Source organism: Acinetobacter sp. WCHA39, from assembly GCF_002165385.1.
GTDB lineage: Bacteria > Pseudomonadota > Gammaproteobacteria > Pseudomonadales > Moraxellaceae > Acinetobacter.
On the sequence record NZ_NHRP01000001.1, the window covers coordinates 115,344 to 196,262 of the forward strand.

Here is an 80,919-nt window from a genome sequence, read left to right on the forward strand (position 1 = left end):
ATATGCAGTTGATCAATTGGTTTCTCAGGTGTAGCAGGTTTGTCATGTAGATAACGTACCACACAGCGTTCAAAGCCCTGATCCCAATAAGCAGAATAATAAGAGTAATTGCCTTTGATATGGATATTGGGATTTTTAACTGTTTTTGAAATAAATTCGAACTCACACCAATGTTTAACAGGAGAGTTGATCAATGAATCCATAACTAAGACAAAATACTAAAAGAAATCGGCGCTATTATAGCTTTTATATTAGGAGAGAGCGTTAGTTGAGGAAGAATTTCCAAAACCAAATTAACAAACATTGATTTTGATTTGCAAATATAAAGTCTAGAATAGCATACAGCGTACCGCATTAGTCATAAGATTGCTATGGAAAGCTCATACGATTGCAATAGCAATCCATAGGATTATTCTAGTAATCTTTACATAATGCTAATGATCAGTCGATTTTGCATTCCTCTATTCGTTTTTATTGTATTTAGAAATAGCATGCTTTTGAAACAAAGGAACTATTCAATTGGTTAAAAATTCATTTTAGATATAATTGAGTAAATTTTGCATATTTAATTTGATTGACGTTATTGGTAATAAAATTATGGATTTAAAGGAAAAGAAAAAAATATTGAACTGAATTCATTTATAAATGCATAATATCTGAATGATAACAAAAGGATAAATGTTAATGATCGAACCAATAAATGAAAGTTCAATTTTAAAAATTATTGGTGAAAAAATTTTATATATACATGATTTAATTGATTTAGCATTTGAAATTAAAGGAAAATTGAGAAATAAAGAGTTAGATTTTTCTGCATTAATTCAACCGTATGGTGGTTCTGAATGGGAAAATTTAACGATGATGATTCCATATCTTCCACGAGAAATCATAGAAGAAAACTTAGATCAGTTATTAGAAGGTTTTATGGATCTAAATTGGCCTGGCTCTAGAATTTTGTATGGATATTTAGCTGAGATAGATATTTATAAACTAAAAGATTCTTTTGATCGAGTCATTGATAAAGCAATAGGATTGGATGATACCGACTGGGTATATTTCCTTTGCATCTTTATGGATGATGAAAGGGTTGGAATGAAAGATTGTTTTATTCCACAGATTGAAAAGAGTCGTTCATTTCTAAAATCTCGCAATATAGATTATGATTAAAACTCTTAGTAGTGAAAATGAATACTAAGCTTTTAAAAGCTAACAAAAGAAAAATAACTGAGAAGAAAAACCCCTCAAATAGAGGGGCTAATTCAGTTTGGAATATTAAAGATATTCCACACTGACGATTTCGTATTCAACTTCACCTTGTGGTGTTTGAATTTTTACTTCGTCGCCTTCGTTTTTACCTAAAAGACCACGGGCAATCGGTGAGTTCACTGAGATTTTATTGATTTTAAAATCTGCTTCATCATCACCTACGATTTTATAAGTTTTACGTTCTTCAGTGTCTAGGTTTTCGATGGTTACTGTAACACCAAACACAACACGACCGTTTTGTTCAAGTGTTTTGACATCAATCTCTTGAGCTGCACCCAGTTTGCCTTCGATATCCTGAATACGACCTTCACAAAAACCTTGCTGTTCACGTGCAGCGTGATATTCAGCATTTTCCTTTAAGTCACCGTGCTCACGAGCTTCCGCGATCGCTTGGATAATACGTGGGCGATCCACTGTTTTTAGCTGTTGTAATTCTTTCTCTAAGGCAACCTTGCCTTCAGGAGTCATAGGATAACGTTGCATTTCAGTCCCTCTAAATTGGTTGGGAAAATACAGGATTAAAAAAAGAAAAAGCCCGCCACCGATAAGGTGGCGGGACTTATCAGTAAAGAATTAACCTACAGTTTGTAAATCTTGCAAGCGGTATACATCCATTGGCAATTTCACAGAAAATGCTTGGCAAACAGCCTCAGCACCATTAATTGTCGTAGTGTAATACACTTTACCCTGTAGGGCAGCACGACGAATCATGGCAGAGTCGTATTGAGCTTGTTTGCCTTCAGTTGTGTTGACAATAAGATGAATCTCACCATTTTTCAAGCGGTCTACAATATGTGGACGACCTTCAGTGACTTTATTGACAGCTTCACACTCAATGCCTGCTTCTTTCAGAACACGATGTGTGCCATTCGTCGCAACAAGTTTGAAGCCATATTCGATTAATTGTTTAGCAATATTGGCAATGTATTTCTTATCTGATTCACGAACTGATAAGAACGCATGCTTCACTTCGCCTTCTGTTGGCAAGCCTGGTAAACGTTCGTTTGAACCAAGTACTGCTTTGTAGAATGCTTCACCGAAAGTTTGACCTACACCCATTACTTCGCCTGTAGATTTCATCTCAGGCCCAAGCATTGGATCAACGCCTTGGAATTTAGCAAATGGGAATACAGCTTCTTTTACTGCAAAGTGAGTCGGGATGATCTCTTTGGTGAATCCTTGAGATTCTAAAGATTGACCAGCCATACAACGTGCAGCAACTTTTGCTAAAGACTCACCAATACATTTAGAAACGAAAGGAACCGTACGTGATGCACGTGGGTTCACTTCGAGTACATAAATGTCGTTGCCTTTTACTGCAAACTGAACGTTCATCAAACCTACAACGCCGAGTTCTTTTGCCATTGCAACAGTTTGGCGACGCATTTCATCCTGAACTTCTTGTGAAAGCGAGTAAGGAGGAATTGAACATGCTGAGTCACCTGAGTGAATCCCTGCTTGTTCGATGTGCTGCATGATACCGCCAATCACAACGTCTTTACCATCAGATACGCAGTCTACGTCCACTTCAGTTGCATCATCAAGGAAACGGTCTAACAGAACCGGCGCTTCATTAGACGCTTGAACTGCTTCACGAAGGTAACGCTTAAGTTCTTCTTCGTTATATACGATTTCCATTGCGCGACCACCTAACACATAAGATGGGCGAACAACTAGCGGATAACCAACTTTTGCAGCTTCAGAGATACCTTCTTCAGCAGATTTAACGATGCTGTTGTTTGGTTGACGAAGCTGTAGACGTTGAATCATTTGCTGGAAACGTTCACGGTCTTCTGCACGGTCAATCGCATCAGGAGATGTACCAATGATTGGTGTACCTGCTTCTTCTAAAGCACGCGCCAATTTTAATGGTGTTTGACCACCGTATTGTACGATCACGCCTTTAGGCTTCTCAGTACGTACGATTTCAAGTACATCTTCCAATGTAACAGGTTCGAAGTACAAACGATCTGATGTGTCATAGTCAGTTGAAACAGTTTCAGGGTTACAGTTCACCATGATGGTTTCGTAACCGTCATCACGCATCGCTAGGGCAGCGTGAACACAGCAGTAGTCAAACTCGATCCCTTGACCAATACGGTTCGGACCACCACCGATGACCATGATTTTGTCACGGCTTGATGGATTTGCTTCACATTCTTCATCATAAGTTGAATACATGTAAGCTGTGCCAGATTCGAACTCAGCAGCACAAGTATCAACACGTTTATAAACTGGATAGACACCCAAGTTCCAACGTTGTTTACGGAATTGTTTTTGTGAAATACCCATCAAGTCAGCAATACGCAGGTCAGATAAACCTTTACGCTTGAACGAACGGATATTGTCAGCATTTAAATCGCCAAAGCCTAGAGTTTTTACTTGAGCTTCAGTTTTAACGATGTCTTCGATTTGGATCAAGAACCAACGGTCAATCTTCGTTGCTTCGAATACGTCATCTAATGAGAAACCGTGACGGAATGCGTCAGCTACATACCAAATACGCTCAGGGCCTGGAACTTTAAGTTCTTTTAAGATGATGTCTTTGGCATTAGCCGTACCAACTTCGATTTTTTCATCAAAGCCGCTGACACCTACTTCAAGACCACGAAGCGCTTTTTGAACAGATTCTTGGAAGTTACGACCAATTGCCATCACTTCGCCCACAGATTTCATCTGAGTCGTCAATACAGGCTCAGCTTGCGGGAATTTTTCGAAGTTGAAGCGAGGAATCTTGGTTACAACATAGTCAATCGCTGGTTCAAAGCTTGCAGGCGTGATACCACCAGTGATGTCATTTTTCAATTCATCAAGGGTATAGCCAACCGCAAGTTTTGCTGCGATTTTCGCAATTGGGAAACCTGTTGCTTTAGAGGCAAGCGCAGATGAACGAGAAACACGAGGGTTCATCTCGATCACAACCATACGACCATCTTTCGGGTTAATACCGAACTGAACGTTTGAACCACCTGTTTCAACACCGATTTCACGAAGAACAGCAACCGATGCATTACGCATGATTTGATATTCTTTATCTGTCAATGTTTGCGCAGGGGCAACAGTGATTGAGTCACCTGTGTGTACGCCCATTGGGTCAAAGTTTTCAATCGCACATACGATAATACAGTTGTCGTTTTTGTCACGAACAACTTCCATTTCGTACTCTTTCCAGCCAATCAGTGATTCATCAATCAATAATTGTTTGGTTGGAGAAAGATCGAAACCACGTTCACAGATTTCAATAAATTCTTCTTTATTGTACGCAATACCGCCACCAGAACCACCCATCGTGAATGACGGACGAATGATCACTGGGAAGCCGAAACGTGCTTGAATTTCCAATGCATGTTCCATGCTTTCAGCAACATCAGCACGAGGACACTCTAAGCCGATTTTACGCATGGCGATGTCAAACAGTTTACGATCTTCTGCTTTTTCAATCGCTTCTTTTGACGCACCAATCAACTCAACATTGTATTTCTCTAAAACACCGTTGGCATCTAATGCAAGTGCACAGTTCAATGCAGTTTGACCGCCCATCGTTGGGAGGACTGCATCTGGGCGTTCTTTTTCAATGATTTGAGCAACAGTCTGCCAAGTGATTGGCTCGATATAAGTTGCATCCGCCATTGAAGGGTCAGTCATAATGGTTGCTGGGTTGGAGTTCACTAAAATAACACGATAGCCTTCTTCACGAAGTGCTTTACATGCTTGCGCACCTGAGTAGTCAAACTCACATGCTTGACCGATCACAATTGGACCTGCACCAATAATTAAGATGCTTTTAATATCCGTACGTTTAGGCATTATTCGCTCCTTAATTACTTCTTAGATGCTTCAATAAGTTCGATGAAATGATCGAACAATGGAGCACAGTCATGTGGACCAGGGCTTGCTTCAGGGTGACCTTGGAAGCTGAATGCTGGTTTGTCAGTGCGATGAATACCTTGGTTTGTACCATCAAACAGAGAGCGATGTGTCACTTTTAAGTTTGCAGGTAAAGTACTCTCATCGACAGCAAAGCCGTGGTTTTGAGAAGTAATCATCACTGTACCATTCTCAAGATTTTGTACAGGATGGTTTGCACCGTGATGACCATGATTCATTTTCATGGTCTTCGCGCCAGAAGCAAGTGCTAAAATTTGGTGACCTAAACAAATACCAAATACAGGTAAAGTCGTAGTTTCTACAATGGTTTTTACTGCTTCAATCGCATAGTCACATGCTGCTGGATCACCAGGACCATTTGACAAGAACACGCCATCTGGATTTAAAGCGAGAACTTTCTCAGCAGGGGTCTGTGCAGGCACAACAGTGAGTTTACAACCACGGTCTGCAAGCATACGTAAGATGTTGGTTTTGACACCATAATCGTATGCAACAACATGAAATTTAAATTCTGGCTGGCTAAATCCTTGACCTAAAGCCCAAGAACCTTCAGTCCATTCAAAGCCTTCAGGATCACAGCATTCTTTTGCAAGGTCTAAACCATTTAAACCACCGAATGCACGTGCTTTTGCAATTGCTTCTTCTTCAGTGATATTTTCACCAGCAAGGATGCAACCATTTTGCGCACCTTTGTCACGTAAAATACGTGTCAATTTACGCGTATCAATATCAGCGATTGCAACAACATTATGTTGTTCCAAGTATTCACTGAGTGATTGTTCTGCACGGAAATTACTATGTAATAAAGGAAGATCACGAATAATTAAACCGTTCGCCCATACTTTATGGATGCGACCAGATTCAACGTCTTCGCTATTACAGCCTGTATTTCCAATATGGGGATAAGTCAGCGTCACAATTTGTTGCGCATAACTTGGGTCAGTCAAAATTTCTTGGTAGCCAGTCATGGCTGTGTTAAAAACGACTTCACCAGTCGTACTTCCCGATGCACCGATAGACGTTCCTTTAAAGATCGTTCCATCTGCGAGGGCTAAAATGGCGGGGGTGCTCAAACCAAAGCTCCTGAACTAAAACCACAAAAATAGGGCTGTAAAAAAGCGAGAAGACATAAAAAAAGGTAGGCTGTCTTTAAAAACATGCCCCTCCTTCCAGTCTGCTCGCTTGTAACTTAACAGCGCATTATACGCATGAGTAGTTCAAAAGTCTATCTGTTTTATTGGTTAAAACGAGTAATTGTAGTTTTTCTTTTATAAGTTTGGCTGTTGTTATGTCTATTGCCAAATCAATCATTCTTCTATCTATATCATGAGATATTATGCAAATTGTCTAACAATTTTTTCATAGTCTAAAAGTAAAGCGTTTTATCTTATATTTAGCCAAAAAATCAACTAACAATATAGAGGGGAAACACAATGGCTGATAATCAAACGACACCAGCAACTGAAGAAGTTAAAGAAGTTGTGGTTGAAAAAACAGTGAAGGCGAAAGAAGTTGTTGCAGAGAAAACCACTGAAGTTAAAGAAGCTGTTGCTGAAAAGACGGCAGAAGTGAAAGAGGTGGTTGCTGAGAAAACAGCGAAGGCGAAAGAAGTTGTAGCTGAAAAAACAGCGAAGGCGAAAGAAGTGATTGCTGAGACTCAGGAACAAGCGAAAGAAGTCATTGCTGAGACTCAAGAGCAAGTGAAAGAAGTATTAGCTGAAACTCAAGAAAAAATTGAGGCGGAAGCGAAAGAACTTAACCAAAATATCCAAAATCAGCTTGCACAAATTAAGCAAGATATTTTGCAGCGTATTGATGTTATTAAAACTCAACTGAATTCATCACAAGGCAATTTAGTTGAATTAACGAATGCATTAAAAACTGAGTTAAATGCTTTAATTGAAGATTTAACGAAGGTAAGCAAAGAGTTGAAAGATGATATTGGTCAAATTTCAGTGAAGCATAAAGATACTTTGGTTGGTAGCTTTAAGCGCACTAAAGAGCAAGCAGTAGAAGCTTGGAATAAAGTTCGCGCTAGCTAACATGTATTTAAATAAAAAAGCGAGATCATTCTCGCTTTTTTATTTTTTAGAATTGATGTAACCAATCGCGTTTATTATGAAAGTCAGCTTGTGGGCTACTATGTTGCATTGCAAAATAGTGATTACCTTGAGTGGTATTAAAAACCGCACTTAAACCTAGATATAAGTCAGACCATTTCAATTTATTCTGTTGCATAAATTTAGATAAATCTAGACTGACATTTAAACCATAATGTGTGCGTTGCAAATGGTTCAACTCAATGTCATATGCAGCAACGGGCGGCATATCCTCTGGGAAGCGATATTCTTCAAATTGATAGGCTTGCCAAGCTTGAGAGGGAGAAAGATTGATTTCACGATAAAAATCTTCATCTTTCACACCAATAAAAATCTCAAAACAAGTCTGTTCCCATAAAAAGTCTTGGCGAGGATGAGCCTTGACTTGATCTGGGTAAATCAGAAACTGATTGGGATCACGAACCCAAAAACCAACATTTAATGTCGCTGGTGTTTGTTGCTCAATTGCTCCAACGACAGTAATAGCATTAAAGCGATCGAAAGCAGAAAGTTCATAACTTGCCATTTTGATTACTTGTTACTTAAGTGAGCAAAACGAACTAAATTAGAAAGATGCTGGTTTTGTTTTGCTGCTTTTTTATAAAGCAAAACAATTTTACCAATTTTCTGTACAGATTCAGCACCTGTTGCTTCAACAAGCGCATCAATTACTGCGGCACGTGCATCGCGATCTTCACCTGCAATTTTCACTTTAATGAGTTCATGATCATTTAGTGCGCGATGAGTTTCTTCAATGACGTTTTCTGTAAGACCTTGGCCACCAATCATTACAACTGGATTAAGTGCATGGCCAATTTGACGTAAACGCTTACGCTCATGGATAGATAAAGCCGCCATTAAAAATACCTGATTGTGAAAACGACCTAGTATAACTTGCATCCCGTTTCTAAGATAGATTTAGCAGACAGGCACTCGAAACAAATATGTGAAAATTAGGCAAATAGCCAATCATGGCAATCGGAAAAAATCTGTAAAAGTTCGTGTGAATGAACTACAACCGTACTGTAATGAGAGTAATTTTAACGTACAATGACCAATCAGAAGTTTTTTGAAATTTAGTGAGTTATGGCGACACGCATTACCAATCAAAAATTGTCTAAAAGCAGTCGTGCATGGATGAGAGAGCACTTAGATGACCCTTTTGTAAAGAAAGCACAGAAGGAAGGTTATCGCGCACGTGCAGCATATAAATTACTTGAAATCCAAGAAAAATATAAAATGATCAAGCCGGGTATGACCGTTGTCGATCTTGGTGCAGCACCAGGCAGTTGGTCACAAATTGCAGGTAAATTAGTCGGCGCAAATGGTTTAGTGATTGCTTCAGATATTCTCGCAATGGACGCTCTTCCAGATGTGACTTTCTTACAAGGTGACTTCCGAGAAGAAGAAGTTTTCGAAAAATTGTTAAATATTTTAAATGGACGTCAAGTAGACGTTGTAATTTCAGATATGGCCCCCAATACATCAGGTAATAGGGCTGTCGATCAACCACGCCAGATTTACTTATGTGAATTGGCATTGGATTTTGCTCAAAAAGTTTTAGGCCCAAATGGACAGTTTATTGTTAAGGTGTTCCAAGGCTCAGGATTTGATGAGTTCAGAAAACAAGTTGTTGATAGTTTTGATGTATTAAAAACAGCCAAACCTGCGGCATCTCGTGCTCGATCAAAAGAAGTTTTTTTGATTGGTCAAGGTCGTAAAAAGGCATTGCAATAAAAGTGTACTTGCCAAGTTGTTAAAAATTGTGCATTTTGTACCTTTTAAGTTTTTTGCAACGCAAATTTATTGCTGTTTTTGTGAAGGTCAGCCAAGATTAGGTATGATCAAATTAGATTGATATGGGAATAAAGCCTTGAGCGATTACTTCAAGAATGCCGTATTGTGGCTCATCATACTCGGTGTTCTGATTTTGATTTTTAGCAACGTCAGTGACCGCAATAAGCCTGCAGCGATGAAATATTCTGATTTCGTTGCAGCGGTGAATGCTGGGCAAATTAAACAAGTCACAATTGACGGTTTAAACATTAGTGGTGAAAAAACCAATGGTTCTTCTTTTGAAACGGTTCGTCCACAAGTAGAAGACACTGAATTGCTTCCAAGCTTGAATAAACAGAATGTAGTCGTTGAAGGTACTGCACCACAACGTCAAGGCATTTTGATGCAACTTCTCATTGCGAGCTTCCCTGTATTACTGATCATCTTATTATTCATGTTCTTTATGCGTAATATGGGTGGGGGCGCTGGTGGCAAAAACAGCCCAATGAGTTTTGGCAAGTCAAAAGCGAAAATGTTATCTGAAGACCAGATTAAGATTACGTTTACCGATGTTGCAGGTTGTGATGAAGCAAAACAAGAAGTGGTTGAAATTGTTGACTTCTTGAAAGATCCTTCTAAGTTCAAACGTCTTGGTGCAACCATTCCTCGTGGTGTATTGATGGTTGGTCCTCCAGGTACGGGTAAAACATTACTTGCGAAAGCCATTGCAGGTGAAGCTAAAGTTCCATTCTTTAGTATCTCTGGTTCTGACTTCGTTGAAATGTTTGTTGGTGTCGGCGCTTCACGTGTTCGTGACATGTTTGAACAAGCTAAACGTCATGCTCCATGTATCATCTTTATTGATGAGATTGATGCGGTGGGTCGCCATCGTGGTTCGGGTACAGGTGGTGGTCATGATGAGCGTGAACAAACCCTGAACCAAATGCTTGTTGAGATGGATGGTTTTGAAGGTAATGAGGGTGTGATCGTCATTGCAGCAACTAACCGTGTCGATGTGCTAGATAAAGCATTACTTCGTCCAGGCCGTTTTGACCGCCAAGTGATGGTTGGTTTACCTGACATCCGTGGTCGTGAGCAAATCCTGAATGTTCACTTGAAGAAACTCCCGTCAGTGACTGGCGTGGATGTTAAAGTCCTTGCTCGTGGTACGCCAGGATTCTCAGGTGCGCAACTTGCGAACTTAGTCAACGAAGCTGCGTTGTTTGCTGCTCGCCGTAATAAAAACACGGTCGATATGCATGACTTTGAAGATGCAAAAGACAAGATCTACATGGGTCCAGAACGTAAATCGATGGTGATTCGTGAAGAAGAACGTCGTGCGACGGCTTACCATGAAGCTGGACATGCCATTGTTGCTGAAATTTTGCCAGGTACAGACCCTGTGCATAAAGTGACAATCATGCCACGTGGTTGGGCATTAGGTGTAACTTGGCAGTTGCCTGAGCAAGACCAAACTAGCCATTACAAAGATAAGATGTTGAATGAGCTTTCAATCTTATTTGGTGGTCGTATTGCCGAAGAAGTTTTCATTAATCAAATGTCGACAGGTGCATCAAACGACTTTGAACGTGCAACTAAAATGGCGCGTGCAATGGTGACCAAGTATGGTATGTCTGATGCTCTTGGTGTAATGGTTTATGAAGATGAAAACCAAAGTGGTTTCTTTGGTAATGTGGGTAGCCGTACAATTTCAGAAGCAACTCAGCAAAAAGTTGATGAAGAAGTACGTCGTATCTTAGATGAACAATATAAAGTTGCTCGTGATATCTTGGAAAATAACAAAGATATCGCACATGCAATGGTGAAAGCGTTGATGGAATGGGAAACCATCGATCGTGACCAAATCCGTGACATCATGGAAGGTCGTGAACCACAACCACCTAAGGTCTATATTCCTGAAAATCCAGTGGCTGCATTTGAACCACCAAAAGATGGTCCATCTACACCACCACCATTACCAGCAATGGGTTAATGGTTGAAATCAAAGAGAGTCGCTAAAGAGCGGCTCTTTTTTTGTTCTTATTTTAGCCAACCTGGAAATAAATCAACAATGTTCACAGAATAGTCTTGTTAAACTAAAGTGATTCGTAAAGTGTTAAGAGTTTTTTGATAATGCAGTTGATGCCATTACCACAGCAGCAGTTACAATGTGGTCGTTTTACATTGGATTTATCCCAACCACAGATTATGGGTATTCTCAATGTCACCCCTGATTCTTTCAGTGATGGTGGACAGCATCATCATAAAGAACAGGCGGTTCAACGTGCTTTGCAGATGATGGAAGAGGGTGCAAGCATTATTGATATTGGTGGAGAGTCAACTCGCCCAAATGCATCACCCGTTGAGCTAGAAGAAGAAATTCAGCGTGTAATTCCTGTGGTGGAAGCATTATCCAAGTATGATGTGATCATATCGATTGATACCAGTCAGCCTGAGGTGATTCGAGCTGCCGTGAAAGCAGGTGCGCATATCTGGAATGATGTTCGTGCTTTAACTCGTCCACAGGCTTTAGAAACGGCGGCTGAATTAAATATTCCTGTGGTGTTGATGCATATGCGTGGTGAACCGACCAATATGAATCAGTTGGATCAATATCAGGATGTGACTGAAGATGTGATTCATGAATTACAGCAGCGGCTTAATCAAGCAATTGCAGTTGGAGTAAGCAAAGAAAATATTATTATCGACCCAGGTTTCGGTTTTGCCAAGAACGCACAACAGAATTTTCGATTACTCAATGAGTTTTGGAAGCTGAATCGGATGGGGTATCCGATCTTGTCTGGGTTGTCACGTAAACGTTTCATTGGTGAGGCATTGAATGGTGTACCTGCACAGGAACGTGCGCTTGGAAGTGTCATGGGGCATCTACTGAGTATTCAGCAGGGCGCTAGTATTGTTCGAGTGCACGATGTTAAAGCCACAAGCGATGCGATAAAAGTTTGGAATGCGATGCGTTTAGCTCAATAATTACAGAGAAATAATGAAGATAAAAATACATTCCAATACGATGTATCTTTATCTTTTTGCATACAATCACTGCAATCTCGTCATTCATTTAAAAGACATAAAAATTGGGGGATTTTATGATGCATCAATCTACAAACATACTGACCTTAACCTTGCTAAGTTCCATGATGATCGCCTGTGGTAATCCCATAAAGGAACGTAGCCATGTAGTCGCTCCTGCATCTTTGGTTATGTCTAATATGGCAGCGGATAGTACCCGAAAGATGATTGCTGCTGCTGCGTACACGGCGGCAATGCCTAGTCCAGAAAGCGTGCGGCTAGAGCAGAATACTGAAAAATATCAAAAGAATGAGGTCAATCCTATTTATCGGGTTGCAGATCAGGCAGTTTCAACTTTTAGCATTGATGTCGATACAGGCAGTTATAGCAATACCCGCCGTTTCCTGAATGATGGGCGTTTGCCACCAATCGATGCGGTTCGTGCTGAGGAAATGATTAACTACTTTGATTATCAATATCCGCAGCCAAACAGCATTCACCCATTCTCGGTCACGACTGAAATTGTTGATTCACCGTGGAAAGAAAATGCCAAACTGATCAAAATCGGGATTCAAGCCAAAGACTTGGCAACCAAACAGTTACCACCAGCCAATTTGGTATTCTTGGTTGATGTTTCCGGTAGTATGGATGCCCCAGATAAATTACCTTTGGTTAAGCAAACTCTACGTTTATTGACTGAGCAATTGCGTCCACAAGATAAGGTAACGATTATTACCTATGCCAGTGGTGAGAAACTGCTTCTGGAGCCGACATCTGGTGATCAAAAAGACAAGATTCTACGTGTGATTGATGCCTTGCAGGCGAGTGGTGCAACCGCAGGCGAGCAGGCGATTCAACTGGCCTATCAACAGGCAGAAAAAGCCATGCTGAAAAATGGTATTAATCGGATTCTGCTGGCAACCGATGGTGACTTTAATGTCGGGATCACAGATTTTAGTACCCTAAAAGGCATGGTGGCGGAAAAGCGCAAAAGTGGTATTTCACTCACGACACTGGGCTTTGGAACAGGTAACTATAATGAACAGTTGATGGAGCAGCTTGCCGATGCAGGAGATGGTAATTACAGCTATATTGATAATAAAAATGAAGCGAAAAAAGTGGTACAACGTCAGCTTTCGTCAACACTGGCAACGGTTGCTCAGGATGTAAAAATTCAGGTGGAGTTTAATCCTGCTACGGTAAAAGAATATCGCTTAGTCGGCTATGAAAACCGGATGTTGAAACAGGAAGATTTCAATAATGATAAAGTTGATGCGGGCGATATCGGGGCAGGGCATAACGTTACGGCAATTTATGAAATCATTCCAGTGGGGCAGCAAGGCTGGCTCAATGATTCACGTTATCAGGCATCGACAAAAACAGATACAACGAAAAAATCTGAATATGCGTTTGTAAATTTGCGCTATAAATTGCCAAATCAAGAGAAGAGCATTCTTTTAAACCAAGCTGTAAAAGCGCAAAGTAAGTCCCTTGCTCAGGCCAATAGCGATACTCGTTTTGCGATTGCGGTGGCTTCCTATGCCCAGCAGCTAAAAGGTGGGCAATACAATGCTGCTATGGGGTGGGATCAAATTATTCAGTTAGCCCAGCAATCTGCAAAACCAGATCCTTACCAAATGCGTGAGGAATTTATAGAGCTTGCCAAGATCGCAAAAAGTTTAAGTGCTAAAAAAGACTAAATTATCTTTTTTAAAAGCGGTCGGAAAGATCGCTTTTTTTATGTCTAAATATCGTGATTTGTATGGGATTATGTTATAAGCATGGCGTTTTATTGGCATATTATTTTATTTATGTTTGAAGATCTCCTTCTCCCGATGTTTGATGATGAATATTATCCTGACATTCTCGTTGCCGAAGTTAAACAACAGATTAAACACTTTTCCAAAAAGGTGGGTCGTTCTGGTTTAACTGAAGCGGAAATATATCATTTTGCTCATCATACAATGATCGCAATTAATGAGATGAAACCTCAGTTTGAAGACCTAGATTCAAGTTTAGATGATACGGCTGCGGATTACATTGCTGAAGCTATGATGATGATTGTGCAAGAAGCAGGTTATTTTGAGATTGAAATGGAACAATTGATTGCAAATCGAGAGTGGTAAAATTCACTCTCGATATTTAGAAATTATGATCATTCCTTATTTGAAATCTCACTCCAAAATTTAGGTAAAGTAATTCGACCTGAAATCCATGCTTCAATTTTAGGTTGTTTAATTTTTTGATAATAAATACTTTCGGTCTGAATCAGTAAGCCTAAAGTATCGCCTTTATTCAAACGTCCATTAATACTAGGTAATTCAATAGTTTGATTTCCTTTCGATGCTGAATTTTTATTAGAAATAACTTGATCAAAAGTATGTTTTTTGCTTGGATTTAATGCTGTTGTTTGATCATTTAAAATAGCATATTTACCCGTTTTTTCAGATTTAATGGCCATAGAAATAAATAGTGTTGGTTCTACTTTATTATTTGGCGTTTCGATCTTTAAATTGAGTTGTGGTGTACCTGTGAGATGTGCCAATTCAGTTATTGTATGGATCGGAACAAACACAGCTTGCGAATTCTGAGGTTCAATCCAAGTTCTATTTAACGTGTATTGTGTTTTTGCATCCAAATCTTTGAACTTATAGACTGGACTTTTGTCGACACATAATTCTGGTAAATCAATTGTTGCAGTTTGGTCTTTGAGTTTTTGATCAAACCATCCCATGATCGTGTCTTGTAATTTATATTGCTTTTGATTCCCACAGGCAACAGATTTCCCAATATACCAAAAAGGAGTATCACCCAATGGGGAACGCTGTGCAAATGGTTGTAAATGTCCGCCTTGTACGCCGATTAAATGGACTTCATGCTGCGATTTCTGAATACATTGAGCCGCTTTAACGCCTTCATTAAAAGGAAATAATACATCTCTAAAGCCTTGGATAATGAGCGCATCTGCTTTTGGCGCTTGAGCATTTTCACAAAACCAACTAGCTTGATGTGTCTTTAGTAAATCATAAGTTGATTGTTTCAACTGACCTTGTTGGATATCTTGATAAGCTTGTTTAAGTTCGGGATCAAATTTGTTCCAGTTCCACCAGTCACCAATCAAATTCAAGAAACTTAGCCAATCTCCTTTTGGAACGCCATTGGGTACAAGGCTATCGACGATATCATGCCAAGTTGTGATTGGTACAATTGCTTGTAGGCGAGGGTCTAGAGCAGAAGCAATGTATTGCACACCGCCTGCATAAGATTCGCCAATCATACCTGTACGAACACCATTTTGATTTTGTGCTAGTTGTGGCAAGTTTTTTTCAGCCCAGTTCATGATGCTAATGACATCTTGAGCTTCTTTTTCAGGATCGGTTAAGCGAATTTTACCCTGACTATTTCCATGACCACGTTGATCATAGCTGATGACCCAATAGCCATTTTTCCACGCTGTTTTGGCTACTTGACCCGTCGGAAGTAAAAAACCATACAAGCTTAATTCTGGTCTTTTCATTCGAGATAAACCAAAACCATGGGTATGTAGCAGCAAAGGAGCTGTTTGTCCTGCTTTTAAATGTGGTTGATACACTGTAAATGCAATGATTGTTCCATCTGATGCGATTGTTTTTGCTTGAAAATAACGTTGTTTTAATTCTGTTGGTTGAGATTGAGTTTTTTGAGGTTGAATTGTCGCATTGACACAACCTTGTAATAGCAAAAAAATGCCAAAGCAAAGCCATAAAATATTTGAACGCATAGATTCTTTCATCCTTGAGCAAATCTGTGGGAAGTTCTAATTGGATGGTATGTAGTTTACAGTGTGAAACGGATTGAGACTATAAAGGATAGGTCATTTTATTGACCTATCAGTTTTATACTATTTAATTCGATGTGGGCTTGAGTGAAAAGTAATCTTTGGCGTTAAAGCTTTAATAATATGGCGAATAGAAGCGCATCAGATCAAGATTTTTTGGCTTGCTTAAATAAAGAATATTTCCATAATGTTGTCATTCGGATTTTCAAAGTAGTTTGCTCTTGTCTTCTTTAGAAATTATTGCCGTTATTATTAGTGTGATCGGTGTTGCGCTCACGATAAAACGGAATATGTGGTGTTGGTGGTTTAATTTTTTGGCATTTATTTTATATGCTTATCTTTTTTTCACCTTTAAATTATACGGCGAGACGATTTTACAATTCTTATTCATGCTGATTAATTTCTATGGTTTTTATTATTGGCTTAAAGGTAAACGCCAAGACCATGAGATTCGGATCGAACCAATTGCAGTCAAAACAGTATTGATGCAAATGTGTTTGGCAGCAATCGGTGGATTATTGTTTGGTTTAACGCTTAAACATTTTACCGATGCTGCTGTACCGTTATTAGATGCCCAACTTGCTGCTTTTAGTTTATTGGCAACCTATTGGACGAGTCGTAAACATATCGCAACTTGGGTACTTTGGGTATTTGTCGATATTGTCTATGTAGGTATGTTTATTTATAAAGAATTATTTTTAACCGCAGGATTGTATGCCGCTTTTGTGTTGTTGGCTGCATATGGTTGGTGGCAATGGGAACAAGTCAAACACAAGCAACTTACTCTTTCTTAAAAATAAGAGCAGTAGAACAACTGCCCTTATTCACTACTTTGACTTATTTAGTTGCTTGATAACTTTGTACTGCCTGACGACCTAATGCTGGATCATCAGTAAATACACCATCTACGCCAGCCTTGAAGTAAAGTTGCATTTCCTTGATTGAACCAGACTCACAACGCTCGGCTGCTTTGGACGTATCCTTACTACATTTTAAGCTGTCTGGTAGGAAATTATTTTCAGGGCGGAAGGTATAAGGATGTACTTTTAAATTGACTTTATGGGCATCTGCAATAAAAGAGGTGGTCTGTGTCATTGCTGCATCTTTAAAGACATAGACTTTCCATGGACCTACACCATTGGCATAGGCCGAAACGTCTTTGAGGCCTTGTGCCGTTGCTAGATCTGCATAGGTTTTAGGATTGTTTTGTGCAACATAATCTGCTGGTCTTGCTTCAGGCGAATCATAGAGCTGAATCAATTGTGCATGCTTAACACTCTTGTGTAAATCGAGTTGATTTTTTAAATATTTTAGATTGCCAACTTCAAAAGACTGTAAGTAAATAGGCGCAATATCGCGGCTATATTGGTATTTGGATAAGGTTTTTAACAAAGTATCTTCCATAGCCAAATTCTGTTTTTGGAAATAGGTTGGGTGTTTGGTTTCTGGATAAAGACCAATAATTTTGCCCGTTTTTTGATAATGCTTTGCAGCTAAATCAATGATTTCATCGAGTGTCGGGATTTCAAATTGATCATTATATTGCGTATTGGCAGCACGATACTGGGGAATACGCTCACGTGCTTTGAGCTGTTTTAGCTCGGCCAAAGTAAAATCTTCAGTAAACCAACCTGTTAAACTCATGCCATCAATAATTTTAGTTTTTTTACGGTCTGCAAATTGAGGAAGCGTTGCAACATTGGTTGTGCCGCTGATCTCATTTTCATGGCGAGCAACCAATATGCCGTCTTTGCTTGATACCAAATCTGGTTCAATAAAATCAGCACCATCATCAATCGCTTTTTGATAGGATGCGAGTGTATGTTCTGGACGAAGTGCGCTCGCGCCACGATGTCCAATCACTTGTGGTAATTGAGGTTCAGGTTGCGCCGTGCTTTGTTGATCTTTGTTGTCATCATTGCAAGCTGTCAGACCGATCAAGCTAATACAGACCAATACTTTTTTGAACATAATTTAACTCATTAGTTTTTCTTAAAGCATTGATCTTGCCGTTTTAATTTATCAAATGGATGACAATCAGATGATAATTTTATGAAAATAATGATTTTTTAACTGAATGTTTGAAATCCAATATCTGATTTTAGGCTTTGATAAAGCGGGGTCTGGAGGGAGATTATGACTTCTGTTTCCAATAAGGCCAATTTACTTCAGGCGTAAAACGATAATCACGATCTAACCAATAAGATTGCGGTGAAGCAGTTTTATTTTTAAGACCCATGATATGCATTAAATTGTTATCAAGTTCTGCTGTATTAAGCATTTTTTCTTTATTGACACCCGTGACTTGCATATTGTCATGCCACATAATCACAGGAACTTGGTATCCCGCTTTTGTATTCGGGCTGTGACCAGCATAGTTAATCTCATGACCAACTTCATTTCCGTGATCTGAAACGACCATAAAAGATCTAAAATCAGAATTATTATCAGCCTTTAGATCATCTAAAAATCTAGCAAGCAACGAGTCTTCATATAATACTGCATTATCATAATCATTGCGTAGTGAACGAACCCAAGGATCAATATTACGATTCTTGAGGTCGAGTTCGACAGCATCATTACTGTCTCCAGTAAATTTATTAAACGCTAATGGGTAACGTTCTTTGTAATTTGGATGTGCGCCAATCAAATGAAGAATAATCAGTTTTTTAGGATCCGGATCTGCAAGAGCTTGTTGATAAACGGGAATAAGCTTTTCATCTAATGAATGACTACTTCTTCCTGATCGTGTATTTTTATAAACAGCCGTATCTGCATAAGAACCAAATAATGAAGATAAATAACTATCATCTTGATTGCTTAACCAATAAATCTTATAGCCTGCCGCGCGAGCGTAAGCTAAAACGCTTTCCGAAGAATATTGATCATGCGCAGATGCAGGACTTTCAGTCAATAAAACACGTAGCGCATTGATCGTTGAAGGTGACGGTGAAAATGCATTACAAAAGATTTTTAACTCATCAAGTTTTTTTGCTAATTGTGGAGTCGTCTCGCGTTGATAACCACAAACACCTAAATTTAAACTTGTTAAGCTCTCTGAGAGAACTAACACATGTGTTTGTTTCTCATCCTGTTTTTTTGTTAAAGTTAAATTTTGCTTTGCACTAATGTCCCATTGTCGGTGTACATTTTGATGTTGCTTAATTCTATTTTTAAAATCCTGAAGTTTTGTTTGATAGTCTGACCAAAAAATGATGGGATGAACTTTACGTGATGGCTTCATTAAATAGCTTGTTATTGTTAATAGAACAAGTAAAACGATACAACTACGATAAATTCGACTCTGCCACATCTGATCAAGATGGTGAGCTTTAATCAGTTTGAAAGTAGAAATACTGTAAATAATTAGCAAGCAAAGTAGACTAAAAATCACACTTAAGATTGTGCTTAAGTGTAGTTGTATGAATTCCCACGTTTCCTGCTGACTGGTATTAGCAATTGCTTCAATAATAAAATAGGCTTCATTATCACTATCAAATAAAAACCACGTACTCGAACGCAATAGTACATCAAGCCAAGTCGCAAACCACCATAAAACTGTAAGTCCATACCAATATTTTTTTTGTGTTTTAATCGCAAGCCAAATTAAACCTACACCTGGCAAAGAAAGAAATCCCAGTCTTAAACCATCAGACAAATTGCCAGCAATACTGAGTAACCCCCCAGTAATTAATGCGGGCAATAGAATTAGGAGCAGAATATTAAAATGTTTAAAACTGGCCTTCATATATGCCTAGAAAAATAAGGGAGCAACGGAGAGCGTGCTACTATCGGTTTAAGTGAGTGGAGTGTCAATCTAAAATTAAGAAGTATTTGATAGGATAGTAAATTAAATTTTTGACCTCATTTGTTTTCGATGAAATATGCTGATGATCAATAAAAAATTCATTATTTCTCCGTAATTTTCGCTTTTTGCAATGATATGTTAATAAGGATGGTGTTTCCTTGAAAGCTCGGTAATGATCGTAGATTGAAAGTCCCTCTATTTTCCTATCTTTTTGAAAAAATTGACTGTTTCCACGATGGAATGAGCAGCCATGCTATCTAAATTTTTTATTGAGCGTCCAATTTTCGCAGGTGTGCTTGCCATTATTGTGATGGCATTAGGAATACTGGCAATTCTGAATTTGCCAGTTGAACGTTATCCTGATATTGCTCCACCGAAAATTACAGTATCGACCAACTATAGTGGTGCTGATGCCAAAACAGTTGAACAAAGTGTAACTCAAGTTTTAGAGCAACAAATCCAAGGGCTTGATCATTTACTGTACTTTAGTTCAACCAGCGATGCAGCTGGTCGTAGCCGTATTACGATTAGTTTTGAAAATGGCACAAATCCCGATACAGCACAGGTTCAAGTACAAAATAAAATTAGTGGTGTGATACGCCGTCTCCCAGATGCGGTACAACGGCAGGGAGTTAATGTCACTAAGTCCTTGGGTGATACCTTTATGGTGATTGGACTGTATGACAGTACAGGGCAAGCAAATAATATTGCGTTGTCTGATTATCTATCTACACATGTCCTTGATAATTTAAATCGGATTGATGGCGTAGGTGAAACAGATGTTTTTGGATCGCAGTATGCAATGCGAATCTGGCTAGATCCAAATAAATTGACTCAATATAATTTAATTCCAAATGATGTCGTTACAGCGATTACTACTCAAAATACACAGGTTGCAGCAGGTGCGATCGGCGATTTGCCTGTTGTTCAAGGTCAATATTTGAATGCAAAAGTAACAGCAGGTTCTCGCTTAAAGACCATTCAAGACTTTGAACAAATTATTGTGAAATCAGATGTATCTGGAAGTTTTGTTCAATTAAAAGATATTGCTCGGATTGAATTAGGGGCAGAAAATTATCAATCATTTAATACGATCAATGGTTACCCAGCTGCGGGTCTTGGTATTTCTTTATCTTCTGGTGCCAACGCAATTCAAACATCTAAACTTATTCATCAGACTTTAGATGAACTCTCTAGCAAGCTTCCAACAGGATATAAGATTGTTTATCCAAGAGATAATACTCCCTTTGTGCAAGAATCTATTAAAGAGGTAATTAAAACACTTGTCGAAGCAATTGGTTTAGTTATTTTAGTCATGTTCCTTTTTCTTCAAAGTTGGCGTGCGACGCTTATTCCAAGTATTACTGTACCGATCGTGATTTTAGGGACTTTTGCCGTACTTGAATTACTTGGATTTAGTATTAATACTTTAACTCTCTTTGCATTGGTGCTTGCGATTGGTTTGTTGGTTGATGATGCAATTGTTGTAGTGGAAAATGTTGAACGGCTTATGCATGAGCAGCATTTGTCGCCCAAACAAGCAGCCGTTGAATCTATGCAAGAAATTAGTGGTGCATTGATTGGAATTACCATGGTGTTAACAGCCGTTTTTATTCCAATGTCATTTTTTGCTGGTTCTATCGGGGTTATCTATCGTCAGTTTTCAATCACTTTGGTTGCTGCGATGGTCTTATCTTTAGTAGTGGCTTTGGTGCTTACACCCGCTTTATGTGCTTTGATTTTAAAGCCAAACCATCAACCTAAGTCATGGGCGATTCGGTTCAATAACGGGATAGACACACTTAAAAATAAGTATTTATCTCTAGTGCAAACCATGCTTCGTTATAAAATCTCTGTATCTGTGATTTTTATTGCATTAATTGCCGTATTTGCTTTGTTCTATAGCAGTCTGCAAAGTAGTTTTTTACCAAAAGAAGACCAAGGGATATTAAGTGTTCAATTTAAATTAGTGGATAGTGCACCACTTTCAAAAAGTCAGGAGGTCGGTGAGGCAATTCGTCAGTATTTTCTTCAGAATGAAAAAGCAAATGTCAATTTAGTGCTTATTCGTTACGGACGAAATAATTCTGGAACGGGGCAAAATCTTGGACAAGGCTTTGTTTCATTAAATCATTGGGACGACCGTATTGGGAAGAAAAACTCTGCTGAAGCTATACGCAAGAGAGCACTTAAATATTTTAGCCAATTTCCCGATGCACAGATCAATGTGACGTTGCCTGCTTCGGTAAATGGATTAGGCGCAACAGATGGAATGGATTTATGGATTCAGGATATTAATGGGCAAGGTGAGCAATTCCTCGATCAAAGTTTTAAACAGTTGCAACAGTTGGGACAAAAATATTCAAGTTTTGAAAACTTAGATAAACAATCTACTGATAGTAAAGCTACTTTGAATGTGAAGATTGACCATAAGCAAGCGACGGCAAATGGTTTAAATCTAAATGAAATTAATAGTACTTTGTCGACCGCATGGGGTGGGACATATGTGAATGACTTTATTGACCGTGGTCGAATTAAACAAGTTATTTTACAAGGTGATGCACCATTCCGTTCTAAGCCTGAAGACTTATATAGCTGGTCAGTACGCAATAATCAAAATCAAATGGTTCCTTTTAGTTCATTTTCAACGACATCATGGGGAGGGACACCAAGCATTGTGCAACGCTATATGGGATACAGTGCTTTGCAATTACAAGCTAACGTTGTCAATGGTCAATCTTCAGGCCAAGCCATGAAAGATATTGAACAGTTGGTGGGTCAACAAGAAGGCTTAGGTTTACTATGGACTGGGCTTTCTTATCAAGAGCAGCAATCGAATAATCAAGCAATTTGGCTATATTTAATTTCTATTGCATTTATTTTTCTATGTTTAGCCGCGTTGTATGAAAGTCTGCGTATTCCTATGGCTGTGATGACCGCAATTCCTTTAGGGATTGGCGGTAGTATTATTTTTGCCCATATTTTTGCTTTACCAAATGATGTTTACTTTCAGATCGCTTTACTTACAACAATTGGCTTATCCTGTAAAAATGCAATTTTGATTGTTGAATTTGCAGCGATGGCCCAAGCACAAGGAAAAAATGCCATTCAAGCAGCGCTACAAGGTGCAGGGCTGCGTTTACGTCCTATTTTAATGACTTCTTTTGCATTTGGCGCAGGAGTTATTCCACTGGTTTTTGCATTTGGCGCAGGGGCTGTAAGCCGTCAAGAAATTGGTATCAGTGTTTTAGGTGGTGTGATATTCGGGACAATATTGGTACTGATCTTTATTCCATTTATGTTTGTACTGGTTGCCAGTATGTTCCAGCCTAAACATAAACTGGAAACCACTGAATAAGACAATCTTTAAAATTCAGTGCAAATGAATGATCAGGTCTATGAGTTAAGCTCATAGACCTGAATTATTAATTGCTTCAATGATTTTATTCTGAGCTGTAATAATAATTGTACCGACAAAGCCTAAAAACTACTTTATTCTCAAGCATAAACAACGTTTTTAGGTTGAGTGAATGACTGCTCCAACAGAACAAAAAAAATTAACTCAGCAGCAAGCGATTGCTGTTGAACGTGATTTAGCAAAATTTGCCAATACCATGGACAGTTTGGTTCGAATTCCTTTTACCAAACAGGGAGTCGGGGCAGATGCTGCATTGAGTACCATGCCGTTTGCGGGCGATATCGCAGGTTTTGTTTTAACACTATATGCTTTTAAAAAAGCCAGAGAAGTGGGCGTACCACAGCATAAATTGAAGGGTGTGGTCAAACTGGCAATTATGGATATGTTGGTGGGTTTTGTACCGATTGTCGGTACCTTATTTGATGTATTTATTCGCCCAAGTCGTAAGACACTGGAAATAGTTCATGACCATATCCGTGAGGAATATCAAGTGCATAGTGATATTCATGTGGTGCATCCATTCTTGCATGAATCCCTAGAACAAAAGCAGAAAACTTCAGCTTTCTGGCGTAATCCGATCGTAAGTTGGATTTGGTTACGTATCCCAGATTTATTGGGTATTGCGGTACTCATTTTATTTGCTGTTGCAGTTTGGGCAGGTTTGAGTTATCTGTGGCAGTTTTATCAGTCGTTTAAAATGAATTAAATATTTGATTTAAAATAATATTGTGTTATATATCATATTAATTTTTATTGGCTTGATTTATTTTTGTGGGGTGTAATGTGAAAAAAGCGATTTTAATGGTTTTGGTTTTTGGTATGGCACATTTTGCTTACGCACAATCAAATACAGGAAATAGTATTATTGGTAATAATGAAAAAATTATTTCTTTGAAACATATAGAATATATTAAGGGTAAAGGCTATAACTATCATGATAATGATTGGAATATTGATGATAAATATCGTGTAGTTCGAAAAAATAATGAAATGATCGGGGCTTATAGTATTGATACCAGTACGCCTGTGGGTGAAGTTGGTGTGATGTATATGACAAAGTATCTGAAAGATATTCATTTAGCTCGATCAATCATTAAAAAAGGTAAAGTTGAATTTACTCACTATACAATTGAATGTAATAAAGAGTTTTCTCGAAATTCTTCAAAGCGTAATAAATACACCCAATATAATGAGTTTGAAAATGATGCGAGTTCGGTTGAAATAACCAAAGATTATGCAATCTATCGAGATTTAGAACTAATATGTAAGCATACCTATATTGATAATACTAATGGGATTCGAGAAATTTGGAAGAATCAAAAATAAAGTTAATCAATTTCTAAAACAAAGCCTCCATTTGGAGGCTTTATCATTTATCTGATACTGATTACTGAACATTTAATTGCTGTAAAGCGGCAACACGTTGTTCAATGGTTGGGTGAGTTTGGAATAAAGCCGCTAAGCTAAAGCCTTGTTCCTTACCTTCCGCAATTGCAAATGCTTTCATTTCTTTTGGCATTTGATCTGGCATTTCTGACTCTGCCTGTAAACGAAGTAGAGCAGAAATCATTGCTTGTTTGCCTGCTAAACGTGCACCAGCTTCGTCTGCGCGATATTCACGTTGACGAGAGAACCACATTACAATCGCAGAGGCCAAAATACCGAATACGATGTCGAGTACAATCGTAATAGCAAAATAAGCAAGACCAGGTGCTTCACCATCTTCACGACCGAACACATTACGGTCAATAAAGTCACCTGCAATACGTGCAAAGAACATCACAAAGGCGTTCACTACACCTTGAATCAATGCAAGAGTCACCATATCGCCGTTGGCAACGTGACCGATTTCGTGCGCAAGTACAGCACGAAGTTCATCTTTGTTCATACGCTCAAGTAAGCCTGTCGAAACAGAGACTAAAGCATCATTTTTATTCCAACCTGTCGCAAATGCATTGGACTGGTAAGAAGGGAAAATACCAACTTCAGGCATTTTAATACCTGCACGTTGAGAAAGTTGTGCCACTTCTTGTAGTAACCAAGCTTCTGCTTGACTACGAGGAGCATTTGGGTCAATTAATTCAGTTCCAGTGGTTTTTTTCGCCATCCACTTCGACATGAATAAGGAAATTAAAGAACCCACCATACCAAAGACAAAACAGACGACTAAAAGGTTGCCTAGATTCAAGCCACCCGCGCCATGGTAACTACCGACACCGAAGAGTGACAAGATAATGCCAGCTACAACCAGTACCGCGAGGTTGGTCAGCAAGAACAAACCAATCCGCATCATTGAGAAAATCCTCTTATAAATAAAAACTGATCTGATTTATAAATTATAAATCATAACGCTAATATGCAGGGCGAACCCTAAAAATTCAAGCAAAAAATGAGCGTAGATACATTAAGCTAATAAAAGAATAGAAGTGTTTTAAGAAGGCGAAAACGACTAATTTATTTGAAAAAAACAAATAAAATCATGATGTGAGAATAAGTGATTTCTTTGTTTAATCACTTACTCGGATTCGTGCAGATGCAGTTGCATTGGCTGTGGTATATGTGCCTGGTGCATCTGTAAAAGTACCATCGGCCAATGTGATAATTTGACGACTATATTGTTTAGGTGCGGACACAGCTTCTGAATTTGAAGATGTATAATTTGCCGATTGAGCAATCACTTGAGTATTTGTGTTATTTGAATTTGATAGAGAGCCTAAACCAGAGGCATAAAGATTTTGATAACGACTGGTCACTCTTTTTACATAATCTCTAGTTTCTCTGAAAGGTGGAACATCGCCATATTTATCAACATTACCTTCACCAGCGTTATACGCTGCAATAGCAAGGCGTGTATCCCCATTAAAACGTTTTAACAACCAACTTAGATATCTCGCACCACCAAAAATATTTTGTTGAGGGTCGTAAGCATTACTCACGTTAAAACGCCGTGCAGTTGCAGGCATCAGTTGCATTAATCCTTGAGCACCGACAGGGGATCGCGCATTAATATTAAAACCTGACTCAGTATGCATAACGGCTTTAATAAGACCTTCTGAGACGCCATGCTGTTGCGCTGCTTGACGGATCATCTGATCAAAAGCATTTTTATTACGACTATAACTTGGTAGAACAGAGGCTTCACTTGCGCCCCAGTTACTATAGCTGTGAATATTGCTATCAGGATAATAGGTCGCTTTAATCACTTTTAGGTGATTGTATTCAGCTTTCTTTTTATTGGTAAGTAAAGTTGTACCATTATCATCTTTAAATTGATAAATGGTTTGACCAGCATAACTAGATACTGTCGTATTTAAAAAACCGATTGTCCCCAAAAAAAGAACGAAAATATATTTTGTTTTGTCCATCATTATAATATTCACAAAAGATGAGCATGGAGTTGTTCACAGTAGTGTAACAAAAAAAAGCATAAAAAAAACTTTAGCTACAATTTTTTTATTTCCGCTGTCTTACAAAAAGCAAGTCGTTTTGTGCGAATGTTCAGCAAAAAAAATTAAATTATTTTTTTTAAAATCTAAGTCTTGACATATTTAAAGCATTGTTTTTGTTAACTAAAAAACAATGATTAAAAAATGATCAATTTGATTGTAAGCCTTGTTCTCACATAAAAATACTTTGTCAATAGCGAAGAAATCCACAATTTTATCCACAGCTTTTGTGGAAAACTGTGGAAAAGTTTGAAATATAAGCAATCCAGACCGTTTTGACATAATTTGGTCAGAATTTTACCAGTATGAAACTGAAATATGACGATTGCACGAAATTGAAAAATTCTTTAGGTGCGCATCTTTTCGGAATCGGATAAAATCTTGCGGTATTTTTGTTTATGAGTAAATCACGTCTATGTACGCGCCAGTGGAGTCCAACCAAGGATTTAATTTTAAGCCTGAGCTTCCGACGAGTTCGGCATATTATCGCCTGTTGAAAAAGCTTCGTCGTCAAGTAGGGCATGCAATTCGTGATTACAACATGATCGAAGATGGCGACAAGGTCATGGTCTGCGTTTCAGGTGGTAAGGACAGCTACACCTTGCTGGATATCCTGTTGCAGTTCAAGCGCATTGCGCCAATCAATTTTGATATTGTTGCGGTGAATCTTGATCAAAAACAACCAGGGTTTCCTGAAGATGTTTTACCACGTTATATGGAAGAAAATAACATTCCATATTACATTCTTGAAAAAGACACTTATACGATTACTAAACGCCTAACGCCTGAAGGTAAAACCTACTGTGCGGTATGTTCACGCCTACGCCGTGGTTCGTTATATGGCTTCGCACAAGAAATCGGTGCAACCAAAGTTGCATTAGGTCATCATCGCGATGACATTATGGCGACTTTCTTTTTAAATTTATTCCATGGCGGTAGCTTAAAGGCAATGCCACCAAAACTTCTTTCTTCAGATAAAAAGAATATCTTGATTCGTCCTTTGGCTTATGTTGAAGAAAAAGACATTATTAAATATGCTGATCTACGAAAGTTCCCAATCATTCCATGTAACTTATGTGGTTCACAAGAAAACTTACAACGTGCAATTATTAATGACATGCTGCGTGAATGGGATAAACAACATCCAAAACGTTTACATAGCATCTTTGGTGCCTTACAGAATGTATCGCCTTCACAATTGGCTGACCGTGAGTTATTTGATTTCGAAGCCTTGGATGGGCAACGTGAATTTGATATGAAAGACCCTGAAGAGATGAAAAATCGTCTTGATGTGGTGAACTTGAGTTTTGCTGCTGAATAAAATGTAAAACTTTTTGAAAAGGCACTTATTTAAGTGTCTTTTTTTTTATAAAAAAGAGCTAAAAAGTGAATTCTTCGTACAAAAAGCCATAGCCTAAAATAAAAATTACGTGCTATAACAGTGCACAAGCAAATTGCTTCATTTAATGTTGTCTGGATAGATGACACAAGAAATTGAACAAATATATTTGAGGAATAATCATGGCTGCATTTTTAACTGATGATTGGTTTGCAACTGTTGAAAAACTTACTGCTGAAGCGGGTGATTTAAATTTACCACCAGCACTTGCGAATTTAGCGATTAACTTAGTTGTAACAGATGCGGCTGGTAATACCGAATTGGCCTTAGATGCTGGTAAAATCCAAAAAGGTTTATCTGCAAATGCTAAAACAACTTTAAATATGGATGCTGAAACATTACGTAAAGTATTCTTAGAGTTTGATATGGCTGCTGCTATGCAAGCGTTTATGACTGGTAAAATCAAAGTACAAGGCGATATGTCTCAACTTATGGCTTTACAAACGGCGAAGCCAAGCCAAGAACAAAAAGATTTATTCAAGAAAGTACTTGAGCAAACTGCTTAAGTCCTTTTCTCATAAAAAAGCTTACCTCTCGGTAAGCTTTTTTATTTTCAACTTAGACATCAATACGACTGTTGGTCTTTAAATGTTCTAAGTAAGTTCGAATACGTGTCACGTATTGAACTGCTTGTTTATATCGACCATTTCGCGCTTGGTTACGCTGTAAATAATCATATAAATTTACCCATTGATTTGGGTTTTTCCCTTGGGTTTTGATTCGGTTTTGAATCTGATTGACTGCACCTGGTCCCATGTTATAAGCGACCAAAGCATACCAATTACGGTCTGGATAAGGGACATTCGAAAATTGATCTAGCATTAGATCAAAATATTTTGCACCACCTTGAATACTTTGTATCGGATCAGATCGGTTGCTCACACCCATTGCTTGAGCGGTGCTATTGGTCAACATCATCAAACCGCGTACACCAGTGGGAGAAACCGATGTGGGTTTAAGATAAGACTCTTGATAGCCAATAGCAGCGAGCAAATGCCAATCTAAATTATACTTAGACGCACTTTGTTTAAAGCTTGCTTTATAAATTGGCAAACGCTGGTTCAGGTCTTTTTGAATCGTAGACCATGCTTCGGGTTTAACCACATTGCGATTATAAAAGGAAGCTAGTTGTTGGGTTGTACCAAGCTGTTTGCTTTGACAAACAAATCCACTTGCAGTGAGCGTTAACGGATCATCAGCTTGCTTAAGTACCCAATTGAGTTGAGGATTTAATCCATTTTTACTTAAAGTAGCTTGATCACCACAACTTGCAGAAAAAGAGACAAGTTGTTTACTTTCAATAGCTGCTAAATTTGCAGTTGTCATAGCAAGATTAGCTTTACCTTGAGCAATCCATTTTAACGCAGTTGCATTATCAGGAACCGTTTTAAAATCGAGTTTGACATTTAAACTCTGCGCATAATTTCTTGCTAAATCATAGCCAAAACCATGCAAAAATTGCCCGTCTTTAAATACATTTGTCGGGTTTTCAACAGCAACTACCGTTAATGTATTGGTGGTTACAACTGTCTTGTATTGATGTGATTTTTCTGCGTTCAAACTATTAAAGGGAAGGATTGCAATTCCTAATACCATCGTTTGAAATGAAAGTTTAGAAGATAAAGAGTTAAGGCTAGGCCTCGACCCAGAACTTGAATTACTGTGCATGTTGTCTCCGCTACAGGTAATTTATGCCCAAAAAGTTCAGCAAAACAAAGCCTTAACTTTTAAAAGTTGATAAATTCAATAAGGGTGGGCAAGTCATGACGCCATTCAAAATGACATTGGGTTAATGGAAAAATGATGAAAATGTTTCACATCACTTACAAAGTGTATATAAAATAAACAAAAAACTAACTTAGGGGCGCATCTTAAGCGTCAAAAAGGAGCTTGTCAAATTTTGATCAGTAAAAATATGAGAAATACATCACAAACACATGATTTGAAAAAGAATAAAATTTATACACTTTAGTCATGTTGAAATAAGGAATACAATGCAAAAACTTGTAAATGGATTGTTGTTGTAGCGTTTTTAAATATGAAATCGAACTTGATCACACGTAATGGACATGACTTGCTGGTTGCTGAATTAAAAAAACTATGGCATGACGAACGACCAGAAATCACCAAAAAGGTAAACTGGGCCGCTAGTTTGGGAGATCGTTCAGAAAATGCAGATTATCAATATAATAAACAATTACTTAGGAAAATAGATCGTCGTGTTCGCTATTTGGGTAAGCGTTTAGAGGAGTTGAAAATTGTTGACTTTGTGCCTCAGCAGGAGGGAAAAGTCTATTTTGGTGCCTGGGTTGAAATCGAGAACGATGATGGTGAACAGAAAACCTTGCGTATCGTGGGGGTGGATGAAATCTACGACCATCATCCTCAGCATATCTCAATTGAATCTCCTATGGCGCGGGCACTGTTAAGTAAACAGGTGGATGATGAGGTGGAAGTCATTACTCCATTAGGAAAAACAGTTTGGTATATCAACTCAATTTGCTATGAAAAATCTGAAAATGCTTAATTTTTTACTGTTTTGATTTTATTTTGAGCATTTGATTGATTATTTTGAATAAAAGATTTGCCAATTCTAATTTTTATTTATATGATAGCCGCCATTGGAAGCGTGGCAGAGCGGTTTAATGCACCGGTCTTGAAAACCGACGAGGGTGTGAGTCCTCCGTGAGTTCGAATCTCACCGCTTCCGCCAAATTCAAGTTTCTGACACTGTTTAACACTATATAAGTTTATGATTTGTAAGGTTAAAGTTGGAAATATACGATATAACAAGCCGTGACGCGCTACGCCAATCGGTAGTTATAAAGTAGTAAAAAATGCAGTAAGATTATTTCTTACTGCATTTTTTTATGTCTGAATTATGGCGACTCGTGGAATCAACAAACTTAGTGCTTTACAGGTTAAAAAAGCTAAACCTGATCCTGACAAGATGTATAAGTTGTCAGATGGTGGAAACTTGTACCTGCGTATTGATCAGAGTGGTAGCAAGTACTGGATATTCAATTATACACGCCCATTCTTAGGTAAGCGTAACGATTTATCTTTGGGTACTTATCCTGAAGTTTCACTGGATGATGCTCGAACTATTCGTGATGAATATAAGAAACTCATCAAGCAGGGCATTGACCCAGCGATGGAGCGGATTGAGACTAAGTCTCAGAAACAGAAAGAAGCAGAAAATACCTTTCGTATTGTTGCAGAAGCATGGCTATATAAACGTGAGTTAGAACAAAAGCAGGATGAGGAAACAGTCCGTCGTTTAAAGCACGATGTCTATCCCTACGTTGGTGATTTAACCTTTCCTCAGCTTACCTTAGAAATCCTTGAGATTAAGGTCTTTAAGCGTATTATTGAGCGTGGGGCTTTGTCTGTTGCCAAACGACTTAAATCAGACCTCAACCAAATCTTTAAATCAGCACGTAAGAAAAAGCTGATCCAATATAATCCAGTTGAAGATATTGAATTACCAAAACCACAGGGTGGAAACTTTGCAGCCGTGACAGAAGAGCAGGACTTGGCTCCGATGCTGAATAAAATTTGGAACTACTCCAAACTTTATACACGTTGCCTACTTACTACGCAGGTGGCGTTAAAAATCTCCGTGCTCACATTTCAGCGGCCTGGGGAGATCCGCAAGCTGAAAAAGGAGTATTTCTATCGTGAAGAGCGTTGCTTTAAGTTTACAGCCAGTAAAACTAAGCAGCTTCATATTGTGCCATTGTCAGATCAGGCCTTTGACTTGATTGAGTCAATTATTGATTTGCACCCATACAGCGAATACATTTTTGTGGGGCGGGATGGTAAAACCTTTATTTCTGACAATACCATCAACTCCGCGTTAAAACGCTTGGGCTATGGTGGTGAACAGACGGCACATGGCTTTAGGGCAACTGCACGTACCATGCTGGATGAGATTCTAGAGCAGCGTGTAGACTTTATTGAGCACCAGTTAGCCCATAAGGTAAAAGACAATAATGGTACAGCCTACAACCGAACCAAGTTTCTAAACAATCGCCGAGAGATGATGCAGGAGTGGGCTAATTATTTGGAGTCTTTGATTTTTGGTTATGGTCAAAACCCACAAGAATGATCTGCCCGTCGAAAGTTGGACGGTTTGATTAAGCTAACACGACATAGCAATCTAAAGAGATGTTAATTTTTTATAAATTGGCTCTAAAAAATTTAAATGATATTTTTTGAAAAAATTATATTTATTAAACAGCTTTAAATTTTCACATGAATCAATTATATCTGCTAATAATTTAAGAGAACCGACATCGAATTGTTTTAATTGATCTGCTGTTAAAAGTTTGGTGCCATCTGTCTCGCGATTTAATAATATTTCACCATCACATTCGGCTAACACGGCAATAATTAACTGATTCATTTCTGTGTCAGTGAAAGTATCTATAATTTTACTTTTTATGACGTGCAAGCCAAGCTCTTCTCTGGTGATTCTAGAGGTGCACTCATAAGTAGTTTCCTTTTCTTTCAGGTATCCTGATATTGTGGAATAGAGTCCTTTTGGCCATATTTTGTTATGAGCGATTAAATATTTGTCTTGATATTTGATTAACACGGCAATTGCTGGAACAGGATTATTCCAAAAGATATAACCACAATTTGAACTACATGCTAATCGATAGCCACGATCTACTTTCTTCAATATCAAACCACTACCGCAGTCCATGCAAAATTTTGGATTAAACATGTATCCTTCCTAGAGCTTTCTATGTTTTATTTGAATTCATTCAAGCCTACCATGTTTCCGCAAATGGAGCATAAATCAATAATTTTATGTAGACGGATTTGTTCCTAAATAGCCATTAATTTTAATTGAAATTACACGTAAAAAACTTAAGAAAAAAAGCAGTTGGATAGCCACTGATTCACAGCATATCAGCGCAAATTAAAGTGATATTATGAGTACGATTGGCAATAAAAAACGATTGAGATACGCTTGAACATTTAACAATGAGTTGAAGGTTTTGCTAGGGCTGTAGCTATCTTAACAGCTAGTGATACCTCAGCAACATCGATATATCGCCCTATAAAATAGGGCTGATGTTATTTTTTTACAGATATGAGGATATTGTAAGTTCTCGACTTTTATTCATCGAAAATTCAACATTAATCGTTCTCATTGTTAGTAGAAATAATCACTTCGTCTAACATCTTTTTATTTCGCCTTAAGTGGTTCATGAGCACTTCATCCTTATAAATGGTGTTAAACGGACTTTGCTTTTTGAGTGCGTGAGGTGATGGATTATCTCCAAGCAGAGGTCTTAATTCTGCATTTTCATACATTAAATGATTTAAACGTTTTTGATATTCATGACGCTTATAGTACTTAAAAATTTCAGCATTCTCTGGATGCTTCAGTACTTCTTGGCAATCATCGATTTCAGCTTCGTTTGACGCTATTTTATCTTTTATTTGCTGTTGGTCATATTCAAGAAATAGCGTGTTTAACTCTGGCAAGACTTCACGGATTGCTGCATTAACACTAGACCACTTACCTTGTTGAGCTACTTTTTTTCGAAGTAGGGCATAAAAAATTTCGAGTTTTGGATACAGGTTTTTTTCATATCGAATACGCATACCCCGAATCCCTTTGATTTTATTGCTAATTTTTGGATTCGAGATGAGATTAATATCAGCTACGTAGAGTTCATAATTTTGCATGAATTTTTTATAGATTTCAGTATTTTCCTTTGATGAGCGGCTCGTAAATTTCTGCTTAATATCGTTTAATTCCATGAGCATATCTTCAAACTGATGACCATTAAGATGGAAGCAATCATCGTCATATTTGCGATCTAAAAGTATATCCGCCACGATCAATTTTTTTTGATCAAGGTTATAACTTGATTTAAATGCCGATAATCCTTGGATCGGAAAAGCACAAAGGTAGTAGTGAAAAATTTCCTCTTCCATCTCATTTAGATCAGTAAGTGTAATAATTTTAGCCATTCTTATATTTAAATTAATTCAATTAGTTAAACAACCATTATAGTCTGTATTAAAATACCTAGCTAGCATTACTGACGATACAGATTGGTTTTAGCTACCATGCGATTCATTAGATGACTGATCATATTCATTGTTGAATATGGTTCAGGCGAATTCTTCATCGTTGCTATCGAAGGTTTAAAAATGATTGAGCATCGTTATCGTGTCAAAGAGTTAGTCAATTACCCAGAACGACCAGCAAAGGATTATGTAGATCGTGGCGGACGTAGGCGCAGAGTTTCTTATAAACCTGCCACGAAGGGTTTACTCAATATTGCGGAATCAACATTCTGGAAAATGGTTCGTCGAGGTGATTTTCCTGAGCCAACTTACTTGACTGCGAGCATGCCAACGTGGGCAGAAAGCCAAATTAATTTGTGGCTCAATTCGAAAAAAAGCTGACTAGATTAGCGCGATATCTTTACAGCCCCCAATTATTCCATTTACCCCTAAGACACTGTAATTCCTTGATTTCGAGGTCATTGGATTACGGTGTTTTTTACGCCTGACCATTTGTGGTACTTATATTATTTATATATCATTTATATATCTAATATTATATTTAATTATTAATTAACAATTGGTTAGGTGTGATCTATTACAGCAGAGTAAATTATCATGACAGAATCAACCTATGTTATGAATGACAGTCAAACACATAAAATTGAATATATACCACCAATACAAGATATTTCTACAGCTCAGAATCCACAACTGAATGTGTTGTATCGTTCTATGCAAGAAATAACACATGATCCTGATCAACATTTCCAGTTGATGGAAAGTGAATATGAATCATGTTTTAAAGCAGACGACAGCCAACACACTAGTTCATTGGTCTTGGATCACCAACTTGAGTTTAGTGAGGAATTGCAGGCTTATATTCTTCGTAGAAATCCTGAATTGGAGAAAATATTTACACGAATAAAATATGTGAACTTGATTGTTGAAAAGGGATTCGTGAGAGCTTGTCGTCCATTAGCTCAGAATAACCCATTGAAAGTGATGGGTATTCAATATGAATACGCAGATAAAGAGCTGCAGCAATTATTCAAACAGCTATTTAGACAAGGTTGTGAATCACTTGATCAATATGACTGTGAACACAATAGAATTGTACTACAGGCATTTAATGAGGTTTTAAAGCCTGTATATCATGCTGACTTTGAATTTATATATCTAAATGATCCGATTACGATAACCAATCTGGATGGTACGACCAGAATTGGTGTATTCGCTGAATTACTTGATCAATTTGTGGAGCGAACTTATTGGCTTACTCAAGAAAAAGAGTTTAAGTATCAGCAAAAGAAACGCAAGGATCGTGCTAGAAACCAATTTGAATCAGCTAAACAGTGTGTAGATTTGATACTTGAAAAGCATTCAAGAGTATTGGTTATCCGTATTGACCTCAGATTTGATAAAACCCAGAACCCGACTCTTGACCAAGTCAAAAAGGATTTACGTACTTTTTTGCGTTCTGTAGGTCGTACTAAGAATCTGAATATCCTAGGGTATATCTGGAAGCTCGAATTCGGTCAAAGAAGGGGATTTCACTATCACTTTATATTTATCTTAGACAGTCGAGATCATTCTCAGGAAATTAAACTTGCACAACAGATTGGTCAGATTTGGGAAAAGGTCATCGGTGTGGAGGGAACTTTCCATAATTGCCACTTCAAAGCGGTCAATAATCAATATGATAAGTTAGCCATAGGACGGCTTCATCGTCATGAGCAACAGAAATACCAGTATTTACTGGGATTGCTGCGTTATTTTGCAAAGAAAGATCAATTTATTCTGCATAAAAATATTGGTAAAGAACGTACTCTAGGTACAAGTATTGATAAGAATATTGCAAAGACAATGGGACGTAAAAAACAAGCGGAGGTGAACAAGTGAATCACTTTCCAATTACACCTCCGCAGCCCATATGTCAACGGACTCCACAGTTTCCTTTTGTGTTGGATGCACATCAGAATTATATATTTAACCAAACTGTGAAAAGCTTAGCCCAAATTGAGAAAGGGCAGCTTCAAGTAATGGATAAGCGTGCTAAGGAATGTTTTGAACCACAATACTTGGCATTCTTATATTTTTTACCTTGGTTGCATAATCATCGTACCGTATTGAATGAATTTCAGTTAAACCCTTATTGGAACGCATTGATAGAAATAGTAGGTCATTATCAATTTCAAGATATGAATTATGTATTGGCGAATGCACATCCTATCCATGGAAAAATTAAAACCAAATTATTGAGACAACGTACTGCAATAAAATATTCAGAATATATTGAGCATGCTCATGCAAGCGTAAAACATCAAAAAGCTGTGTTTAGACGCTGTATGGATCAGCATAAGCAAATGAACTGTTTGTTCCTTGAATTACAGTGCATCTTTACTAAAGCCTTGTATCAGAGTGATGAAGCTCAATTACCTAAACTCGTTCGTAAATGGCTGGCAAGATTGCATCAATCAGAGCAATTGGCGGGTAAGTTGTATGATGTGCAATGGCGTATTGTGAAATCACTGAATGGATTTTATTCAGTACATGCCATCATTTATGTGATCGGTGAGCAGGCTCAGTATTCAAATTTTATTCGTCAGGAATGGAGAGGGGCTTGTTTACACAAAGGGTATGAGCTTAAGCAAGAAGCTCAAGGTTTAATCGAAGAAAAACACTGTTACTTTGCGGACAGCGATATGCGTAGCTACTGGCGTAAACAGCTTGAGTTTCTAAATGAACCCCTCAAGATTTACCGCTATATGAGTCAGCATATTTCCTATTTGTGGCAAAGCTATACAGGGAATATCCCTGCTAAATAAGCTTCTCAAATATAAGGCGTTCTAATCAGAACGCCTTTTTGCCATAGTAAATTTCCGTGATTAAATCTCTAAAAATTATAGGTATAGGTCAAACCACTGCTCGTCGTGATGGTCACTTCTCGCACATATTCAGCGGAACAACCTAAGTAAACTTTTGCCACAGAACCATAACGCATATTCTGGTAATCGTATGTGCCTTTGCTTCTACAATTGCCACGGTTGATTAACACACCTGTAATGGTGGTTGGAGCATCGTTCAAGGACATAATGTTTAGTAAATCACTATAGCCTGTCATGGAGTATTGTGATTCTTCACGACGAACACGGACTTCAAACTGTTCCTGCACAGTGGGTTCAGTCACTTCCTCAGCATTGTATGATTCATCTTCTAAAAAGGATTTATCAACGGCTGGAAAATCATCTTCGGATTGTTGGGGCGTTTCAGTCGCATCAGCAGTGCTATGCTCACTGGTTTGAGTTTGAGCATCTTTGGGTTTTGGTGCGTCATTGCCTGAATTACATGCGGTTAGAGTCAGTAGCAGCACACTGGATAAAAAATAGATGGAATAAAATTCATTACACATGCCTATATTTAATCGAATATTGTGATCTACAGGGTTGGGCGAAAGCCCAACCCTGTGTATTTAGTTGTTTGGTCAATCAATTTTTTACTTTTTATAAAAGTGGGAATTACTCATCGATCTTTTTAAATACCTTTTCGATCGGCGTGTAGTTTTCCAAGGTGAAATCAAAAGGAATTGGCTTTTTCAGTGGCACATCAAATTTCTTTAATCGAGCATTTTCTATGCCGTTGAAATGTTTACGTTGAAAGGACATCGTACTCGGTTCAAGGATTGCGATCGGCTCATTTGCTGAATCAGCTTGAGTAATGTTGGTTTGATAAATGACTAAGCTATCTAATTCCAATTTATGGTTATTGAAGTTGAAAATATAACCGACATACTTTTGTCCACCAGCCGTAATAATATTTTGTGCTAACTCTGGCGTGGATGGGGCGGTGAAATTCACAATAAGATCAGATGAGAAATTCATATTCTCAAAATGTAGCTGTTTCGAGTCAGCATCGTAGTAAACAAAATTATCAATAGGACCCTTTGGTCGGTCATTCGGTGTATAGCTGCTCGGCATGAACTGACTTTGTGAAGAAGTCGCATTTAGACTGAGTTCTAAAAGCTTCAGGTCATAATTTAGATGGGCATTTTTACTATCTAGTTCTTTTTGAAGTGTCTGAATACGTTGTTGATATTGTTCGGTACTTTCAAATTGATCTTTTTGTGGTGGAATGACCTGCATTGTCGATCTTATATAATTGATGGCTGTATCATGAGCAGCACGTAAAGAATAGTCATCACCTAAAGCAAATGTGAATGCTGGAAACTGTTGACCAGTATGTCCGATCACCAAAACTTGATTGTTTTTTAAAGCCAGCACATTTCTTAAATCATTGAGAACGGATTGGAAATGTACGCAGTTTCCACAATACTCTGCCACATCGTCATTTTCAGCAAACATCTGTAATCCAGAGATGGTTTTATACGGCGGATAAAAGGAAAAATATCCTTCGTCTTTAATGAGCTCCTGAAAGCTTTCGCCTGTTTTGGTGAGCGGAGGGGTAACTTTATTTCGAGCAATAATCAAAGGAGAAGAAGTAGTCTGTGCAGGGGCTTCATCATTCAATGACATTGTTTCAATCTTTTGAGATAGCTCTTCTTTCTGTACATCATCATGTTGTGGTTTTGAGCAGCCGACCAACGCAAGGCTGGTGAGCAGTGCAATTGAAACGTATTTCATCCTATTATTTCCCCATCCAATTTTTTTAAAGTTTTTAAAAATGAATTATGAAATTGACTGTAATTTCAAATACATTCTGTTGGCTGTCACAGGCTCTAGCTATACTTTTACTGAGTACAAAAATGACAACTCAAATAAGCTGTGTGATGAATTCGATGATTGTTATCCAGCACAAAACACCACTGACCAAAATGGATGCAGCAGTTAATTGATGCCTTGAATTAATCAGGACACAGCGAAAGCGTGCGATAAATGAATCGGAATGAAATGCTTGAGAGGCTTAGAAAGTGCAGGGGAATAAAGCACAGTAAATTGTGTCATGGTTGACTCCTAGATGAATTAGAAGTTCTACCGCATCACTGCTAAATAATGGTGGCAGAACGAAAAGGGGTTAGCAGACTGATCATCTAGAACCAGCACGCGCGAACGCGTCCCCCTCCCGTTCTACCGCAAAGGGGGACGAGAAGGTTTTACGCATACGGAGAATACTCAGAAGAATAAACCCTGATGCGCTGTATGAAACGGTCTGTCAAAACCGACTGACAATGTAGGTCAGCCCTTGCATCATAATCGTTGCCAAAAAACAGGTCAATTGATCTGTTTAAGCATCATTCAAAAATCGCCTAAAACTGATGATAAAAAACGCATTCTAAAAAAATACAAATACATAGCATCTAATTGAGAACGGTGTTTCTCCATTTGAGATAGCACCTATACATGCTTCAGCTACATCGCAATCATTTTGCCTGCTTCCTCAGCAGGCTTTTTTATTTCGCTCATTTTTATTACAGGAATTCTTCAGATGAGTTTGCCATGTCCTTATTGCCAGTCTAGAGAGACGGTACAACTGCAATCCCCGCAACATTTACCTAATACCTCAACCAATAATCCTATTTCTAATAGTGTGATGTCACCGATGGCACTTGCCACATTAGGAGTGAGTGTTTCCAAAAGCCTGAATATTCCTCCGATTGCAGGTGCAATCGTTGGGGTACTGATTGGTGGTATCTGGATGTTGATCACTGAAGATGAACAGCAACAACCGCTACAACCCATTTCTCGCAGACAGTACTACTGCAATCACTGTGACCGCAGCTTTAGTCCGAATTTACGCAATTAAGCATTCAGCAATATTTAAATCCAATGCTTTTACCCATTTTAAAATTGATACAGGAATTATTCTTATGGCACATTTAGTTGAAACAATGGCATTCACAGGACAAACCCCTTGGCATGGCTTGGGCAATGAACTCACCCCAAACCAACCTATCGAGGTCTGGGCACAACAGGCAGGCATGGATTGGCGGATTGAATCCTCCGATGTTAGTTACATGGCACAGAATGAAAAAGGTCAGAGTATTATTATGCCTTTTGAAGAACAACGGGTTTTATATCGATCAGATACTCATGCACCTTTATCAGTGGTCAGCCAACGTTTTCAGGAAGTGCAACCGATGGAAATCTTACACTTCTACAAAGACCTGACTGAGCAATCAGGCTTTGAACTGGAAACCGCAGGGGTGCTTAAAGGAGGTAAGAAATTCTGGGCTTTGGCTAAGACAGGACAGACTTCAGCTTTAAAAGGTAAGGATGTGAGTAATGGCTATATTCTTCTGGCTACTGCTTGTGATGGCACACTTGCCACCACTGCTCAATTCACTTCTATTCGTGTGGTGTGTAACAACACTTTAGCGATTGCTCTCAAGGGACAAAATACCAGTACAGGTGTGGTTAAAGTCCCACACAGTACCAAGTTCAATGCGGAACGAGTCAAACATCAATTAGGTATTTCAGTCCGTGCATGGGATGAACACATGTATGAAATGAAGCAGCTCAGTCAACGTAAAGTAACGCAACAAGAAGCAGCCGCTTACTTTGATGCGGTGTTTAACAACACCAACCTCAGTATCGCAGAACAGGATGAAAGCATTATTCAGTTTTATCGAAATGTAGCCATACCGAATCAAACAAACTCATCAAAAGCCGACAATAAAACCGAACCGAATGGACGTGCTATGTCTAAAGCTATGACCATGTTTAACGGACATGGACGAGGGGCAGAACTCAGCTCAGCCAAAGACACCGCCTATGGATTACTTTGCAGCATTACTGAATTCTGTGACCACGAACGTCGAGCGATGAGTACCGATCACCGACTTGATTCAGCATGGTTTGGTGCAGGGGCTGCCATTAAACAGCGTGGTCTGGAACAGGCATTGAGAATGATTGCCTAAATTCAGTTTCAATTAAGCCAGCTCCATTAGCCTAAGCATACAGTAACACCGTACAAGCACAGCAACACCTTTAGCCGCACCCTCATGCGGCTTTTTTATGCCCAAAATTCAGCTTTTACGATTTTATCGATACAGGAATAATTGCAATGAATAGTCATACTCAAATTCAAAACACGCTAAATAACCCACCACTACAACCCTATTTACCTAATCTAAATCAATCCATTCAGCAGATTGAGGTGGGAACCCGAACCAAACGAGATCGACCGAATACGCAACCACGAAAAACCAAAGCACCCACAGCCAAACGTCTTGCCAACACCAAACAGCTCAATTACCAACAATGGCTAGAAGTCCGAAAGCAGGGCATTGGCAGTAGTGATGCCGCTACAGCATGTGGTTTAAATCCCTATATGTCGATGCTGGAACTGTGGATGATCAAGACAGGACGGATGCAACAAAATATCGAGGATGAAAGTGCTGGTTATGCACCGTTGTACTGGGGCAAGCAGTTAGAACCCTTGGTGGCTGAATACTACAGCATGCACACCAATAATAAGGTGCGTCGAGTCAATGCAGTGTTACAGCATCCTGATGAAGACAAACACTTTATGTTGGCGAACCTTGACTATGCCGTGGTGGGCAATGATGAAGTTCAAATCTTGGAATGTAAAACTGTAGGGGAATATGGTTCTAAGTTATGGCGAGATGGTGTGCCTTTATATGTCCTCTGCCAAGTGCAACATCAACTGGCAGTGACAGGTAAACAGGCAGCGCATATCTGTACCTTGATCTGTGGACATGAAAGTAAAATCTTTAAAGTGACCCGTAATGAAACCGTGATTCAGCATATCATTAATGCGGAACGTCACTTCTGGCAATGTGTGGAATCGGATATTCCACCGAGTGTCGATGCTTCTGACTCAGCAGCCAAAGCCTTGCAGCAGCTTTACCCTGAGCAGATACCACTAACAGTGGAAGATCTGACTCAAAATGAACAAGCCAACTACCTATTTAACCAATTGCTTGAAGAGCGACATAAGGTTGAGCAGCACCAACAGTATTTTGATGAACTCAAACATCAACTGCAAATGATGATGAAAGATGCTGAACGAGCAGTGTTTACGGGTGGTTCAGTGACGTGGAAGAAATCACAAGACTCGATCAGCCTAGACAGCAAATCCTTACTGAAACAACACCCTGAATATCTACAGCAGTTTCCTCAAACCAAAGCAGGTACACGGCGATTTCAGATTTACCCGAATGGTGGATAAGGCAGCAACGCAGATCCAGCATTTATTTCTTCAACAAACGTATCAAATCAACCAATACCCAAAACCAACCGATCCCAGACCCGAACAGGTATGGGATTTTTTATGCCCAATTTTTATTTATACATCTATATAGAGGACATCACCATGATTAAAGGTTTAGCAATTACACCGCCAGTATTAGGACGTATTAGTATCGGCAAAATCATCGAAAAGAATGGTAAACGACTCCCTGAAAAGGATGACCAATTTACCATTACCAGTCAAATTCAAGGAAAAGATGGCTGGGTGAAACATCCACTGGATGAACAGTTACGTGCTAAAGCACAAAACCAGAAACTCAGAACCATTCCAGTACGCATGATCTTTAACGATCCTGAACTGAATCTACGGGCAGAGTACAGCCTATTTGACCGCCAAACTGGACGCTTAATCTGCTCAGGTAATGGAGAAACCTGTCAGCGACTGGGACAAAATGGTATTGAACAGCATCCATGTCCATCACCTGATCTTTGTCCATTGGCACAGGGTGGGTTGTGTAAACCTTATGGGCGGCTGTATGTGAATTTAGATGAATCGGATGAGTTTGGCACTTTCATCTTTAGAACTACGGGCTTTAACAGTATTCGCACTTTGGCAGCACGACTGCGTTACTACCATGCTGCATCAGGTGATCTACTTTCATGTTTGCCTTTGCAACTGACTTTAAGAGGTAAAAGCACCACGCAAAGTTACCGCACTCCAATCTATTACGTGGACTTAACTTTACGTGATGGCACAAGCCTAAAAGATGCGATTGCGTCAGCCAAACAGATGGATGAGCAGAGCAAGGCAGCAGGGTTTTATCAGGAGGCGTTAGATCATGTGGCACGGCAGGGTTATGGTAATGCCTGCTTTGAGGTGGGAGGTGAAGAGGGTTTGGATATAGTGGAGGAGTTTTACAGCGTTGAATCTCAAACAGAGCATCAGCAAACGCATGATCTCACTCATGTTCAAGATATTCAGAAAGGCTTACAGCAGTCGGTTCAAGCTCTGAATTAAATACTGTTGGGGGCTAAGAAGCCCCCAACAGTAATATTGCTACTATTTTTTATTAAAAAATTTGAGCTACTTATTGAATCAATAAACATTACTTAAGTATCGTTTATTTGGAGGGCGGTAGTACGTTAGGCTTTTGTAACATTAATCCATTTATAACTTTTTGTTGTCTACTATCTTCATTACGTAGTTGTTTATCTTTAGAATAATGGTCTTTATTCTCTTCGACTTTGGTGTCGCCATGATTATGATCAGTGATATTACGTAATTCGGTATCATCTAAGGAGCGAATCGTTTTTGAAGTGCTAGGTTCAGCCCATGATGTCGTATTCAAAAAAATGAAAAATAATAAATTGTACTTCATCCATGAAGTCATAGCGTGATCCTTTTTTACTCAATACCGACTACAGTGGTGATATAACCAGTGGCTAAAAGAATTGATAGACCTAATGACATCTCAAATAAAATGGCATAGCCCAATTGTTTCGCAAATTTCGGGTCTTGTAAGCGAGGTGTGAAATACCATTTGTTAAAGGCTGCTAACAATAAAATACTTAGGACAAATAATATTTTAATAATAAATCCATGCCCATAAGGTGTATTGATTAGAGTATTAAAATCTTTAAAGAGTAATAAAGCAATACTAAGACCACAAGCGATGAGTATTCCTACAATAAAGGCTGCTATTTGCCCAAATAGATGCATACGTTCTTTAAGTGGTAAGCCATTAATTTTTTTGCTTGTTTTCCATAATGGATAAAGCGACCCCATCCATAAGGACATTACAAGTACATGTATTGATAACAAAGCTTGAGCGAATAAGGGTAAATTCGTGACGTGTCCGAGTTGTGAAAAACTTAAAACGATTGGTGTGAGCAGTATGGTAAAGATTGCTCCTTCAGTTTTGGAAATATCAATCGTCCCTTTACTAAGTTTGACTATCATAAATATGAGTAAAAGTGCAAAACTGATTGATCGAATGATATAGACATGTCCAGTAGGAGTATTGACTAGTATATTTATATAGTTGCTATCCCACATACCTGAAAGGCCAGTGTTGGCAAAACTTCCTATAAGAATGAAGAAGCCGAGAACACTTGAAAAAAGACCTAATCCTGTACCAATAGTTATGTATTTGAGAATAGTTCCCTTTATTTCAACATAACGTCCAAGTAAGAAATAGCAGAAAGCACCACCTATAATAAATGCAATCCCTAAATATAGAATGACTTTAACCAACCATGTTGCGTATATCCAAGTCTCAGGAATCATATTTTTCTCCCACAGTTATAGCCAACGTGTCAGCAAGCTGCTTGCATGTTGGCTATTTGCATTTATTGTTATTTTACCGATTTAATAGTGAAATTATATTCACCATTCATGTTATGGCCATCGGTACCCATTGTGGTCCAAACCACCGTATATTTTCCTTTTTTTAGTTTTGGAACCGCTACGTCAAATGATTTTTTCATATCATGAGTTATTTGGTAGTTCAAAGGGATATCCTTACGTTGGGCATCAAGTAACTTAACGTTCATTAGCATGACTTCTTCACCAAAATTGAGTGTTATGTTTTTTGGTTGACTTGCTACAGAAGCATTGATCGCAGGAATTGCACTTTCAAGTTTCACGTGTGCAAATGCACTTGAAGCAGTAACAATCAGTGTTGCACCTACGAGAGTGTTACGTAGAGCTGACATTTTATTTTTGAAAATTTTCATTTCTTCATCCTCTTTAAACTAATCTTGGGCTCAGTAATGACCGAATGAAATGCATCAATTGGTTGCTTGGTCATCACCTTTCTCATGCTTATTATTAAAGGATGAGAGAAACATCCCGATGACTTCAAAATTACATTTTTGTCATTTTAAAAATTAAAAAACCACAAGTGGTACACTGGCTTTAAAGAAAACAATGATCACTAAACAAACTAATAAGAGGGAGTCTATTTCCATCTTAATGAAATTATTAATTTAAAAATTAAATATGAAGGAGGCTTTTATGGACCATCATCATGAAAACAAAGTACTCAATAACAGACTTACTGACCCTGTCTGTGGTATGACAGTTACAGAAGCATCCAAGTTTTATGAAGAAGTTAAAAATAGAACTTTTTACTTTTGTAGTGAGAAATGCCACATAAAGTTTAAAAGTGATCCTCATTTTTATATTACTAAAGTTGAGAATGTAGTTACGTTAAAAGAACCACAAAAGAGGGATGGTGAGGATTCAAATGAAGTTAATCAGCCTGCTCATGTTAATACCTTCACGATATACACTTGTCCAATGCATCCTGAAATTAGACAGAACCATGCGGGAAATTGTCCGATCTGTGGTATGTCGTTAGAGCCTTTACTTCCTGACTTAGATGACGCTGATAAAAACCCAGAACTCAAGAATTTTAAGCATAGATTTTGGTGGACCTTACCGCTAACCATTATTGTAGTTTTCTTAGCAATGTTTGGTCATCAATTGAACTGGTTCGAAATGCAGGTGCAAAGCTGGATTGAACTGGTACTGACTTTACCAATTGTTTTGTGGGCAGGAATGCCATTTTTTGTGAGATGTTGGCAGTCAATCCTTAATCGGAGTCCAAATATGTGGACCTTGATTGGAATTGGTACAGGAGCTGCTTTTATATACAGCCTTGTTGGAACAATAGTACCTCAAGTATTTCCAGACTCATTTGTATCTATGGGGCGTGTTGCTGTGTATTTTGAGGCGACCGCAGCGATTATTTCTCTCACATTGTTAGGTCAAGTGCTAGAGTTAAAAGCACGTTCTCAAACTTCAGCGGCAATTAAATCCCTACTTGGGCTAGCACCTAAAACAGCAAGAAAAATCAGTGTTGATGGTATAGAAGAAGATATTCCACTATCTCATGTACACGTAGGCGATTTATTACGGATACGCCCCGGTGAAAAAGTTCCTGTTGATGGAGTCATTACAGAAGGTTCAAGCTCTGTAGATGAATCGATGTTAACTGGTGAACCTGTGCCAGTTACAAAACGTGTGGGTGATCAAGTCATTGGTGCAACAATGAACATGAATGGTTCATTGGTGATGCGATCAGAAAAAGTTGGATCATCAACCGTACTTTCTCAAATCGTGCAAATGGTTGCTCAGGCTCAACGTTCAAAAGCACCTATGCAGCGGATGGCGGATCATGTTGCAGGACGATTTGTTATGGGGGTTATAGGTATTGCTGTTCTAACTTTTTTGGGGTGGGGGCTATTCGGACCTGAACCTAGTTGGGTTTATGGATTAATCAATGCAGTAGCTGTTTTAATCATCGCATGCCCATGTGCTTTGGGATTAGCTACGCCAATGTCAATTATGGTAGCAACAGGGCGAGGTGCATCAAATGGAGTACTTTTTCGAGACGCTGCCGCAATAGAGAATCTACGTAAAATTGATACATTGATTATTGATAAAACAGGAACTTTGACAGAAGGACAACCATCATTCAATAAAGTAGTAGCCACTTCAGGATATGAAAAGAATGAAGTCCTCCGTTTAGCTGCGAGTTTAGATCAGGGCAGTGAGCATCCTTTAGCAAATGCAATTGTACGTGCCGCCCGTGAGCGAAATCTTACTTTAAGTAAACCTACTTCATTTGAATCAGGTTCAGGTATTGGTGTTAATGGAGAGATAAACGGACAAAAATTAGCTCTAGGTAATACGGCACTGATGAAGCAATTAGGGATATCTGTTAACACTCTTATTCCACAAGCAGAGGTATTAAGAGCTGAAGGTGCCAGTGTTATGTATTTGGCAGCCGATGGAAAACTGCTAGGTCTTCTGGCAGTTTCAGATCCAATCAAAGCAAGCACTCCAGAGGCCCTTTTATCGTTGGAAGACTCAGGTTTAAGAATCATCATGGCAACAGGTGATGGGCTAACTACAGCAAAATCAGTTGGGGCTAAGTTAGGAATTAGTGAGGTTTATGGTGAGGTTAAACCTGCTGATAAATTAGATTTGGTCACAAAATTGCAAAAAGAAGGGAGAATTGTTGCTATGGCTGGTGATGGAATTAATGATGCACCAGCCTTGGCTCAAGCTGATATTGGAATCGCAATGGGCACGGGTACTGATGTAGCAATGAATAGTGCCCAAGTTACATTAGTAAAAGGTGACTTACGTGGTATTGAAATTGCTCGTTCTTTATCAGAGGCAACTGTTAAAAATATGAAACAAAACTTGATGTTTGCTTTCCTCTATAATGGATTAGGTATCCCTTTGGCTGCTGGTGTACTGTATCCATTTACTGGCTGGTTACTCTCGCCTATGATTGCTGCATTAGCAATGAGCCTAAGCTCAGCATCGGTAATTGGTAATGCCTTACGATTACGTCATCAAAAATAATCACGACTTACCACTCATTAGCGTAAGTTAATGAGTGGTAAGCATCATTAGAATGAGTGCTTAATAACCGAGATATCACTAATTTTTAAAGATAATTTTAAAAGAAATATGTCCCTCGTTATAAGTCGCTTGAATGGAAGCTCCATGCACATCAAGAATAGATTTGGTAATTGCTAAACCAAGGCCAGTACCTTCTTCAACTCTCTGTCTAGATACATCTGTTCGATAAAAACGATCGAATAACCGATTAAGTTGTTCTGATGATAGTGGGGAGCTTTCATTTTCAATGATGAATGTTGTTGTATCAAAGTTTTGTTGGCATGTGATTTTGATGACCGAATCTGATTTGCCATATTTAATTGCATTCGATAACAAATTACTTAAAGCGCGGCGTAGCATTAAAGGATCACCTTTTATACTACCTGAACCACTCTGTTCGAGTGACATTCCCTTTTCAGCAGCGATAGCATCATAAAAATCAAATAATGCTGAAACTTCTTTAACTAAATTAACCTGTTGTAGGTTAGGTAAATGCAAACCGTGTTCGGCTTTGGCAAGGAATAACATATCTGAAACCATCCGAGCTAAACGTTCAAACTCTTCTAAGTTAGAAAAGAGAACTTCCTGATAAGTATTGATATCTCTACTACGGGATAAACATACTTGGGTTTGAGTCATCAAATTATTAATAGGTGTGCGAATTTCATGAGCAAGATCAGATGAGAAGTCTGATAATTTCTCTACAGCAGATTCCAGTCTATCTAACATATCGTTAAAAGCTATGGCTAAGGATCTAAGCTCTGTTGGCGTGTTTTCGACTTCTAAGCGTTCAGAAAGATGTTGAGCAGATATACCTTCTGCCACTTTTGCCATTTTTTGAACTGGGCGTAACCCTCGCCATGCTGCGAACCACCCTAAGAACATTAAACAAATTGTACCCACAAATCCAATGTATAGAAGTTGACGTCTAAAGTCATTTAAGAAATGTAGATGCTCAGAAGTATCGATGCCAACGACAATTTGAGCTGACATAATTGAGTCTTGATGATTAAAAGACTTTGTATAAATTAAACCACGGTAGGTTTTATTTTGAATGCTCCATTCAACCCAAGGCTTTCGTTTTGATTTATTGAGTGTTTGGGGATGAATTACTGATGGTGCTGAACTAAAAATAATTTGACCCGTTGGTCGTTCAATTTGAACAATTAGATCATGATGACCAACTAAGGCGTCTTTTAAATAAATATTTAGCTCTTGGGAATTGGCTGGATTTTGTTCTAGTAAATTTTCTAGAAGTTGAATTTTCCCTTCTAGTTGTGTCCGGTCCTGAGTTTCGAAATGATGCATTACGAGTTGATGAATAACTAGTCCCATAATCATTAGAATGATTACGGTAGATAGAGAAAAAATAATAGCTATACGAAAGCTGATTGCATTAAACAATTTACGAGTCATCTTCAACCTCTAGAACATAACCCATTCCCCGTATGTTCTGGATTAGCTTAGGGCTAAAGTTACTGTCAATTTTACTTCTCAAACGTTTAATAGCGACTTCTACGACGTTGGTATCACTATCAAAATTCATATCCCAAATTTGAGAAGCTATGAGTGCGCGAGGTAAAATTTCACCACGTCTACGCATAAATAATTCCATCAGCGCGAATTCTTTAGCTGTTAAGTCAATACGTTGCCCAGCGCGAGTGACGCGGCGTTTACGAAGATCAAGTTCAAGATCAGCAATTGTAATAAGGTTACTATCTTCTTTTTGTTGTCCCCGTCGGAGTAAGCTTTTAATGCGTGCTAATAACTCAGCAAAAGCAAAAGGTTTTACGAGGTAGTCATCAGCTCCCAAATCTAATCCCTTAACTCGATCTTCAATTTGATCACGCGCTGAAAGAAATAGAATAGGCATTGTCTTTCCGCTTTTGCGAATATCATAAATGATATTCCAGCCATCTAATTTTGGTAACATAACGTCCAAAATGATGAGGTCATATTCTTCGGAAAGTGCTTGATGTTTACCTGATAATCCATCTGTGACCCAATCCGTAATATACCCAGCTTCAGATAGACCTTGTTTAAGGTAATCACCAGTTTTTTGTTCATCTTCAACTAGTAAGATTCTCATTGATAAAAATCCAATATCACTCATTAAGAATATAATAACGTTATAAATACGTGATTCTTTGTAGATTACAAAAATGTCATTTTCATGTCATATAGATGTTTGGTGCTGGCCTTTAATGTATCCATATAAGCTAATTTCGGAGCAAAAAATGAAAGTTCTATTTCGTCGTACTTTAACAACTCTTATGTGTGCTGGTGCTTTAATTGCAGGAACTCAATCTTGGGCAGCAGAAACTAAACAAGCGAATACAGTTACTACAGAGGTTAAAGCTAATTCAAAAGCTCAAGAGAAATGTCAAAAACCTTGTGATATGAAGGGTGATGAGAAGGCCCAGCATAATCACAGTAAAATGAGTGATATGTCCCAGATGGATCATTCTAAGATGATGAACATGGATCACTCTAAAATGGGCGACATGGATCACTCCAAAATGAATATGTCAAATAATTAATACGATAAAAGAGATCGAAGGCAAAGAAGTCGAGAAACTACTTTGCCTTTTAACTAAATATTAGATAGGTGAAATAAATGTCTAAAAAATTAAGTCATGTCCTCCTAATAGGAATTGGTTTATTTTCGTCGACTTGGGTGATGGCTGCTGTTAAAGAATATGATTTAACCATCGCTGAGCAAACAGTAAATATAACTGGAAAGCCTTTAAAGAGAATCACAGTAAATGGCAAATTTGTGGCCCCCCTTCTTGAATTTGAAGAGGGTGATGAGGCGATTATTCGTGTCCATAACAAGTTAAAAAACCAAGATTCTTCTATTCATTGGCATGGTTTAATTTTGCCTGGCATCATGGATGGAGTACCCGGATTTAATCAGTTTGATGGTATTGCCCCTAGTAAGACCTATGAATATAAGTTTAAGGTACGCCAAAATGGTACCTATTGGTATCATTCGCATAGTAAAGGTCAAGAGCAAGAGGGCTTGTATGGTCCGTTAGTCATTTACCCAAAAAATAGGACACCTTTAACTGTAGATGAGAAAACAGATAAGGATTATGTTGTATTGCTCTCAGATTTTCATGATTCAACTAGTGATAAAATCATGAATAATCTAAAGAAAGAAGCTGACTATTATCAGAACCGTCGTGAAACTGTTTTTGATGTTTTTAAACAAATTAAAAAAGATGGTTTAAAAGCAACATGGCAAGACCGTTCGATGTGGAACCAGATGCGAATGCTCAAGACTGATATGTCTGATGTGACAAAATATACTTTTTTGATGAATGGTAAGACTCCAGAACAAAATTGGATTGGTAATTTTAAGACGGGTGAAAAAGTACGTATTCGGTTCATTAATGCCTCAGCAATGTCATTCTTTGACGTCAGAATCCCTAACTTGAAAATGACGGTAGTCAGTGCAGATGGGCAGCCAGTGAAACCTGTTCCTGTTGATGAATTCAGAATAGGAACGGCTGAAACGTATGATGTCATCGTAGAACCTAAACAATCAAATTATCAAATTGAAGCAGAATCAATTGATAGGAGTGGCTTTTCAGTTGGTTCATTACATGATGAAAATACTCCTCCAATAAATCAAATCAAAATGCCGAAGTCACGTCCTCGTTCTTTATTAACTATGGAAGATATGGGGATGGGGCATGATATGTCGTCTATGGCGGGCATGGATCACGATATGTCTTCGATGAAAGGTATGGATTATGACATGTCTTCGATGAAAGGTATGGATCATGACATGTCTTCAATGAAAGGCATGGATCATGACATGTCTTCAATGAAAGGCATGGATCAAGATATGTCTTCAATGAAAGGCATGGATCACGATATGTCATCTATGACAGGTAGTTCAAAAGATCAATCTATGTCAGGTATGAACCATAGCATGCAAATGACTACATCTAATGCATCTACACAAGAAAAGAATGGTGATGTTGTATATGGTTGGGCGAATGCTTCAACACCCGTTGGTCAAAAAGCACTCCAGTATAGTGACTTACAATCTCTAAATCCTCAACCAGATACTCGTGCCCCTGAACGTGAAATGGAAATCCGTCTTGGTGGGAATATGGAGCGCTACATTTGGACAATTAATGGTAAGAAGTTTAATGAAACAGAACCATTCAAAGTGAAATATGGGGAACGTATACGCTTGAAATTTGTGAATGACAGTATGATGGCTCACCCAATGCACTTGCACGGTATGTTTATGCAGCTTGAAAATGGTCAAGATCCAAGTAATATGCCAAATAAACACACGATCATTGTGCCACCGGGGAAAACAGTTACAACTTTACTTACTGCTGATGAATTAGGTGAATGGGCTATCCACTGCCATTTGTTATATCACATGGCAGCTGGAATGATGAACAAACTCATTGTGGCAAATGTAGATAGCAATGATGTTGATTCAAAAAGTATCGTTGCCCAACCCCATGCAAATGATAAGGGAGTGAATCAACATGCAAACCACTAAAAAACTTTTTTCAAAAACACTTTTATCAGTTGCTTTAATTGGTTTAGCAGGTATGGCATTTGCGAATGATAATTCGACTGAAAATCTAAATAAGAGTACTTCAAGTATGAATGTGCTTTTAAGAGAATCAGGCGGATTAGGTTATGTTGAACGCAATGTTGCTCAAAAAACTTCAAAAGACAAAGGAATTGAAACTTTAACTCTTAGCCAAAATCATGATAAACATCTGAACGAGCATGGTGGGCAGATTTACCAAACAACTAAATTTTCCAATGAGTGGATAGTTGATAAAGATGGTAAAGGCAGTTTAGGTTCGAGTTTCGAAACATTGATTGGAACAGATGAAAATCGAATGTTTGTTGAAGCCAATCTGAATAAAGCAGAGAGTAATGATCCCAATTATGATGTATCAGCTCTTTACAGTAGAAATGTTGCAGCATTTTGGGATGTACAAGCTGGGGTAAGGTATAGTGAGGACAAAAATAACCGTAATAGTAATCGCATTGATGGCGTTATTGGATTATTAGGTCTTGCTCCTTATTTCTTTGAGACAAAAGCTTACCTTTATGGTGGTGAAAATAATTTTTGGGGAGCCAGTTTTGAGTTTGATCGAGATCTATTACTTACTCAAAAGCTAATTACTCAGCCATATATTGCAGCAGATATTGTGTTTAATGATAATTCTGATTTTGCTACAAAGTCAGGTTTGTCTGAGTTAAAGACAGGTCTAAAAACTCGTTACGAGATTAATAAGCGTATAAGACCATTTGTTGATGTCGCTTATCAATATGAAAAAGGACAAAAATTAACAACTTTTCAAGAAGCTACAAATTCTGAAAAGGGGTGGTTATACGGGGCAGGCATTGAATTAGTTTTCTAAATATTTTATTAAGAATGAATAATGGTGATATTCCATTATTCATTCTTAATTATTTTAAACTTACGGATAACCCTTCAAGTACTTTACAAGAGTTAATTTCCAAAAAACCAGAGCATTTACTTCTTAAATCAGAAAGTTGTTGCTTAAGCTGAATCTGTTTTTGGATATTCTGCTCTAATTGATGAATATGTTTATCAACTAAGATGTTAATAGAACTACAGTTTCCACAAGGTTTGTCTTTGTATGCTAATAAAATTTTTATTTCGTCCAAGCCCATATTCAAAGTTCGGCAATTAAGAATAAATAGAAGTCGCTCTAAGTGGTCTTTGTTATAAAGTCGATAATTAGCTTCCGAACGATTAGGGGCTAGTAATAAAGCTTCTTTTTCATAAAACCGTATTGTAACAACAGGGCAACCGGATAGCTGAGATAATTCACCAATTTTTAAGTTCATTTCAAGTCACCTGATCTATTGACTCTATAGTAGCTATAGGGATTTTAATATGCAATAAGTAAAGATATGACTATAGGCACATCAATGAGTGGTTGCGGTTGTAATAAAGAAAGTTCTTGCGACGATACCAAGCAAAAACAAAATGAATCAGAAACAGATTCTTGTAAAGGTAAAGATTCAGCTACTGAAGTAAGTAAAAGCTCTTGTTGTGGTAATGAGTTACAGCAAGGAGCTAACTCTGATGAAAAAGATACTTGCGGTAGTAACCAGCCGTGTTCTACGCAGTCGAATTCATGTTGTGGTTCGGATTCGATAACTTCACCTGAAACGATTCGGGGGAGTGAAGATACAGCGACTTTCATCAGTGACTATAACATCCCGAAAATGGATTGCTCCGCAGAGGAACAAATGGTTCGGATGACTTTATCTTCATTAGTAGATGTTAAGAGGCTGGTATTTGATTTGCCAAACCGAAACCTAAAAGTTCTGCATAATGGTGAAAATAATGAAATCACTGCAAAACTTGAAGCTCTTGGATTTGGAGCAAAATTAAATAAAACTGAAGCTTATGAAAATAAAGAGCACACACAAGAAGCCAGTACTTTTCTGATTCCAAAGATGGATTGTTCGGCAGAAGAGCAAATGGTCAGAATGGCTCTTTCTCCCTTGCATGAAGTTAAAGGTTTATCATTTGATTTGGCACAAAGACAGTTAGTTGTTTTCCATACAAATGGGATTAATGAAATTACCACAAAACTTGAAGCCCTCGGTTTTGGTGCAAAGCTTGTGGAAACAGTAAAAGCCACTGGGGAATTGCCTGAAACGCCAGATCCGACTAAGCAGGCGAAAGTCCTAAAATTATTACTAGCGATTAATGGTGTTCTTTTTTTTATTGAGTTCATAAGTGGCATCATTGCTGCATCGACGGGGCTTATTGCGGATTCTCTTGATATGTTTGCAGATGCTGCCGTTTACAGTATAGCACTTTATGCGGTAGGGAAAGCAGCTAAATACCAATTAAAAGCAGCTCATTTTGCAGGATGGATTCAACTTTTATTAGCTTTGATCGTTATTATTGATGTTGTCAGACGTTTCATGTTCGGTAGTGAACCAGAGTCAGATTTGATGATCATTATTGGCTTTTTAGCACTTATTGCCAATGTGACGTGCTTGTATCTCATTTCTGGGCATAAAGATGGTGGAGCCCATATGAAAGCGAGTTGGATCTTCTCTGCTAATGACGTGATAGTAAATATGGGAGTAATTTTAGCAGGTGTACTGGTTGCATGGACGGGCTCAGCTTATCCAGATTTGATTATTGGTATTCTTGTTTCATTATTTGTGCTGAATGGCGCTCGAAAAATTTTGGCGTTGAAATAAGGTACAGACAATGAATTTATTTCAAGTAAAGCAAGATCAGACTGTAAAAATCATTGATCTTAAAAAGGGTGAACAGTATCAAGATAAAAATGATCCTGTTCTGGAGCGTTTAGAACTGCTGGGCTTTAGAGTAGGTGAAACCTTACAAGTGCTTGCGAAAGGGCTTTTTGGTGGTGATCCTGTGTTGGTTCAAATCGAAACCTCACGTTTCGCATTAAGAAAAAATGAAGCAGAACGAATTTTTGTAGAGATTACCAATGAACACTAAAAATATTGCACTCGTTGGTAATCCCAATTGCGGTAAAACATCACTTTTTAACACCCTCACAGGGACTCGTCAAAAAGTTGCTAATTATGCTGGGGTAACGGTAGAACGGAAAGAGGGTTTTTTTAAATTACCTTCTGGCGATACTGTACGAGTACTGGATTTACCTGGGACTTACAGTTTAAAGCCAAGTAGTTTAGATGAAGAAGTAACTAGAGCAGTCTGTTTTGGCGAGTTAAAAGGTGAAGTTATACCTGATATTTTTGTATGTGTTGTGGATGCTACGAATCTTCATCTTCATTTAAGTCTTGTACTTGAAGTCAGAGCTTTAAACAGACCAATGTTACTTGTTCTTAACATGATGGATGAGGTTAGAAAACGTGGTATCTCGATTGACACATCAAAATTATCTCAGCTCTTAGGTATTCCTGTTGTTGAATCGATAGCTGTAAAGACAAAAGGGATTCAGGGTTTATTAACGCAGTTAGACCAAAAAAATTTGTTTATTTCCCCTTATCATTCTGATCTAAATCATTTCGACCAAATCAAAGATATTACAAAACAGGTCATATTGAAGAATGATAATGGTGATAAACGAACGGCTTTCTTAGACAAAATATTCTTACATCCATTTTTTGGATTATTAATATTGACCTTTACCATGTTTGTAATGTTTCAGGCTGTTTTCATTTGGGCACAACCCTTCATTGCATTTATTGAAAATTCGATTACATGGTTTAGTGGGGCTGTTGGACCTTTAATTTCGCACCAACTTCTAAGAAGTTTGATTGTTGACGGTGTGATTGCGGGTGCAGGTAGTGTGCTTGCCTATATGCCTCAAATTCTTATTTTATTTTTCTTTATTTTAGTTTTAGAGGAATCGGGTTACTTACCTAGAGCTGCCTTTTTGTTGGATAAATTGATGTCTAAAGCAGGCTTAAGTGGGCGTTCATTTATTCCGTTGCTTTCAAGCTTTGCCTGTGCCATCCCAGGAATTATGGCAACACGGAGTATCAGTTCTGAAAGAGATCGTTTGGCAACGATAATGATTGCTCCATTGATGACATGCTCTGCTCGATTGCCTGTCTATGCTTTGCTGATAGCAGCCTTTATTCCAAATAAATTGGTTTACGGTTGGCTCAGTTTACAAGGCTTAGTTCTATTCGGACTTTACATGTCAGGAATCCTATCTGCTTTATTGGTCTCTTTATTTTTGAAATTAGTAAGAAAAGATAAAACTGAAAGTATTTTCATTTTTGAATTACCTACATACCGTATTCCAGATGTTCGAAATGTAGCTTTGGGGCTTTATGATAGAGCGACTATATTCTTAAAAAGAGTTGGTGGAATTATTGTCGCACTTTCTATTTTATTATGGTTCTTGGTAACGTTCCCATTACCACCTGATAACCCAACAATGCCACCAATCAATTATAGTATTGCTGGACGGTTAGGACATCTAATCCATCCAATATTTGCTCCGATTGGATTCACGTGGGAAATTTGTATTGCTTTGATTCCTGCCATGGCAGCTCGTGAAGTGATTATTGCTGCATTAGGCGTAATCTATGCAATGTCTGGTGATGAGAATGCAGTTACCCAAACCTTATTATCTCAAATATCGGGTCCTGATGGATGGGGACTAGCGACAGGTATGTCCCTATTAGTTTGGTTTATCTTTGCCCCACATTGTTTAGCAACATTGGCAACTATCAGGAGAGAAACAGGGAGTTGGAAACAGCCAACCATAATGGCTATCTATCTTTTCTCGTTGGCCTACTTATTCTCTTTTATAACTTATCAAGTTGTGAGTCATTTTTAATCTAGAGCATGGTTGTTGATTCATATCAACAACCATGCTCTTGTCTAAGTAATTATTTAAATTAATTATAGGATTGTTATTTTACTAAGAATCTGTAAAACTAAAAAAGCTTAAATTTTGGTCATGACATTATGCACTGGTTAAAAACATGCCTTTCGCTGTTTTTATCATTTGCCATCCTTATCGTAGGATCGGCAGCAGCAGCTGCATCTGTACATAGTCCATGTTTAATGTCATCTCAAGATATGCAATCCATGCAAATGATGAATTCTGAAGATCATGAAAAAGCAAGTGCTATGCACATGGATTGTATGAAAGCTGAAGTAAAGATTAAGAAGCAATTACATGATCCATCATGTATGTCTAAGCAAGATTGTATTATGTCATTTTCTAAAATTGCATATACATCTACAGCACTAGGTGTTTTGCAATCTATGGTTTCTTCCCCTGTGGAACAGTCTGCTTTTTCTCCATTAAATCAAAATTTCACCTCATCTGATCCATCCAATTTATGGAAACCCCCACGCTCTAATTAATTTGATGACTAATCACCATTCATAGAGTTTTCTATGGATGTTCTGCACGTGCGCGTGTACATCATTTTAGAGCTAAAAATATGAACTTTAATAAAGAAAAACTGTCCCTAAAATGGAGATCATAATAAAAATATTAAGATAAAATTTAAAGTGGTAAAAATAGTAGTAAAAAATTAAATTTAAATATTTTTATTGTTATTAATCAATATATTGTATTTTTAATTTGACTGTCACCGCTTCCGCCAAATATTTAAAAAAGCCCTTGTTTTTACAAGGGCTTTTTTTATCTGTGGTTTTATCCCTCAATCTATACCTCATCAAACTTTGGATTTAATTACATTTAATAGGAGTCTAGAGGACTACTTGGGAATTTGAAATTCCCAAGTTTGAAATTTCGTTGGTTGACTAGAAACTTGATTTAGTAATTGTTTTCAACTTATAGCAAAGTTGTGGTAAATGATAATTTTATATGCTCTGATTCATAGTAGTAATGATTCAAAGGATAGAGCATATGTTTAAAAAATCCTTTCCATTCCTTGAAATTGATATCAGTACGATTGTTGCTTTTAGCGAATAGTTCAAAGCGTTTATCAAGCAGGTCATCGGCAATGGTGATAAGTTGAATTGAATCCTTTTCGTATCTATCGAGAAATAGACTTAAATCAGTATTGAAGTTAATTTCTGCATTTGGTTTAGCTTAAACAAGAATATTGACGTAACATTGGTCTGTCATTGTTCTTTGAATCCGACTTTGAATACATAAAATTTTATCTAAACCAATGTGATGAATGTGGTAGACAAATTTTTGATGTAATCGTTTCGCTGCTTGCTGTAGTAGTTTTATGTCATAGCCTAGGATATTAATCTCACAGTAAATTTTAAAAATAATTTGTGAGACTCGTACTGAATTGTACTGTCTGAACAGCTGACCAAGATGACGAGTGCTTTCTTGGCTTAGTAACCAGTGTCTTTCTTTTTCTGCTCTAATTTAACCCGATTGCATCCTATATAAAACGTAGATGTCTTATTACTTAATATGATCATTACTGATCAGAGAACTTTCTTGAGTTTGATAAATTCAGTTTGATTTAAGCTAATTCAGTTAACTTAAAAATACGCTAAAGCCGTACAAGTATAGTTACACCTTTCGCCACATTTCCAGATGTGGCTTTTTTTAATCTGGTTAACTTTAATTATCCAATCCTGTAAATATTCTGTTCCGTTTACGATGGTGTGTTTAAGTCAAAAAATTTGGATCTCTGAGTAGCCTAATCAAGGTTACATCCTAAAAAGACTGCTCTCGTATAAAACGAATTATATAAAATTGTAGATCAATCACTTATGTTTTAAGGGAGATTAAATTTCTCCCTTATTTAGATCATTTTCTTATACTACTTCATCTTAAAAAATCACAAATTTTTCATCTATAACATCTTAATATCATCCAAATATTTAAATTGTGATAACAGATGATTGATCGTCATCTATTGCATGAATTTTTGAGTTTAATTCTAAAAAGTAAGGATGATTTTGTGATTCAGACAGCTCAATATCTCGATGGTGATATATCTAGAATTATTGAAATGGCTTGGGAAGACAGAACCCCATTTGAAGCGATCTCTCGTGAATATGGTTTGAATGAATCAGCTGTAATCCGACTTATGCGGCTTCATTTACAAACCAATAGCTTTAAGCTTTGGCGGAAGAGAGTAAGTGGACGTAAGACAAAACATTTGCAGTTACGTTCGCCTGAAGTGTCTCGTGGTTACTGCTCACGCCAATATAAACATCATTGAATAAGATCAGTGACAAATTAGAAGCTTTCATTCATAACCAATTCTACAGTATAGATTTTATTTATATAGATCAATTGCATATCACTAAGGTAAAGTAATGTCTAATTTATCAATTGCTTATATTTTTCAACAACAGCAGCTTTTAGTGGATCAAGATTTCCAACTTCCTCAAGTCGAAAGATTGCATAACGATCTGGCGTTATCAAGTGATCATAAAGTGATTGCTCGAGATTTATCTGAAAATGAAACCATTCCTGAAGGATTCGATTTTGTACCGATTCGTCAATTAGTACAGTTTTGGAATAAGACGCAATTTGAGCAAGCAAGTCGAGCTGTTCAATTACTTGAATGGCGACGTAATCATCAGTTTTGTGGTCGATGTGGAACTAAAACCACCCAGAGCATTGAGCAGTTTGCGATGGTTTGTTCAAGTTGTGGCTACACACAATACCCAAAAGTGAATCCATGTGTCATTACGATTATTACACGCGGTGATGATGAAATTCTACTCGCAAAAAATGCTCGAAATAAAACGCAAATGTATAGTTTGATCGCGGGTTTTGTTGAGGTAGGGGAAACATTAGAAGATGCCGTTCGACGTGAGACACTTGAAGAAGTAGGCCTACACATTAAAAATATAAAATATTTGGCAAGTCAACCTTGGCCATTTCCAAGCAATTTGATGGTTGCATTTAAAGCAGATTATCACGCGGGTGAAATTGAATTACAGCAAGATGAGCTTAGTGATGCTCAATTTTTTAAATTTGATCAACTTCCAGAAATCCCATTTAAAGGCAGTATTGCCTATGCCATGATTATGCATATCATTCATGGTACAGCAGTCGCTGATGATACGAGTGAATGGTTATAATCTTGTATTGATTCACTTAATAGCATTATTTGGGCGGATTAAGCCAATTTTATAATTCAGATATCCAAGTGTTTTATGCTAAATTTTGCATAAAATACTTTCCGATTAAACATGGAAATAATTAGAGTTGTATTTGCTCATGAATTTATAATGAATGAAATTGAGAATGATTGCTTTTATTTGGTGTTAAATGATATTTATTTTTAGTTTTTGATATTTAAAATATTTTTTAAAAATTAATTTAAATTTAAGATCACTTTTATAATGTAATAGAATATTTTTATATATTTTGAAATATGAATTTTAATGTCGGGGTGGTATGAAAAATAAATATCCTTTTCCTGTAATGATAGTGCATTGGTTAACGTTTCTTCTTGTCGTACTTGCTTATATCACTGGCGGAGATCCAACAGTGCATCTAAAAAGTGGGGAACTGCATGTTTTTGCTGGAGTCTCAGTATTTCTGTTATTTTTCATCAGAATTATAATGATTTCTATTTATAAAAAAGATCTCCCACACAATAAGCCGATGAGTAAATATCAGAAAACATTATTTTTAATGGTGAAACATACACTTTATTCATTGTTATTTTTAATTCCTGTATTAGGTTGGTTTACTTTATCTGGATTAACCGAAAGTTATCAGTTATTTGGAATGAATTTACCTTTAATAAGTAATTCATGGGACGTAGAAATAATTGGTGAAACGCATGAGTTTCTTGGAAATTTTTTCATGGTGCTTATAGGTTTACATGCATTAGCTGCCTTAATTCATCATTATGTATTTAAAGATAATGTTCTGAAAAGCATGCTTTATTTTAAAAAATGAACCAAGAGCTTAAAAGATTATGATTGAATCAAATATTGATCTTGAGTCGAGAGCAAAAGCTGCTTCCAAATCAACGTGGATAAGTGTTGTTGTTAATATCTTTTTGTCGATTGGACAGATATTGATTGGTATTTTTTCAAAATCACAAGGTCTAGTTGCAGATGGTATTCATACTTTAAGTGATTTAGTTGCGGATTTTATTGTATTGATGGCGAACCGTCATAGCCAAAAAGCACCTGACGATGCACATCCATATGGTTATCTTCGTTTTGAAAATGCAGCATCTTTTATACTTGGTCTGATCTTATTTATTGTTGGTGTTGGTATGTTATGGACGGCAACGCATAAGATCCTTCATCCCGAACAAATTCCCAAAGTTCACAGTATGGCGCTTTGGGTTGCGATAACAGCCTTGATATGTAAAGAACTTTTGTTCCGTTATATGCTCGCTATTGCCAAAAAAGTAAAATCAAGTTTATTGATTGCAAATGCTTGGCATGCACGTTCAGATGCAGCATCTTCTTTTGTTGTTGCCTTAGGGATTTTAGGTAATCTCGCAGGATATCCAATTCTTGACCCAATCGCAGCCTTAATTGTCGGTTTAATGATTGCCAAAATGGGGTTTGAGTTTAGCTGGACGGGCTTACATGATTTGATGGACAAGTCGGCGAACGAAGATGAAATAGCCGCGATCAAAGCAACTTTGTTGAAGAAAGACGGGATACTAGGTCTGCATCAACTCAGAACACGTAAAATGGGTGACATGATTATTGTCGATGTTCATTTGGAAGTCAGTGGCGAACAAAGTGTCAAAGAAGGACATAGAATTGCAGTAGAGGCGAGAAATGAAGTCCTTAAAAATCATAATGTCATAGATGTTGTCACTCATATTGATCCAATATAGTGAGGCATTGAAAATGCAAAGGCATCTAGAATAACTGATATTCAAGATGCCTAGATTTGGATGATTTATTTAAGATGTGCAATCAGTTTATCTGCTTCAATTTCCCCTTGAACGCGTAAACTTTTTAATTCATTACCATTATTGTCGATAAAAATGAGTGCAGGTGGGCCATACAAATGCATGGCTTGTAGCCATTCTTTTTGTACTTGAGTGCTTTCGCTCATATCAAAACGAATTCTTTTATATTTCGAAAATGCTTCAATCACACGGCTATCGCGAAACGTTGAACGTTCCATGACTTGGCAAGCAGCGCACCAATCGGCAGATACATCGATTACAACAGTCTGTTTATTTTGTTTGGCTTGATCTAATAAGGCTTGTAAAGCTTGCGGTTGGTTCACTGTTTCAAAGATGACATTCGCTGGTTTAGTGGTATCGGGTGATACTGCCGTATGGCTTAAAGCAGCAAGTGGGTGTAATGGATCATCTTGGCCTGTTGCAGCACCGATCCATAAAAATAGCGCTAATACGCTAAGCCCAAGACCAAATGCTTTGACTAAGCGATCTTTATGGTTTTTTGCTTGTTCAAAAGCACCTAACCAAACCCCATAGCCTCCAAGTAAGGCACCCCACATCCATAGCGTTACACTTCCTGTCCAAACGCGAGATAGTAACCAAATTGCGACAGCGATTAATCCAACACCAAAAATACTCTTGATTTGCTCCATCCAGCTTCCAGAGCGTGGCAATAATTTAGCACTTGTGGTACCTAGGACAATTAATGGAATTCCCATACCTAGTCCTAAACTAAATAATGCCATTCCACCAAGTAAAGCATCACCAGTGGCACTGATATAGACCAATACACCCGCTAAAGGCGCAGAAACACAGGGCGAAACAACAAGTGCTGAAAGTGCGCCCATCAGTGCAACCGAACCAATGCGCCCACCTTTTTGTTGTTGAGAAAATCGATCTAATTTGTTTTGAACAAAATGCGGGAGTTGTAGGGTGTATACACCAAACATACCGAAAGCCAAAACAATAAATAAAATAGCAAAGCTGATAAGTACCGCTGGTGATTGTAGCCATAATTGAAGATTTGCTTTCGCACCGAAATACCCCATGAGTGTTCCCATGATGGCATAACACACCGCCATACCCAGTACATAAGCAAGGGACAGTTTAAAACCTCTCCATCCTGTTAATCGCTCACTTTTTTCACCCGCAATCAAACCTGAAAGAATCGGCATCATCGGAAATACACAAGGTGTAAATGCAAGACCTGCACCTAAGACTAAAAGTGTTAATAAAATAAGTGGCACACTCGCATGATTTAAAAATGCAGCAAGACTAGAGGCATTATTCAGATCGTAATTTTCATCTTTATTTTTTACAGGACTTATGGTTTCTAGTGTGGTGTTGAGCTTTTTAATACTAGTTGCAGAAACCAATTTTAATCCTTTGGGATGAATGGTGAGTACTTCATCTACAGGTGGAAAGCATAAGCCACTATCAGCACAACCTTGGTAACGCAATTTGATTTGGACTGTTTCTGGTTGGCTACTACCTAAATGGGTAATACCAACTTTCATTGTTGCAGCATCATGAAATACAGCCACACGTCCAAAATTAGGATCTTGTTTCCATACCATATGACCAGCAAGTTCGCTTGTATCTATCGTCACATCTTTTGGTGTGAAGACTTCTACATGAATTCGATCTCGATACAAACTGTAATTGGGTGCAATCGTCCATTTCAAATTTAGTGCAGCTTGATTTTGATCTGGTTGTACTTTTAATGAAAATGCTTGTTCTACAGGCAAAAAGCTATCTTGAGTTGTATCCACAAGTTTCGAGAAATCAGGTGTAGCTGCATTCACGCTTTGCAGTGATAAAAAACCTAAAATTAAAACAATAAAAATATGCAGTGTAGATCTATAAACATCTTGAATCGGATTGAAGAACGGTCTCATCCAGACATCCCCTAATTTCATTTATACGGACGTACATTTTTTGATGGATGAAGCGTACTGAACTTAATCACAACTTGCCTTAACACTTGCTTAAGCCATTGCTGGATTGTCTTAAGCAAGTGTTAATGTTTGACCGATTGCATTTCATTAGTCTATGAGCTGAGGAAAATGTGGAGTCAGTCGATGGCTTGGGAAAAACAAACGTTAGCAAAAATAAAATGGCGAATTGCAGTTTTAGCATTACTGAGTTGTGGTGGTGCTTTGATTGTCAGCACAACTCAGGCAGCAGAACCATCAGCAGTTTCTGTAAACAATAAAATGTTGCCAGCGAGCGATATTAATTGGTCGAAATATGCAGGGAAAGTGGTTGTGATTGACTTCTGGGCCAGTTGGTGTGGCCCTTGTCGAGAATCTTTTCCTTGGATGAAACAAATGCAAGCCAAGTACGGAAAAGATGGATTGGTTTTCGTAGGAATCAATGTAGACAAAGATCCTGCATTAGCGCTCAAGTTTATTCAGCAATATCAGCCTAATTTTGAAATTAGATCAGACCAACAAGGAAAGTTAGCCAGCCAATTTAAGGTACCAGGAATGCCTTCCACATTCATTCTTGGGCGCGATGGTCAGCCAGCAGCAAAACATCAAGGTTTCTTCAAGGCTAAAGAAGCCGAGTATGAGGCTGAGATTGTGCGCTTACTCTCCAATAAAAATACTTAGAGCAGAGGTGAAATTTGAAACTTAGTTTGAAGATATTAACCAGTCTAGGCATCTTATTGCCGAGTCTGTTGTTATCCGCATGTAGTCATATGCAGACAAAGATGCAAACTTCAGGGGTTAAGCCTTGGGAGCGTGATATTTTGGCTCGTCCAGCGATGCAATTAGATGCTGCACCATTAGATGCAGCTTATGATGAACATATTTATTTTAGTAAAGAAGCAGCCAGTGGCGGTCGTGGTTTTGGTGGTGGAGGTTGCGGATGCAATTAACAAAAAAATCGGCACGCCATATTGCGCTTGCTTTGACTCAGGCTTCAACAGTTTTATTAAGTAGTCACGTTGCACATGCTGAAACGACAACGACATCTAGCAAAGAAAGCACAACTTCACCTTTTAGTTTATCTAAAATCGTAGAGCCAGGCTGGAAAGTTGATACTGCGGTGTTGATGTATAAAGAGGCGGATAGTCGTGTTCAAGCTATTGAACCGAGTCTGCGCTTTGAAAAAGACTTTGGCGACCAACATATTTTATCTGGAAAAGTTGTTGTTGATTCACTCACAGGTGCTTCACCGAACGGTGCGACATCAGCCAATGTGCCACAAACTTTTACAGGCCCATCAGGTAATGCTGCGAAACCAACGCCAGCAAACCAATTACCCTTAGATGATGAATTTCATGATACCCGTGTTGCAGCATCCGCAAATTGGCAACAACCAATTGCACCAGATATGAAGCTTAATGTGGGTGGAAATGTCTCAAATGAGTACGATTTCAGATCAATCGGAGCAAATGCGAGCATTGCGAAAGACTTTAATGACAAGAATACCACTGTGTCATTGGGTGGCGCATTTGAGTATGACAGTATTGATGCTGTTGGTGGTGCGCCTGTACCTCTAACTCCACAATTGGATGGACAGAAACAACAAGGCACAAAGAGCAAGAATGTTTCTGATGTTTTACTTGGTTTAACGCAAGTAATTGATCGTCACTCCTTGCTACAACTCAACTATTCATTATCGATGAGTAATGGATACCAAAACGACCCATATAAAATTTTGACGCTAGTCGATGCTAACGGCAATTTAATTGCTGATCAGGACTTTGCGGCAGGCAGTAATTTCTACCTGTTTGAAAATCGTCCAGACAAAAGAACACGTCATAGCTTCTTTGGTGAATACAAATATGGGTTTGATCGTGGTGATGTTGCCGATGTCTCATATCGTTTTACCACAGATGACTGGGGCGTTAAATCACACACATTGGATGCAAAGTATCGTTATGCGGTTAATGAGAAATATTTTGTAGAACCCCATGTTCGTTACTATACACAAACAGCTGCTGATTTCTATCATAGCTACTTAAAAGTGGGGGATGGTATCGAATTAGATGCTCAAGGTGAACCTGTTCCGACCGTACAGTATGCATCGGCGGATAGCCGCTTGGGTGCGTTTGATGCAACGACCTACGGCGTTAAGTTTGGGATGAATCTTGCAAATGACCGTGAGCTGAGTTTCCGCATCGAACAATATGATCAGAAAGCCAAAGACCTAAAACCGATTGGTGGGAATTTAGCAGGACAAATTTTGCAACCAGATTTATCTGCAACCTTTGTTCAACTTGGTTATAGTTTTAAATGGTAATAATTTAATCTAAGCTGTTAAAACCTATTACTTTCAAGTGGTAGGTTTCATAATTTATACTGATTTAAACTAAGCCTGAGTATGATGTCTCATAGATTAGAATTAATACAAGAAAATGATGCGCTTCATCAAATTCGCTTTACTGCGATGGCAAGCCCTTGCCAAGTGTTATTAGATCATACCGATTGGACGAGCGCAGCACATATTGCACAAGCTGTTTATGCAGAATGTTTACGCATTGAACAGAAATATAGCCGTTATCGTAATGATAGTTTTTTAGCTGCTTTGCATCGCAATACCGATTGTTGGTTTGATGTGGATGAGGAAACAGCAAAATTATTTGATTTTTCTGAAATTTTATATCAATTGTCCGAAAAAAAATTTGATATTACCTCTGGTATACTTGGAAAAATTTGGCATTTTGATGGTTCAGAGCAAGTTCCAACTATTGAGCAAATCAATCAGCTTTTGCCTCATATTGGTTGGGACAAAGTAAAATGGAATCAATCTCAGAAAAAAATTTATTTACATCAAGGAATGTCGCTCGATTTTGGTGGAATTGGTAAAGAATACGCAGTAGATCGTTGTGCAGATATTATTGAACAATTAAGTCAGCAAGCTTATTTAGTCAATTTTGGTGGAGATCTCAGAGCGAGAGGACCAAGAAAATCAGGTTTGGCATGGCGAATCGGTTTAGAGACACCTGAACAAAACAATCAAGCGCAAGCCTATTTTGATTTAAATACAGGGGCTATGGCGACCAGTGGTGATAGTAAAAGATATCTGTTCAAAGATGGTGTTCGTTATAGCCATATTTTAAATCCATTAACAGGAATCTCTGTAAAAGATGCACCGCGTTCAATTACCGTTTATGCTCAAACCTGTATTCAAGCTGGCATGTTAGCGACCTTGGCAATGTTAGAAGGTGCGGGTGCAAAACAGTTCTTAGCAGAACAATCAGAGGGGCAAGCATGGATTATCGACTAAGTGGACAACGTATTTTTTTAGTTGAAGATGATCTTATGCTAGGTGAGTCTTTGTCCGTAATCTTGCAAGCTCAAGGTGCAGAGGTAAATTGGCATAAGAATGCTGAACGGGTTATGAGCTGCTTGCAAACTTCAAGCTATGACTTGATGATTTTGGATATTGGCTTACCTAAAATTTCTGGTTTTGAGTTACTTGCCCAATTACGGGAAATGCAACAAGACTTGCCTGTTCTGATTTTATCGGCACGAGACATGATTCAAGACAGAGTTTTTGGTCTTGATCTTGGTGCAGATGATTATGTTTTAAAACCTTTTGACTTATCTGAATTACTGGCAAGAGTTCGTGTTTTAATTAGACGACGTTGTGGCCGTGCGCAGACCAAAATTAAAATTGGTGAGGTTTGTTTAGATCCAAGTTCACATCAAGTTTTTTATTTAAATCAGAAAATTAGCTTATCGCGTCAAGAATATCGCTTGCTGAAGTTACTGATGGAGCATATTGGACAGGTGATCACCCGTGATCGTTTAGAAACGGCATTATTAGATAAAGATGAATTAGAAAGTAATGCTTTAGAGGTACATATCCATCATTTACGTAAAAAGCTATTTCCTGAGTTTATTCGAACCATTCGCGGTGTTGGATATTTAGTTCAAGTAGAACTGTAATGCAGAAAATATTATCGATAAAACAACAAGTTGTTAGAACAAGTTTATATGCGCTTATTCTCGCATTAGTTTTGAGTAGTATTTTAGGCTATCTTGCGACAAAACATGAAGTAAATGAGTTGTTTGACGCAACTCTAATTGATAATACCAGAATTATTAAGGGTTTAATTGATTCAGAACAGGCACATCAAAATTGGATAGATTTGCAAAAAAGCCTTGATGAAACATTACTTGAACATATCAGTTCAGGTGATCAACGCTTCAACGGTCATGCCTATGAAAAGAAGATTGCAATTCAGGTCTGGAGTAAAGAGGGCGATTTAGTCCTTCGTTCGGCCAGTGCCCCAAATCATGCTTTAGCACCATTAAAAGAGGGATTAACACAATTTCAAGGTGGGGAATATGATTGGATGGTTTATACCGTTTGGCTGCCTAACAAAAAGAGCTGGCTTGCTGTTGCAGAGCGATTAGATATTCGAAAGGAGCTATCAACCAATATCGAAGCTAGTCTATTACTCAGTTTGATTTTTGCACTTTTTTTAGCCTTATGTTTATTAAAACTTCAACTTAAAAAAGCATTTGCACCGTTAGTGGAATTGGGTGAAAAAATTTCTCAACGCGATTTTAATGATTTAAGTGCGTTACATTTACCTCATTCGCCCGACGAATTGAAACCTGTGATAACGGAGTTAAATGATCTATTTCATCGAGTAGATTCTTCATTAGAAAGAGAAAAACATTTTTTAGCTGATGCAGCGCACGAACTAAGAACGCCACTTACTGTGATTAAATTACAAGTTGAACAAGCATTGATTCAACCTGATGCAAGAGAAATGATTTTACAGCGTTTATCTGAAAGTGTAGAGCGTAATCAGCAAGTGGTCGAACAAATGCTTTTGTTGGCACGTTTAGAAGCGGGGCAAATGTCTGTACATACTACAACTGTTATTTTTTCAGCTTTAATTCGAGAGGCAATTGCTCAACTCATGCCATTGGCATTTAAGAGAAATATTGAATTTCACCTAGATGTTGAAGAGGTGACTATCAATGGAGACTCGGCGCTTTTACTCTCGTTGCTACGTAATTTATTTGATAATGCTCTAAGGCACTCGCCAAATAATGCTGTCATTTCAGTAAAGTTATTTAAGCAAGTTCAAATGATAATTTTTGAAGTGGTTGATGCTGGAACGGGGATTGATCCAAAGTTTCTAGGTGAGGTTACCAATCGGTTTACCCAAGTTGGTGGAAGTGATGTGGGAGCTTCAGGATTAGGATTGGCAATAGTATCTAAAATTGCTCAATTACATGGTATGCGCTTAGTTCTAAATAACCATGAAACAGGTGGCTTAAGCGTGCACTTACAATGGTAGAAAACCGAAATAAACCTGATTTTTACGATGATGTAATAATTTTTATTTCAATAAATTCATTATTTAAAATGTATCATTGAATAAGAAAAAGAAGAGAGGCGATCTCTCTTCTTTGATCAATCTAGACTTTCAACAATACTAATCATGACTTCAGCACAATTTTCACGTGCGAGCCTTGCTTTAGTATATTCTTCAGAATCATAACAAGCTTGTGCAGTTGCCAAATCAGAGAATTCAATAATCACATGACGTTGAAACTGTATACCTTCCATATCGATTGATTTTCCTCCTCTAGCAAGGAATTTAGCACCATATTTTTCAAATGCTAAGGGAGCTAATGCCATATATTCTTTGTACTGTTCCATATCGTGAATGGTGACATGTGCAATCCAGTAAGCAGACATTTCCTTATCCTTTTATTTTTAAATTAAAAAAACCATTTTAGTTACAGATTGAGGCATTAAGCATTCAAAATATTTTTTGCAACCGCAGCAGCTTCAGCAATATGTTCAGCCACGGCTTGTTTTGCTTTTTCAGGATCTTGGTGCAGATAAATTGCTTCGCACATATTTTTAATACGTTGGTAGCCAGAAATTTCACGCTTCGTCGATTTCATGGTCATTGCACGAAGACGACTAATCCGACCATTCAAACGTTGTACTACTTCCCAAGCAATATGATGTTTTGCAGTGGTAAAAATAGTTTCGTAAAGTTTTGAAGAGGTAGAAATAATTAAATTAATGTCATCTGCTGTAAAGGCTTGCTCAAGTTCAATCAATAATACTTTCAGCGTTTCTGTTGTTTGAGCAGTTAGGTTTTGGGTGCAATCTGCAACGGCACTTTGTTCGAGTAATAGTCGAATTTCATAAATTTGCGATGCAATTTCCCAATCCAATAATGAAACAATTGGGCCTTTATTTGGCAGAATTTCAACTAAACCTTCTGCTTCTAAATAACGAATGACTTCACGTACAACAGAGCGACTTACCCCTAATTCTTCGCACAAGCTTCTTTCGACTAATCTTTTCCCAGAAGGGAAATAGCCTGTAATGATCGCGTTACGTACTTTATTCAAACAAAGCTCACGTAAAGTCACAGGTGGATTTTCAATTTTAAGATTCATAGATGATTAATCTTTCCTGATTTTAATAAGTCAAAATTTTGTTACATGTTTCTAGCTGAAAATTAGCATACCAAACTCTTGCTTTTTTTTCATTATGTATTATGGTATACCATAATACGAATGCAAAAATAAATTCACTCGCAAGGAAATGCCATGAATCTAATCCGTAAAACAGTTCTTCATGTTGAAACGACTTATGTCGATGGCGATAAAGAAGCAACAAAACCGTTAAAAATGGTGGCTGCTGCTGCTGTGATCAAAAACCCATGGGCTGGTCAGGGTTATGTCGAAAACCTAACACCTGAGATTCGCCGTATTGCTCCGATTCTAAGTGAGCATTTAACTCAACTTATTCTTGATGAAGTCGGTTCAGGTGAAGCGGTAGAAGCATTTGGTAAAAGTGCGGTCGTAGGTTTGAATGGTGAGCTCGAGCATGCATCAGCCCTCATTCATACCTTACATTTTGGAAATACATATCGTAATGCGGTCGGGGCTAAGTCTTATCTCGCTTTTAATAATACGCGTGGTCCAGCGAATGCTTCGATTCTTGTTCCAATGATGGATAAAAATGATGAAGGCCGCCGTTCTCATTATTTGACTCTTCAATTTGCAATTCCAGATGCACCTGCTGCCGATGAAATTGTGATTGTAATTGGTGCAGCGACAGGTGGACGTCCACATCATCGTATTGGCGATCGTTATCAAGATTTGGAAGAGTTAGGTCATGATCTCAAAAACCCTGCAGCTGTCAAATAGTCGGATTGCTCATTATTTTGAGCAAGGAGAAGGAGAGCCTTTGGTTCTCATCCATGGTGTAGGTATGCAAGCAGCCGCTTGGTATCCACAAATCGAATATTTCTCGAAACATTATCGTGTGATTTCGGTGGATATGCCGGGTCATGGAAAAAGTACAAAACTTGCGGATGGTGCACCTTTAAAAGCATTTGTTGATTGGGCGATCGAATTTATTACAGCATTGAATTTAGGTGCAGTGAATTTGGCAGGTCATTCGATGGGTTCATTGATTACGACAGGCGTAAGTGCAACTCGTCCTGATTTAGTCAAACGAATGGCGGTGTTGAACGGTGTATACAAGCGTACCAGCCAAGCTCGTGATGCTGTCGTGAATCGTGCAGAAGAGTTAAAAACAGGTCATATTGACGTTGAAACACCACTACAACGCTGGTTTGGTAACAGTGAAGCAGAACAAATTGCTGCTGGAAAAGTCAAGTCTTGGTTAGAAAATGTGGACTTGTCTGGATATACCACAGCATATGCGGCATTTGCACATGGCGATCAAATTTACGCAGATGACTGGAGTAAAATTCAGTGTCCAGCACTGGTGTTAACTGGAACAGATGACCCAAATTCAACAGCAGAAATGGCAATACAAATGGCAAGCCAAGCGAGAAATGGCACCGCTATTGTGATTGAAAATGAGCGTCATATGGTGAATTTGACTGCACCAGACCAAGTAAATATTGCAATGCAGGCGTGGTTAGAAACCCAAGTCTAAATTGCCACACATTGATGAAGGAATATGACAATGAGTGAAATGGATAGTGTTAATAAAATACGCGAACTACGTGATGCCTTTGGCTCATTTATGACTGGCGTAACCGTCGTAACCACCTGTAAAGATGATGGAACACCATTAGGCTTTACTGCGAACTCTTTTGCTTCGGTGTCTTTGGACCCAGCTTTGCTGCTGGTCAGCATTGCCAAGACATCAAGCAATTATAATAACTTTGCTAATGCTTCACATTTTGCAATTAATATTTTGGCAGAAGAACAAAAGGATATTTCGAATACTTTTGCTCGCCCAAGTGATGATCGATTTGCAAATTTAGCATGGACAAAGAGCGCATCTCATAACCCTATCATTGATCAAGTCAGTGCTTGGTTTGATTGCACGACGTATCAAGTTGTAGATGCAGGTGATCATGCGATTTTAATTGGTAAAGTTGAAGATTTTGGCTCAGCAGGCTTTGCTGGTTTAGGGTATTACCGTGGAGCTTATTTCACACCTGCCAAATCATCTACTGATGTGATTTCGAGTATGAAAGTCATGATGATGGCATTGATTGGACATGAAAATCAGATCTTGCTTGAACAGACACAGGATCAAAAGTGGACATTGCCACATTTGATAGTTGAAAAAGACGGTGCAGAAAAAGCACTGGAAAAAATCTTTGCAGCTTATCAACCAGAAGCATCACCAAGCTTTATCTATTCTGTCTATGATGATGTGACCACCCAGCAGCAATATATTGCATTTTTATGTAATACCCCGATCGCACATGCGACGAAAGGTCAATTTATTGATTTGAATGATTTAGAACAACTGACTTTTGTAGATAGCGCTTTAGAAAGTATGTTGATGCGTTATCGTAAAGAAAACCACCTCAAAACCTATGGTGTTTATTACGGTAATCAAATTAGCGGTACGGTTCGTCAAATTGTTAAAGAGGAAGTTTAACTATGCGTTTTTCATTATTTGTACACATGGAACGTGTTTCTGATCAACAAACGCAGAAGCAGCTCTATGATGAGATGATTGAACTTTGCCAGATTGCCGATCAAGGCGGTATGCATGCGATTTGGACTGGTGAACATCATGCAATGAATTTTACCATTGCACCTAATCCATTCATTAACTTGGTTGATATTGCCAATAAAACTAAAAATGTACGTTTGGGCACTGGTACAGTTGTTGCGCCATTTTGGCATCCAATTAAATTGGCAGGTGAAGCTGCTATGACGGATATCATTACCAATGGTCGTTTAGATATTGGTATTGCACGTGGTGCCTACTCGTTTGAATATGAGCGTATGGTGCCTGGTATGGATGCATGGAGTGCGGGTCAGCGTTTACGTGAAATGATTCCAGCGATTAAAAACCTGTGGAAAGGCGATTATGAGCATAATGGTGAATTTTGGCAGTTCCCAAAAACCACTTCTGCGCCTCAACCGTTACAACAACCGTATCCACCGATTTGGGTAGCAGCACGTGATCCAAATAGCCACGAATTTGCAGTGCAAAACGGCTGCAATGTACAAGTCACACCATTACATTTTGGTGATGAAGAAGTTGAAAAACTCATGGGACATTTCAATACCGCCTGTGAAAAGTTTGCTGATATTCCTCGTCCTGAAATTATGTTATTGCGTCATACCTATGTCGCTGATAGTGAAGAAGATGCTCAATTTGCAGCAGATGAAATCAACACATTCTATAACTATTTTGGCGCATGGTTTAAAAATGAGCGTGAAATTACACAAGGTCTAATCGCGCCATTGAGTGATGAAGAAATTGCAGCTCATCCATTTTATACGCCAGAAGCTATGCGTAAAAATAATGTAATTGGTCAGGCGCAAGAAGTGATTGATCGCTTAAAAGCTTATGAAGCAATGGGTTATAACGAATATTCATTCTGGATCGATACAGGAATGAGCTTTGAGCGTAAAAAAGCATCGTTACAACGTATGATCAACGAAGTGATGCCTGCATTTGCATAGGAGAGAAGACATGACTTCTCAATTCCAGTTGTATATCAATGGTCAATTTGAGGATGGTGCTGCACAATTTGACAGCATCAATCCAGCGACAGAGCAAGTTTGGGCGAAAATGCCTGAAGCACGTACAGATGAAGTCAATCGTGCAGTTGCCGCGGCATCTCAGGCTCTGCAAGATGCGGCTTGGGCAGGTTTAACCGCTTCACAGCGTGGCAAACTGCTATATAAACTTGCTGATTTAATCGAAAAAGCTGCACCGCAATTGGCTCAATATGAAACCAGTGATACAGGCAAGATCATTCGTGAGACGTCGAGCCAAATTGCTTATGTAGCTGAATATTATCGTTACTATGCAGGGATTGCAGACAAGCTCGAAGGGAGCTATCTGCCGATTGATAAACCAGATATGCAAGCATGGACCATCCGTGAACCAGTAGGTGTGATTGCTGCAATTGTTCCGTGGAATAGCCAATTATTTTTGTCTGCGGTTAAAGTTGGTCCAGCATTGGCGGCAGGTTGCAGTATTGTTCTGAAAGCCTCTGAAGAGGGACCAGCCCCTTTACTTGCTTTTGCACGTTTGGTGCATGAAGCAGGATTTCCAGCAGGTGTGGTGAATGTCATTACAGGTTTCGGGCCTGAATGTGGCGCAGTTTTAAGTAGTCATCCAGAGGTTGCTCATGTGGCATTTACTGGTGGACCAGAAACAGCACGTCATATCGTGCGCAACTCTGCTGAGAACCTTGCCAAAGTCTCATTAGAGTTAGGTGGAAAATCTCCTTTTATTGTATTTGCAGATGCTGATTTACTGAGCGCAGTGAATGCACAAGTCGCAGCGATTTTTGCAGCAACTGGGCAAAGCTGTGTTGCTGGTTCACGGTTGCTGGTTGAAGACAGTATCAAAGATGAATTTGTTCAACGTTTGGTTGAGCGTGTGCAAAGTATCAAGATTGGTTTGCCTGATGATATGGCAACTGAATATGGCCCTCTGTGCACCTTGCGTCAACGTGAAAAAATTGAGCAAGTCGTTGCTCGCTCGATTCAGCAAGGGGCGAAATTATTGGCAGGTGGGAAAACGCTTGAAAGAGCAGGTTATTACTATCCACCTACAATTTTAGACTGTAGTGATGTACCGCAAGCTGATTGCGTCATGACCGAGTTATTTGGTCCTGTCTTGTCTGTAGTGAGTTTTAGCACTGAAGCAGACGCGATTCAAAAAGCCAACAGTACGCCTTATGGACTGGCAGCTGGTGTGTTTACCAACAATTTAAGCCGCGCGCATCGTATGACCAAAGCAATTCGTTCAGGGATTGTTTGGCTGAATACCTATCGCGCTGTTTCTCCACTTGCACCTTTTGGTGGTCATGGTCTATCAGGACATGGTCGTGAAGCTGGCTCAGATGCGGTGTTGGACTATACCACTACTAAAACTGTGTGGTTACGTACCTCAGATCAACCGATTGATGATCCTTTTGTGATGCGTTAATACATCACAACAGTCATTAGGATTTAAATTTCAAGGATGAAAAGATGACGCAGTTAAATTTCAAAATCACATAAATCTGATCAAGGCATACGTAAGATAATATTGGTTGAGCTCCAAGAGCCTCGACAAGGTTTCCTTTATCTTTTTTGCCATTTCTTTAATCAAAGTTGATGTGATTCGTCTGTAAAACAAGAGAAATGAAGGTCAGGTCATCTGGATATGGCGCTGATCAGGCAGGTTGTGAAACCTAAGTTTACTCTCACAAATATTTGATATTGAGGAAAACGAAGTCCTCAAAGAGAGATTAAGGATATGAGCCAAAATGAAAATAGTGCTTTCGCCATTGAAAGCAATTCAATTGATTACGTTGATCCATCTCAACGTCACGGAAAAGTACGTGATCTATTCACGCTCTGGTTTTGTACCAATATTGCACCCTTAGCTGTAATTACTGGTGCAATGTCGATGCTAACGTTTAACCTCAGTTTGATCAGTGCGCTAGTAGCGATTTGTTGTGGTCATTTCTTTGGCGCAGCAATTTTAGCTTTAACTTCTGCGCAAGGACCCCAAGTCGGCATTCCCCAGATGATTCAAAGCCGAGCACAGTTTGGGCGTTATGGTGCATTACTAGTCGTATTATTTACGACACTGATTTATCTCGGTTTCTTTATTTCCAACATTATCTTGTCAGGTAAAACCTTACATACCGTCGTCCCCGCAATCCCTGTTCCAACTGCGACGGTGATTGGTGCAATTGCAGCAACCACCATTGGGGTAGTGGGTTATCATCTAATTCATAATTTTAATAAAATTGGCACATGGTTAATGGGCGGTTCATTGCTGATCGGCTTGTTGATTATGTTGCCACAAATTAATGCTGAAGTACTTGCCAAAGGCTCATTTAACCTAAAAGGTTGGTTTGCCATGTTTGGTCTATGTGCAGTTTGGCAAATTAGTTTTTCACCTTATACCTCAGACTATTCACGTTATCTACCGAAGTCGATTGGGATTTTTAGACCATTTATCTTTACTTACTTGGGCGCTTCGCTTGGAACAATCTTTGCGATGGCATTTGGTACAGTAGCGGTGAGTATTGGTTCTGGTACCGATGCGATGGAAGCGGTGAAATCGGGTACAGGTATTTTCGGTTCGATTCTGATGATTTTATTCCTTTGTAATATCATCGGTCACAATGCCATGAATTTATATGGTGCGGTTTTATCGTGTATTACTTCGATCCAAACCTTTGCAGGTCAATGGATGCCAAGTAAGAATGTCCGTATTATTTTGTCGATTATGGTCTTAATCCTTGCTACGTTTACAGCACTTTGGGCATCAAGCAACTTTATTAGCTTCTTCCTGAACGTCATTTTTGCCTTACTATTTATTTTAGTGCCTTGGGTATCGATTAACCTATTGGATTTCTATGTGATCAATAAGAAATCTTATGATATTCAGTCGATCTTCGCACAAGATGGTGGTATCTACGGCAAATTTAATGGCAAAGCTTTAACTGCATATTTCATTGGAATCGTGGTTCAAATCCCTTTTCTGACTAATGCATTTTTTACAGGCCCATTCGCAAACGTCATTCAGGATGTAGATATTTCTTGGGTGATTGGATTGGTAGTGAGTTTCGTTGTGTACTACGTCTTTAATCTCGAAAAGATTAAATGCAGTAGCCCAGCACTCAATGTAAAAGCGCAACATTAAACATGCTTAGAATGGAATCGATGACATGAAAAAAAGTTATTTACAACTCACATTGGTAACTGCATTAACCAGTATGATTACACCAAGTTATGCAGGAATTAGTTTTGGCGACAGCAATGCCGACTCAGGCAAGTTAACGGTTTCTGGTTATGTACGTGCCAATTATCAAGACAAAGATTACGGTGAACCTGCTTCAGAACATAAGATCCGTTTTGATGCTGCACAACTAAAACTTGATTATGAACGCGGCAAACTATTTGGACATGCTGAATATCGTTGTTATCAATACGATACGCTGTGTGATTTTTCAACCTTGATCGATGCATATGCAGGTTATCATTTAAATGAAACTGATCAGGTTGTGGCAGGAATGCAAGCTATTCCATTTGGATCAGGACGTTTCTGGGGCAATAGTTTGTACGGTAGTATCAATACTACAGCAGGTTTAGAAGATGTTCATAATTTAGGTTTAAACTATCATTTTGAATTGCCAAGTGCGACCAAATTTGATGTCGGTTATTTTGCTGCAGATGCAGGTCACTATGAAGGTACTACCCAAGACTCTGGTCGCTATAGTGCGAACTATGTAAGTTCTGATGACATTACCAAAAGTGATATCGAAGAGAAAAACATGTGGGTTGGACGTATTACCCAAGATATTAATCTGGGTGTAAAAGGTTTAACTACACAGGTCGGTGCTTCATATTGGACTTCAGAGATTGACAATAAAACCACATCTCAAACGGGTCGACGTAATGCGTGGGCATTATTTAGCAAAATCAATTATGGCAATCTAGGTCTGACCTTAACAGGCGGTAAAAATGATGTCAGTAATAAAGACGTCGTTGATGCAACTTCATCTTTGATGGGTTCATATGACAGCGAATATTATGTTGCAAACAAAGCGACTTACTATACAGCTGATCTTGGCTATACTTTTAAAGATGTTAAGCAAATTGGCAATATCACGCCGTATTTTATGCACAGTCGATACAATAAGGATTTGGTTGGTTCTCAAGATTCAATCCGTAATATCCTTGGTGTTTCAATCGACCATAAACAGATTTCTTTAGTCGCAGAATACATTATGAGTCAAAATGATTCCTTCATTGGTGGTACTGAAAAATCACTGGCGCTTGGGGATGATGGTAAATGGAATAAGTTACTCAACCTAACGTTATTCTATTACTTCTAAAATCAGCTATAACATTCGGGCAACCGAAAATTTTTTTCAAGATTTATTTGGTATGCCATAATACAGGTTTAGTTAATACCAGAACATTGATACTGTTTTGTAAAATGTTCTGTGTATTAATGCCGAAGTCTAAATAGGATAATCAGTATGCAACTTAATCAATTGCCATTATTTCATCAACAAGCTTTTGTTGCTGGACAATGGTGTGATGCCGATAATCAACAAACTTCTGATATTTATAACCCTGCAACACAAGAAGTGATTGGTACTGTACCGAATATGGGCAAGGCAGAAGCCGAACGCGCAATTCAAGCAGCAGTTGCAGGTTGGGCTGTATGGAAAAATAAAACAGCCAAAGATCGCTCAACGATTTTAAAAAAATGGTTCGATTTGATGGTTGAAAATGCAGATCAACTTGCATTTATTTTGACTAGCGAACAAGGAAAACCTTTAGCAGAAGCGAGAGGTGAAATTTTATATGCTGCTAGCTTTGTTGAATGGTTTGCTGAAGAAGCAAAACGTGTTTACGGTGATATTGTGCCGAGTCCTTATCCAGATGCACGGATTATCGTGAGTAAACAACCGATAGGTGTTGTTGCAGCAATCACGCCGTGGAATTTCCCTGCAGCAATGATTACTCGTAAAGTTGCACCTGCTTTGGCTGCGGGTTGTCCTTGTATCGTTAAACCTGCGCCAGAAACTCCATTTACGGCATTGGCTTTGGTCGATTTAGCGATTCAAGCAGGCGTACCTGCTGAGATTTTTAGTGTCATTACAGGTGATGCAGTCATGATTGGGGATGCAATCTTTGAAAGTGATGATGTACGGAAATTTACTTTTACAGGTTCAACACCCGTTGGAAAATTATTGTATCAACGCTCAGCGCAAACGCTGAAAAAAGTTTCATTAGAATTGGGCGGTAATGCACCTTTTATTGTCTTTGATGATGCAGATTTGGATGCTGCAATCGAAGGGGCATTAATTGCTAAATATCGCAATGCAGGACAAACCTGTGTTTGTGTGAATCGCTTTCTTGTTCAAGAAGGAATTTACGAAAAATTCATTGCTGCATTAAGTGAAAAAGTCAATGCTTTTGCAATCGGCAATGGTTTGGATATTGGGAGTGAAATTGGTCCATTAATTAATGCCAATGCAGTGAAAAAGGTTGAAGCTCACGTCGCTGATGCCTTAGCTAAAGCAGGTCGTTTGGTCGCTGGTGGTAAACGTCATAGTGCAGGTGAGTTATTCTATGAACCTACCATTATTGCTGATGTCACCGCTGAGATGGATGTGGCGACTCAAGAAACATTTGGTCCATTGGCTGCTGTATTCAAGTTTGAAACTGAACAACAAGCCATTGAAATGGCAAATGCGACGGAATTTGGCTTAGCGGCGTATTGTTATACCAAAGATTTAGGACGCGCTTGGCGGATGAGTGAGCAGCTTGAATACGGTATGGTTGGAATCAACAAGGGCTTAATTTCCAATGAAGTCGCACCATTTGGTGGAATCAAACAGTCGGGCTTAGGTCGTGAAGGTTCAAAATACGGGATCGAAGATTATCTTGAAATCAAATACACCTTATTTGGGGGATTGAATGCATGAGTAATGAAAAATTTGAAAAAGGCTTAGCCATTCGTAAACAAGTGTTGGGTGAAGCTTATGTCAATAATTCGATCAACAATACTGATGATTTTAACTTACCTTTACAAGAGTTAGTTACAGAGTATTGCTGGGGGGCAGTTTGGGGGCGAGAGGAACTGAGCAAGCCTGAGCGAAGCTTAATCAATCTTGCCATGATTTCTGCGCTGAATCGTCCACATGAGTTGAAGCTGCATGTCAAAGGTGCTTTGCGTAATGGTGTACCTAAAGAAAAAATTCGTGAGGTGCTGCTACAAGTCGCAATTTATTGTGGTGTACCGGCAGCCGTAGATAGTTTTCGAATTGCTAAAGAAGCGATTCAGGAATATGAACAAGAGAATCACTAATTAAACGATTGAGCAAACATTACACAGCATGCTGGTGATGTTTGCTTAAGTGATTTCATTTTGGCTCTTCGCTCTTATAGTGACATACCAATTGTTACGATTGTTACGGTCAGAATGGATATAATTTAAACAGAGTATTTATTTTCTAAATAACTAGTCACCTTTTATATACTGAGATATATGCAGCTTTAGGTATCTATTGGTGTAAATTATGCACTTCGTTTAAGGTGATTTTAATTCCATCTTGAGCTAAGAAAATTTGATATTTGATAGATCATCGAAAGAGTAAGGTATGCCCGCAAATCCTAGTAAAACCCAAAAACCTTTATATATTCCCTATGCTGGGAACGCTCTTTTAGAACTTCCACTCTTGAATAAAGGTTCAGCTTTTTCGACTGAAGAGCGTGAGCAGTTTAACTTGCATGGACTGATACCTAACAATATCGAAAACATCGAAGAACAAACGCAACGCTCTTATCAGCAGTACTTATCATTTGACAATAACTTGAATAAGCATATTTATTTAAGAAATATTCAAGACACAAATGAAACACTTTTTTCTTTGTACACGACAAATTTCATAGGGCCCTTGTCCTATCAGGCTTTTTCTTCCTTAAAATTGCGAGCACTTTCTTAAATTCTTCTTTTTTTCCAAAACCAATCAAACGTAGAATAGCCATTTGAACATAGTCCAAACCGTAGCGAAATAAACTTACTG

General features: G+C 38.3%; 73 protein-coding genes, 1 tRNA gene and 3 pseudogenes (1 of these 77 cut by a window edge). 51 read left to right on the plus strand and 26 right to left on the minus strand.

Annotated elements, in window-relative coordinates:
• Positions 1-203 carry the 5' end (the start) of a CatB-related O-acetyltransferase gene (locus CDG56_RS00515; RefSeq protein WP_087546583.1) on the minus strand. It extends 424 nt beyond the left edge of the window, so only the first 203 of its 627 coding nucleotides appear in the window; it begins with the start codon at positions 201-203; its stop codon lies beyond the left edge, outside the window.
• A gap of 481 nt (positions 204-684) precedes the next feature.
• Between CDG56_RS00515 and CDG56_RS00520 the strand changes: the two genes are divergently transcribed.
• On the plus strand, positions 685-1,167 hold the full coding sequence (locus tag CDG56_RS00520) for a hypothetical protein (protein ID WP_087546584.1): 483 nt from the start codon (positions 685-687) through the stop codon (positions 1,165-1,167).
• A gap of 105 nt (positions 1,168-1,272) precedes the next feature.
• Here CDG56_RS00520 and greA read toward each other — a convergent pair whose 3' ends face one another.
• The 3 genes from greA to carA form a co-directional block, all read right to left on the minus strand.
• A complete protein-coding gene (gene greA, locus CDG56_RS00525; RefSeq protein WP_087546585.1) occupies positions 1,273-1,749 on the minus strand; it encodes a transcription elongation factor GreA in 477 nt (158 codons plus the stop codon).
• A gap of 90 nt (positions 1,750-1,839) precedes the next feature.
• Entirely contained in the window at positions 1,840-5,073 is a 3,234-nt protein-coding gene (gene carB / locus CDG56_RS00530; RefSeq protein ID WP_087546586.1) for a carbamoyl-phosphate synthase large subunit, read from the minus strand.
• Between the two features lie 14 nt (positions 5,074-5,087).
• Positions 5,088-6,227, minus strand: coding sequence for a glutamine-hydrolyzing carbamoyl-phosphate synthase small subunit (gene carA / locus CDG56_RS00535; protein WP_087546587.1), 1,140 nt, complete (start codon positions 6,225-6,227; stop codon positions 5,088-5,090).
• Between the two features lie 360 nt (positions 6,228-6,587).
• On the opposite strand from carA, the gene CDG56_RS00540 reads away from it, so the two are divergent.
• On the plus strand, positions 6,588-7,196 hold the full coding sequence (locus CDG56_RS00540) for a hypothetical protein (protein ID WP_087546588.1): 609 nt from the start codon (positions 6,588-6,590) through the stop codon (positions 7,194-7,196).
• Between the two features lie 46 nt (positions 7,197-7,242).
• On the opposite strand, the gene CDG56_RS00545 is transcribed toward CDG56_RS00540, so the two are convergent.
• Together CDG56_RS00545 and yhbY are read right to left on the minus strand one after the other, a co-directional pair.
• Positions 7,243-7,779 carry a DOMON-like domain-containing protein gene (locus CDG56_RS00545; protein ID WP_087536935.1) on the minus strand — a complete coding sequence of 179 codons (537 nt, stop codon included), beginning with the start codon at positions 7,777-7,779 and terminating at the stop codon, positions 7,243-7,245.
• A gap of 5 nt (positions 7,780-7,784) precedes the next feature.
• Positions 7,785-8,111, minus strand: a complete 327-nt coding sequence (gene yhbY / locus CDG56_RS00550) for a ribosome assembly RNA-binding protein YhbY (protein WP_004660805.1) — start codon at positions 8,109-8,111, stop codon at positions 7,785-7,787.
• A gap of 228 nt (positions 8,112-8,339) precedes the next feature.
• Between yhbY and rlmE the strand changes: the two genes are divergently transcribed.
• The 5 genes from rlmE to CDG56_RS00575 all read left to right on the plus strand — a co-directional run bounded on the left by rlmE (position 8,340) and on the right by CDG56_RS00575 (position 14,182).
• Complete coding sequence (gene rlmE / locus CDG56_RS00555; RefSeq protein ID WP_004660807.1) at positions 8,340-8,990, plus strand: 23S rRNA (uridine(2552)-2'-O)-methyltransferase RlmE; 651 nt, start codon at positions 8,340-8,342, stop codon at positions 8,988-8,990.
• Between the two features lie 136 nt (positions 8,991-9,126).
• Positions 9,127-11,022 carry an ATP-dependent zinc metalloprotease FtsH gene (gene ftsH / locus CDG56_RS00560; RefSeq protein WP_087536934.1) on the plus strand — a complete coding sequence of 632 codons (1,896 nt, stop codon included), beginning with the start codon at positions 9,127-9,129 and terminating at the stop codon, positions 11,020-11,022.
• Between the two features lie 140 nt (positions 11,023-11,162).
• On the plus strand, positions 11,163-12,017 hold the full coding sequence (folP, locus tag CDG56_RS00565; RefSeq protein ID WP_087546589.1) for a dihydropteroate synthase: 855 nt from the start codon (positions 11,163-11,165) through the stop codon (positions 12,015-12,017).
• Between the two features lie 119 nt (positions 12,018-12,136).
• On the plus strand, positions 12,137-13,756 hold the full coding sequence (locus CDG56_RS00570; protein ID WP_087546636.1) for a vWA domain-containing protein: 1,620 nt from the start codon (positions 12,137-12,139) through the stop codon (positions 13,754-13,756).
• Positions 13,757-13,867: 111 nt separating this feature from the next.
• A complete protein-coding gene (locus CDG56_RS00575; RefSeq protein ID WP_034602853.1) occupies positions 13,868-14,182 on the plus strand; it encodes a DUF5713 family protein in 315 nt (104 codons plus the stop codon).
• 29 nt (positions 14,183-14,211) lie between these two features.
• On the opposite strand, the gene CDG56_RS00580 is transcribed toward CDG56_RS00575, so the two are convergent.
• Complete coding sequence (locus CDG56_RS00580; protein WP_087546590.1) at positions 14,212-15,816, minus strand: CocE/NonD family hydrolase; 1,605 nt, start codon at positions 15,814-15,816, stop codon at positions 14,212-14,214.
• A gap of 278 nt (positions 15,817-16,094) precedes the next feature.
• Between CDG56_RS00580 and pnuC the strand changes: the two genes are divergently transcribed.
• Positions 16,095-16,667, plus strand: a complete 573-nt coding sequence (pnuC, locus tag CDG56_RS00585; protein ID WP_087546637.1) for a nicotinamide riboside transporter PnuC — start codon at positions 16,095-16,097, stop codon at positions 16,665-16,667.
• A gap of 43 nt (positions 16,668-16,710) precedes the next feature.
• Here pnuC and CDG56_RS00590 read toward each other — a convergent pair whose 3' ends face one another.
• Both CDG56_RS00590 and CDG56_RS00595 read right to left on the minus strand, forming a co-directional pair.
• Positions 16,711-17,844 carry a glycerophosphodiester phosphodiesterase gene (locus tag CDG56_RS00590; RefSeq protein WP_087546591.1) on the minus strand — a complete coding sequence of 378 codons (1,134 nt, stop codon included), beginning with the start codon at positions 17,842-17,844 and terminating at the stop codon, positions 16,711-16,713.
• Positions 17,845-18,007: 163 nt separating this feature from the next.
• Complete coding sequence (locus CDG56_RS00595; protein WP_087546592.1) at positions 18,008-19,621, minus strand: phosphoethanolamine transferase; 1,614 nt, start codon at positions 19,619-19,621, stop codon at positions 18,008-18,010.
• A gap of 310 nt (positions 19,622-19,931) precedes the next feature.
• On the opposite strand from CDG56_RS00595, the gene CDG56_RS00600 reads away from it, so the two are divergent.
• The 3 genes from CDG56_RS00600 to CDG56_RS00610 all read left to right on the plus strand — a co-directional run bounded on the left by CDG56_RS00600 (position 19,932) and on the right by CDG56_RS00610 (position 24,425).
• Positions 19,932-23,039 (plus strand): multidrug efflux RND transporter permease subunit, encoded by a 3,108-nt coding sequence (locus tag CDG56_RS00600; RefSeq protein ID WP_087546593.1) that lies wholly within the window; start codon positions 19,932-19,934, stop codon positions 23,037-23,039.
• 172 nt (positions 23,040-23,211) lie between these two features.
• Complete coding sequence (locus tag CDG56_RS00605; RefSeq protein WP_087546594.1) at positions 23,212-23,805, plus strand: DUF4112 domain-containing protein; 594 nt, start codon at positions 23,212-23,214, stop codon at positions 23,803-23,805.
• A 77-nt stretch (positions 23,806-23,882) separates the two neighbouring features.
• Positions 23,883-24,425 carry a hypothetical protein gene (locus CDG56_RS00610; RefSeq protein ID WP_087546595.1) on the plus strand — a complete coding sequence of 181 codons (543 nt, stop codon included), beginning with the start codon at positions 23,883-23,885 and terminating at the stop codon, positions 24,423-24,425.
• 61 nt (positions 24,426-24,486) lie between these two features.
• Here CDG56_RS00610 and htpX read toward each other — a convergent pair whose 3' ends face one another.
• Both htpX and CDG56_RS00620 read right to left on the minus strand, forming a co-directional pair.
• Positions 24,487-25,392, minus strand: coding sequence for a protease HtpX (htpX, locus tag CDG56_RS00615; protein ID WP_004660837.1), 906 nt, complete (start codon positions 25,390-25,392; stop codon positions 24,487-24,489).
• A gap of 214 nt (positions 25,393-25,606) precedes the next feature.
• On the minus strand, positions 25,607-26,464 hold the full coding sequence (locus CDG56_RS00620) for a lytic transglycosylase domain-containing protein (protein ID WP_205666487.1): 858 nt from the start codon (positions 26,462-26,464) through the stop codon (positions 25,607-25,609).
• Between the two features lie 496 nt (positions 26,465-26,960).
• Between CDG56_RS00620 and ttcA the strand changes: the two genes are divergently transcribed.
• Both ttcA and CDG56_RS00630 read left to right on the plus strand, forming a co-directional pair.
• A complete protein-coding gene (gene ttcA / locus CDG56_RS00625) occupies positions 26,961-27,866 on the plus strand; it encodes a tRNA 2-thiocytidine(32) synthetase TtcA (RefSeq protein WP_005161680.1) in 906 nt (301 codons plus the stop codon).
• Positions 27,867-28,066: 200 nt separating this feature from the next.
• A complete protein-coding gene (locus tag CDG56_RS00630; protein ID WP_004660844.1) occupies positions 28,067-28,450 on the plus strand; it encodes an SCP2 sterol-binding domain-containing protein in 384 nt (127 codons plus the stop codon).
• A 52-nt stretch (positions 28,451-28,502) separates the two neighbouring features.
• Here CDG56_RS00630 and CDG56_RS00635 read toward each other — a convergent pair whose 3' ends face one another.
• Positions 28,503-29,612 carry a transglycosylase SLT domain-containing protein gene (locus CDG56_RS00635; RefSeq protein ID WP_087546597.1) on the minus strand — a complete coding sequence of 370 codons (1,110 nt, stop codon included), beginning with the start codon at positions 29,610-29,612 and terminating at the stop codon, positions 28,503-28,505.
• Between the two features lie 370 nt (positions 29,613-29,982).
• Here CDG56_RS00635 and greB point away from each other — a divergent pair, with 370 nt between their 5' ends.
• The 3 genes from greB to CDG56_RS00650 all read left to right on the plus strand — a co-directional run bounded on the left by greB (position 29,983) and on the right by CDG56_RS00650 (position 32,055).
• The gene (gene greB / locus CDG56_RS00640; RefSeq protein ID WP_087546598.1) at positions 29,983-30,471 is read left to right on the plus strand and encodes a transcription elongation factor GreB; all 489 of its coding nucleotides are present in this window, start codon (positions 29,983-29,985) and stop codon (positions 30,469-30,471) included.
• Positions 30,472-30,567: 96 nt separating this feature from the next.
• Positions 30,568-30,657 (plus strand) — tRNA-Ser (locus tag CDG56_RS00645).
• 168 nt (positions 30,658-30,825) lie between these two features.
• Positions 30,826-32,055 carry a tyrosine-type recombinase/integrase gene (locus CDG56_RS00650; RefSeq protein WP_087546599.1) on the plus strand — a complete coding sequence of 410 codons (1,230 nt, stop codon included), beginning with the start codon at positions 30,826-30,828 and terminating at the stop codon, positions 32,053-32,055.
• A 51-nt stretch (positions 32,056-32,106) separates the two neighbouring features.
• On the opposite strand, the gene CDG56_RS00655 is transcribed toward CDG56_RS00650, so the two are convergent.
• Positions 32,107-32,676 carry an NUDIX domain-containing protein gene (locus CDG56_RS00655; protein ID WP_087546600.1) on the minus strand — a complete coding sequence of 190 codons (570 nt, stop codon included), beginning with the start codon at positions 32,674-32,676 and terminating at the stop codon, positions 32,107-32,109.
• A 419-nt stretch (positions 32,677-33,095) separates the two neighbouring features.
• The gene (locus CDG56_RS00660; protein ID WP_087546601.1) at positions 33,096-33,938 is read right to left on the minus strand and encodes a hypothetical protein; all 843 of its coding nucleotides are present in this window, start codon (positions 33,936-33,938) and stop codon (positions 33,096-33,098) included.
• Between the two features lie 183 nt (positions 33,939-34,121).
• Between CDG56_RS00660 and CDG56_RS00665 the strand changes: the two genes are divergently transcribed.
• From CDG56_RS00665 to CDG56_RS00675, 3 genes are all read left to right on the plus strand, one after another.
• Complete coding sequence (locus CDG56_RS00665; RefSeq protein WP_018679572.1) at positions 34,122-34,379, plus strand: helix-turn-helix transcriptional regulator; 258 nt, start codon at positions 34,122-34,124, stop codon at positions 34,377-34,379.
• Between the two features lie 216 nt (positions 34,380-34,595).
• Entirely contained in the window at positions 34,596-35,879 is a 1,284-nt protein-coding gene (locus CDG56_RS00670) for an inovirus-type Gp2 protein (RefSeq protein WP_171295079.1), read from the plus strand.
• Positions 35,876-36,805 (plus strand): hypothetical protein, encoded by a 930-nt coding sequence (locus CDG56_RS00675; RefSeq protein WP_087546602.1) that lies wholly within the window; start codon positions 35,876-35,878, stop codon positions 36,803-36,805. Before CDG56_RS00670 ends, CDG56_RS00675 begins: the two co-directional genes overlap by 4 nt.
• A gap of 68 nt (positions 36,806-36,873) precedes the next feature.
• Here the strand turns inward: CDG56_RS00675 and CDG56_RS00680 are convergent.
• Both CDG56_RS00680 and CDG56_RS00685 read right to left on the minus strand, forming a co-directional pair.
• Positions 36,874-37,382 (minus strand): annotated as a pseudogene (locus tag CDG56_RS00680) (hypothetical protein).
• Between the two features lie 113 nt (positions 37,383-37,495).
• Entirely contained in the window at positions 37,496-38,617 is a 1,122-nt protein-coding gene (locus tag CDG56_RS00685; protein ID WP_087546603.1) for a hypothetical protein, read from the minus strand.
• An 802-nt stretch (positions 38,618-39,419) separates the two neighbouring features.
• Between CDG56_RS00685 and CDG56_RS00690 the strand changes: the two genes are divergently transcribed.
• The 4 genes from CDG56_RS00690 to CDG56_RS00705 all read left to right on the plus strand — a co-directional run bounded on the left by CDG56_RS00690 (position 39,420) and on the right by CDG56_RS00705 (position 43,163).
• Entirely contained in the window at positions 39,420-39,737 is a 318-nt protein-coding gene (locus CDG56_RS00690; protein WP_087546604.1) for a hypothetical protein, read from the plus strand.
• A gap of 64 nt (positions 39,738-39,801) precedes the next feature.
• Positions 39,802-40,851: a DUF932 domain-containing protein gene (locus CDG56_RS00695; protein ID WP_087546605.1), complete on the plus strand. Its 1,050-nt coding sequence runs from the start codon at positions 39,802-39,804 to the stop codon at positions 40,849-40,851.
• A gap of 146 nt (positions 40,852-40,997) precedes the next feature.
• Positions 40,998-42,125 carry a YqaJ viral recombinase family protein gene (locus CDG56_RS00700; protein WP_087546606.1) on the plus strand — a complete coding sequence of 376 codons (1,128 nt, stop codon included), beginning with the start codon at positions 40,998-41,000 and terminating at the stop codon, positions 42,123-42,125.
• Between the two features lie 144 nt (positions 42,126-42,269).
• A complete protein-coding gene (locus CDG56_RS00705) occupies positions 42,270-43,163 on the plus strand; it encodes a hydrolase or metal-binding protein (protein ID WP_087546607.1) in 894 nt (297 codons plus the stop codon).
• 103 nt (positions 43,164-43,266) lie between these two features.
• Here CDG56_RS00705 and CDG56_RS00710 read toward each other — a convergent pair whose 3' ends face one another.
• The 3 genes from CDG56_RS00710 to CDG56_RS00720 form a co-directional block, all read right to left on the minus strand.
• Positions 43,267-43,536, minus strand: coding sequence for a hypothetical protein (locus CDG56_RS00710; RefSeq protein ID WP_004912848.1), 270 nt, complete (start codon positions 43,534-43,536; stop codon positions 43,267-43,269).
• Between the two features lie 14 nt (positions 43,537-43,550).
• Positions 43,551-44,432, minus strand: a complete 882-nt coding sequence (locus tag CDG56_RS00715) for a copper resistance D family protein (RefSeq protein WP_004722341.1) — start codon at positions 44,430-44,432, stop codon at positions 43,551-43,553.
• A gap of 68 nt (positions 44,433-44,500) precedes the next feature.
• A complete protein-coding gene (locus CDG56_RS00720; RefSeq protein ID WP_005198558.1) occupies positions 44,501-44,881 on the minus strand; it encodes a copper resistance protein CopC in 381 nt (126 codons plus the stop codon).
• 280 nt (positions 44,882-45,161) lie between these two features.
• On the opposite strand from CDG56_RS00720, the gene CDG56_RS00725 reads away from it, so the two are divergent.
• Positions 45,162-47,525 (plus strand): heavy metal translocating P-type ATPase, encoded by a 2,364-nt coding sequence (locus tag CDG56_RS00725; protein ID WP_004722339.1) that lies wholly within the window; start codon positions 45,162-45,164, stop codon positions 47,523-47,525.
• A gap of 78 nt (positions 47,526-47,603) precedes the next feature.
• Here the strand turns inward: CDG56_RS00725 and CDG56_RS00730 are convergent, their stop codons facing one another.
• Complete coding sequence (locus tag CDG56_RS00730; protein ID WP_087546608.1) at positions 47,604-48,980, minus strand: heavy metal sensor histidine kinase; 1,377 nt, start codon at positions 48,978-48,980, stop codon at positions 47,604-47,606.
• Entirely contained in the window at positions 48,970-49,653 is a 684-nt protein-coding gene (locus CDG56_RS00735) for a heavy metal response regulator transcription factor (protein ID WP_002058525.1), read from the minus strand. Before CDG56_RS00735 ends, CDG56_RS00730 begins: the two co-directional genes overlap by 11 nt.
• A 148-nt stretch (positions 49,654-49,801) precedes the next feature.
• Here CDG56_RS00735 and CDG56_RS00740 point away from each other — a divergent pair, with 148 nt between their 5' ends.
• From CDG56_RS00740 to CDG56_RS00750, 3 genes are all read left to right on the plus strand, one after another.
• Entirely contained in the window at positions 49,802-50,104 is a 303-nt protein-coding gene (locus CDG56_RS00740; RefSeq protein WP_005091424.1) for a hypothetical protein, read from the plus strand.
• A 77-nt stretch (positions 50,105-50,181) separates the two neighbouring features.
• Positions 50,182-52,095 (plus strand): copper resistance system multicopper oxidase, encoded by a 1,914-nt coding sequence (locus CDG56_RS00745; protein WP_087546609.1) that lies wholly within the window; start codon positions 50,182-50,184, stop codon positions 52,093-52,095.
• On the plus strand, positions 52,082-52,975 hold the full coding sequence (locus tag CDG56_RS00750) for a copper resistance protein B (RefSeq protein WP_087546610.1): 894 nt from the start codon (positions 52,082-52,084) through the stop codon (positions 52,973-52,975). Before CDG56_RS00745 ends, CDG56_RS00750 begins: the two co-directional genes overlap by 14 nt.
• A gap of 49 nt (positions 52,976-53,024) precedes the next feature.
• Here CDG56_RS00750 and cadR read toward each other — a convergent pair whose 3' ends face one another.
• On the minus strand, positions 53,025-53,429 hold the full coding sequence (cadR, locus tag CDG56_RS00755) for a Cd(II)/Pb(II)-responsive transcriptional regulator (protein ID WP_005144789.1): 405 nt from the start codon (positions 53,427-53,429) through the stop codon (positions 53,025-53,027).
• Positions 53,430-53,513: 84 nt separating this feature from the next.
• Here cadR and CDG56_RS00760 point away from each other — a divergent pair, with 84 nt between their 5' ends.
• The 8 genes from CDG56_RS00760 to CDG56_RS00795 all read left to right on the plus strand — a co-directional run bounded on the left by CDG56_RS00760 (position 53,514) and on the right by CDG56_RS00795 (position 61,832).
• Positions 53,514-54,809, plus strand: a complete 1,296-nt coding sequence (locus CDG56_RS00760; RefSeq protein ID WP_018679539.1) for a cation transporter — start codon at positions 53,514-53,516, stop codon at positions 54,807-54,809.
• Between the two features lie 10 nt (positions 54,810-54,819).
• The gene (locus CDG56_RS00765; RefSeq protein WP_087546611.1) at positions 54,820-55,077 is read left to right on the plus strand and encodes a FeoA family protein; all 258 of its coding nucleotides are present in this window, start codon (positions 54,820-54,822) and stop codon (positions 55,075-55,077) included.
• Positions 55,067-56,896, plus strand: coding sequence for a ferrous iron transporter B (feoB, locus tag CDG56_RS00770; protein ID WP_087546612.1), 1,830 nt, complete (start codon positions 55,067-55,069; stop codon positions 56,894-56,896). The genes CDG56_RS00765 and feoB overlap by 11 nt, the downstream gene beginning before the upstream one ends.
• Before the next feature lie 131 nt (positions 56,897-57,027).
• Positions 57,028-57,432 carry a hypothetical protein gene (locus CDG56_RS00775; RefSeq protein ID WP_005198552.1) on the plus strand — a complete coding sequence of 135 codons (405 nt, stop codon included), beginning with the start codon at positions 57,028-57,030 and terminating at the stop codon, positions 57,430-57,432.
• A gap of 1,532 nt (positions 57,433-58,964) precedes the next feature.
• On the plus strand, positions 58,965-59,228 hold the full coding sequence (locus CDG56_RS00780) for a TIGR03643 family protein (protein WP_034601686.1): 264 nt from the start codon (positions 58,965-58,967) through the stop codon (positions 59,226-59,228).
• Positions 59,229-59,325: 97 nt separating this feature from the next.
• The gene (nudC, locus tag CDG56_RS00785) at positions 59,326-60,099 is read left to right on the plus strand and encodes an NAD(+) diphosphatase (protein ID WP_087546613.1); all 774 of its coding nucleotides are present in this window, start codon (positions 59,326-59,328) and stop codon (positions 60,097-60,099) included.
• 319 nt (positions 60,100-60,418) lie between these two features.
• Positions 60,419-60,928 carry a cytochrome b gene (locus tag CDG56_RS00790; protein ID WP_087546614.1) on the plus strand — a complete coding sequence of 170 codons (510 nt, stop codon included), beginning with the start codon at positions 60,419-60,421 and terminating at the stop codon, positions 60,926-60,928.
• 19 nt (positions 60,929-60,947) lie between these two features.
• Positions 60,948-61,832, plus strand: a complete 885-nt coding sequence (locus tag CDG56_RS00795; protein WP_087546615.1) for a cation diffusion facilitator family transporter — start codon at positions 60,948-60,950, stop codon at positions 61,830-61,832.
• Positions 61,833-61,897: 65 nt separating this feature from the next.
• Here CDG56_RS00795 and dsbD read toward each other — a convergent pair whose 3' ends face one another.
• Positions 61,898-63,805 (minus strand): protein-disulfide reductase DsbD, encoded by a 1,908-nt coding sequence (gene dsbD, locus CDG56_RS00800; protein WP_087546616.1) that lies wholly within the window; start codon positions 63,803-63,805, stop codon positions 61,898-61,900.
• Between the two features lie 183 nt (positions 63,806-63,988).
• Here dsbD and CDG56_RS00805 point away from each other — a divergent pair, with 183 nt between their 5' ends.
• The 6 genes from CDG56_RS00805 to CDG56_RS00830 all read left to right on the plus strand — a co-directional run bounded on the left by CDG56_RS00805 (position 63,989) and on the right by CDG56_RS00830 (position 69,183).
• Positions 63,989-64,522, plus strand: a complete 534-nt coding sequence (locus tag CDG56_RS00805) for a TlpA family protein disulfide reductase (protein WP_004827093.1) — start codon at positions 63,989-63,991, stop codon at positions 64,520-64,522.
• Positions 64,523-64,623: 101 nt separating this feature from the next.
• A complete protein-coding gene (locus CDG56_RS00810) occupies positions 64,624-64,791 on the plus strand; it encodes a DUF4266 domain-containing protein (RefSeq protein WP_264754474.1) in 168 nt (55 codons plus the stop codon).
• Positions 64,782-66,161, plus strand: coding sequence for a DUF3570 domain-containing protein (locus CDG56_RS00815; protein WP_087546618.1), 1,380 nt, complete (start codon positions 64,782-64,784; stop codon positions 66,159-66,161). The genes CDG56_RS00810 and CDG56_RS00815 overlap by 10 nt, the downstream gene beginning before the upstream one ends.
• Positions 66,162-66,245: 84 nt before the next feature.
• A complete protein-coding gene (locus tag CDG56_RS00820) occupies positions 66,246-67,148 on the plus strand; it encodes an FAD:protein FMN transferase (RefSeq protein WP_227519029.1) in 903 nt (300 codons plus the stop codon).
• Positions 67,133-67,813: a response regulator gene (locus CDG56_RS00825; protein WP_087546620.1), complete on the plus strand. Its 681-nt coding sequence runs from the start codon at positions 67,133-67,135 to the stop codon at positions 67,811-67,813. The genes CDG56_RS00820 and CDG56_RS00825 overlap by 16 nt, the downstream gene beginning before the upstream one ends.
• Entirely contained in the window at positions 67,813-69,183 is a 1,371-nt protein-coding gene (locus CDG56_RS00830; RefSeq protein ID WP_087546621.1) for an ATP-binding protein, read from the plus strand. The genes CDG56_RS00825 and CDG56_RS00830 overlap by 1 nt, the downstream gene beginning before the upstream one ends.
• 116 nt (positions 69,184-69,299) lie before the next feature.
• Here the strand turns inward: CDG56_RS00830 and CDG56_RS00835 are convergent, their stop codons facing one another.
• Both CDG56_RS00835 and CDG56_RS00840 read right to left on the minus strand, forming a co-directional pair.
• Positions 69,300-69,587 carry a DUF1330 domain-containing protein gene (locus CDG56_RS00835; RefSeq protein WP_087546622.1) on the minus strand — a complete coding sequence of 96 codons (288 nt, stop codon included), beginning with the start codon at positions 69,585-69,587 and terminating at the stop codon, positions 69,300-69,302.
• A gap of 56 nt (positions 69,588-69,643) precedes the next feature.
• A complete protein-coding gene (locus CDG56_RS00840; RefSeq protein ID WP_005161509.1) occupies positions 69,644-70,306 on the minus strand; it encodes a GntR family transcriptional regulator in 663 nt (220 codons plus the stop codon).
• 153 nt (positions 70,307-70,459) lie between these two features.
• Between CDG56_RS00840 and CDG56_RS00845 the strand changes: the two genes are divergently transcribed.
• The 10 genes and pseudogenes from CDG56_RS00845 to CDG56_RS00890 all read left to right on the plus strand — a co-directional run.
• Positions 70,460-71,062, plus strand: a complete 603-nt coding sequence (locus CDG56_RS00845) for an amino acid synthesis family protein (protein WP_004660959.1) — start codon at positions 70,460-70,462, stop codon at positions 71,060-71,062.
• Positions 71,031-71,822, plus strand: a complete 792-nt coding sequence (locus tag CDG56_RS00850) for an alpha/beta fold hydrolase (protein ID WP_087546623.1) — start codon at positions 71,031-71,033, stop codon at positions 71,820-71,822. The genes CDG56_RS00845 and CDG56_RS00850 overlap by 32 nt, the downstream gene beginning before the upstream one ends.
• Positions 71,823-71,852: 30 nt before the next feature.
• A complete protein-coding gene (gene tgnA / locus CDG56_RS00855) occupies positions 71,853-72,785 on the plus strand; it encodes a flavin-dependent trigonelline monooxygenase reductase component (RefSeq protein ID WP_087546624.1) in 933 nt (310 codons plus the stop codon).
• Between the two features lie 2 nt (positions 72,786-72,787).
• On the plus strand, positions 72,788-73,825 hold the full coding sequence (gene tgnB, locus CDG56_RS00860; RefSeq protein ID WP_087546625.1) for a flavin-dependent trigonelline monooxygenase oxygenase component: 1,038 nt from the start codon (positions 72,788-72,790) through the stop codon (positions 73,823-73,825).
• Positions 73,826-73,835: 10 nt separating this feature from the next.
• Entirely contained in the window at positions 73,836-75,305 is a 1,470-nt protein-coding gene (gene tgnC / locus CDG56_RS00865; protein ID WP_087546626.1) for a (Z)-2-((N-methylformamido)methylene)-5-hydroxybutyrolactone dehydrogenase, read from the plus strand.
• A gap of 312 nt (positions 75,306-75,617) precedes the next feature.
• Entirely contained in the window at positions 75,618-77,018 is a 1,401-nt protein-coding gene (locus tag CDG56_RS00870; protein WP_087546627.1) for a purine-cytosine permease family protein, read from the plus strand.
• Positions 77,019-77,043: 25 nt separating this feature from the next.
• Positions 77,044-78,213 carry a hypothetical protein gene (locus tag CDG56_RS00875; RefSeq protein WP_087546628.1) on the plus strand — a complete coding sequence of 390 codons (1,170 nt, stop codon included), beginning with the start codon at positions 77,044-77,046 and terminating at the stop codon, positions 78,211-78,213.
• 147 nt (positions 78,214-78,360) lie between these two features.
• Positions 78,361-79,818, plus strand: a complete 1,458-nt coding sequence (locus CDG56_RS00880) for an NAD-dependent succinate-semialdehyde dehydrogenase (RefSeq protein WP_087546629.1) — start codon at positions 78,361-78,363, stop codon at positions 79,816-79,818.
• On the plus strand, positions 79,815-80,201 hold the full coding sequence (locus CDG56_RS00885) for a carboxymuconolactone decarboxylase family protein (RefSeq protein WP_087546630.1): 387 nt from the start codon (positions 79,815-79,817) through the stop codon (positions 80,199-80,201). Before CDG56_RS00880 ends, CDG56_RS00885 begins: the two co-directional genes overlap by 4 nt.
• A gap of 292 nt (positions 80,202-80,493) precedes the next feature.
• A pseudogene (locus tag CDG56_RS00890) lies at positions 80,494-80,760 on the plus strand (NAD-dependent malic enzyme); the annotation flags it as partial.
• 19 nt (positions 80,761-80,779) lie between these two features.
• Here the strand turns inward: CDG56_RS00890 and CDG56_RS00895 are convergent.
• Positions 80,780-80,919, minus strand: a pseudogene (locus CDG56_RS00895) (IS4 family transposase); the annotation flags it as partial.

Bases quoted from the DNA above. Each gene is read 5' to 3' on its own strand.
- CDG56_RS00520 (WP_087546584.1), top strand. From the start codon at position 685: ATGATCGAACCAATAAATGAAAGTTCAATTTTAAAAATTATTGGTGAA.
- greA (WP_087546585.1), bottom strand. From the start codon at position 1,749: ATGCAACGTTATCCTATGACTCCTGAAGGCAAGGTTGCCTTAGAGAAA.
- carB (WP_087546586.1), bottom strand. From the start codon at position 5,073: ATGCCTAAACGTACGGATATTAAAAGCATCTTAATTATTGGTGCAGGT.
- CDG56_RS00540 (WP_087546588.1), top strand. From the start codon at position 6,588: ATGGCTGATAATCAAACGACACCAGCAACTGAAGAAGTTAAAGAAGTT.
- CDG56_RS00545 (WP_087536935.1), bottom strand. From the start codon at position 7,779: ATGGCAAGTTATGAACTTTCTGCTTTCGATCGCTTTAATGCTATTACT.
- yhbY (WP_004660805.1), bottom strand. From the start codon at position 8,111: ATGGCGGCTTTATCTATCCATGAGCGTAAGCGTTTACGTCAAATTGGC.
- rlmE (WP_004660807.1), top strand. From the start codon at position 8,340: ATGGCGACACGCATTACCAATCAAAAATTGTCTAAAAGCAGTCGTGCA.
- folP (WP_087546589.1), top strand. From the start codon at position 11,163: ATGCAGTTGATGCCATTACCACAGCAGCAGTTACAATGTGGTCGTTTT.
- CDG56_RS00570 (WP_087546636.1), top strand. From the start codon at position 12,137: ATGCATCAATCTACAAACATACTGACCTTAACCTTGCTAAGTTCCATG.
- CDG56_RS00575 (WP_034602853.1), top strand. From the start codon at position 13,868: ATGTTTGAAGATCTCCTTCTCCCGATGTTTGATGATGAATATTATCCT.
- CDG56_RS00580 (WP_087546590.1), bottom strand. From the start codon at position 15,816: ATGCGTTCAAATATTTTATGGCTTTGCTTTGGCATTTTTTTGCTATTA.
- CDG56_RS00590 (WP_087546591.1), bottom strand. From the start codon at position 17,844: ATGTTCAAAAAAGTATTGGTCTGTATTAGCTTGATCGGTCTGACAGCT.
- CDG56_RS00595 (WP_087546592.1), bottom strand. From the start codon at position 19,621: ATGAAGGCCAGTTTTAAACATTTTAATATTCTGCTCCTAATTCTATTG.
- CDG56_RS00600 (WP_087546593.1), top strand. From the start codon at position 19,932: ATGCTATCTAAATTTTTTATTGAGCGTCCAATTTTCGCAGGTGTGCTT.
- CDG56_RS00605 (WP_087546594.1), top strand. From the start codon at position 23,212: ATGACTGCTCCAACAGAACAAAAAAAATTAACTCAGCAGCAAGCGATT.
- htpX (WP_004660837.1), bottom strand. From the start codon at position 25,392: ATGATGCGGATTGGTTTGTTCTTGCTGACCAACCTCGCGGTACTGGTT.
- CDG56_RS00620 (WP_205666487.1), bottom strand. From the start codon at position 26,464: ATGGACAAAACAAAATATATTTTCGTTCTTTTTTTGGGGACAATCGGT.
- ttcA (WP_005161680.1), top strand. From the start codon at position 26,961: ATGTACGCGCCAGTGGAGTCCAACCAAGGATTTAATTTTAAGCCTGAG.
- CDG56_RS00630 (WP_004660844.1), top strand. From the start codon at position 28,067: ATGGCTGCATTTTTAACTGATGATTGGTTTGCAACTGTTGAAAAACTT.
- CDG56_RS00635 (WP_087546597.1), bottom strand. From the start codon at position 29,612: ATGCACAGTAATTCAAGTTCTGGGTCGAGGCCTAGCCTTAACTCTTTA.
- greB (WP_087546598.1), top strand. From the start codon at position 29,983: ATGAAATCGAACTTGATCACACGTAATGGACATGACTTGCTGGTTGCT.
- CDG56_RS00650 (WP_087546599.1), top strand. From the start codon at position 30,826: ATGGCGACTCGTGGAATCAACAAACTTAGTGCTTTACAGGTTAAAAAA.
- CDG56_RS00655 (WP_087546600.1), bottom strand. From the start codon at position 32,676: ATGTTTAATCCAAAATTTTGCATGGACTGCGGTAGTGGTTTGATATTG.
- CDG56_RS00660 (WP_087546601.1), bottom strand. From the start codon at position 33,938: ATGGCTAAAATTATTACACTTACTGATCTAAATGAGATGGAAGAGGAA.
- CDG56_RS00665 (WP_018679572.1), top strand. From the start codon at position 34,122: ATGATTGAGCATCGTTATCGTGTCAAAGAGTTAGTCAATTACCCAGAA.
- CDG56_RS00670 (WP_171295079.1), top strand. From the start codon at position 34,596: ATGACAGAATCAACCTATGTTATGAATGACAGTCAAACACATAAAATT.
- CDG56_RS00685 (WP_087546603.1), bottom strand. From the start codon at position 38,617: ATGAAATACGTTTCAATTGCACTGCTCACCAGCCTTGCGTTGGTCGGC.
- CDG56_RS00690 (WP_087546604.1), top strand. From the start codon at position 39,420: ATGAGTTTGCCATGTCCTTATTGCCAGTCTAGAGAGACGGTACAACTG.
- CDG56_RS00695 (WP_087546605.1), top strand. From the start codon at position 39,802: ATGGCACATTTAGTTGAAACAATGGCATTCACAGGACAAACCCCTTGG.
- CDG56_RS00700 (WP_087546606.1), top strand. From the start codon at position 40,998: ATGAATAGTCATACTCAAATTCAAAACACGCTAAATAACCCACCACTA.
- CDG56_RS00705 (WP_087546607.1), top strand. From the start codon at position 42,270: ATGATTAAAGGTTTAGCAATTACACCGCCAGTATTAGGACGTATTAGT.
- CDG56_RS00710 (WP_004912848.1), bottom strand. From the start codon at position 43,536: ATGACTTCATGGATGAAGTACAATTTATTATTTTTCATTTTTTTGAAT.
- CDG56_RS00715 (WP_004722341.1), bottom strand. From the start codon at position 44,432: ATGATTCCTGAGACTTGGATATACGCAACATGGTTGGTTAAAGTCATT.
- CDG56_RS00720 (WP_005198558.1), bottom strand. From the start codon at position 44,881: ATGAAAATTTTCAAAAATAAAATGTCAGCTCTACGTAACACTCTCGTA.
- CDG56_RS00725 (WP_004722339.1), top strand. From the start codon at position 45,162: ATGGACCATCATCATGAAAACAAAGTACTCAATAACAGACTTACTGAC.
- CDG56_RS00730 (WP_087546608.1), bottom strand. From the start codon at position 48,980: ATGACTCGTAAATTGTTTAATGCAATCAGCTTTCGTATAGCTATTATT.
- CDG56_RS00735 (WP_002058525.1), bottom strand. From the start codon at position 49,653: ATGAGAATCTTACTAGTTGAAGATGAACAAAAAACTGGTGATTACCTT.
- CDG56_RS00740 (WP_005091424.1), top strand. From the start codon at position 49,802: ATGAAAGTTCTATTTCGTCGTACTTTAACAACTCTTATGTGTGCTGGT.
- CDG56_RS00745 (WP_087546609.1), top strand. From the start codon at position 50,182: ATGTCTAAAAAATTAAGTCATGTCCTCCTAATAGGAATTGGTTTATTT.
- CDG56_RS00750 (WP_087546610.1), top strand. From the start codon at position 52,082: ATGCAAACCACTAAAAAACTTTTTTCAAAAACACTTTTATCAGTTGCT.
- cadR (WP_005144789.1), bottom strand. From the start codon at position 53,429: ATGAACTTAAAAATTGGTGAATTATCTCAGCTATCCGGTTGCCCTGTT.
- CDG56_RS00760 (WP_018679539.1), top strand. From the start codon at position 53,514: ATGAGTGGTTGCGGTTGTAATAAAGAAAGTTCTTGCGACGATACCAAG.
- CDG56_RS00765 (WP_087546611.1), top strand. From the start codon at position 54,820: ATGAATTTATTTCAAGTAAAGCAAGATCAGACTGTAAAAATCATTGAT.
- feoB (WP_087546612.1), top strand. From the start codon at position 55,067: ATGAACACTAAAAATATTGCACTCGTTGGTAATCCCAATTGCGGTAAA.
- CDG56_RS00775 (WP_005198552.1), top strand. From the start codon at position 57,028: ATGCACTGGTTAAAAACATGCCTTTCGCTGTTTTTATCATTTGCCATC.
- nudC (WP_087546613.1), top strand. From the start codon at position 59,326: ATGTCTAATTTATCAATTGCTTATATTTTTCAACAACAGCAGCTTTTA.
- CDG56_RS00790 (WP_087546614.1), top strand. From the start codon at position 60,419: ATGAAAAATAAATATCCTTTTCCTGTAATGATAGTGCATTGGTTAACG.
- CDG56_RS00795 (WP_087546615.1), top strand. From the start codon at position 60,948: ATGATTGAATCAAATATTGATCTTGAGTCGAGAGCAAAAGCTGCTTCC.
- dsbD (WP_087546616.1), bottom strand. From the start codon at position 63,805: ATGAGACCGTTCTTCAATCCGATTCAAGATGTTTATAGATCTACACTG.
- CDG56_RS00805 (WP_004827093.1), top strand. From the start codon at position 63,989: ATGGCTTGGGAAAAACAAACGTTAGCAAAAATAAAATGGCGAATTGCA.
- CDG56_RS00810 (WP_264754474.1), top strand. From the start codon at position 64,624: ATGCAAACTTCAGGGGTTAAGCCTTGGGAGCGTGATATTTTGGCTCGT.
- CDG56_RS00815 (WP_087546618.1), top strand. From the start codon at position 64,782: ATGCAATTAACAAAAAAATCGGCACGCCATATTGCGCTTGCTTTGACT.
- CDG56_RS00820 (WP_227519029.1), top strand. From the start codon at position 66,246: ATGTCTCATAGATTAGAATTAATACAAGAAAATGATGCGCTTCATCAA.
- CDG56_RS00825 (WP_087546620.1), top strand. From the start codon at position 67,133: ATGGATTATCGACTAAGTGGACAACGTATTTTTTTAGTTGAAGATGAT.
- CDG56_RS00830 (WP_087546621.1), top strand. From the start codon at position 67,813: ATGCAGAAAATATTATCGATAAAACAACAAGTTGTTAGAACAAGTTTA.
- CDG56_RS00835 (WP_087546622.1), bottom strand. From the start codon at position 69,587: ATGTCTGCTTACTGGATTGCACATGTCACCATTCACGATATGGAACAG.
- CDG56_RS00840 (WP_005161509.1), bottom strand. From the start codon at position 70,306: ATGAATCTTAAAATTGAAAATCCACCTGTGACTTTACGTGAGCTTTGT.
- CDG56_RS00845 (WP_004660959.1), top strand. From the start codon at position 70,460: ATGAATCTAATCCGTAAAACAGTTCTTCATGTTGAAACGACTTATGTC.
- CDG56_RS00850 (WP_087546623.1), top strand. From the start codon at position 71,031: ATGATCTCAAAAACCCTGCAGCTGTCAAATAGTCGGATTGCTCATTAT.
- tgnA (WP_087546624.1), top strand. From the start codon at position 71,853: ATGAGTGAAATGGATAGTGTTAATAAAATACGCGAACTACGTGATGCC.
- tgnB (WP_087546625.1), top strand. From the start codon at position 72,788: ATGCGTTTTTCATTATTTGTACACATGGAACGTGTTTCTGATCAACAA.
- tgnC (WP_087546626.1), top strand. From the start codon at position 73,836: ATGACTTCTCAATTCCAGTTGTATATCAATGGTCAATTTGAGGATGGT.
- CDG56_RS00870 (WP_087546627.1), top strand. From the start codon at position 75,618: ATGAGCCAAAATGAAAATAGTGCTTTCGCCATTGAAAGCAATTCAATT.
- CDG56_RS00875 (WP_087546628.1), top strand. From the start codon at position 77,044: ATGAAAAAAAGTTATTTACAACTCACATTGGTAACTGCATTAACCAGT.
- CDG56_RS00880 (WP_087546629.1), top strand. From the start codon at position 78,361: ATGCAACTTAATCAATTGCCATTATTTCATCAACAAGCTTTTGTTGCT.
- CDG56_RS00885 (WP_087546630.1), top strand. From the start codon at position 79,815: ATGAGTAATGAAAAATTTGAAAAAGGCTTAGCCATTCGTAAACAAGTG.